Source organism: Achromobacter sp. E1, from assembly GCF_037039475.1.
Classification (GTDB): domain Bacteria; phylum Pseudomonadota; class Gammaproteobacteria; order Burkholderiales; family Burkholderiaceae_B; genus Achromobacter; species Achromobacter mucicolens.
Map to the genome: position 1 here is coordinate 3,399,924 of NZ_CP146253.1, position 113,571 is coordinate 3,513,494.

The window sequence follows — 113,571 nt, forward strand, 5'->3', positions numbered from 1 at the left end:
ACGATCAGCAGCATGGGCGACTTGCCCATGGATCCAAGCTGCTTGAAGTCCGACGGCTGGTACGGCAGGTTGTTGTACAGCAAGGGGTTCAGGATCATGCCGTTGGTGCCGGCAAAGCCCAGCGTGTAGCCGTCCGGCTCGGCACGCGCCACCGCGACGGTGGCAATGATGGCCTGCCCGCCCGGCCGGTTCTCGACGACGACGTTCTGCTTGAGCGTCTTGCCCATGCGATCGGCCAGCGCGCGCGCGGCGATGTCGGTCAACCCGCCGGGCGCAAAGCCTACCAAGAGGCGCACGGGCCGCGTCGGAAAGGCGTTCTGCTGGGCCCAGGCCGGGCGCGAGATCAACGGCAAGGCGGCAAGCGCGCCCAGGGCATGACGGCGGGTGAATCGCATACGGCTCTCCAGACAAAGGCAAAGGCCAACGCGCGGCCGACAAGGGCCGCGAGGCAAGACAATGAAAAGGGGAAGGACGTACAGGCCGCCGCCGAACGGCGACGGTCACAATGATCGTATGTTGTATGCAATACAACCGACGGGCTATCTAGGGATATCCCGCAAGCGTTGGCGCCAAGGCCCGCCGGTCAGGGCTTGGTCATCAATTTCTTCCAGCCTTCCAGACCCAGCTTGTTCATCGTGTCGATGTTCTTTTCGTAGATCTCGGCGGCGTCCGGGAACGATTCGACGGCGCGGTCGATGCTGTCTTCGCGCAGCAGGTGCAGGATGGGATACGGCGAGCGGTTGGTGTAGTTCTCGATATCGTCCGGCTGCGTGTCGGCGAATTGGAACTGCGGGTGGAAAGTGGCGACCTGCAGCTCTCCCACCAGACGCATGCGCTTGAGCAGACGGTCCGACAGGTCTTCGAATTCGTTGAACTCCAGGAAGTCGTCCAGCGCATCGGGAAGGATCAGCAGCGTCGTGTCGATCTTGTCGGGATCGGTGTCGGCCAGCAGCGCCAGTTCGTCCTGCAGATCGGTCAGCACGCCCTCGGCGTCGGTGGCGTCGCTGACGGCAAAGCGGATCTGGTCCTTGACCTGCACCGCCTTGGCGAAGGGACAGAGGTTCAGGCCGATCACGGCCTGGTTCAGCCAATGGCGGGTTTCTGCGACCACGTTGGCGTAGGCGTCGGAAGTGGAAATCATGGAATCAGTCCTGGAAAAAGAAAGAGCGCAAGGCCCCGGGCCCCGCGCTCTGCATGGCACGCGTGTGTATCAGGCGGCCGGCATGGCGGCCATGGTCTGGGCCACGGCGGCCGTCAGCTTCTTGCCGTACGGCACGTGCAGGAATTCGTTGGGACCGTGCGCGTTGGACTTGGGACCCAGCACGCCGCAGACCATGAATTGCGCCTGCGGGAACCCCTTTTGCAGGATGCTCATCAGCGGAATGGTGCCGCCCTGCCCGATATAGCCGCAAGGTGCGCCGTAGTACTGCTGCGAGGCCGCGTCCAGCGCCTGCGTCAGCCAGGGCACCGTGGCGGGCGCGTTCCAGCCGGTGGCGGCGCCTTCGTTGGCCTTGAAGATCACCTTGGCGTTGTAGGGCGCATCGGCTTCGAGCAGTTCCTTGATTTCCTGCGAGGCGGCCACGGCGTCGACCAGCGGCGGCAGGCGCAGCGACAGCTTGAACGCGGTGCGCGGACGCAGCACGTTGCCGGCGCTGGACAGCGGCGGCAAGCCTTCCGCGCCCGTGACCGACAGCGTGGGACGCCAGGTGCGGTTCAGCAGCGCCTGCTCGGGTTCGGTGGTCATGGGCAGCACGAAGCCGCCGTCAGCGCCGCAGCTCCAGGGGAAACGGCGCCACACTTCGTCGCCCAGGATGCGGGCAGTGGCAGAAACCTGTTCGATGCGTTCGGCGGGAATTTCGCAGTGCAGGCTTTGCGGCAGCAGGCGGCCGGTGCCGCTGTCTTCGAGGCGGTCCAGCAGATGGCGCAGGATGCGGAACGAGGACGGCACGACGCCGCTGGAGTCGCCCGAATGGACGCCTTCGTCCAGGACCTGGACTTCCAGCGTGCCGGACACCATGCCGCGCAGCGACGTGGTCATCCAGAGCTGATCGTAATTGCCCGCGCCCGAGTCCAGGCACACCACCAGCGCCACGTTGCCCAGGCGGTCGCGCAGCGCGTCCACGTACGGCAAGAGGTCATAGCTGCCCGATTCTTCACAGGTTTCGACGATGCCCACGCAGCGCGGACGCGGAATGCCTTGCTTGTCCAGCGCCATGATGGCGGTGAGCGACGCGTACACCGCGTAGCCGTCGTCGGCGCCGCCGCGGCCGTAAAGTTTGCCGTCTTCGTATTTGGGCGTCCACGGCCCGAGGCCGGCGCGCCAGCCCGAGAACTCGGGTTGCTTGTCCAGGTGGCCGTAGAGCAGCACGGTGTCGCCGTTGTCGCTGCGGGTGGCGGGCGCGTCAAAGAAGATGACGGGCGTGCGGCCCGGCAGGCGCACCACTTCCAGCTTCAGGCCGGAAACCTTCTGCGCTTCGACCCACTGCGCCGCGTCGCGCACCACACGCTCGATGAACGCGTTCTTTTCCCAGTCGGCATCGAAGGCCGGGCTCTTGGCGGGAATGGCGATGTAATCGGTCAGCGCGGGGATGATCTCGTTGTCCCACTTGTCGTCCACAAAGTCCTGAAGGGCTTTGGGATCAAGGGTGGGCGGCAATGCGTCTTCGGGGATGCGTGCGTTCATGGCGCTGGCTTCCTGTGTGCGGAAAAGGGGCAAACCGCTATTTTATGCCCGAGCGGCAGGGATGTTTGGGCGGGGGTGGCATTTTTATGACGGTGTCAGACACCCCGTGGGGGGGCGCCGGCAGTTGCCAGGTAGCTTTCCGGGGTGTCAGACACCTGGGCACAAGGACGGCCCGCGACGGCGGCCGGGACTATTTGGCTGCGTAGGCCTCGATCCGGCTCCAGACCTCGCGGGCCAGGGGTTTGGCGTTGCCGACCGACTGGTACAGGCGGATTTCCATGTGGATGTCGTTGCGGGCGCCGTCGGCCCGCACGAGGCTGCCGTTACGCAGGTCGGGTTCGACCAGCGTGTGCGGCAGCCAGGCCAGGCCGAAGCCCTGGCGCGCCATCGCGTGCAAGGCGTCGGCCAGGTCGGACTCGTACGTGGTCTGCAAGAGCGGCACCTCGCACAGGCCGCGCAGCTTGTCGTGCAGGATGCGCCCCAGCGACATGCTGTCGGCGTAGGCCAGAAACGGCACGGGCGGGTCCGAGGCCAGCTTGGGCACGGCATGGCGGGGATGGCGGCCGCCCGGCGCGACCGGCGCGCTGACCGCCACCAGCTTGTCCGCGCCCACACGGCGGCAGCGGTAATTGGGATTGTCGATCTTGGCGTACAGCGGTTCGTGGGCATGGCACAGCAGGAAATCGACCTCGCCGTCCTCCAGCATGTCCACGCCGTAATTCAGCGTTGTCGTGATCACCTTCAGTTGAAAGGCCGGCAGGCTGCGCTGCACGCCCGCCATCAGCCCGGGCAGGACGGAATGCGCCAGCGTCTTGCCGGACGCAATCGTGATCTTGCGGGCGCGTTCCTGCTCCGGCTTTTGCAGCGCCTCGCGCGTCTCTTGCAGGATGTCCAGCACGTCGATGGCGGCGGCCAGCACGCTGCGGCCGGCGGCGTTCAGCGTGGACACCTGGTGGCCGCGCTCGATGAGCGGCACGCCCGCCCATTCCTCCAGCGCCTTGATGCGGCGCCCAAAGGCCGGGTGCGTCACGTTGCGCGACTCGGCGGCCTGAAACAGGTTGCGTGACTTAGACAACGCGACGAAGTCCTCGAGCCATTTGATGTCCATGTGTCCTCCTCCATCCCCTGCCCGCCCCATGTCTGCCCGGGGCTGGGCGTGTGTTTTACAGCGGCTCAGCAGCTGTGCCGATCCGGCACAACGCTTGCGCATTTTGCACAAGACAGAAACACCTTGCAACTAACATCCCTTCGACCACTCCTGGAAAACCCTATGCCCGACTCCCCCGTCCTGCTCAAGTCCATCCGCAGCCATTACGTTGGCGGCGCCGAAGTGGTGGCCGGCGGACTGCCGATGCAGCAGCAAAAAGTGGTCGGCAACGCGTCGCCCCGGCTGATCGACATGAATGGCGGCTACAGCGTCGGTCAACTGTATGTGCAGGAGTACCGGCTGGCCCAACCGACCCGCCCCTACCCCGTGCTGCTGTGGCACGGCGGCGGCATGACGGGCGCGCAGTGGGAAAGCACGCCGGACGGGCGCGATGGCTGGCTGTGGCGGCTGCTGCAGGCCGGTTACGACGTCTTCGTGTCCGACGCGCCGGAACGCGGCCGCGCTTCCTGGGCGATGTTTCCCGAGATCTACGACTCGGCCCCGATCTTCCGCTCGAAGGAAGAAGCATGGCGGCTGTTTCGCATTGGCCCGGCCTCGGGCTATGCGCGCGCGGGCGAGCCGCGGCAGGCGTATCCCGAACAGCAATTTCCCGTCGACGCGTTCGACACCTTTTCCAAGCAGTTCGTGCCGCGCTGGCTGACACATGGCGACATGGCGCTGGACGCGTACCGCGCGCTGCTGGACCTGGCGGGCCCTTGCATCGTGATCGGCCACAGCCAGGGCGGCGGCTTTGCCACGCAACTGGCCCAGGAATACGCGGCGACCGTGCGCGCCGTCGTGGCGGTCGAGCCAACCGGCACCCCGGCCCAGGCCAGCTGCCAATTGCCCCCGCAGCTATTGATCTGGGGCGATCACTTCAACGCGGACGACACCTGGCAGCGCTACCGCGCCCAGACGGACGCCTACTGGAACGCCCTGCGCGCGGCCGGCCAACGCGCCGACGTGCTGGACCTGCCCGCTGCCGGCATTGCCGGCAACTCGCACTTCTGCATGCTGGATCGCAACAGCGACCACATTGCCGGATTGATCGTCGATTGGCTCGACCGCAGCCTCGACTAACCTTCTCGTGGAGACACCGATGACCTTGAAGAAAACCACCATTGCCCTGGCGCTCCTGACCGGAGCCACGCTGGCAGCCGGCGCGTCGGCCCAGCAGTCCGACTACCCGAGCAAGCCCATCCGCATGATCGTGCCGTTCGCCCCGGGCGGCACCGCCGACATCATCGGCCGCGTCTTTGCCGCGCAACTGGGCACCGAGCTGGGCGTGACGGTGGTGGTCGAGAACAAGGCCGGCGCGGGCGGCTCCATCGGCACGCGCTACGTCGCCGACGCCGCGCCCGACGGCTACACGATCCTCCTGGCTTCCTCCAGCACCCACGGCACCAACCCGGCCGTCTACAAGAACCTGACCTACGATGCGTCGCAGGATTTCACGGCCATCACGCAACTGGTCACCGTGCCCGGCGTGCTGAGCGTCACCAAGGACTTCCCGGCGGCCGACCTGAACGCGCTGATCGCGCAATCGAAGGCCAATCCGGACAAGTACACCTACGCCTCGTCCGGCGCGGGCGGCCTGGGCAACCTGGCGATGGAACTGATGAAGTCGATGACGGGCGCGCATCTGATGCACATCGCCTACCGCGGCGCCGGTCCCGCCTTCACCGACGTGATCAGCGGCCAGGTGTCGATGATCTGGGAACCCGTGCCGGCCTCGCTGCCCTACATCAAGAGCGGCCAGATCCGCCCGATCGCCATCGCCGCCGACGCGCGTTCGCCGGAACTGCCCGACACGCCGACATTCAAGGAAGCCGGCCTGGCGCGCTACGAAGCGAATGCGTGGAACGGCCTGCTGGCCCCGAAGAACCTGCCGGAAGCCGTGAAGACGAAGCTGCACGACGCCTCGGTCAAGGCGCTGAACACGCCCGAAGTGAAGGCCAAGATGGCCAGCCTGGGCGGGACCGTGGTGGCCGGTTCGTCGGACGCCTTCCAGCAAGTGATCGCCAGCGACGTGAAGAAGTGGAAGAACGTCGCCAACGACGCCAAGATCCAGCTCGACCAATAAGCGCCAAACAAAAGACCCCGGCGCGTTGCGCGGCGGGGTCTTTGCAGGGAGCTTGCAAGCCGGCCTTTAAGGCCGGCTTTTTGTTGGCGCTTAACGCTGCAGGGCGGGATCAGGCGCCGATGAGCGCCGGCTCGCCGCCGCGGCTGTCCAGCGCCGGCGCATCGGCCTCGATCACCCGGCCGGATTGCAGCTTGAACACCGCCACGGCTTCGCGCAGGCGCTGGGCCTGCGTTTCCAGCGATGCCGCCGAAGCCGCCGCCTCTTCGACCAGCGCGGCGTTCTGCTGCGTCACGCTGTCCATCTGCGACACGGCCTGGTTCACCTGCTCGATGCCCTGCGACTGTTCCTCGGAAGCGCTGGAGATCTCGTTGATGATGTCCGCCACGCGGCGCACCGACGTGACGATCTCCTGCATGGTGGCGCCGGCGGCCTCCACCTGATCAGAGCCCACCGACACCTTCTGCACGGAATCGTCGATCAGGCCCTTGATCTCCTTGGCGGCCGCCGCGCTGCGCTGCGCCAGCGCGCGCACTTCGCTTGCGACCACGGCAAAACCCTTGCCCTGCTCGCCCGCGCGGGCGGCTTCCACCGCGGCGTTCAGCGCCAGGATGTTGGTCTGGAACGCAATGCCGTCGATCACGCCGACGATATCGGAGATGCGGTGCGAGCTGTCGGCAATGCCGCGCATCGTGCCCACCACGTCGCCCACGGCCTGGCCGCCGCGCGTGGCCACTTCGGACGCGGCCATCGCCAGTTGTGCCGCGCTGCGCGAGCTGTCGGCGTTGTTCTTCACGGTGGAGGACAGTTCGTCCATGCTGGCGGCCGTTTCTTCCAGCGACGCAGCCTGCTGCTCGGTGCGCGAGGACAGGTCGATGTTGCCCGCGGCAATTTCGCGCGAGCCGGTGTGGATCTCTTCAACCCCCAGGCGCACGGCCGACACGGTGCGGGCCAGGCTGTCCTGCATGCGCTTGACGGCGGCGTACAGCACGCCGATTTCGTTGTTGCCGCGCTGCTCGATGCGGTTGGTCAGGTCGCCGCTGGCGATGCGGTCGAACAGGCGTCCGGCTTCATGCAGCGGACGGAAGACCGCCCGGCCGAAGACCACATACAGCCCCACGACCAGCGCCGCCACGACGACCAGCAGACAGATCAGGAAGACGATGGCGGTATTGATGCGCGCGGCCGAATCGTGGGCCACGCGCTGGCCGATTTCGTCGGCAAAGTCCACGTACTGCTGGTTGGCCTGGGTGAACTTGGTGCCCAGCGGGCTCACCTTCTCCTGGTTGATGCGGCCGGCCTCCTTGGCGTCGCCGGCCCGGATCGCGGCGATCAGGGGGAAGATGGCTTCGCGCACGTAGACGTCGTAGGCGGCCAGCGCAGCCTCGAACAGCGGCTTGCCCTGCGGCGAGGTTTCGGGCAGCTTGCGCGCGCTCTCGATCTGGCTGGTGGCCTTGGCGACATAGCTGTCCATGCGCTGCATGTTGCTGGCGGCGGTGTCCAGGCTCTTGCCTTCCAGCAGCGCGCTGTGCGCGGCCAGCAGCACCACGCGGGCGCGCAGCAGGTCCGATGCTGCGTCGTCCAGCGAATTGGCGCGGACCAGGTTGGTGTCCAGCATCACCTCGATCGAGGTGCGGTTGGACGTCAGTTGGTGATAGACCGCGATGCCGGTCACCAGAAAAAGGGCAAAGAAGACGGCCAGGGCGGTCGTCAGGATTGCGCGGATACTTAAATTCTTGAACATTGAAAGCCACTCCGGGGGTTGCGTAACGCTCTCCCCTTAACGGCGCAATGCAATGAAAAGTTAAATATCTCATTGGGTTACATGCGGGCGGCGCCCGGACCCGGGCCTTAAGCAAGCGCGCAACGCAAAACCGCCGCGGACGTGCCGCGGCGGTTTCTGTGGCTACGGTTCGGGGGTTCACCCCCCGGACGCTTACTTCAGCCAGGCGCGCGCGTTGCGGAAGATGCGCATCCACGGGCTGAACGCGCCGCCCGAATCGGCGGTGCCCCACTTCTCGGGCGCCCACGACATCATGACGTTGCGGGTCACGCGTTCCGGGTGCGGCATCATGACCGTGAAACGGCCGTCGGCAGTGGTCACCGAGGTCAGGCCGCCGGGGCTGCCGTTCGGGTTGAACGGATAGGCTTCGGTGGCTTGGCCGTAGTTGTCGATGAAACGGGCGGCGGCCAGCACGCGGCCGGCGTCGCCCTGCTGGGAGAAGTCGGCAAAGCCTTCGCCGTGGGCCACGGCGACCGGGACGCGGGCGCCTTCCATGCCGGCAAAGAAGATGGACGGCGACTTGGCCACTTCCACCATCGACAGGCGGGCTTCGTACTTTTCGGACTGGTTGCGCGTGAAGCGCGGCCAGTGCTCGGCGCCCGGGATCATCGGCGCCAGCGCAGCCATCATCTGGCAGCCGTTGCACACGCCCAGCGCAAAGGTGTCGGGACGCGCAAAGTACGCGGCGAACTGGTCCGACAGCTTGCTGTTGAAGCGGATGGTGCGCGCCCAGCCTTCGCCGGCGCCCAGCACGTCGCCGTAGCTGAAGCCGCCCACCGCGACCAGCCCCTGCATTTCCGCCAGGTCCAGCCGGCCGGACAGCAGGTCGGTCATGTGGACGTCGATGGCCTCGAAGCCCGAGGTGTCGAAGGCCCAGGCCATTTCGACCTGGCTGTTGCAGCCTTGCTCGCGCAGGATGGCCACGCGCGGACGCTTGCCGGTGTTGATGAACGGCGCGGCCACGTTCTCTTGCGGGTCGAAGGCCACGTTCGGGCTCATGCCCGGATCCTTGGTGTCGTTCCAGACGTCCAGTTCCGCCTGGGCGCACGCGGGGTTGTCGCGGCGCGCCATGATGCGGTGCGAGACTTCGGACCAGGCGCGGCCGAGGTCGGCGCGCGGCTGGCCCCAGACCTTGCGGCCGTCGCGGTAGAACTCAACCTCGTCGGCGGCATTCAGGCCGCCGATGACGTGCGAGTGCGCCGACAGGCCCGCGCCGCGCAGCACCTGCATCACGGCGTCGCGTTGCGAGGCCGGCACCTGGATGACGGCGCCCGCTTCTTCCGAGAACAGGGCCTTCAGGGTCAGTTCGTCGCGCTGCACGGCGACCTGTTCCGGACGGATCTTGTAGTCGCCCCAATCCGCCGATTGCGGATCGAAGGTCAGCATGTCCAGGTTCACCGAGATGCCCGTGCGGCCGGCGAAGGCCATTTCGACCAGCGTGGCGAACAGGCCGCCGTCGGAGCGGTCGTGGTAGGACAGGATGGTGCCGGCTTCGGCCAGCGTGCGGATGGTGACAAAGAACGCGCGCAGGTCTTGCGGCGAATCGATGTCCGGCACGGTCTGGCCGACCTGGTTATACGTCTGCGCCAGGATCGAGCCGCCCATGCGATGGCGGCCGCGGCCCAGGTCGATCAGGATCAGGACGCTGTCGCCCGCGTCGGTGCGCAGCTGCGGCGTCAGGCTGGCGCGCACATCGGCGACCGGCGCAAACGCGGTAATGATCAAGGACACCGGCGCGACGACCTGGCGCTGCTCGCCGTCCTGTTCCCAGGAGGTCTTCATGGACAGGGAGTCCTTGCCGACCGGAATGGACAGGCCGGTGGCCTGGCACAGTTCGCTGACGGCGGACACGGTGTCGTACAGCGCGGCGTCTTGCCCGGCCACGCCGCAAGCGGCCATCCAGTTGGCCGACAGCTTGATGTCTTCAAGGCGCGCCACGTCGGCGGCGGCCAGGTTGGTCAGGGCTTCGGCAACGGCCATGCGCCCCGAGGCCGGGGCGTCCAGCATGGCGATGGGGGTGCGCTCGCCCATCGACATGGCTTCGCCGCGGAAACCTTCGTAGTCGGCCAGCGTGACGGCGCAGTCGGCCACCGGCACCTGCCACGGACCGACCATCTGGTCGCGGCTGGAGAGGCCGCCGACGGTGCGGTCGCCAATGGTGATGAGGAACGACTTGTTGGCCACCGTGGGGTGGCGCAGCACGCGGTAGGCGGCTTCGGTCAGGTCGATGCCGGCCAGGTCCAGCGGCTCGGACACGCCGGGCAGGCGGGTGACGTCGCGCGTCATGCGCGGCGGCTTGCCCAGGATGACGTCGATGGGCACGTCCACGGGGCGCACTTCGGCGTCGCCTTGCGGACGGATCGTGTCCAGGCCGGGCAGGCCCTCGCCGTCCACCACGCGCAGCTGGCGCTCTTCGGTGGCCACGCCCACCACCGCGTACGGGCAGCGTTCGCGGCGGGCGATGGCGTCAAAGCGTTCCAGGTCCTGGGGCAGGATCGACAGAACGTAGCGTTCCTGCGATTCGTTGCTCCAGATTTCGGCGGGCGACAGGCCCGATTCTTCGAGGGGCACGCGCTTCAGATCGAAGATCGCGCCGCGGCCGGCGTCGTTGACCAGCTCGGGGAATGCGTTGGACAGGCCGCCCGCGCCCACGTCGTGGATCGCGATGATGGGGTTGTTTTCGGCCTGCTGCCAGCAGCGGTCGATGACCTCCTGCGCGCGGCGTTCGATTTCGGGGTTGCCGCGCTGGACGGAGTCGAAGTCCAGCTCAGCCGAGTTGCTGCCCATGCTGATGCTGGAGGCGGCGCCGCCGCCCATGCCGATGCGGAAACCCGGGCCGCCCAATTGAATCAGCAGCGCGCCGGGAGGAATGACTTCCTTGTGCGTGAGGCCGGCGTCGATGCTGCCCAGGCCGCCCGCGATCATGATGGGCTTGTGATAGCCCCAGCGCGTGCCGCCGGCGGTCTGCTCGAACGAACGGAAGTAACCCAGCAGGTTGGGACGGCCGAATTCGTTGTTGAACGCCGCGCCCCCGATGGGGCCGTCGATCATGATGGACAGCGGCGAGGCGATGCGATCGGGCAGGCCGTGGTGGTCGGCTTCCCAGGGTTGCAGCGCGTCGTCAAAGCGCAGGTGCGACACGGTGAAGCCCGTGAGGCCCGCCTTGGGCTTGGAGCCGCGGCCGGTCGCGCCTTCGTCGCGGATTTCACCGCCGTTGCCGGTGGAGGCGCCGGGGAATGGCGCGATCGCGGTCGGGTGGTTGTGGGTTTCCACCTTCATGAGCGTGTGCACGGTGGTGTCGCGGCGAATGTACTTGGCGCTGGCGGCGCCCTCGCCCGCCAGCCCCGGCACGCCGGCCTGGAAGCGCTGCGCGGGGCCGCCTTCCATGATGGCGGCGTTGTCCGAGTAAGCGACAACGGTGCCTTGCGGCTGCGCCTTGTGCGTGGCGCGGATCATGCCAAACAGCGTGTTGGGCTGCGACTGGCCATCGATGACCCATTCGGCGTTGAAGATCTTGTGGCGGCAGTGTTCGCTGTTGGCCTGCGCGAACATCATCAGTTCGACGTCGGTGGGATCGCGGCCCAGGTCGGTGAAGGACTTGGCCAGGTATTCGATCTCGTCGTCGGACAGGGCCAGGCCCAGCGTGGTGTTGGCTTCGACCAGGGCATCGGCGCCGCGCGTCTGGACGTCGACCGTGCGCATGGGCTTGCCCGCCAGCGGCTGGAACAACGCCTGGCCGTCGAAGCTGGCGTCCACCACGGTTTCGGTCATGCGATCGTGCAGGCAGTCGGCCGCGCGCGCCAGCATGGCTTCGTCGAGCGACTTGGCGCCGAGCAGGCCGCGTTCGGGCGTGATGACGTAGCGCACGCCGCGTTCGATGCGATGCACCGACGACAGCCCGCAGTTGTGAGCGATGTCGGTGGCCTTGCTGGCCCAGGGGGAAATCGTGCCCAGGCGTGGGATCACCAGCAGGGACACGCTCTTGGCGGGCGCGTCGGCGGTGCTGGGCGTGCCGTAGTCCAGCAGTTGGGTGAGTTGCTGCTGCTGTTCGGCCGTCAGGGCGGCGTCGGTGCTGACGAAGTGCTCGTAGCGGGCGGATATGTCGGCCACCGGCAGGCCGGCTTCCTTCAATTGCGCCAGAAGGCGATCACGTCGAAAGGAGGACAGGACGGAGGAACCAGGCAGATGCTGAACTAGGGACACGATGCGGGCGCCGTATAAAGAGGGGTGCAAAGCAGGGATTTTACCCGTTTAAGGGGTTTTCCCGGAGCCGAAGTTCAATGGGGGTTTTGCCGCCCTCATCCGGCCATTGTTACAAAAGAATTCCGCGTGGTGTCTGGCGTGGATGGTGCACAGCAATATCGGTCCGCCACCGCTAGGGGCAATGGCGGTTTTCCCCTCGCGGGCCCTGTCCGTCGGCTGACGCTTTGCGCAATGCAGCATGTTGCGGCCGCCCCGCATTGCGGGAAAACACGAACACCCTCGCTCGCGGTGCGACGGTAGGATGCAGCGACCCCATCCAACAAGAAAAGCGGCGCCCCACGCCCGCTGGCCGTTGCCTCACATGTCCCGCCCCGACGCCCCCGCCGAGCCTGTAGAACCGATCATCCCCGTAGAAGCAGATCCCGCCGTGAAGGTGCCGCTGGCCGTCGAGGACTGGCTGGCCGTGATCCTGCTGGCGACCCTGGCCATCATCACTTTCCTGAATGTGCTGGTGCGCTATTTCACCGATCAGTCGTTTGCGTGGACGGAAGAAATTTCCGTGTTCCTGCTGATCGTGCTGACGATGGCGGGCGGCAGTGTGGCCTTCGTGCGCAACCATCACATCCGGATCGAAATCCTGGCGGACTCGGGTTCGCCGCGCCGCCAGCGCATCATGGCGCTGATTGCGAACAGCTGCGTGCTGGCGTTCTTCGTCTTGCTGACCGTGCTGTCGGTGAAGCTGGTGTACGACGAATTCATCTACGAGGAAACGTCACCGGCCATCGGCGTGCCGACGTGGTGGTATTCGATCTGGCTGCCGGTCATGGCCGCGGCCATTTCGCTGCGCACCCTGGGCACCCTGCGCCGACTGGCGCGCGCCCCGGTTCAGGATGCCCAGCGATGATCGCCGTCATCCTCTTTACGGTTTTCATCGTCCTGATGGTGATCGGCGTGCCGGTCGGCGTGGCGCTGGGCATCGGCGGCACGGTCGCGATCGTGCTGACCAACCTGGACACGCCGTGGTACGGCCTTCTGACCGTTCCGCAGAATTTCTACGCCGGCCTGGCCAAGTACCCGCTACTGGCGATTCCGATGTTCGTGCTGGTGGGGTCGATCTTTGACCGGTCCGGCGTGGCCAAGCGGCTGGTGGACTTTGCGATCGCCATCGTCGGACGCGGTCCCGGCATGCTGCCGCTGGTGTCGATCGCGGTGGCGATGTTCCTGGGCGGCATTTCGGGGTCGGGGCCGGCCTGCGCCGCGGCCGTGGGCGCGGTGATGATCACCGCGATGTCGCGCGCGGGCTATCCGGGGTCGTTCTCGGCATCCGTGGTGGCCGCCGGCGCAGCCACCGACATCCTGATCCCGCCCTCCGTGGCCTTCATCATCTACTCCGTGCTGGTGCCGGGCGCCTCGGTGCCCGCGCTGTTTGCCGCCGGCATGATCCCTGGCATCCTGGCCGGTTTCGCGCTGATCGTTCCAGCCGTGTGGCTGTCGCGTAAATACAAGATGGGCGCGCTGGAAGCGCACTTGCCCCGCCCGCCCTTCTGGAAGAGCCTGCGCGAGGCGTCCTGGGGCCTGGCCGCGCCGGTGCTGATCCTGGGCGGCATGCGGTTGGGGTGGTTCACGCCCACCGAGGCGGCGGTCGTTGCCGTGTTCTATGGCCTCTTCGTGGGCGGCTTCATCCATCGCACCATCAAGTTCCGGGACCTGTACACGATCCTGCGCGAAGCCGCCGAGCTGTCCGCCGTGATCATGCTGGTGGTGACGCTGGCCGGGATCTTTGCGTGGGCGCTGTCCACGCTCAGCGTGATCGACCCGATCACCCACGCCATCGTCAATTCGGGCCTGGGCGAATGGGGCGTGCTGGCGCTGCTGATCCTGCTGCTGATGACCGTGGGCATGTTCCTGGACGGCATCTCGATCTTCCTGATCTTCGTGCCGCTGCTCATGCCGATCGCCAATGCCTACGGCTGGGATCCGGTGTGGTTCGGCGTGATCCTGACCTTGAAGGTGGCGCTGGGCCAGTTCACCCCGCCGCTGGCCGTGAACCTGATGGTGTCGTGCCGCATCGCGCGCGTGCCGATGGAGTCGACCGTGCGCTGGGTGGTGTGGCTGCTGGGCGCGATGTTCCTGGTGCTGGTCGCGGTGCTGGTGTTTCCCGAACTGGCGCTGTGGCTGCCGCGCAAGCTGGGTTATTGAGAGAGGCTGGACGGGGCCGGCCCGACTGGGTGCCCGGCCGTGGATGACAACAACAGAAAGACTCGCATAGAGAGGAGACGCAACATGAAATTCCGCAACCTGATCGGCGCGGCGCTGTGCGCGGCGGCCGTGGTGGGCATGGCGCCCGCGCATGCGCAGAACTACAAGCCCGAGTACAAGCTCTCCATCGTCGTGGGCACCACCTTCCCGTGGGGCCAGGGCGCCGAGATCTGGTCGAACCTGGTGCGCGAGCGCACCGATGGCCGCATCAACATCAAGGTCTACCCCGGCACCTCGCTGGTCCAGGGCGACCAGACCCGCGAGTTCACCGCCATCCGCCAGGGCGTGATCGACATGGCCGTCGGGTCGACCATCAACTGGTCGCCGCAGGTCAAGCAGCTGAACCTGTTCTCGCTGCCCTTCCTGATGCCCGACTACGCCGCCATCGACGCGCTGGTGCAGGGCGACGTGGGCAAGGACATGTTCAAGCTCATCGAAAAGGCAGGCGTGGTGCCGCTTGCCTGGGGCGAGAACGGCTACCGCCAGGTCAGCAACTCCAAGCGCGAAATCAAGCGGCCCGAGGACATGAAGGGCATGAAGCTGCGCGTGGTGGGGTCGCCGCTGTACATCGACACCTTCACCGCGCTGGGCGCCAACCCCACGCAGATGAGCTGGGCCGATGCGCAGCCTGCGCTGGCCAGCGGCGCGGTCGACGGGCAGGAGAACCCGCTGTCGATCTACACCGGCTCCAAGCTCTACACCGTGGGCCAGAAGTACCTGACACTCTGGAACTACGTGGCCGATCCGCTGATCTTCGTGGTCAACCGCGAAGTCTGGAATTCCTGGTCGGAAAAGGACCGCGACATCGTGCGCCAGGCCGCGCTGGACGCCGGCAAGCAGCAGATAGTGATCGCGCGCAAGGGCGTAACGCCCGAAGACCCGTCGCTCCTCAAGGAAATCGCCGGCCACGGCGTCACCGTGACCACCTTGTCGCCAGCCGACCACGACGCCTTCGTGAAGGCCACCAAGCCCGTCTACGTAAAGTGGAAGAAGCAGATCGGCGAGGATCTGGTCAACAAGGCCGAAAAGTCGATCGCCGAGCGCAAGAAGTAACCCGCGAAAGTTTCGCAGCAAGCCCCAGGGGAACCGGCGGCGCAAGCCGCCAACCGAGGCAGGGACGCTAGAATCCCGCCCACCAGACGGGCGCCGGCCACAAACCGGCGCCCGTTATTTTTTTGGGGTGTCAGACACCAATGTTCTGTTGGGTGTCTGACACCCAACAGGCACTCGTGCAGATTCGAGACCATCGCTTCAGGGTGTCAGACACCTGGGCCGGCTTGATATGGCGAAAGGCGTAAAACACCCGGACAGACTTGACGCAGCCTAGGTGTCTGACACCCGGACGCATTCGCGCCAACTTGAGACCGTCTCACCCGGGTGTCTGACACCGGGGATGATCGGTGTCAGACACCCGCCCTATTCCGGGTAGCTGACTTCCAGAATATCCAGCTCATCGATGCCGGCCGGTGTGCGCAGCACGACCGTGTCGCCTTCACGCGCCTTGATGAGCGCGCGGGCCACCGGCGAGATCCAGCTGATCTTGCCGGCCAGGGGTTCGGCTTCATCCACGCCCACGATGGTGACGGTGTGCTCTTCGCCCGCCTTGTCGACATAGACGACGGTGGCACCGAAGAAAGCCTGATCGCGGTTGGGTTGGGCCTTGGGGTCCACGACCTCGGCAATGTCCAGCCGCTTGGTCAGAAAGCGCATGCGCCGGTCGATCTCGCGCAGACGCTTCTTGCCGTAGAGGTAGTCGCCGTTTTCCGAACGGTCGCCGTTGGACGCGGCCCACGACACGACCTGCACGACGGCCGGTCGCTCCACGTTCATGAGCTGCGTCAGCTCGCCGCGCAGGCGTTCGTAGCCCTCGGGCGTCATGTAGTTCTTGGTGCCGGCTGGCAGCGCCTGGGCCTGCGGCAGGTCGTCGTCGTCCTCGTGGTCGGACTCTTTAACAAAGGCTTTGTTCATGGCGGTTGCATCGCGATGGCGCGATCACGGTCGAAGCTTGTGAAAATGGGCGGCGCGGGCCGCCCGCGTCAGAACCAGTCGTGCCAGACCGGCTTCAGGTCGGGAGGCAGCGGCGGCAGTTGGCCCAGATCCATCCGGCTTTCCTTGGGACTGTGAAAGTCCGAGCCGCGCGAGGCCAGGAAGCCGTAGCGGCGCGCCACCTCGGCGTACTGCCGCGCTTCTTCCACGGTATGGCTGCCCGTGTTGACCTCGATGCCCACGCCACCCAGTTGCAGGAATTCGTCGAACAGCGCGGCGAACTGCAGCGGGGTGTACTTGTAGCGCCCCGGATGCGCAATGACGGCCTGACCGCCCGCGCCGCGGATCCAGGCCACCGCGTCGGCCAGCGTGGCCCACTGCATGGGCACGTGACCGGGGCAGTCGTCGCCCAGGTGCTTGTTGAACACGGTCTGCACATCCGGGCAATAGCCGGCCTGCACCAGATAGCGCGCAAAGTGCGTGCGGCTGATCAGTTCGGGATTGCCGGCAAACGGCAGCGCGCCTTCATACGCGCCGGGCATGCCCATGTCCGCCAGACGGTCGCCGATGCGCTTGGCGCGGGCGGCGCGTCCCGAGCGGGTCTTGCGCAGGCCTTCGATCAAATCCGCATTGTTGGGATCGAACCGCAGGCCGACGATGTGCACCGTAAGGCCGGCCCAGGTGACCGAGATCTCGACGCCGGTGGCAAACCGCATGCCCAGTTCCTGGGCCGCCGCCGAGGCTTCGGCGATGCCGCCCACTTCGTCGTGGTCGGTCAGCGCCCAGACGTCGACGCCATTGGCGAACGCGCGCTGCGCCACGTCGCGGGGCGCGAGCGCGCCGTCCGAGACGGTGGAATGGCAGTGCAGGTCGATGTTCAGCGTGGGCGATTTCATGGGGCTATTGTAGAGAAGGCCCGGCGGCGCGCCTAGCGCCAGCCTGTCCCCACAATGCCGCCCGCCCGTTCAGGCCAAGAGGAAGTCCGCCACCGGATTGACCTGGTCGTCCACGATGAGCGTGGGGGCATGGCCCACACCGGGCACTTCAAGCGCCCGGGCACGCGGATTGCGCTTGCACATTTCTTCAACAGTGGCGGGCGTCAGCAGGTCGGACAGCTCGCCACGCACGATCAGGACCGGGCAATCGAGCGCGTCATACGATCGCCACAGGATCTGTTCGCCCGCCGCCAGTTCCTCGGGCGTCTGGGCCCCCAAAGCCTGGGCAATCGCCAGGTCGTAGTGCTTGACCCACTTGCCGCCCTGTTCCGGATACAGGTATTTGGCCAGCTCCGCCCACTGCGCATCGGTGTGCGGACCGAAGGTTTCCGAATTGGCGCGCATGGTCGCCACGGCCTCTTCGAACGTGGCGAATTCACCGGGCGCGCCCACGTACTGGCCGATGCGCGACAGGGCGCCGTTCTCCAGGCGCGGCCCCACATCGTTGAGCACCATTTTGTCCAGACGCAGTCCCTGGGCAGGCGGCAACATCCCGGCATGCGGGCGCATCGCGGCCATGGCCTTGGCGAACGCGGCGGCGCCCGACAGCGCCATGCCGACCAACCCGCCCATGGACGTGCCGACCCACGACAGGCTGGCCGGGCGCAGGCGCGCGATCAGCGTCACCATGTCGGACACGTACTGCGGCACCGTGTAGAACGCAGGATTGACCAGCCAATCCGAGCGGCCGCGCCCCACGACGTCGGGGCAGACCACCCGGTAGTGGCCGGCCAGCCGGCGCGCCAGCACATCGAAGTCGCGCCCGCTGCGGGTCAGGCCGTGCACGCAGAGCAGCACCCGGTCATTGGCGGGATCGCCCCACTCCCAATAGGCCATGCGGTGCAGACCCGCCGGGCTGGCGCAGGTGACGAATTCCAAACGGGGTTCCAGGCTGGCTTGCACTTTCGGTACGCTCCACGGGTTGCGCGCGGCCGGCACGGCGGCGCCGCTTTGGCCGCTATCTTATCGGTTATGAAAGGCCGGTGCGGCCGGCTCTGGACTATCGCGCACTTCGTGGCTACGATCCCTGCATCTCCAAGTCACCGCTGCCGCCTGGCGCCCGTCCGACATTGCCGATAGCTATCGGCGCGATGCATTCATTAAATTGGAGTTGCACACCTTTCAAGGCGCACAGTAAAAAGCTTCAGGCATTGCCAGATCAGTCTTCCCAAAATTGATATGGAGTCCGTATGCAGCAAAGCAGTCCCGTCCCCCCGCTGACCGAACAGCCCGCCGCTCAAACCGGCGGCGTCGTCTCCCCTCCCCCCGCCCCCCCCAAGATCCTGCAGGACCTGATGGCCCGCGCCGACGTGCAGATCAATGGGTCGCGCCCCTGGGACATGCAGGTGCACGACAAGCACATGTACGATCGGGTGTTCGCCAGCTGGTCGTTGGGGCTGGGCGAGTCGTACATGGACGGCGAATGGGACTGCGAGCAACTGGACGAACTTTTCACCCGGCTGCTGCGCGCCGACATGGGATCCGCGGCGCTGGGCGTGGCCCGCATCAAACTGATCGCCGAGCACCTGCGCCACAAGCTGTTCAACCTGCAATCCAAGCACCGCGCATTCGAGGTCGGCGAGCAGCACTACGATGCGGGCAACGACGTGTTCGAGGCCATGCTCGACAGCCGGATGATTTACTCCTGCGCCTATTGGGAACACGCCCAGACGCTGGAGGAGGCGCAAGTCGCCAAGCTGGACATGATCTGCCGCAAGCTGCAGCTGAAGGAAGGCGAGACCTTGCTGGACATCGGCTGCGGCTGGGGCGGGCTGGCCAAGTTCGCGGCCGAACGCTATGGGGTGAAAGTCACGGGCGTGACGGTGTCCAAGGAGCAACTCGCGCTGGCGCAGGAACGGGTAAAAGGCCTGCCGGTCGAGCTGCTGCTGCAGGACTACCGCGACCTGCAGGGCCGCTTCGACAAGGTCGTCTCGGTCGGCATGTTCGAGCACGTCGGCCCCAAGAACTACGACACCTACTTCACCAACGTGCAGCGGCTGATGGCACCGGAAGGCATTTTCCTGCTGCACACGATCGGCATCGCCGCGACAAGTCAGAGCACCGATCCGTGGATCGACCGTTACGTGTTCCCCAACGGCAAGCTGCCGTCGGCGCGCGAGGTCGCCACCGCCGTCGAGGGCCGCTTCATCATCGAAGACTGGCACAACTTCGGCGCCGACTACGACCGCACGCTGATGGCATGGTGGGAACGCTTCGAGCGCGCCTGGCCGACGCTGGAATCGCGCTACGGCACCCGGTTCTACCGGATGTGGAAGTACTACCTGATGTGTTGCGCGGGCTTTTTCCGGTCGCGCGAGGGCCAGCTTTGGCAGGTGATCCTGACGCATCCGCAGCGGCAGGACACCTACCGGTCGCTGCGCTGAAGCCGGCGCGGCCCGCTTGCATCGGCAAGCCGCCCCGTACCGGGCGGCTTGTTTTCATTGGCGCGCTGCTATGCGCCCGCCTCTTCCCGAATCATGTCTGCCGCGCGCTCCGCGATCATGATGGTCGGCGAATTGGTGTTACCCGACGTGATGCGCGGCATGATGGATGCATCCGCGATGCGCAGTCCTTGCAGGCCATGCACGCGCAGCCGCGCGTCGACCACCGCGCCGTGGTCGGCGTTGCGGCCCATCGCGCAGGTGCCCACCGGGTGGAAGATCGTGGTGCCGATCTTGCCGGCCGCCTGGCGCAGTTCGTCCTCGGTCTGGAAGGCCGGACCCGGCAGCCATTCCTGAGGCTGGTAACGCTGCAGGGCGGGCGCGGCGGCGATGCGGCGCACGAGGCGGATCGAATCGGCGGCGACTTGCAGGTCTTCTTCGGTGCTGAGGTAGTTGGGGCGGATGACAGGGGCCTCGCTGCCCTTCTGCCCCGCCGGGCCTTGCGCATGCACGCTGCCGCGCGACGTGGGGCGCAGGTTGCAGACGCTGGCGGTGAAGGCGTCGAAGCCATGCAGGGGTTCGCCGAAGGCGCCCAGCGACAGCGGCTGCACGTGGAACTCGACGTTGGCGCGATCCTGGCCGGGATCGGATTTTGCAAACGCGCCCAACTGCGAGGGCGCCATGCTCATCGGGCCGCTGCGGCTCATCAGGTATTCCAGCCCGATGCCCGCGCGGCCCAGCCACGTGGAGGCGATGCGGTTCAATGTCTTGACGCCGTTCACCTTGATGATGACCCGCAGTTGCAGATGGTCCTGCAGGTTCTCGCCTACGCCCGGCAAGGCATGACGCAGCGTAATGCCGCTTTCGCGCAGGCGCGCGGGCTCGCCGATGCCCGAGACTTCCAGCAGGTGCGGCGAGTTCACGGCGCCCGCGGCCAGCACGACCTCGCGCCGCGCCCGCTGCGACATCGCGCGCCCCGCGCGGTTGACGCGCACACCCACGCAACGCTTCGCGTCAAATTCAAGCTGCTCGGCAAGCGCACCCGTCATCACATGCAGGTTCGGGCGTTTTTGAACGGGGCGCAGGAATGCCTTGGACGTGTTCCAGCGCCAGCCGCTGCGCTGGTTGACCTCGAAATAGCCGCTGCCGAAGTTGTCGCCGCGGTTGAAGTCCTGCACCCGTGGAATGCCTTCCTGTTCGGCTGCTGTGGCAAACGCTTCCAGAATGTCCCAGCGCAGCCGCTGCTGCTCGACGCGCCATTCGCCGCCCGCGCCATGAAATTCATCAGCGCCCCGGTGGTAGTCCTCGCTGCGCTTGAAGACCGGCAGCACCTGATCCCAGCTCCAGGCCGCGTCGCCGGACAAGGCGGCCCAGTCCTCATAGTCCTGTCTCTGGCCGCGCATATAGATCATGCCGTTGATCGACGAGCAGCCGCCCAGCACACGGCCGCGCGGATAGATGAGCGAGCGCCCGCCCAACCCGGGTTCCTCGGCCGTGCGGTACATCCAGTCGGTGCGCGGGTTACCGATGCAGTGCAGGTATCCGACAGGGATGTGAATCCAGTGATAGTTGTCGCGTCCGCCGGCCTCCAGCAGCAGGACCTGCACGGCAGGATCGCGGCTCAGGCGGTTGGCCAGCACGCAGCCGGCCGAGCCCGCACCCACGATGATGTAGTCGTATGTCTCCATAAGCTCTTCTTATCAAGTCCGGGGCCGATGCGGACGCCGGCACGGTGAGCCGCCCCGGCTGCGACGCGGTGCGCGCGCCGGGAATCTGCCGAGACTCTGGCGCACGGCGAGGCGGCTGTCCAATGAAATGTTGAAAAGGGCTTTATTAGTGTCTCTAATAATGCTCGGCAGTTCCACGGTGCGTCAGGTGTCAGACGCCCCCACATTTTCTGGAAGCAATCATGGATCTGAAGCACATCCGCACTTTCGCCGCCGTCGCGCGGGAGGGCAATCTGACCCGGGCGGCCGAGCATCTGCACCTGACGCAGCCCGCGCTGAGCCTGCAGCTCAAGAACTTCCAGGAATCGCTGGACCTGACGCTTTTCACTCGCACCGCGCAAGGGCTAGCGCCGAATGCAGACGGCCGGGCGTTGCTGGCGCCGGCGCAGCGCGTGCTGGATGCGCTGGACGACTTCCAGCGTGCCATCGGCGCGTTGCGCGACACCGTCCAGGGCGAACTGCGGATCGGCACGATCCTGGATCCGGAGTTCCTGCGCCTGGGCGCCACGCTGCAATACCTGGTCGAGCATTACCCGAAGATCCGCCCCACCCTGCGGCACGGCATGTCGGGATCGGTCGGCCGGCAGGTGCGCGCAGGCGACCTGGACGTGGGCTTCTACCTGGGCCCCCCGCACCCAGCCGGCCTGCATGCCCAACCGCTCGCTTCGTTTTCCTATTACGTCGTCGCACCCAAGGGCTGGAGCGCGCAGCTCGCCGGCCGGGGCTGGGCCGAGATCGCAGCGCTGCCCTGGATCTGGACCCCGCCGGATTCCGTCCATCACCGGCTGCTGTCCGACAAGTTCGACGCGTTGGGCATCACGCCCCACGCGGTGGCCGAGGTGGACCAGGAGGCCTCGATGCTGGATCTGGTTCGCTCGGGCGTTGGGCTGTCGCTCGCCCGCGATTCGATCGCCCTGCGCGAATCGCAGTCCAGCGGCCTGCAACTGGTCAAGGGCTTGTCGATCCAGGCCGAGCTGTCGTTCATCACACAGACGGCGCGCCGCGACGATCCCCTGGTCGCGGCTGCCTTTGCCGCGGTGCAGGCGGCGTTCGCCTGACACCGGCAGCGCCGCAGCCTTAATCCCGATCAAGCGCCGGTACGTCATGTTGCGCTGCGCCAAACAAGTGCAGGCCGCACACGGATATGCACCGATCCGAGGCATGCCTGCCCACGACCGCAACAGCCGCGACTTCCTCCGCGAGGCCGCCGGCGCGCCCGCTTTCCCTATGAACCGCAAGGAAATTCCCGCCGTCTGCACGGCATTCAACATACCTGGCATGGACTTTGCTTGATAGCTCTTGTGCGGGTGCAAACCCGGCAAGACAACGTGAGCATTACCGGCAATGGCGCCCCGACCGAAAGGTCCAGGGCGCCGTTTGCCTTTTGAAATCCGAAAATCCAAGCCTGGGGAAATCCCATGAATGCAGCGGCCACATCCGATTCCTTGCAGACGCTGGTTGTCATCGGCAACGGCATGGTGGGCCATCATTGCGTTGAGCAATTGATCGCCCGCGGCGCCCTTGAGCGTTATCGCATCACCATCTTCGGCGAGGAAACCCGCCGCGCCTACGACCGCGTCCATCTGTCCGAATACCTGAACGGCCGCGACGCCGAGTCCATGGCGCTGGGCGACGCCGCGCTTTATGCGCAGGAAGGCGTGACCCTGCGCCTGGGCGAGCCCGTGGTGGATATCGACCGCCGCGCCCGGGAAGTCGTCACCGCCAATGGCCGCTTCGCCTACGACAAGCTGGTGCTGGCAACCGGCTCCTATCCCTTCGTGCCGCCCATCGCGGGCGCCGAAGGCCATTCGCGGCTGGTGTACCGCAGCATCGACGACCTGGACCTGATCCGCGAGGCGGCCAGCGGCGCGCGGCGCGGCGTCGTGGTGGGCGGCGGCCTGCTGGGCCTGGAAGCGGCCAATGCGCTCAAGTCGCTGAATCTGGAAGCCCACGTCGTCGAGTTCGCACCGCGCCTGATGCCGGTGCAGCTGGACGAGGCCGGCGGCGCCGCGCTCAAGGCGCGCATCGAGGCGTTGGGGGTGGGCGTGCACCTGTCGCGCGCCACGCAGGACATCAAGCCCGGCACGCAATACCGCTACCGCATGCGCTTTGCCGAAGGCGCGCCGCTGGAAACCGACCTGATCGTATTTTCCGCAGGCATCCGTCCGCAGGTGTTCCTGGCGCGCAAGGCCGGACTGGCGCTGGCCGAGCGCGGCGGCGTCGCCATCGACGACCACTGCCGCAGCAGCGACGAACACATCTACGCGATCGGCGAATGCGCGTCCTGGAACGGCACGGTCTTCGGCCTGGTGGCGCCCGGCTACCAGATGGCGCGCATCGTTGCCGCCGAACTGTGCGGCGCGCCCGAAGCGGCCTTTTCGGGCGCCGACATGTCCACCAAGCTCAAGCTCCTGGGCGTGGACGTGGGCTCGATCGGCGATGCCCACGGCGCCACGCCGGGTTCGCGCAGCTACCGGTACATCGACGAAGCGGGCGCCAGCTACCGGCGCCTGGTCGTGTCCGCCGACGGCAAACGCGTGCTGGGCGCTGTTCTGGTGGGCGACAACAGCTACTACGACACCCTGCTTCAATACGCGCAGAACGGCATCGCGCCGCCCGCGGATCCGTCCAGCCTGATCCTGCCGCAAGGCCAGGCCGCGCCGCTGCTGGGTGTGGACGCCCTGCCCGCCACCGCCACGATCTGCTCGTGCCACAACGTCAACAAGGGCGCGATCTGCGACGCCATTGACGGCGGCTGTACGGACCTGGCCGGCGTCAAGGCCTGCACCAAGGCGGCCTCGGGCTGCGGCGGCTGCGCGGGCCTGCTCAAGCAGGTGGTCGAGCACGAACTGGCCAGCCGCGGCGTTGTGGTCGACAAGAGCCTGTGCGAGCACTTTGCCTACACCCGCCAGGAGCTGTACGCGATCGTGCGGGTGAACGGCATCGAAACCTTCGACGAACTGCTGGCCAGCCACGGCCGCGGCCACGTGGGTTGCGAGATCTGCAAGCCCGCGGTGGGTTCGATCCTGGCGTCCTGCTGGAACCGCCCCATCCAGGACCCGCACCTGGTGCCGCTGCAGGACACCAACGACACCTTCATGGCGAACATGCAGAAGAACGGCACCTACTCCGTGGTGCCGCGCATGCCCGCCGGCGAGGTCACGCCCGACGGCCTGATCGCCGTCGGCGCCGTCGCCAAGAAATACAACCTGTACGTCAAGGTGACGGGCGGCCAGCGCATCGATCTGTTCGGCGCGCAACTGCACGAGCTGCCCGGCATCTGGTCGGAACTGATCGCCGCCGGCTTCGAGACGGGACACGCCTACGGCAAGTCCACGCGCACGGTGAAGTCCTGCGTGGGCAGCACCTGGTGCCGCTTCGGCGTGCAGGACAGCGTGAAGATGGCGCTGGACATCGAGCACCGCTACAAAGGCCTGCGCGCCCCGCACAAGCTGAAGTTCGCCGTGTCGGGCTGCACCCGCGAATGCGCCGAGGCCCAGAGCAAGGACATCGGCGTGATCGCCACCGAGAACGGCTGGAACCTGTATGTGTGCGGCAACGGCGGCATGCGTCCGCGCCACGCGGAACTGTTTGCGACCGACCTGGACGATGCCACCCTCATCCGCTACATCGACCGCCTGCTCATGTTCTACATCCGCACGGCCGACAAGCTGCAGCGCACGTCCGTGTGGCGCGAATCCCTGGAAGGCGGGCTGGACTATCTGAAGCAGGTCGTCATCGAGGACAGCCTGGGCCTCGCCGCCGAGCTGGAAGCGCAGATGCAGCTGGTGGTGGACCGCTACGAATGCGAATGGGCCAACGCGCTGGGCGATCCCGAAAAGCTCAAGCGCTTTCGCACCTTCGTCAACGACAGCCAGGGCGATCCCGACATCAAGTTCGTGCAGGAACGCGGCCAACCCCGGCCCGCGCCGGCGCCCGCCGCGCAACGCGTCATTCCCATTGCCGAGGAGATCGTCTGATGGCCGCCCAACCTGCTCAACACCCTGTCTGGCGCCACGCCTGCGACCGCCGCGACCTCGTGGCCAATTCCGGCGTCGTGGCGCTGGTGGACGGCGCGCAAGTGGCGCTGTTCTACCTGCCGGACGCCGGGGGCCAGACGCTGTACGCCGTGTCGAACCGCGACCCGAAATCGGGCGCCAACGTCATTGGCCGAGGCATCGTCGGCCAGCTGGCTGGCGACCTGGTGGTGGCCTCTCCGCTCTACAAGCAGCACTTCCGGCTGGCAGATGGCAGCTGCGTGCAATTCCCGGAACAACGCCTGCAGACCTGGCAGGCGCGCTTTAACGGCGACGCGGTGGAAATCGCCTGACGGGCGCCGCCGGATTCATTCATACCCGGATTCATTCATACCTTCAGCAAAGCAACAGGAAACATCATGTCCTACCTAGCTCCTTCCGAGTTCGTCACCAAGATGGTGGACGCGGGCGAATCCAAGCTCTACATGGCGACGCGCGACGTCCTCATCCGCGCCTTCATGGCCGGCGCCATCCTGGCGATTGCCGCGGTCTTTGCCGTCACCGTCACGGTGCAGACCGACTCGCCCATCCTGGGCGCCGCGCTCTTTCCGGTGGGATTCTGCATCCTGTACCTGATGGGCTTCGACCTTTTGACCGGCGTGTTCGTGCTGACGCCGCTGGCGCTCTTTGACAAACGGCCGGGCGTCACGATGGGCGGCATTCTCAAGCACTGGGGCCTGGTGTTCATCGGCAACTTCCTCGGCGCGCTGACGGTGGCCGTGCTGATGGCCATCGTCTTCACGTACGGCTTTTCGGTGCCGCCCAACAAGGTCGGCCAGGTCATCTCGCACATCGGCGAGAACCGTACGCTGGGCTACAAGGAATACGGCGCGGGCGGCATGCTGACCATCTTCATCCGCGGCGTGCTGTGCAACTGGATGGTGTCGCTGGGCGTCGTGGGCGCCATGATCTCGACCACCGTCAGCGGCAAGGTCATCGCCATGTGGATGCCCGTCATGCTGTTCTTTGCAATGGGCTTTGAGCACTCCATCGTCAACATGTTCCTGTTCCCGTCGGCGATGATCATGGGCGGCAATTTCTCGATCATGGACTACATGATCTGGAACGAAATCCCCGTGGTGCTGGGCAATCTGATCGGCGGCATCTCGCTGACGGGCCTGACCCTCTACACCACCCACATGAAGACCGCGCCCAAGCGCCGCTTCAGCTGAATCCCGCCCAGCATGGACAGCTACACGCCCGGCGTGCCCGCCGCCTCGCTCAAGGTGGCGGTGGGCCAGCACACCGATCCCGGCGTCAAGTCCGTCAACCAGGACTTTCACGGGCTGTGCGTGCCGGACGAACCGCTGCTGGGCGCCAAGGGCATCGCCATCGCGCTGGCCGACGGCATCAGCAGCAGCAACGTCAGCCACATTGCCAGCGAAACGGCCGTGGCCAGCTTCCTGGAAGACTATTACTGCACCTCCGAAACCTGGTCGGTGAAAAAGTCCGCGCAAAAGGTGCTGAGCGCGGCCAATGCGTGGCTGCACGCGCAGAGCCGCCAGCGCCACGGGCAGGACCAGGACAGCGGCTATGTCTGCACGCTGACCGTGATGGTGCTCAAGGGCGCCACCGCGCACATCCTGCACATTGGCGACGCACGCATCTATCGCCTGCGGGACGGCGCGGTGGAGCAGCTGACCGAAGACCATCGCGTCTGGGTCGCGCACGACAAAAGCTATCTGGGCCGCGCGCTGGGCCTGGCGCCCCACCTTGAGATCGACTATCACACCCAAGCCGTCGAGCCGGGCGACGTGTTCGTGCTCGCCACCGACGGCGTCTACGAACACGTGACGGACGACGACCTGCGCCACGCCGTCGCGGCGCACGCGGACAATCTGGACGACGCCGCCCGAGGGCTGGTCGGCCAGGCGCTTGCGCGCGGCAGCGACGACAACCTGACCGTGCAGATCGTGCGCGTGGACGCCCTGCCCGCGCGGCAGGCGGGCGAGATCGCCCAGTACTCGGGCAGCCTGCCCTGCCCCCCGCTTCTGGAGGTCGGCCAGTCCTTCGAAGGCTTTCGCATCAAGGACGAACTGCGCGCCAGCAGCCGCAGCCACGTCTACCTGGCCGAAGACCTGGACAGCGGCGACACAGTGGTCATCAAGATCCCGTCGCTGGACCTGCGCCATGACCCGGCGTATCTGGAGCGCCTGCTGACCGAGGAATGGCTGGCGCGCCGCATCGACAGCCGCCACGTCGTGCGAGCCTGGCCGCGCACGCGCCAGCGCCGCTCGCTCTACACCGTCAGCGAATACCTCGAAGGCCGCACGCTGACACAGTGGATGGCCGCCAACCCGCGCCCCGAACTGGAACCGGCAATCACCATCATCGAGCAGGTCGCGCGCGGCCTGCAGGCCTTTCACCGGCTGGAGATCGTGCATCAGGACCTGCGGCCGGACAACATCATCATCACGCCGGACGGCACGGCAAAAATCATCGACCTGGGCTCGGCGCGCACGGCCGGCATTCAAGAGCTCGGCGCCGATGGCGACGACGCCATGCCCGTGCTGGGCACCGCCCAGTACGCCGCGCCCGAATATTTTCTGGGCGAAGCCGGCACCGCGCGGTCCGACATCTATTCGCTGGCGGCGATCCTGTACCAGATGCTGTCGGGCCGGCTGCCCTACGGCGCCGAGGTCGCGCGCTCGCGCAGCCGCGCCGCGCAATTGCGCCTGACGTATGTGTCCGTGCTGGACCGCGAGCGCGAGATTCCGGCATGGGTCGACGGGGTGCTCAGCCGTGCCCTGCACCCCGATCCGCAGCACCGCACGCCCGAACTGTCCGAATTCACGCACGCCCTGCGCCACCCGGGCGACATGCGCGGAGCCGAGCGCCTGCCCCTTCTGGAACGCAATCCGGTCGCCTTCTGGAAGGGCCTCTGCCTGATCCTGGCCATCGTGATCGTGATACTTGCCTTCAACCGTTGAACCGAGGCCACCATGTCCGCCCACCTTCCCACCGTATCCCTGATCGGCGCCGGCCCTGGCGATCCCGAGCTGCTGACGCTCAAGGCCGTCAAGGCCCTGGGCCGCGCGGACGTGGTCCTGGTCGATGACCTGGTCAATCCCGAAGTCCTGCAGCACTGCCCGCGCGCCCGCATCGTGCACGTGGGCAAGCGCGGGGGCTGCCGCTCGACGCCGCAGGAGTTCATCCAGCGCCTGATGCTGCGCTACGCCCGCCAAGGCCTGCGCGTGGCGCGCCTGAAAGGCGGCGACCCCTGCATCTTCGGCCGCGGCGGCGAAGAAGCGCAGTGGCTCAGCGACCACGGCGTCGCCTGTGACATCGTCAACGGCATCACGGCCGGGCTGGCCGCTGCCACGTCCGCCGGCATCCCGCTGACGCAGCGCGGCATGGCCCAGGGCGTTACACTCATCACCGCGCATTCGCAGGACGGCGCGACGCCCGATTGGTCTGGTTTGGCGCGCAGCGGCACGACGCTGGTCGTCTACATGGGCGTGGCCAAGGTGCACGACATGCGCAGCCAGTTGCTGGCTGCCGGCATGGCCCCGGACACGCCCGTCGCAATGATCGAGCGCGCATCGCTGCCCGGCCAGCGGGTCTGCGCCTCGACGCTGACCGCCATGGCGGCCGACGCCCAGGCCTTCCGGCTGCGCAGCCCGGCCGTGCTGGTCATTGGCGACGTTGCGGCTTGCCGGATGTTCGGCGTGCTGGACGACGCGGCCGGCGCGACGATCCCGCAACGCCGCATGGCCTGAGGTTTGCGCGGTGCCCCGCGCATTGATAACGCATAGAGATTCCGATGGCCGAACGCCACATGCCGCCGCCGCTGCGCTTTCTGCTCGCCGCCCGCCGCAGCGAGCTCCAGGGCCTCGAAGCCCTGGCCGCCACCTGCGATCTGGTGCTGCGCATCAGCGCGCTGGTGCACGCGCTGCAAAAAGAGCGCGGCTATTCCAACCTGACCCTGTGCAGCCTCTCCGACCGGCTTGAGCCGGTGCTGGCGGGCCTGTCCAGCGATGCTCAAGCGGTTGAGACCGACGTGCGCGCCTTTCTGGACGGTCTGGAAGCCGACCCGGCAGGCGCCAGCGGCCGGGCGCGCCTGCTCAATTGCATCGCGTATGCCCTATTCCGGCTGGACGAACTGCCAGCCTTGCGCCGCGAGGTCCGCGACCGGCGCGTGCCGGTCGAAGACGCCGACGCCCGTTTCACCCAGGTGATCGGCAGCCTGCTGGCGGTGGTCTTCGAGGCCGCCGACGCATCGCTCGATCCCGGTGTGACGCGCATCCTGGTGGCGCTGTTGAATTTCATGCAGGGCAAGGAACTGAGCGGCCAGGAGCGCGCCTGCGGCGTCATGGGCTTTACCGCCGGCTGGTTCGACGACGCGCGCAAGGCGCGGATGCTGGGTCTGGCGGCGAACCAGGCGCGCAGCTTCGGCGTCTACACGCAGTACGCGCAAGGCGCGCCGCTACAGGCGTGGGATCAGGTTCAGCAGCAGGCGCAGCCGGTGCAACGCATGCGCGACATGGCGCAACACACCAGCGACGCGCAGCGCGTGGACACCGGTCTGGCCGAACTGTGGTTCGACCTGTGCACCGCGCGCATCGACGCCATGCGCACGGTCGAGACGCAACTGGCGCAGGAGCTGGCGCAACAGTGCGCGCGCCGCATTGCCGACACCCGCCAGGAACTGGACGACCGACGCCTGCTGCTCAGCCGGTACACGGATCACGCCAGCGGCCGCGCGCCCAGCATGGTGTTCAGCGTGCAAAGCCGCATCCTGGACCTGCCCCCCGAAGACGGCGTGGGCAACGAAATGGAACGCTCGATCCTCGACATGATGCGCGAGCAGACCCTGCGCATGCAGCGCGCCGACGACGCGCTTAGCAGCGTGCGTGGCGCGCTGGACGAAAGAAAGCGCATCGACCGCGCCAAGCTGCTTCTGATCAGCCGCTACGGCCTGACCGAGCAGGCCGCGCACGAGCGCCTGCAACGCGCGGCAATGGACGGCGGCTTGTCGCTGGCGGACGTGGCACGGCAGATCATCGCCCAGCTCGGGGGCAACTGAATCTTCGCGGTTTGCGGCAGCCGGCCCTGCTGAATACGGCTCAGCGGAACACCCGCTGCACCAGGCTGACGGCCGCTGCCGCCAGCGCCACGCCCGCCACCACCCGGAAATGGTCCAGGCTGGCCAGCAGGACCGCCTGCTCGATCAGCAATTGTGCGATCCGCGCCGTGGCAAGCTGCTGCGCCTGCCCCGGCCCCGCCGCCGCCGCAAAATGGGCGGATAGCTGCGCCATCACGGCTTCGAAATGCGCGTTGCCGGCCGCGATGCCCGTCTGCAGCACCGTGTAGTGCCGCGACGTGAACCACTGCTGGCCGACGGTGGCCAACATGATGCCCAGCGCCTGCCCAACCTGCGCCAGCATGTTCTTGACCTGCTGGGCATGGGCGAACACCGCGGGATCGCCCGTCAAGCCGGTAAAGGTCTGCATCGCGGTCGTGGGCATGAGCATCATGATGAAGACGCCATAGCAGGCCAGCGCCGGCAGCACATCGGTCCACAGGTTGGCCGTGGGAGTCAGGCGCGACATCAACACGCCGAACGCCGCCAGCGCCAGAAAGCCGGTCACGAAGAACTTGCGCGGCGACGGCCAGCGCGGCAGCAATTGCGACATCACGGCCCAGGTCATGACCCCCGCCCCCAGTCCCATCGCAAAGAACTCGCCCGCCGTCATCCAGGCCTGACCCAGCCCGCGTTGCAGCATCAGCGGCACCAGATAGCCATTGGCGCCCAGCATCACATAGCAGGCCATAAACAGGCCCAGCCCGCAAAGGAAACGCACTTCCTTCATGCCGCCCAGCCGCAGCAGCGGCGCGCCGTTGCGCGTTTCGGACCACACGAAGTAGCCCAGCGCGGCCACGCCCGCCGCCGCGGACAGCGCCAACCACGCGAACTCGCTGAAGAAGTCGTAGTAGGCGCGCTGCAAGGCATGCAGCACCAGGAAACTGCCCGCGCCAAGCGCGGCGATAGGCGCGAGGCGCACGTTGCCGGACAGCACCGACCCCGCCTCGCGGCCCGGCATGACCAGCATCACCGGCGCCATCGCCAGCAACGACAGCGCCGCGATCAGCCAGAACATCAACGGCCAGCCGTCGTGCTCGACCGCCATCGCGGCCAGCCAGGGCGCCAGCGCCGTGCCCACGCACAGCCCGGTCGCCAGGGCCTTGATGCCCAGGAATCGAGCCGGACTGGGTGGAATCAGGTTGACCGTCAGCCGCGACGACGTGAGCATCGCCGCGCAGCCCGCCGCCATCAGGACGCGGCCCAGCAGAAATTGCCCCGGATCCTGCGATAGCGCGCACACCGCCGCCCCCACGCCGGCGGCGGCCAATGACGCCAGCAGGTAGGCGCGCAGGCCCAGCCGATGCGTGAGCCACCCCTGCAAGGCGATCATCATCACCGCCACGCAGGCGTAGATGAGCGCGATATGCGTGTATTCCTCGGGACTGGCGCCGATTTCGCCCATGATGGGCGCCGCGCCAAACGTCGCCATGCCGTTCTGCAGGAAATCGATGAACGTCAGGGCGCCGATGACCAGCAGCAGCGCGACCGGGGGTTTCGGTGGGGACATGATGCGCGGGCTCAGCGGTTGGCGTCGATGATGGCGCGCACCTGCGCGTCGGCCTGGGCCAGCTCGTCGGCATACACGGCCGTCGTGTACACCTGCGGCAGTCCTTGCGCCGCGACCAGCCGTTTGCCTTCGCGCGCTTCGGTGTCCACCTCGACCCGCATCGACAGGCCCAGTTGCAGCGGTTGCGCCGCCACCTCCGCCGGGTCCAGCGCGATCCGCACCGGCACGCGCTGCACCACCTTGATCCAGTTGCCGGTGGCATTTTGCGCGGGCAGCAGCGAGAAGGCGCTGCCGGTGCCGGCGTCCTGGCCGAGCACGCGGCCGTGATAGACCACGCCATCGCCATACAGGTCGGTCGTCAGCCGGACAGGCTGGCCAATACGCACATTGCGCAGTTGCGATTCCTTCAGGTTGGCCGTGACCCACAGTTGGTCCAGCGGCACCACCGACATCAGCGGCGCGCCAGCAGCCACGCGCTGTCCGACCTGCACGCCACGCTTGGTCACCACCCCGCCCACCGGCGCGACGACTTTCGTGCGCGCAAGGGCCACGCTGGCGTTGCGCAACTGCACGGCGGCGGCCTGCACGTCCGGATGCGATTCGACCGTGGTGCCGTCGATCAGCGCATGGTTGCGCTTGAGCTGTTCGCTGGCGACCGCCAGCGCGGCGCGCGCGGTGCGCACGGCCTGCTGCGCGTGCACCAGTTCCTCTCCCGGAATGGCGCCGATCCTGGCCAGCGCCGACCGGCGCGCCACGTCTTCCTCGGCGCGGGCCAGGTCCACCTTGCGCAGCGCCACGGTGGCGCCGTCCTGCCCGGCCATCGCGAACTGGCCGCGCACCTGCCGCACGCTGCGCGCCAGATTGGCGCGCGCCGCGTCCAGCGCCAGTTGCGCGTCCACCCCGTTCAGCTCGATCAGCACCGCCCCCGGTTCGACCCTGTCGGTGTTGTCCGCACGGATTGCCGTCACCACCCCGCCCACCTGCGGCGTCACCTGCACGACATTGCCTTCGACATACGCGTCTTCCGTCGACACCCAGCGGCCGTCTGCCTGCGCGGCATACGCGCCGGCCAGCACCGCGACCGCCAGGATTGCCGCTCCGCCGGCGGCCACCGTGCGCGCGAAGGTTTTGCGCGGCCGGGATGAGGGGGATGGAGATTTTGGGGCGGCTTCGGTGTTCATGGCTTGCAAGTGTTGAGAGAAGGATGATCGGGCGGGATGGCGGCTTATGACCGGGTTTGAGTCACAGCGCCGAGATCGGCGGTCGCGGGTGTCTCGGATGCGCCGGGCAGATAGCCGCCGCCCAACGCGCGGATGAGTTCCAGATGCAGCGTGCGGTTGCGCGTGTCCAGTTCGATTAGCAACTGCTTTTGCTGCAGCACCTGACCTTCGGCGGACAGCACCTGCAGATAGCTGCCCACGCCGCTCCGGTAGCGCGCGGACGCCATGTCGTAGGCCTGCTGCGTCAGCCGCAACGCCTCGCGCTGCTGGGCCGAGCGTTCAGCCTGCCACCGCAGGGACACCAGCTGATCCACCACGTCATGCAGCGCCGTGACCAGCGTGCCGTTGTACTGTTCAACCGCCGCGTCGTATTCCGCCTGGCGCGCGCCCAGGTTGCCGCGCAGCCGGCCACCGTCGAAGACCGGCAACGACACCGCCGGGCCAATGCCCAACACGCGGCTGCCGGCGTTCAGCAGGTCCGATAGCCCCAGGCTCTGCAAGCCGGCAAACGCGGTCAGGCTGACGTTGGGATAGAACTGCGCGCGAGCGGCCTTGATCTCGGCGCCGGCTGCTTCGGCGCGCCAGCGCTGCGCCACCACGTCGGGCCGGCGGCCGATCAATTCTGCCGGCACCGTCGTCGGGATCGCCTCGGCAAAACGCCCGCGCAGCGCTGGCCGCCCCAGCTGAATGCCCGCATCGGGGCCCCGGCCCACCAGGGCGGCGACCTGATTGCGCGTCAGCGCAATCTGTTCGTTCAACGCGGCAATGCGCTCGCGCGTGGCGGGCAGCGCAGCTTCGGCCTGTGTCATGTCCAGACGTGAATCCAGCTGCGCGTCGACGCGGCGCTGCGTCAACGTTAGCGTGGTCTCGCGTTGGCGCAGCGTCTCTTCGGCCAGATCGCGCAGTTGGTAGGCGGCGTCAAGTTTCAGATACGCGCGGACCAGCGAGGTCGTGAGCATCAGCTCGGCGGCATGCAGGTCCACCTCGGCAGCCTGCGCGCGTTGCAGCGCCGCGTCCAGCGCCGCCCGGTTCTTGCCCCAGAAATCGATCTCGTAACCCACGCCCGCCTGCAGGTCGGCCGTCCAATCCCACGCGCCGGCCAGCGGCTGCGGCGTGGTGCTGTGCTCGCTGAACCGCTGGCGCGTCGCGCGGCCGCTCAAGTTTCCTTGCGGAGACAGCGGCGCCCCCGCGACGCTGGCCAGCGCGTCGGCCTGCCGCACCCGCGCCGCCGCCGCCCGCAGGCTGGGCTGTTCGGCCAGCGCAGCCTGCACAAACTGGTTCAACTGCGCGTCGCCAAAGCTCTCCCACCACGCCTGCGTTGGCCACGCGGCCGGCGAGACGGTCGATCCTTGCAAGGATGCGCTGACTGCCAGCCCGTTCGCGCTGCCGATCGACGATTGGGTGTGCAGACCGCCCGTGCTTGCACATCCCGCCAGAACAGACGCAATCAGGACGAGGCCTGCACTGCGGCATAGGCGCGGGAGGCAATGAAGAAACAAGATAGGCGCGTGCATGGTCGAGAGAGCTTTAATGTGCCCAGGCTGTATATGCCTAGGCAGATAAATGGATAAAAAAAATCGCCGGCGGAAAACCTACTCCGCCCGCGCGTTGATCAGGATGCGAGACAGCAGCTTGTGCAGCACCTGCGCTTCGGCTTCCGAAAAGCCGTCCAGCAACTGGCGAAACGCGATTTCGGTGGCCTGGCGCGCCTGCGGAAACGCCGCCTTGCCCTGCTCGGTCAGCTCGATCAGCGAGCTGCGGCGGTCGGCTTCATTTTCGACGCGGCGGATAAAGCCCTTGGCCACGATCCGATCCAGCAGCCGGGTCATCGCGCCCGAGTCATACGACAGCACGCGGCAGAAGTCGCTGAGCGTGCGGCCCCACCCCTTGACGATGCAATTGAGCACGACGTACTGCTGAACCGTGATCTGCAGCGGGGCCAGTTCGCGGTCCAGCGCATCCAGAATGCCGTTGCGCACAGAGGTCACCAGGAAACCCAGTTCGCCGGTGCACAGTTCGTCCAGCACGGAAGGCGTTGCGTTGCTCATGATGGGTCTGGCGCGTCGCAGATGAAATCAATGAACAGGATATTAGCTGCCTAGGCAGTTACTTAGCAAGGGGAATCTTTTGAGGCGTGGTGAATCCGGAACGCCGCGTCGACGTTATCCGATACCGATCCGCCGCGCGCCCTCTCGGAAAAGAGCCTGCGTGTCGGGCTCCAGCCGGAACGAGGCCAGAAAGTCTTCTACGCGGTACGACGGCTGCGCTTTGCGGATCGCCGGCAGAAATCCCAGCGCCTCGTCCGTCCTGCCGGCCAGCGCCAAGCAGCACGCCGCAATTGCCAGGATGTGCACGTGCGCGTTGGGCCGGGCGGCCGCCTTGACCGCCCATCCCGCCGCCTCGTCGATCCGGCCCAGCCGCACCAACGCCAGCGCACGCACGGCCAGCATGCCGAAGAGCAGCGGATCGAAGGGGCTGAGGTGACGCGAATGGTCTGAGGCGCCGATGGCCGCTTCGGCATCGCCCATCTGGCAATCGACAAAACCCAACGTGTAATGCGCCAGCGCGAAATTCGGACTCAGGTCCACGGCGATCCGCAACTCGCTCACCGACTGGTCCTGGCTGCCGCGCAGCCACAGCGCACGCCCCATCGCCCAATGCGCCGCCGGATCCCGGTCATCGGCGATCAGGCTTTGCCCGGCCGACTCGAATGCCTGATCGATGGCCGCCTCCTGCTCGCCCCAGCGCTGGAACGCCGTTTGCCAATGCGTGAAGGACAAGCCCGCGTAGGCGCGCGAGAACGTCGGGTCCAGCCGCACCGCCATCTCGAAGAAGTGCCGCGCCTGTTCGTTGTCAGTGCGATTGAACCGGTACATATGCCACAGGCCGCGATGATGCGCCTGCCAGGCGTCCAGCGAATTGGGCGGCGTCAGGATGGCGCGGTTGCGCTCGGCGGCCTCGATCTCGATGTCGACCGATGCCACGATCCGGTTGCCGATCTCGTCCAGCGCCAGCAAGGCGTCGTCGAACGGATGGTCAAGCACGTCCGCCCAGACGATACGCGCGGTGCGGGATTCGACGAGCTGCACGTCGACCGCCAGGCGGTGCCCTTGGCGCCGCAGCGAGCCGCTGACCACGTAGTCCACGTTGAGCGTGCGCCCGGCCTCCTCCGGTCCCACGCTGCGTTGGTCCAGCACAAACACGGTGCCCTGCGCGATGACGAACAGGCTGCGCAGCTTTGCCAGCCGCGCGATGACGTCAAAGGCCAGCCCGTCCGCCAGCCCGCCCCGGACGCCCGCTTGCGCCGACCTATCCACGAACGGCATGACGGCGATCGATGCCCGTCCGCGCCGGTACGGCAGCGCGTCGGCCGCACGCGTTGGCAAATCCGTGTCGGCCACGTCCTGCGGCGCGATCCCGGCCGCAAACGCTTCCGGCAATGGGGCAGGTTTCATCGGCGCTGCGGCGCCTGCCGGGGCCGGACTCAACGCTTGAACCGATGACGGGCTGCCGCCTGCCCGCCGGGCGCGCACATCGCGCCACGCCTCGCGCAGCGGCCGCCCATCCAGCCCCTCGGCTTCGAAGGCGCGCACGGCCGCGGCCAGATGCTCCTCGCCTTCACGCCATTGCCCGCGCAGTCCCAAGGCGTCCAGCTTCAGTTCATGGGCTTGCGGATCGAACGGCACGAGCGCGAGCCACGTGTCCAGGCACGCAAACCGTTCCTCCGACCCCTCGGGCAGGAGAACGGCCTGATGCGCCAGCACGGCCGTGTGACAGGCCCGCAGCCGCCGCCGCTGCGCGGTCAGCCAGCTGTGAAAGAACGGGCTGCGGCCAATCTCCAACCCTTCCAGAAAGTCGCCCGCGAACATGGCCGCAAGCGCGCGCAGACGCTCCGGGCTGGCCTTGCGTATACCCGCCTGCATGGCCGCCCCGATGTCGATGACGTCCACACGGCAGTCGGACAGGTCCAGGCGCACGGCGTCCTGCATCGTCTCGACCCGGCGGCGGCCGGGCTCGTCCAGCAGGCCCCGCGCCTTGCTCAGGCACCAGCGCAGTTCGCCGCGCGGATCGTTCGGAATGTCCCACAGCAGTTCGCACAGGTGCGAGCGCATCACGGCGTTCGGGGCCAGCGCCAGGTACGCGATCAGCGCCCGCAGCTTGCGCGACGGCGGCAGCGCAAGCGGGACGCCGCCCCGGCTGATGCGCATCGGCCCCAGCATGTGCATGTGAATGCCAGCGCCGGACGAATCCACGCCGGACGAATCCACGCCGGATTCCACGCCCGCTACCACGCCCGCCTCCACGTCCCGTTCCTATCGTTGTTTCCGGGGCGCACGGCACGCGAACATCGTCGCGGCGCTGGTTGCATCACCCCGGCGCGCTGGCCACGGATGCCGTCGCGCACCCCACGCACTAACGGAGACTCACCATGTCCATTTCCTCCCTTGCCACCAGTGACGTGCGCGAAACCGCACAGCCCGACCTGGCTGCCTTGAAGACCCGCCAGCAAGGCACCTGGTCCTCCGGGGACTACGCCGTCGTCGGCACCACGCTGCAGATCGTAGGAGAACAGCTTTGCGAAGCCCTTGATGTCCGCGCCGGCCAGAAAGTGCTGGACGTCGCCGCCGGCAACGGCAATGCGACACTGGCCGCCGCCCGCCGCTGGTGCGACGTGACCTCGACCGACTATGTGCCCGCGCTGCTGAGCCGCGGCCGCGAACGCGCCGCCGCGGAGCGCCTGAAGGTCGAATTCCAGGAGGCCGACGCCGAGGCGCTGCCGTTCCCGGACGCGTCGTTCGATGTGGTGATGTCGACCTTCGGCGTCATGTTCACGCCCGACCAGGACAAGGCCGCCGCCGAGCTGATGCGCGTGTGCAAGCACGGCGGCAAGATCGGCCTCGCAAACTGGACGCCCGACGGCTTCATCGGCCAGATCTTCAAGACCATCGGCAAGCACCTGCCCCCGCCCGCCGGCGTCAAATCCCCCGCGTTGTGGGGCACCAAGGCGCGCATCGAAGAAATGTTCGGGCCGCAGGCCGCATCGATCGCGTGCGAACCACGTCACTTCGTGTTCCGCTACCGCTCGCCCGAGCACTGGATGCAGGTCTTCAAGACCTACTACGGCCCGTTGCTCAAGGCGTTCGGCGCGCCGGACCCCGCGGCGCAGACGGCGCTGACGGCCGACATCACCGCCCAGATCGACCGCTTCAACCGGTCCGGCGATTCGGCGGTGGTGGTGCCCAGCGAATACATGGAAATCGTGATTACCCGCCGGTAAGCGCATGGCAAACCCCGCCTCGCAAGAGGCGGGAGCTTCCCGGCGGCCGGCTGTGTGGTCCATGGCGCAGCGCCCTCCCGGCTGTCGTCCGGCGGGCGCCGGGCAACCGTTGTAGAGGAACCTTCCGTTGAAGTAGGCAGCGGCATGCCCCGCCGCTGCCGCACTGGGTGCGAGCCCATAGCCGAAATCATACGCCCGCGACTCGACGATCGGCGCAAATGCAGGCGCGCGTGAATCTGACGTGTAAAGACTAGGTGTAAAGACTAGGTGTAAAGACTAGGTGTCTGACACCCTGGAGAGACGGCCGCCGCACCACGGATGTGCCCCAAGGGTGTCAGACACCGGCCCACCTGCCAAGGGTGTCAGACACCGGCGCACCTGAGATACCCGCCGACCCGCGCCGCAGCCCCTACGGCAAGTTTTCCCGGAATATCACCTGGCTGCGCGCCAATTCCACCCCGTTCATCGCACTGCGCTTATCCCGCAAATTGCTGAAAATGCGCACGCAGCTCATCAGCGCTTCCATGGGGCTTTGCGTGATGACGGCGTCCATCGTGCCGTCGATCAGGAGCGCACGCGTGTCGGGCGTCAACCCGTGCCCGATGAAAACCACGCGGTGCTGCTGCCCAGCCTCTTTCAACGCCCGGGCCACGCCGTCCGACGCGCCGCCGATGTTGTAGATGCCGGCGAGCTGCGGATACTGCTCCAGCAACTGGCGCGTCTGCTCGTAGTTGCGCTGCGCATCGTCGTAGCCTTCGCGCAGGTCCACCACCTGCATCGCCTGAAACTGCTCGGCATACAGCTGCAGAAATCCGCTTTCGCGCTCTTCATGGGCGCGGTAGTGCCGCGATCCCGCGATCAGCGCGACGTGTGCCGCGCGCAGGCCGATGAAGCGCGCGATCAGGTAGCCGGCCGTCCGCCCCGCCGCGCGGTTGTCCAACCCCACGTACGCCGTGCGGGCGCTGTTGGCGATGTCGGAAATCAGCGTCACCGTGGGCACGCCCTGCTGCGCCAGCGTGTTGACGGCCTCGCGCACCACCGGATGTTCCAGCGCCATGAATGCGATTCCGTCGGCGCGCTTGCCATGCTTGGCCAGCGCCTGCGCCAGCGCATCGGGATTGAAGCTTTCCACGTACTCGACGTGGCACTTGGCGTTCAGCGGCGCAAAGTGCTCGTGCGCAAAGTTGACAGTGTCGCCCAGCATGCGCAAGTAACGGTTGCTGCCGCGCGGCAGCAGGAACACCAGCCGCATGGGCTCGGGCGCGGCGGCGGCGTACGCGGCCTCGTCCGGCAGATAGTCCAGATCGATGGCCGCCTTGAAGACCTTTTGCGCGGTGGCCGGGCGCACGCCCGGACGGCGATTGAGCACGCGGTCGGCGGTGGCGGTGGACACGCCGGCGCGGGCCGCGACATCGGCCAGGCGGGCAAGTCCACGGGAGGAGGCGGTTTTATTCACATCAAAAACCATCATGAATAAGATTTGACGATGATACCGCCTATTCACTATTGTCCCTTCTGCCGCACGGCTTAGGCGGTTTTGTGGCACATCAAAAAACATCATAAGCACGACAACGGAGACAACCATGAAGCTGCTTACACGCCGCAGTGCCCTGCGCCGCCTTTGCGCGGTCCCCGCCCTTGCCGTCGCCGGCACCGGCTTTCCGCTGATCGCCCGCGCCGCCGATTACTCGCTCAAGTACGGCAACAACCTGCCGGTGACGCATCCGCTGAACATCCGCGCGCAGGAAGCGGCCGAACGCATCCTCAAGGAAAGCAACGGCCGCGTCGACATCAAGATCTTCCCGAACAACCAGCTTGGCGGCGACACCGACATGCTGGCCCAGGTGCGTTCCGGCGGCATCGACTTCTTCACGCCGTCCGCCCTGGTGATTGCCACGCTGGTGCCGGTGGCCGCCATCAACGCGGTCGGCTTCGCGTTCAAGGACTACGACCAAGTCTGGAATGCCATGGACGGCGCGCTGGGCGCCCACGTGCGCGCGGCCATCGCGCAGCGCAAGCTCTATGCCTTTGAAAAGATGTGGGACAACGGCTTTCGCCAGACCACCAGCAGCAAGGGCCCGGTCAATACCGCCGCCGACATGGACGGCCTGAAGATCCGCGTGCCGGTGAGCTCGCTGCCGATCTCCATGTTCAAGGGCCTGGGCGCCGCGCCTGCCAGCCTGCAGTTCAGCGAGGTCTATTCGTCGCTGCAGACCAAGGTGGTGGACGCGCAGGAAAACCCGCTGCCGATCATCCAGGTCGCCAAGCTGTACGAAGTGCAAAAGTACTGCTCGCTGACCAAGCACATCTGGGACGGCTACTGGTTCATCGCCAACGGCCGCATGTGGGAAGGCCTGCCCGCCGACCTGAAGACGGTCGTCGCGCGCGGCATCAACGAAGCCGGCCTCGCGCAGCGCGAAGACATCAAGAAGCTCAACGCCTCGGTGCAGTCCGACCTGGAATCCAAGGGCCTGGTGTTCAACCAGCCGTCGGCCGACAGCTTCCGCGAGCAACTGCGCACCGCGGGCTTCTACAAGGAATGGCAGGGCCGCTTCGGCAATGAGGCCTGGGGCCTCCTGGAGCAGTCCGTCGGCAAGCTGGCCTGAGGTCGCGCGTCATGGCCTCCCTGTCCGCTCCTCACGCCGCGGCGCCCGCGCTGCCGGCCAATCCCCTGCGCCGGGCGGCCGGCGCGCTCGACACCGTGCTGGGCACCGTGGTCGAACACGTTGCCGCAGCCATCGTGCTGGTCGAGATCATCGTCCTGTTTGCTGGCGTGGTGTCGCGCTACGTGTTCCATAGTCCGCTGGTCTGGTCCGATGAACTTGCCTCCATCCTGTTCCTCTGGCTGTCCATGCTGGGCGCCGTCGTGGCCCTGCGGCGCGGCGAACACATGCGCATGACGGCGCTGGTGAACAACGTCAGCCCGGCACGCCGGGCGCAGCTGGAAACCGCGGCGCTGGCGGCATCGCTGGCCTTTCTGGTGCTGATCCTGGCGCCCGCCATCGAGTATGCGCACGAAGAGCATTTCATCATCACCCCCGCGCTGGAGCTGAGCAACGCCTGGCGCGCCGCCGCCATCCCGGTCGGCATGGGGCTGATGGGCATCATCGCGCTGCTGCGCCTGTTGCGCACGCAGCCGCTGCCGCAGGTCGCGATGGCGCTGGCCGGCGTGGCCGCCGTCGTCGGCATCTTCTGGATGGCGCAGCCGCTGTTCTCGGGGCTGGGCAAGCTGAACCTGGTGATCTTCTTCGTAGGCATCGTCGCCGCCACCGTGTTCTCGGGCGTGCCGATCGCGTTTTCCTTCGCGCTTGCCACGTTCTCGTATCTGGCGCTGACCACCAACACGCCGATGGTCGTCATGGTGGGCCGGCTGGACGAAGGCATGTCGCACCTGATGCTGCTGGCGGTGCCGCTCTTCATCTTCCTGGGTTCGCTCATCGAAATGACGGGCATGGCGCGCGCCATGATCCAGTTCCTGGCCAGCCTGCTCGGCCACGTGCGCGGCGGGCTGTCCTACGTGCTGATCGGCGCCATGTACCTGGTGTCCGGCATCTCGGGTTCCAAGATCGCCGACATGGCGGCGATCGCGCCCGTGCTGTTCCCCGAAATGAAAAAGCGCGGCGCCAAGCCCGGTGACCTGGTCGCCCTGCTGTCGGCCACCGGCGCGCAGACCGAAACAATTCCGCCGTCCATCGTGCTCATCACCATCGGTTCGGTGACGGGCGTGTCGATTGCCGCGCTGTTCACGGGCGGCCTGCTGCCCGCCGTGGTGCTGGGACTGGCCCTGTGCACCGTGGTCTGGTGGCGCTACCGCAAGGAAGACCTGAGCCTGGTGCAGCGCTTCACCTTCAAGGAGATCGGCCGCTTCTTCATGATCGCGCTGCCCGCAGTGGCCCTGCCCTTCGTGATCCGCGCCGCCGTCGTTGAAGGCGTGGCGACCGCCACCGAGGTCTCCACCATCGGCATCGTGTACTCCGCCGTCGTGGGCCTGTTGATCTACCGCTGCTTCGACTGGGCGCGCGTCAAGCCCATGCTGATCGAGACCGCTTCGCTGTCCGGCGCCATCATGCTGATCGTGGGCTGCGCGACCGCCATGGCGTGGGCGCTGACCCAATCGGGCTTCTCGGGCGACCTGGCCAAGCTGATGGCGGGCATGCCCGGCGGCAGCTACGGCTTCCTGGCGGTGTCCATCGTGGCCTTCATCATCCTGGGCAGCGTGCTGGAAGGCATCCCCGCCATCGTGCTGTTCGGTCCGCTGCTGTTCCCGATCGCGGTGCAGGCCGGCGTGCACGAGGTCCACTACGCGATGGTCGTGATCTTTGCGATGGGCATTGGCCTGTTCGCCCCGCCCTTCGGTGTCGGCTACTACGGCGCCTGCGCCATCAGCCGCGTCGATCCCAACGAAGGCATCCGCCCGATCTGGGGCTACATCGGCGCGCTGCTGATCGGCCTGATCGTCGTGGCCGCCTTCCCCTGGTTCTCCATCGGTTTCCTGTGACGCGACGCGGCCCCTCGCGGGCCGCGCCCTTCCCGTCCCTCAGCCACCCCTTTTAAAAAGATCCATCATGAGTCGTTTCCTGGGCGAGATCCGCCAACTCGGTTATGTCGTGCACGACATCGAAGCCGCCATGGACTACTGGAGCACCAAGCTCGGCGTGGGCCCCTGGTACTACAACCCCCGCGTGCCGATCGTGAACTATGAATACGACGGCCAACGCCACGACCCCCACAATTCCGTCGCGCTGGCCAACTCCGGCTACGTGCAGGTCGAACTGATCCAGACCCGCAACGACGTGCCGTCCATGTACCGCGACTTCCTGCAGGCCGGCCGCACCGGTCTGCAACACGTCGCCTACTGGACCGAAAGCTACGACGCCGATCTGGAGCGCCTCTTGGCGCAGGGCTTCAAGCCCAAGATGAGCGGCGAAGTCGGCGAAAAGGGCCGCTTCATCTATTTCGACACCGAATATCACCCCGGCACCGTCATCGAGCTCTCCGAAGTCGCCGGCCCCAAGGGCCGCCTCTTCGACCTGATCCGCGAAAGCTCGGTCAATTGGGACGGTAAGGACCCCGTCCGCGCCTTCCCCGACTTGAGCCGCCTCTGATACGCCCCTGCCGCACACCGCCACCATGAATTCCCAATCGTTTACCGCCACCTACCTGATTGAAACCCCCGTCGACCCCGCCAAGGTCGCGGAAGTCATGGCCGGCGAGCAGTCCTGCGGCACCTTCACGCGCGTTCAGGGCGAAACCGACGAGCTGCGCGCCCGCGCGCGCGCCCGCATCGAATCCATCGAAACGCTGGAAACCGTCGACGCGCCCAGCCTGCCCAACGCCTATCTGGCGCGCCAGCCCGGCGGCATGCCCGGCAAATTCCAGCGCGCGCGGATTCGCATCGCATTTCCCGTCGCCAACGTGGGCGCCAACCTGCCCACGCTGGCGGCCACCGTCGGCGGCAATCTGTACGACCTGGGCGAGGTCACCGGCTTGCGGCTCGAAAGCATGGAACTGCCCGCCAACTACCGCGCCCAGTTCGACCTGCCGCAGGTCGGCATTGCCGGCACGCGCGCGCTGACCGGCGTGGACAAGGGCCCGCTGGTCGGCACCATCATCAAGCCCAACGTCGGCCTTTCGCCCGAGCAGACCGCGCATCTGGTGGCCCAGCTTTGCGCGGCTGGCGTGGACTTCATCAAGGACGACGAGGTGTGCGCCAACCCGGCCCACGCCCCGCTCGCCCAACGCGTCGCGGCCGTGATGGCCGTCGTGCGCGCGCACCGCGAACGCACCGGCCGCAACGTGATGGTGGCTTTCAACATCACCGACGAAACCGACGCCATGCGCCGCCACGCCGACCTGATCGAACGCGAAGGCGGCACCTGCATCATGGCCAGCCTGAACTGGTGCGGCTATTCGGCCATCCAGACCCTGCGCCGCAGCACGCCGCTGGCGCTGCACGGCCACCGCAACGGTTTCGGCGCGCTGTCGCGCCATCCGCTGCTGGGCATCGGGTTTCAGGCCTACCAGACGCTGTGGCGGCTGGCGGGCGTGGACCACATGCACGTGCACGGCCTGCAAGGCAAGTTCTCGCAGGAAGACAGCGAGGTCGTCGACTCGGCCCGCGACTGCCTGGCATCGCTGACGCCGGGCATCGACGACGCCGTCATGCCCGCCTTCTCGTCGGGTCAATGGGCCGGCACTGTGCCCGCCACCTGGGCCGCCGTGCGCAGCGACGACCTGCTCTTCATGTCAGGCGGCGGCATCCTGGCCCACCCCGACGGCCCCGCCGCCGGCGTGCAAAGCATCCGCCAGGCCTGGCACGCCGTGCGCGACAACCAGACCTTGCAAGACTACGCCCGCAACGCACCCGAACTGCAGCGCGCGCTGGAATTTTTTGGAAGCCGCGCATGATTGGCGGCACCGCGCCGCAGGTGTGCTGGTATGGCGACGACTTCACCGGCGCCACCGACACGTTGGCCGAGGTTGCTCGCGCCGGGCTGCGCAGCCTGCTTTTTCTGAGCGTGCCTTCCACCGCGCAACTGGAACGTGCCGGGCCCTTGGATGCCATCGGCATCGCGGGCGCGGCGCGCGGCATGACGCCAGCGGAGATGACGGACGAGCTGCGCGCCGTCGGCGCATTCATGGCAGGCACGGGCGCGCGCGTGCTGCATTACAAATGCTGTTCCACCTTTGACAGCGCGCCGCACGTCGGCAGCATCGGGGTGGCGGTGCGCGAATTGCGTCGGCATTTTGCGAATCCCATCGTGCCGATCGTGGGTGGGCAGCCCAGCATCGGCCGGTATTGCAGTTTTGGAAACCTCTTTGCGCGTGCGGGGTCCGCGCCGGAGGTTCATCGCATTGACCGGCATCCGGTGATGAGTGTGCATCCCGTCACACCCATGCACGAGGCAGATTTGCGGTTGCACCTGGAGGCCCAGGGGCTGGCGGGCATCCGCTCGGTGCCGCAAACGGCCTACCCTCCGGCCGTGGAACCGGGCGCGAAGACGGCTGCAGCCACCGCTGAGGACACCGCCGCGCACTCAGCCGTGCTCGATGCCTGGATCGATCAGGTCATCGAAAGCACCGACGGTCCGCTGCTGCTGGATCTGGTGGACGAATCGCAGCTCCCCGCCATCGGCCGTTTGATTCAACGCGCCGCTTCCCGCGCCCCCCTCTTGGCCGTCGGCCCCAGCAGCGTGCAACAGGCGCTGGCCCGGGCTCGGCCCGCGGGACACTCGGGTGCCACACCGGCGACGCCACTGGGCCCGTCCAATGGCCCGGTGCTGGTCGTGGCGGGCAGCCTGTCGCCCGTCACCGCCCGGCAGATCGCCGCATGCGAAACCTATACGCGCCAACCGCTGCACGTCGATCGGCTGCTGGCGGATGACGACTACGCCGCGCAACAGGTCGCATTGGCCGCCTCCACGCTGGCCCAGGGCCGCAACGTGCTGGTGCATACGGATAAGCCTGCCGGCGCCGTCAACGCAGACCAGACCGCCGCCACCGCCCGCGCCACGGCGCGGCTGGCCGCGGACATCGTGCGCGCCAGCGCCCATGCCGGTCACCGGCTGAACCGCATTGGGATTGCCGGTGGCGATACGTCCAGCCAGGCAACGCTTGCTTTGGGACTGTGGGGATTGGCGTTTCGCTGCGTGCTGGCGCCGGGGGTGACCGTCAGCGTCGCACGCAGCGACGATCCGGTGACGGATGGCGTTGAACTGATGCTCAAGGGCGGGCAGATGGGTGGGGATCGGCTATTTGACGAGTTGGCGGCCGGCACGGTCTGCCCCCCGGCCCACGCGTTCTGACGTGCCGGGGGGGCTAACGACCATGCCAATACCGTCTCGCACGCTCGCGCTGTCCCCACACTTCCAACACATCCGGCCGAGACGCCGCCATCACGGCGCCGTCCCGGTCGCTGCGCCAGAAACTGCTGCCCGCGCGGGTCCAGCGCAGCTCCACCGCCCGTGCCGGGTGGCGAAACCGGTTCAGGTGCCCAGCCTGCGCAATGGCATGGACGGCCTGCGTCGTGTTCACCAGGTCATGCCCCGACGACGACCCTGACCCGTGATGCGGCGCCAGCACCACATCGGCACTGGCAAGCCCCTGCGCCACCATGTCCCGCTCCTGCGCCACGCCGACATCCCCTGTCAGCAACAGCGAATGGCTTGCCCCCTCCACGCGCAGCACGCAACTGTCGGCATTGCGGTCATCTGCCTTCGCGCTGCGTTCTGACGGACCCGGATGCAGGAAGGTGAACACCACCCCGTCCGCTTCCCATCCCAGCCCTCGTTGGCACCGCGCCATCGTATCGGGCAACACCGGTTCGGCATTACCGACTTCGGGCCACAACCTTGCGTCGCGCCGTAGATAGGCGGGCAGATCGAAGGATGTATAACTTCGCCCCACCGGCACCGCCCCCAGCACCGCGCGCGTGCCGCCCACATGATCCATGTCGGCATGCGACAGCACCAGCACATCCAGCCGCCCGATTCCCCGTGCTTGCAGAAATGGCGCGAGGACCCGTTCGCCCGCATCGCTGCCGCCGTAGCTGCGCGGGCCCGCGTCGAACAGCAACGACTGAGTCGCCGTTTCCACCAGGATGGCGCTGCCCTGCCCCACGTCCATCGCGCTCATGCGCCAATGGCCCGGCTCAGGCTTGTCGGGCCGCCAGAACAGCAACGGCAGCATGAAGAACCAACCCAGGTGTCGTCCTGGCCAGCCTTTCGCCTGCAGGGCCCAGATCATGCCCGCCACCGCCAGCAGCAGCCAGGGCCAGCCGGCCGCGGCAACCGGCACGCTCGACCAGTTTGCATTGCCGATCCAGGCAACCGGCGTCATGGTCAGGTCAAACGCGGCCAGCCCGGCTTGCCCGGCCAATGCCGCCAGCGCCTCGGCGCCAGGCACGGACGACAGCGCCGCGCACAGCAACGCCAGCGGCGTGACGATGAACGTCACTGACGGAATGGCGACGGCGTTGGCAAACGGCGAACCCAGCGACACCTGATGCACCAGAAAGGCCAACAGCGGCATCAGCCCTACCGTGACCATCAGTTGCACGTGCGCAGCCTGCCCCAGCCGGGCCGCGCATCGCGCGCGCCAGCTGGCATCCACATCGATCGGCGCGGCCACGATGCGCAACAGCACCGCCACCGCGCCAAACGACAACCAGAAGCCCGCAGACATCGGCGCCCATGGGTCCAGCGCCACCACGGCGGCCGCCGCGCAGGCCAGGACCCGATCACCCGACAAGGGCAGCCGCGACAACGCCGCCCCCAACACCACCAGCAGCATGAAAAACGTGCGGCGTGCGGGCACGCCCCAGCCCGCCAGCAGGCAATACAGCAACGCGACCACCGCCGCTACCGCCCCGCCGGCAACGCGCGCAGGCATCCGCTCGGCAAGTCCCACGCCCCGCCACCGCACGCGCCGCCAGAGCGAAGACGCCAGCAAGCCCGCGATACCGGCAATCGATGTCACGTGCATGCCGCTGATCGACACCAGATGCGTGATGCCGCTGCGGTTGAAGATCCGCCAGTCGTCGCGCGCCACGCCTGCCTGATCCCCAATCGCCAACGCAATCAGCACAGGCGCGTAGCGATGCTCGCCCAACGCCGCGCGCATGCCCTCGCGCACGAGATGCCGGGCGCGTTCGATGGCAACGCCGGGCGTGGCCCACGGCCGGTCGTCCAGCAGGACGGGCTGCCCGCGCACGGTTCCCGTGGCGCGAATGCCGTTGGCAAACATGCGCCCCTCCACATCCGGCCCCGCGGGATTGAGCAAACCGCGCGGCCGCCGCAGCACCAGCGCCATTCGCCACACTTGCCCGGGCAGCACCTGCGGCACGGCCTGGTTGGACCCCGCCCCCGCCTGCCAGGTGACCTGGACGTGCGAGGGGATGCCGGGACGAGCGGGCGGCAGCACCTCGGCCAGGAAGCGCTGGCGCTTCGCGTCGCCATCGGGCAATGCGGCCACGCGCAGAACCAACCGCGACACCTGATCCTGATGCGCGTCGGCAAGCCCATCGTGCAACCGTTGCTGCGCTTGCAGTGCCGCATTCAAGAAGCCGGCCGACAGTCCCAACGCCAGCGCCGCCAGTACCCGCCATCGAGAATTCCCGACGCGAACCCACACGGCGCAGGACGCAGCGCCCCCGGCCGCCGCTAGCCACAGCCCAATCGAACCCGGCAGAGACGGCAGCATCTGCACCAGCGCCGCGCCCGCGACGAACGCAATACAGAACGAGCGGCCCGTGATGGCGTTCTCCGCAAAAAAGAGAAAGCGTAGGTCCTGGCCACACGGGTCACGCGAGCAAGTGAACGAATTGATCCACCTCGGCCTGCCGCCACCGCCCGGGCACACGCAGTACAGTAGCGCCACCCTACTCTCACGCCCCGCTTCCCCATGAAAGGCTCCCGCAACTCCCTGTCTTCGCTGCGCATCTTCCTCACGGCCGCCGAAACGCTGAACTTCAGCCGCGCGGCCGAAGCGCTTAGCCTGACGCAAAGCGCGGTCAGCAAACACGTGGCGGCGTTGGAGGGCCGATTGGGCACCGCGCTCTTCAAGCGCATGCCCGCGGGGCTGCGGCTGACGTACGCGGGCGCCCTCTACCTGGAACGCATCAGCGCAGCGGTGCGGCTCATCGACGAGGCCGACGCGCTGGTCGCCAACCCCGCGTCGCGCGTCGCCCTGAACGTGGCGGTCTCGCCGTCGTTTGCGCAATTTTTCCTGCTGCCCAGGCTGGCCGAGTTCTTTGAATTGCACCCTGAAATCCGCGTCAACATCCGCCCTCGCCTGCTGCATGGCCGCGACCGCTCCGAACGGTTCGACGCGGAGATCCAGCTTCACACGGGATATGTGTCGGGCATGAGCGCGCAGTATCTGTGCGGCCGCGAAATGGCGCTGGTGGCAGCGCCCTCTGTGATCAAACGCCATCCCGTCAAATCGGTGGACGACATCGCCCGATTGCCCTTGCTCAAGCGCGCCCAGCGTGGCTATGGCTGGGACGAGTGGCGGGCCGACGTCGCCCCGTTGTGGTCCGGTCCCGCCGCCACCGCGGCGGAATACGAAGGCTTTTCGATCCTGCTGCCAGCGGTGCTCAATGGCTTGGGCGCGGGCATCATGCCGCTGTGCATGGTGCTGGAGCATCTGAAGTCGGGACGCCTGGTGCGGCCCTTCGGCGAGGCCATCGAAGGCCGCTACGGCTATCACCTGATGCAGCCCCGTCCCAACGTCGGCGGCCCCTACTGCGAAGCGTTCTGCGAGTGGGTCATCGCCCAGGGCCAGGCGTTGAATTGGCAAACGCGGCAATATGCGGGCATCGCCTAGAACCTGACTGCTTTCAAGCCGCCGGCCCCGCAAAAGCACCTATTCCAGTTTGGAATATCCTATGCGCATACTTCCTTTGCGGGGGGGCAGCGCGCGCACCACAATGACGTGAATAATTCATGGATCACCATAAAAATCATGTTCAAGTGGAAAAAACTGCTGGCCGCCATGGCCGTTCCCGCGTGCTTCGCAAGCGTGCAATCCGCCTCGGCCGCCTATCCCGATAAACCCGTCAAGATCGTCGTGCCGTATTCGGCGGGCGGCAGCTCGGACGTGGTGGCCCGGGCGATCAGCGATCAATTGAGTGCCGAGCTTGGGCAGTCTGTCGTTGTCGAAAACCGCGCCGGTGCGGGATCGATGCTGGGCACCGCCTACGTGGCGACCGAAGCGCCCGATGGCTACACGCTGTTGCTGGCCGACGTGCCGTTCACCATCGTGCCGGCGCTGTACAAGGACCGGGTGAAATACGACGCGAAAAAGGATTTCGCGCCGATCACGCTGTTGGGCTTGTCGCCCATGTACCTGTTCGTGAATCCCGGGTTCGAGGCGCAGGACGTGCCGTCCCTGGTCAAGATCGCTTCGGCCAAGCCGGACACCGTCTCCATCGGTTCGGGCGGCAATGGCTCGCTGACCCATCTGATGGCCGAACTGTTCATGCAGAACACCGGCACCAAGCTCGCGCATATCCCCTATAAGGGCGCGTCGGCATCCGTCAATGACCTGGCCGGCCGCCAGATCGACGCCAGCTTTACGACGATGGCCTCGGCCGTTGCCCTGTTCCAGAGCGGCAAGATCAAGCCGATTGGCGTGTCCTCGCCCGCCCGTCAGGCCGGCACGCCGGACGTGCCGACTTTCCAGGAACTGGGCTATCCGGGCCTGACCGTGCAAAGCTGGTGGGGACTGGTCGCGCCGGCCGGCACGCCTGAGCCCGTCCAGAAAAAACTGTCGGAAGCGATGGCCAAGGTCATGCAGTCCGAGCCCGTCAAGCAGCGGCTCGCCAGCGTGGGCATGAACCTGCCGCCCGACACCAGCGCCGCAGCCCTCAAGGCGTTGCTGACGCAGGACTTCGCCCGCTGGGCCGATCTGGTGCAGCGCGCCAATATCACCTTCGAATAACACGCACGCAGCGCCGCGCGGCATGCGCGCGGCGCCGGAGACATTGATGACGACAAGCTGGCAACAGCAGGCCGCCGACGACGCGGCCTTGATGCACGATTTCCAGACTCTTTGCAGTTTTGGCGGTCGCCTGTCCGGCACCGGGCAGGACGATGCAGCCATGGACTGGGCGCTGGACCGGCTCCGGGAAATCGGACCCGACGTGCGGCGCGTACCGGTGCCCTACGATGGCTGGCGCTGCCTGTCCAGCCGCCTGACGCTGCTGGGCGACGCGCCCGAGGATCTGGAGTGCGTGCCCCTGCTGCGCTCGGCCTCCACCCCCGCGCAAGGCCTGGAAGGCGAAATCCTGGATGTCGGCGCGGGCCGCCCAGAGGACTTCGAGCGTGCCGGCGTTGCTGTGCGCGGCCGGATCGTGCTGGTGCGCCATGAATATCCGTTCTCGCAAACGCACGTACACCGCCGCCGCAAGTACGACATGGCGGTCGCTCAGGGCGCCGCCGCCTTCCTCATTGCCAACACGCTGCCCGGCGCGGGCCCCTTGTCCGGCTCCTCCGGCCGCCCCCGCGACGGCGCGGGCATTCCCGCGGCCTATATTGGCCACGAAGCCGCATCCGCATTGACCGCCCGGCCCGGCGCCCGTGTCCGCTTGCAGATCCAGGGCGATGAGTTGCGCGATTCGATGGCCTGCGCGGGCGTTCTGGATCTGCCCGGCGGCCGGGACAGCCGGATCGTGATCAGCGCCCACATGGACGGCCACGACCTCGGCCAGAGCGCACTGGACAATGCCACGGGCGTTGCCGTCGCGCTGGCTGCCGCGCGGTTGCTGGCTAAACGGCTGGGGCCCGGCACGCCCGGACTGCGCATTTGCTTCTTCACCGCTGAAGAATGGGCGCTGGCCGGGTCTGCCCGCTACCTGGCCGACATGCCGGCCGCCGAGCGTCAACGGCTGAAGTTCGACATCAACCTGGACACCGTTGCGGGCGACGACACGCTCTGCGCGCTGATCAGCGACTATCCGGCGCTGGCGGACGTGGTCCAGGACACCGCCGCGCGCGCCGGGGTGCCCGTGTCGCACTGGCTGCCTTTCATGCCGAACTCCGACCACGCCAATTTCGCCAAGCAAGGCATTCCTGCCCTGCGTCTGGTTGCGGGCTTCGAGAAGCCCGAATCCCGCGTGCGCCACATCCTTTCTCGCGGCGATTTGCCGGACATCATCCGGGAAGACGAACTGCGCAACGCCTTGGCCGTCACCTGCGCGATGGCGTCGCTGGCTCTGGAGATGACCGATCCGGAACTGGATGCGCTGAAAGCCGGTTCCACGTGCCCGCGCGTCTAGCGCGACCTCGGCGACCTCGATTGCCTGGCCGCGATGCGGGCCGGGCACGCCGCTTGCTGAATATCGGGTTCCACAGGCAGCGCCCCGCTGCCTGATCCTTCCAAACCAAGGAGACCGATATGGCCGATCATGTGATCAAGGTGCTGAACAACCTCATCGAAACGTCGAAGAACGGCGAGAAGGGCTTCGCTTCGGCGGCCGAGGACGCGAAGGCTCCCGAGTTGCAGGAACTCTTTCGCAACCGCTCCCGCGATTGCGCCGCCGGCGCCGCGGAATTGCAAGCGCTCGTGGCGCAAATGGGCGGCGAGCCCGAAGACAGCGGCACGGTGGCTGGCGCCATGCACCGTGGCTGGACCAATATCAAGGCAGCGGTTTCCAGCCGCACCGACCTGACGCTGCTCGAGGAATGCGAGAAGGGCGAGGACGTGGCCAAGGCGGACTACGACAAGGCGCTGAAGGAAACGCTGCCGGAAAACGTGCGCGCCATCGTCGAACGCCAATACCAGGGCGTGCTGCACAACCACGACCAGATCCGCGACCTGCGCAACCGCTACCGCGCCACGACGTAAGCGTCGCGCTGCGAACCAAGCAGTACATGAAACGCCGCCTGCCCGATGCAACATGCGCCGGGCAGGCGGCGCGGTGCCGCCGGGCTATCGCATCAGTTCGGCATAGACGCGCTTGAACAAGGCAAAGCGTTCCTTCAGCCCTGCGAGTCCCCCGTTGATGCGCCGCGTAATCCGGGCAAAGTCTTCCAGATCGTCATCATGGGTCCGGTCATCGGCCAACTCGTTCAACCCGCGCGACTGCCAATACCAACCCGCGCTCAGCGCCGCCCATTTCGGATCGGCCAACAACTCGGGCATGTTGACCAGGTCCACACCCATCGCGTCGCCCGCCGAATCGTAATTGCTGCGTCCCGTCAGTTGGATGATGCCTCGTCCGCGATATCGGTAACCATCGTTGCTGAGCGCATCGCCATTGCCCATCCGGTTTGCATAAACCAGATTCGCGAGTCCCTGCGGATTATTCACGTAGGGCATCGCGGACGCTTCATCCGGAAATCGTTTTGGCCACACCTTGGTCAACCGCGCGGCGGTTGAGTAATTAAGGTTTTCCTCGATCCGGTTGTATTGGCTGGATTCATAGCCCGTCTGCGCCAGAAAACTCGCCATGCGGTCAGGAGTTTCAATTTCGTATTTCTGAAACGCGGGCGCCAACGCTTGCGCCCACTCGGCTGGGGCTCTGCAGTTGGGAAACACGCGTTGAAGTTGTTCGGAACTCAGCATGGCGGTTCCTCTGCTTGGCTTCAGGGGTCATGGCGCCCGGACGATATCGTCGTGCGCCCAATCATCACGACGATCCGGGGCCGGTCAATGATTGTGAGCCTGCCGGGAAAACCGTCTATACCTCAAATTGGGTATGGCCGGCGTGCTGTTGCGCAACGCGAGCTTGACACCTCCCGCGTTCCCCCGGGAACATACGCCATTCACCCGGGGAGCGCGTCCCCGCGCAACATCCGCCCGGCATGCCCCATTCCCATCTGACTCCCCTCGCCCAACACGCCCAGGACCTTCTGTCCGCCGTCCGCCGCGACGCGCCGCTGGTGCAGTGCCTGACCAACTTCGTTTCCATGAACTACGCGGCCAACGCCGTGCTGGCGATCGGGGCGTCGCCCGCCATGGTCCATGCTGAAGAAGAGGCCCCCGAGTTCGCCGGATTCGCCGGCGCGGTCGTCATCAATATCGGCACGCTTTCCTCGCCCTGGCTGCAAAGCATGCTGCTGACGGCCAAGGCCGCCGCGCACGCGGGTACGCCCTGGGTGCTTGATCCGGTCGCACACCACGCCACCGCCTTTCGCCGTGACGCCATCCAGCGGCTGCTGGACCTCAAGCCCGCCATCATCCGCGGCAACGCATCCGAGATCATTGCGCTGGCCGGCGGCCTCAGCTCGGGCAAAGGCGTGGATGCGCGCGACGCCGTGGCGCATGCCGAGCAGTCTGCCCGGGACATCGCCACGCAGCGCCAGACGGTGGTGGCAGTGACGGGAGAAACCGATTACGTGACGGACGGCGCACGCGCCGTACACATCACGGGCGGCTCGCCGCTGATGCCGCGCGTGACCGCCACCGGGTGCGCGCTTAGCGCGGTGGTCGGGGCGTTTGCCGCGGTATCGCGCAACGATGCGTTTGCCGCGGCCGTGGCCGCGCTGTCGTGCTTCGGCATTGCGGGCCAGCGCGCCGCGTTACATGCCGACGGACCGGGATCATTCGCATGGCGGTTCCTGGATGCGCTAGCCGCGCTGGAAGCGGATTGCCTGACGCGCGAGTCTCCCCTGCGTTGATTTGGCCCCGTGCATGTCACGGGTAGGTCACACACCGTCCCCAAAATTCTTTCCTTCAACACGAAGGAAAGACGGTGAAGCCACACCTACGCAAGATCTATGCAGTCACCGCCAGCGTTGCGCTGGTAGCCGGTCTGTCCGCCTGCGGCGGCGATGACGATGACGACGACACTGCCGCGCCCGAGACGCCGCCGCAGGCCAGCGTGCCGCAAGGCGCCACGCTGGATGTCGCGATTCTGGGCACCACGGACCTGCATGCGAACGTGCTCGGTTATGACTATTACAAGCTTGCCGAAGACAAGAGCTACGGCATGGACCGCACGGCCACGCTGATCGCCAATGCGCGCAAGCAGCACCCGAACACGCTGCTGTTCGACAACGGCGACACGGTGCAGGGCACGGCGCTGTCGGACTATCAGGCGCTGGTGTCGCCGGTGCAGTGTTCCGACATGATCGCGATCTACAAGCAGATGAAGCTGCTGTCGTACGACGCGGCCACGATGGGCAACCACGAGTTCAACTACGGCCTGCCCTATCTGTCGCAGATCACCAATGTGGACTTCGGGCTGGCCGGCATCGGCAAGGGCACGGCGCAGACGAACCCGGCGGGCGCCAAGGATTGCGCCGCCCCGGCATTTCCGTTCGTGTCGGCCAACGTTGTCTCGGCCGCCTCCAAGCAGCCGATCTTCAAGCCGTACGTGCTGCTGGAAAAGACCTTCAAGGCGACCGACACCACCGGCAAGTCCATCGACGTGCCCCTCAAGGTGGGCGTGATCGGCTTTGCGCCGCCGCCCATCATGCAATGGGACAAGGCCAATCTGGAAGGCCACGTGGAAGTCACGGGCTGGAAGGAGACCGCGGCGCGCTACGTGCCGGAGATGAAGGCCGCGGGCGCGGACCTGGTGGTGGCGCTGGCGCATGGCGGCATCGACCTGGCCACGGCCTACAGCCCCGACATGGAAAACGGCGCGGGCTATCTCAGCCAGGTGGCGGGCATCGATGCCCTCATCACGGGCCACCAGCATCTGCTCTTTCCCGACACGAACGCCAAGTCGCAGTTTGCCGGGCAGCCGGGCGTCGAACTGGAAAAGGGCTTGATCAACGGCGTGCCCACCGTGCAAGCCGGCCAATGGGGCAACAACCTGGGTCAGATCACGCTCAAGCTGGCGTATGACCAGGGCTGGAAGGTGCAGAAGGATGCCACGCAGGTGCAACGCATCTCGACAAGGCTGACCGCGCAAAGCGGATCCACGCCCGCGACCTACGTCGCGCCTGACTCGGCCGCGCAGCAGCTGGTGCAGGCCGAGCACGCCGCGACCATCGGCTACGTGAAGACGCCGATCGGCCAAAGCCAGTTCGACATGGCCACGTACTACGCGCTGGCGGGCGACGTGTCCGCGCTGCAGATCGTGAACATGGCGCAGATCGACTACCTGTCCGACTACATCGCCAAGAACAGTCCGCCGTACGCGGGCTTGCCGATCCTGTCGGCTGCAGCGCCGTTCAAGGGCGGCCGCAACGGTCCCGGCGACTTCACGTATGTGAAGCAAGGCAACGTCGCCATCAACAACGCGGCCGATCTGTACCTGTACCCGAACACGCTGCAAGTGGTGCGAGTCAGCGGCGACATCGTGCGCCAGTGGCTGGAGAAGACGGCCGAGCAGTTCAAGCAGATCGACCCCGCACAGGTCGCGCCGCAGGACCTGATCGACACCGGCTTTCCCACGTTCAATTTCGACGTGCTGTATGCGGCGGGCAACGCGCTGCGGTATGAAATCGACGTGACGCAGCCGAAGGGCTCGCGCATCAGGGCGCTGACGTACAACGGCGCGCCGCTGGACCTGACCGCGCAGTTCCTGGTGGTGACCAACAATTACCGCGCCAGCGGTGGCGGCGATTTCCCGGGTTTGGCCGGCGGCAAGGGCGACATCGTGCTGCAAGCCCCGGATGCCAGCCGCGACGTGTTGATCGCCTACATCAAGAAGAACCCCACGCTCGACCTGGCCACCTTCGGCCTGGATCGCAGCTGGCGCTTCACGCAGGTGAGCGGGCTTGCCGGACCGGTGGTGTTTTCGTCGGTGCCGGGCACGCTGGCGATGGCCACGGCGCACGGCGTGACCAACGTCTCGGTGTACGACGCGACGCCGGACCCGGTGACGCAGCTGTCGCGTTACGCGATTGATCTGACCCAGTAAGCGGTCCGCCGCCTTACCGGTAGTACACGCAGATGCGCTTGCCGCCGATTTCGTGCACGTCAATCGGCAGCTCGTACAGATCGCTCAGCACGTCCGGCCGGATCAGTTCGGCCGGCGTGCCGTGCCGGGCGATCCGCCCCTGACGCATCGCCACGATGCGGTCCGCGTAACTGGAGGCGAAATTGATGTCGTGCAGCACCAGCACCACCGTCTTGCCCAGTTCATCGGCTGCCCGGCGCAGCGTGCCCATCATGGCGACGGCGTGCTTCATGTCCAGGCTGTTCAGCGGCTCGTCAAGCAACACGTAGCGCGTGTCCTGGCACAGCACCATCGCCACGAACGCGCGCTGGCGCTGGCCGCCGGACATCTCGTCCAGGTAGCGGCCGGCCAGCGGCTCCAGATTCAGATACGCGATCGCCTGGTCGATATAAACCTTGTCATCCATCGTCAGCCGCCCGCCCGTGTGCGGGTACCGGCCAAACGCCACCAGATCCCTGACCGTCAACCGCAGCGGCAAGTGGTTGTCCTGACGCAGGATGGCCAGGCGCCGGGCCAGCTCGCGGCTGTCGGCGCGCGTCACGTCCAGGCCTTCGACCAGCACCCGCCCCGCGCTCATCGGCAACAGCCGGCTCACCATGGACAGCAAGGTGGACTTGCCCGCGCCGTTGGGCCCGATGATGGCGGTGACGCCGCCAGCCGGCAGATCCAGGCTGACATCGTCGATGACGACGATGTCGCCGTATTGCTTGCTGACCTTCTGGATTTCTATCATCGGCGCCCCCTGCGCAGGATCAGGACGAGGAACATCACGCCGCCCACGAATTCAATCACCACGCTGACGGTGGTGTTCAGCCCCAGCACGCGCTCCAGCAGCGTCTGACCGCCGACCAGGAATATGACGCTCAGCAGCATCGCGGCCGGCACGGTGTGGCGGTGCCGGTCCGACCCCATGGCGTGATACGCAAGGTTGCTGACCAGCAGGCCGAAGAACGTGACGGGCCCGACCAGCGCCGTCGACACGGACACCAGCACCGCAATGGCCGCCAAAGTCAGCATGAGCGTGCGGCGATAGTCCACGCCCAGGTTCAACGCAATATCGCGCCCCAGCGCCAGCACGTCGTAGCGCCGGCGCATGCGCCAGATAAGGAGCGAAGCCGCGCAGACGGCCGCCAGCGCGATCGGCAGCAATTCGATGCGCACCGAATTGAAGCTGGCGAACATGCGGTCCTGCAGCACCAGGAATTCATTCGGATCGATCAGCCGGACGACGAAACTGGACAGGCTGCGAAACAGCAGTCCGAAGACGATGCCAACCAGCATCATCAGATGCAGGCTGCGCACGGCATCGGAGAACAGCCAGCGGAACAGCAGGCACGCGAACGCCGTCATCGCGCACACTTCCAGGAGAAAGGCCGCGACCGGATGACTGGCGGTGGCCGCCGCCTGACCAAAGCCAAACACCACAACCGCCTGGATCAGCAGGTACATCGCATCGAAGCCCATGATGGCGGGCGTCAGGATGCGGTTGTGGGTGATCGTCTGGAACAGCACCGACGACACGGCGACCGCATAGGCCACCAGCAACATCGCCAGCAGCTTGCCGCCGCGAAAAGGAATGACGAATGACCACTGGCCATTGGCGCCCAGCGTCATGAAGGCCACGATGCAGAGCAGCGCAAAAGCGCCCAGCGCCGCAAGGCGCCACGTCTGCGGCGCGCGCGCGGCCAAGGGCGGTACAGGGATATCAGCCAACACGATTCCTCCGCGTGCGCAGCAGCCACAAGAACAGAATGCTGCCCAGCACGCCCACCACCGTCCCGATCGGGATTTCGTAGGGATGGATGACCAGTCGGCCAATGATGTCGCAGGCCAGCACGAACACGCCGCCCAGCAGCGCCACCCACGGAATGGCGCGGCGCATGTTGTCGCCCAGCACCAGACTGACGGCATTGGGCACGATGAGGCCCAGGAACGGGATGCTGCCGGCCGTCACGACCACCACCGCTGAAATGGCGGAAACGATCAACAGGCCCACCAGCGTCAGCCGTGCATGATTCAGCCCCAGGTTGGACGCGAACTCGCGGCCCATGCCGGCAACCGTGTACCGGTCGGCGGCGGCATAGGCCGCGCAGGCCAGCGCAAAACCGATCCACAACAGTTCGTAGCGGCCGCGCAGCACGCCGGAGAAGTCGCCGGTCGTCCACGCATGCAGGGATTGCAGCAGATCGAAGCGGTACGCCACGAAGGTTGTGACCGCCTGGATCACGCCGCCCAGGATCAGCCCGATCAGCGGCACGATGAACGGCGTGCGCAGCGGCACGCGGCGCAAGAGGGCCAAGAACAGCAAGGTGCCCGCCAGCGCGAAGCCCGTGGCCGTCAGCATCTTGCCGATGACGGGCGTATTGGGCGCCAGCAGCGTGATGGCCAGAATGCCGAGGGTCGCGGACTCCACGGTGCCGGCCGTCGTGGGCTCGACGAAGCGGTTGCGCACGAGCATCTGCATGATAAGGCCGGCCACGGCCAGCGCCATGCCCGCCAGCAGCAGCGCAAGCGTGCGCGGAATGCGGCTGACCATCAGCAGGCGCCACGCGCGCTCGCCCGCCTCGCCGCCGTCCCACAGCGCGGTCCACGGCATCTGGCCCGCGCCCACGCTGACGCTGGCCACGCACAACAGCAGCAATACCACCACCACGGCGGCCAGGCCGCCCCACCCGCCGATTGCGCGCCGCCAGTTCACCAGCCGCCCTTCCCGTCTTGCATGCTGCTTACTTTCCCTGCGCCAACGCCGCCGCGATCTGGTCCACGTTCTGCTGCATCGCGGTAAGGCCCGCGCTGCCCAGCAGGTACCAGTTAAAGCCGTTCAGGTACACCACGCGCTGGTTCTTCCAGGCCTTGGTCGGACGCACCAGTTCGTTGTCCAGCATGCGCTCGGCCGACACGCCCTCGCGGCCGATGGCGGCGTCGCGGTCGATGACGAACAGCCAGTCCGGATCGGTCTGGGCGATGAACTCGAACGAGATCGCCTGGCCGTGGTTCGACACGTTCAGACCCGTCGCGGCAGGCTTGACGCCGAAGGCGTCGTGGATCACGCCAAACCGCGAGCCCGGGCCGTAGGCGCTCATCTTGCCGCCGGTGGTCAGCACGATCAGCGCCGTGCCGGCGTTGGCCGCCTTGCCCTTCAGCGATGCAATGGACGCGTCCAGCGCCGCCAGCTTTGTCTTCGCCTCGTCTTGTTTGCCGTACAGCGCGGCCAGCATTTCGGTGTTGCGCTTGACGCTGCCGACCAGATCCTTGGCATCAACCGTCAGGTCGACCGTGGGCGCAATCCTGGAGAGCTCGTCGTACTTGGGCGCCGAGCGGCCCGCCACGAAAATGACCTGCGGCGCGGCAGCGTGGATGACCTCGTACTTGGGCTCGAACATCGTGCCCGCCTTGAGGTAACGCTTGTCCGCGAACTGGCCGAGGTGCGGCGGCAGCTTGGCGGCGCTGGGCACGCCCACGGGGTCTACGCCGAGCGTGTGCAGGGTATCGAGCACGGCCAGATCCAGCACGATGGCCTTGGTTGGGTTCGACGGCACCGCGGTCTCGCCACGCGCGTGCTTGACCGGCGTGGTGGACTGCGCGGCGCAAACCGCTGCCGCCGCGCTCAGCGCCAAGGCCATGCCGGTGCGCGTTGCCCAGCGGCGGGCAGCGCCCGCCTGTTTTCCATTGTTCATGCAAACCTCTCTCTAATGGGGCGCTCTCGCGCCCCGTCAATCTCAGAACTTCACGCCCATGCCCAGCCAGTAGCGGCGGCCGTCCTCGACATAGCCGAAGTCGTCGTAGGCGACCTGCTTGTCGAACAGGTTGTAGATGCCGGCGTAGACCGACACGGTCTTGTTCACGGCGTACGAACCGCCCAGGTCCACGAAGGTGTAGGACGGGGCCACCAGCGCGTCCGAAGACGGGCCGGTCACCGGCTGGCTCTCGCGGCCGCGGAAGTTCACGCGCGCCCAGGCCTGCAGCGCGTCGGACGGCTGCCAGTTCACCGTGGTGGTGAACAGGTGCTTGGGCAACTGGTTCAGCGGCTCGCCCTTGTATTGGCCCGACTTCTGCTCGGACTTCGTGAAGGTGTAGCTGCTGGTCATCGACCAGTCGGCCGCCAGCGGCAACTTGAGGCTGGCTTCGACGCCGCGCGACACGGCCTTGTCCACGTTCATGTAGGTGGTGGGATTCGAGCCGAACTGGTTGGGGCCGTCCGTGCACTGCGTCAAGGGGCAAGCCACCCGGGTGATCTTGTCCTTGAAGTCGTTGTTGAACAGCGTGACGCCGGCGCTCACGCCTTGGCCGTCGTCATACAGCAGGCCGATTTCCTGGGTCACGGACTTTTCAGGCGTCAGGTCCGGGTTGCCGTACATGTTGCCGCCACGGCTCGTCTGGCCCCAGCCGGCCACGGTCTGGCGCAGGTCGGGCGCGCGAAAGCCCGTGGAGACGCCGCCCTTCAGGGTCCAGCGTTCGGCCATGTGCCACACGCCGTACAGACGCGGGCTGAAATGGCTGCCGAAGTTCTCGTCCTGGTCCATGCGCAGGCCGGTCGTGACGGCAAAGCTTTCGGTCAGGCGCCATTCGTCTTCGGCGAACAATGCCCATTGATACCGTTCGACCTTGCTCGGGCCGCCGGCAAGCTGGTTGCCCGTCTGATCGTTCAGGCGCTGGTTCAGGTAACTGCCGCCCAGCGTCAGCATGTGCGAACCCAGCGGCAGCGACCAGCTGGTCTGCAGGTCCAGGTTCTTGATCTTCATCTGGCGCGAGCGGTTGTCGAACTCTTCCTGCTGCACGTAGCTGTCGGACACCCCCCAGCCCCAGCGGCCTGTGTGCGACAGCGCCCACTTGCTGCTGCGGTAATCGGTTTCCGAGGACGCCGGGCAGCCCGTTCGCGGGCACGCGGTGCCGGGCGGCAGCGGCTCGACCGTCTTGCCCAGGGTGTCCTGGAACTTCTGGCGCATCGTGGTCGCTTCCAGCACGATGTCGTGATCGCGGTTGGGCGTGAGCGCCAGTTTGGCGGTCACGCTTTCGGCATTGCGCTTGCGGTAACCGTTGTAGATGTCGTCTTCGTCGCGCTGGGTGGCCTGGCCGTAGATCTGCAGGCCCAGCAGGTCGTTCTTGATCGGTCCGGCCAGGTAGAAGTTGCCCTGGTAGATGTCGCCCGAATTGCTGCTTTCCTGGATGGTCGTATCCATGCGGATTTCGCCATGCCATTGGTCCGGTACCTTGCGCGTGATGATGTTGATCACCCCGCCCATCGCGTCCGAGCCGTACAGCGACGACATCGGCCCGCGCACGACTTCAATGCGCTCGATGGCCGACAGCGGCGGCGTCCAGCCGCCTTCGACGCCCGTCGAATCCGAATTGGTGCGGGTTTCGCGCGAGTTCTGGCGCTTGCCGTCGATCAGGATCAGCGTGTACTTCGGTCCCATGCCGCGCAGGCTGATGTCCTGGCGGTCGCCGCCGCCCGTGACGATGACGCCGGGCACTTCCACCAGCGCATCGTTCAGGTCGCGGTAGAACTTCTTGTCCAGGTCTTCGCGCGTGATCACGCTGATCGAAGCGGGCGCATCCTGGATGCGCTGCTCGAAACCGCTGGCGGTCACGACCACCGTGTCCATCGTCGTGGTGGCGTCCGCGGCCTGGGCCCAGACCGCTTGCGGCGCAATGCCGAAACCCGCGGCGCACAAGGCGGCGGCCAGTTGCGTGCGCGACGCGGCGATGCGCTGGCCCGTGGCCACTTCTTTCCTGCTCATGATTCCAACTTCTCCCGTCCCCGGTTTGCACCGCACCCCACGCGCGGCGTTACGCCGGCTCCCACTTATTAATGAAAACCATTCTCATATTAGAATTGGGGCTTGCAGGACGCGGCAACACGCTTTCCGCAACTTTTATCTTCTTTGCACTTCTTGACACTGCGCCGTGCACCCTTCGGCCAAACTGCCGGATGCACGACGCCCAACACGCATGCTCTTGAATCATTCAGCGGTGGCGCGCCGCATCCTGCTCATCGACGACGACGTCGAACTGGCGCAGATGCTGCGTGAATACCTGGAACCGAATCAGTGCCAGCTCACGCTGGCGCACACCCGCTCGCAAGGCCAGACCCTGCTGGCGCAGGACGACTTTGACCTCGTGCTGCTGGACCTCATGCTGCCCGACGGCAATGGTCTGGACCTGCTCAAGCACTACCGCCAGCGCTCCCGCCGCCCCGTCATCATGTTCACGGCCCACGGCGGCGAGACCGACCGCGTATTGGGGCTGGAATTCGGCGCCGACGATTACCTGGCCAAGCCGTTCAGCCCACGCGAACTGAAGGCCCGCATCACGGCCGTGCTGCGCCGCTTCGAGCACGCCCCCGCCCCCGCCAGCCCGTCCCTCAGCCTGGGCGCGCTCTCGCTGGACCCGGCGACGGGCCGCGCGCGCCTGGGCGGGGACGAGGTCATGCTGACCGGCGCCGAACAGCGAATCCTGGAAATCCTCATGCGCACGCCCGGCCAGGTGATCGCGCGCGACCAGATCGGCCTGTATGCGCTGGGCCGCGCCCCGGACCGGTACGATCGCAGCATCGACACGCACATCAGCAGCCTGCGCAAGAAGCTGCGCCTGGATCAACACGCCGACATGCTGTCCATCCGGAATCTGCGCGGGCTGGGCTACGTGCTGGCGGGCGCCGCGTGATGACGCTGCTGCCCGCCCGCTCGCTCTTCTGGCGCGCATTCTTGACGTTCTGGGGCGCCATGGCGGTCATCCTGGTCTGCGGCATGGTGCTGACCGCCAGCGTGGCCTGGTACCGCTTCAATTCTCTGGATGGCCTGAACCCGGGCAACCTCACGCGCGACGCCGCCCAGGTGGCGCGCACGCAGGGCGAAGGAGGCCTGGCGCGCTGGGTCCGCGCCATGGACGACAACTACTCGGCGCTAAAGATCTACATCATGGATGCAGAGGACCGGGACATCCTGGGCAGGCGCCTGCCCACGCGGCTGCATGACTGGCTGGTCGCGTACCGCGCGGGACCCGACCGGGCGACGCAGTCCGACTACGCGCCGGCCGATCCCGCCGGCGAGCGCGTCTCCTGGTGGGAGCCCCAGACGCTGATGCTGCCGGACGGCTCGGAAATGCTGATGCTGTTCCTGCCCTTTGACTCGTCGCGCTGGGAGGTGCTGGCGTTGTCGCCCGTCGCGCTCGCGCTGCTGCTGTTCGCGCTGGCGGTCACCGCTCCCTTTTGCTGGGCGCTGACCCGCCACATCACCGCGCCGCTCGCGCAACTGCGCCAGGCCACGCATGCCCTGGCCGCGGGACGCCTGGACACGCACACCCCCGCCAAGCTCGCCACGCGCAAGGACGAACTCGGCCTCTTGGCGCGTGACTTCGACGCCATGGCCGTGCGCCTGAAGGCGCTGGTCGATACGCGCGAGCAGCTCCTGCACAACGTCGCGCACGAACTGCGGTCGCCGCTTGCGCGCCTGCGCCTGGCCTCGGAACTGGCGCGGCGCAACGACGAACGGCGCGACCTGCAGCTGGACCGCATCGAACGCGAATGCGAACGCCTGGACGCGCTGGTGGGCAACACGTTGCGGCTTGCCCGTGTGGGCGCGCTACCCGTGCCCACCGAACCGCTGGATCTGTCGGAAGTCGTATCGGGCGTGGTGGACGACGCGCGCTACGAGGCGGAGGGCCGGCGCCTGCGCATCGATTGGGAAACGCCGGCGCCCATCCTGATCGCCGGCGACCGCGCCAGCCTGGCCAGCGCGATCGAGAACGTGCTGCGCAACGCCCTGCGCTACGCGCCCGCCGAAAGCGTCATCCGCGTACGCTTGCTGACCAGCGCCACCGAGGCCAGCCTTGAAATCGAAGACCGCGGTCCGGGCGTCGCCACGCAGGAACTTGCGTCGTTGTTCGAGCCCTTCTATCGCGCGGGATCGGCCGCCGCCCACACGCCAGGCGGCGGCGCGGGGCTGGGCCTGTCGATTGCGCAAGCCGCGATCGCCGCGCACAAGGGAACGATATCCGCCCGCAACGTGGCGCCGCAGGGACTGAGCGTGCGCATGGACCTGCCGCTGCTGACAACGCCAGCGTAAGACGGCGGGCACGGCGCCCGGGTCGAAGACGTGGCGGTCAGTCCGCGTCGGCCAGGATGGCTGCGGGCAGCCTGGGCAGCACCCGCATGGCATTCGCGGTCGTCGCGTGCGCCACCTGCCCCGGCGTGATGCCGCGCAGGTCCGCCAGCACCTCGGCAATACGTGCCAGTTCGCCGGGACGATTGCGGCGGTTCGGCTCGTGCAGCCAGGCGGGCGGAATGTCGGGCGCGTCGGTCTCAAGCACCAGATGCTCCAGCCCGACGTCCACCGCGTGCCGGCGAATCTGCAGCGCGCGCTCGAACGTCATCGCGCCGCCCATTCCCAGGGCAAATCCATGATCGATGAAGGCCTGCGCCTGCTGGGCGCTGCCATTGAACGCGTGCGCAATGCCGCCGATGCGCGGATGGCGGCGCAGGTATTTCAGCAGGATGTCCTGGGATTTGCGCACGTGCAGCAGCACCGGCAGGCCAAATTCGACGGCCATGTCCAGCTGCGCGGCGTAGAAGCGCTCCTGGCGCTCGCGCGGCGCGCCGGAGGCAATTTCCGGCACGAAGAAATCCAGTCCGATCTCTCCGATGGCGACAAAGCGCGGATCGCCAAGCGACGCCTTGATCGCCTCGCGCAACGCGTTCAGATCGGCGTCGTCGGCGCGTTGGACGTACAAGGGATGAATGCCCAGCGCGTAGGCGCCGCCGACGATGCTGGCAGCCAGGTCACGCACGATGGCGAAGTTGGCCCGTTCGATGGCCGGGATCACGATGGCCTGGACGTCGGCGCGGGCGGCGTGATCCGCGACCTCGGTGCGGTCGGCATCGAATTCAGCGGCGTCCAGGTGGCAATGGGTGTCGATGAGCATGGGCGTGTCCTCCGAATGCGGATTATCCGCCCGCGGCCGCCGCGCGGACCAGCGACCGGCGGCTTTCGCTGCGGACCGGGCTAGCCGGACACCAGGCGGCCGTTTTCCATCAGCAACTGACGGTCGGCGCGGGCGGCAAGCTCGGGATCGTGCGTCACGATCGCAAACGCCGTGCCCGATTCCTGGTTCACCCGGGTCAGCAATTCGAACATATTGTGGGCGGTGTGCCGGTCCAGGTTGCCCGTGGGCTCGTCGGCCAGCACGCACACCGGTCGCGTCACCAGGGCACGCGCCAGCGCCACGCGCTGGCGTTCGCCGCCCGACAACTGCCCCGGAAAGTGGCCTTCACGGGCCGACAGGCCCACCAGGCCCAGGACCTCGCGCGCGGCCTCGCGCGCCTTGTCGCGGTTCTCGCGGCGCACGATCAGCGGCATCGCCACGTTGTCCAGCGCCGAAAACTCCGCCAGCAGATGGTGGAATTGGTAGACAAAGCCCAGGCTGCGGTTGCGAACCGCGCTTTTCCGCGATTCGGACAGCCCCACGCCCAACTGGCCATCCACTGTGACCGAACCGCTGGTGGGCACGTCGAGCAGTCCAAGGATATGCAGCAAGGTGCTCTTGCCGGATCCCGAGGCGCCCACGATGGCGACCATCTCGCCGCGCGCGACGGACAGGCTGACATTGCTGAGCACTTCGATGCGGGCGGGGCCTTCGTCGTAGACCTTGACGATGTTCTCGGCCTGCAGCGCCGGGGTGGCGCCGGCCTGGGGCGTGTGCGTCGGGGAATCAATCATGGCGCAGCACCTGTGCGGGTTGCAGACGCGAGGCGCGCCAGCTCGGATACAAGGTCGCCAGCAGGGACAGCACCAGCGAGGTCACGCCGATGGTGACGATGTCGCCCACCTGGGGATCGGACGGCAGCGCGCTGATGAAATAGATCTCGCGCGGCAGGAAGTGGACGCCCAGCATGCGCTCGATGAACGGCACGATCACATCGACGTTGTAGGCGATGGCAATGCCGCCGGCCACGCCCAGCAAGGTGCCGATCACGCCGATCAGCGCGCCTTGCACCAGGAAGATGCGGGCCACTTCGCCCGGCCCCGCGCCCAGCGTGCGCAGGATGGCGATGTCCGATTGCTTGTCCTTGACGGCCATGACCAGCGAGGACAGCAGGTTGAACGCGGCCACGGCCACGATCAGCGCCAGGATCAGGAACATCATCCGCTTTTCGGTCTGGACCGCGGCAAACCAGGTGCGGTTATTGCGCGACCAGTCGCTGGCCATGACATAGGGCGGCAGGACGTTGCGCAACTCGGCCGCCACCTCGGGCGCCTTCTGCATGTCGGCGATGCGCAGGCGCACGCCGGCGGTGCCGCTTTCGCGGAAAACGCGGGCGGCGTCTTCGTTGTCGACGAATGCCAGCGAGGAATCGTATTCATAGTGGCCGGACGAGAACACGCCCACCACGGTGAACTGACGCATGCGCGGCGCGAAACCGGCCGGGCTGATCGAGCCCTGGGGCGCCATCATCAGCAGCGTGTCGCCCACCTTGACGCCCATGCCGTCGGCCAGTTCATTGCCCAGCACCACGCCGAAGCCGCCGGGTTTCAGGTCTGTCAGCTTGCCCGACACCATTTGCCGGGGCAGGTCCGACACATTGCCCTCGGTGGCCGGATCGATGCCGCGCACCTGAACGCCGCGTAGCGCCTGGCCCCTGACCAGCATGCCCTGCGCCGCGACGAAGGGCGCGCCCGCCTTGACCTCGGGGTTGCGCTCGGCGGCGGTGGCAAACTGTTGCCACTGCTCCAGCACCCGTTCGGGTGACGCGCCGGGAAGATAGAGTTCGATGTGCGGCAGCACCGACAGCATGCGGTCGCGCACTTCTTTCTGAAAGCCGTTCATCACGGACAGCACCACGATCAGGGCGGCGACGCCCAGCGCGATGCCCGCCATGGAGCTGGCGGCGATGAAGGAGATAAAGCGATCGCGGCGGCCGCGTCGCTGGCGGATACGGGCAAGACCCGCGTAGCGGGCGCCGATCCAGAGTTCGTAGGGTATTTTCAGCACGTGCGCATTATTGCATTAACCGTCCGCAAATCGCCGCGCGGATGTGCGGATCCTAGACCAGCCGTGACAACGTATGGCAGTTCCGGACGGCGTGAAGTTCCCCATGCCGCCGCGGACTACAATCGCGGCCATGCTGATCGTCATTCCGGGCGCGTTGCCCGCCCTTCCCGTCGCCGCCGAACTGGCCAAGCTCCTGCCCGAGCGCGCGCCCACCCTGCACGGCTGGCTGCAGGCCGCAACCGCCCGTCCGCAGGCTTACGACCTGCGCGCCCACGGCTGCACGGCCTTCGAATCCTGGCAACTTGCACGCGCGGGGTACGCCGCCGAGCCCGGCCTGCTGCAAAGCGCGGGCCTCGGCCCGCTGCTGGCCGCAGAACAGTCCAGTGCCTCGCCGCAAGAGCCCGTCTGGCTCTGCGAACTGGTTCATCTTGCCCTGGGCGCGGATCAGGCCTCGTTGCTGGATCCCGCCTTGATGGACCTGACGGAATCCGAAACGGCCGCCCTGCTGGAGACCGCGCGCCCCCTCTTTGACGGCACCGGCTTCTCGGTCGAGCCGCTTTCGCCCCAGCGGTGGCGGCTGCGCCTGCCGGTGGACCTGCGCCCCCAGACGGCCAGCCCGGCGGCGGTGGCGGGAAAGCGCCTGAATGACTGGTGGCGCCAGGATGCGCAAACGCGTCCGTGGCGGCGCCTGCTCAATGAAATCCAGATGGCGTGGCACGAGCACCCCGTCAACGACGACCGGGCCGCGCGCGGCCTGCCGCCCGTGAACGCCCTGTGGCTGTATGGCGGCGGCACGCCCTGGACGGCGGCGCCAGCCACCCCGGCCCAGGTGCTGACGGAACTGGACGCGCCGCAACGCGCCGGCGACTGGGCCGCCTGGCTCGACGCGCTGGCTGACCTGGACGCGCGCCATCTGCGCCCGCTGGCGGCCGCCAAAGGCCTGCCCGCCACGCACATCGAACTGTTGCTGCTGGGCGATGACCGCCAGGCCGCCCTTGACCTGAAACCGCGCGGGGGCCTGCTTGGCTTGCTGCCCGCGCCCAAGAAGAACTGGAGCGCCTGGTGGTCTCACCCCGCTTAACGATCCGTCCGGCCGACCTGGCCGCCTGCCAAATCCTCGAATCCTCCGGCATCCATCCGCTGCTGGCTCGCCTATGGGCCGCACGCGGCGTGACCCATCCCGACCAGACCCGCCTCGCCTGGCCGTCCCTGCTGCCGCCGGCGGGTCTAACGCACTCGGCGCATGCCGCCGCCGTCTTGGCCGACGCCATCCAGGCAGGCAAGAAGCTGCTGATCGTGGCCGACTACGATTGCGACGGCGCCACCGCCTGCGCGGTCGGCCTGCGCGCGCTGTCGGCCATGGGCGCCGATGTCGACTTCCTGGTGCCCAACCGATTCGAAACCGGCTACGGCTTGTCGCCCGCCGTGGTCGAGCTGGCCTGCCGCCACCGCGCCGGCAAGCCCGACATCATCATCACCGTGGACAATGGCATCGCCAGCGTCGACGGCGTGGCCGCCGCCAATGCCGCCGGCATCGGCGTCGTCATCACCGATCACCACCTGCCGGGCGACACCCTGCCCGACGCGCTGGCCATCGTGAATCCCAACCAGCCGGGCTGCGGCTTTCCGTCCAAGAACCTGGCCGGCGTGGGCGTCATCTTCTACATGATGCTGGCGCTGCGCGCCGAACTACGCCGCCGCGGCGTGTATGCCCCCGACGGCGGCCCGCGCCTGGACGCGCTGTCCGACCTGGTTGCGCTGGGCACCGTGGCCGACGTGGTCAAGCTCGATGCCAACAACCGCCTGCTGGTCACGCAAGGTCTGCAGCGCATGCGCAGCGGCCGCCTGCAGCCGGGACTGCGCGCGCTCTTCGCCGTCGCCGGCCGCGAGCCGCGTAGCGCCAACGGCTTCGACCTGGGTTTCGCGCTGGGTCCGCGCATCAACGCCGCGGGCCGCCTGGCCGACATGAGCCTGGGCATCGCCTGCCTGACCACGGACGACGAGGCGCAGGCGCTGGAAATCGCGCGTGAATTGGACAACATCAACCGCGAACGCCGCACGATCGAAGCCGAGATGCGCGAGCAGGCGTTGGCCGCCATGGAAGCGCCCGACGCCGCCGCAGGCGCGACCGTCTGTGTGTTCGACCCCGGTTGGCACCAGGGCGTCGTGGGGCTGGTCGCCTCGCGCCTGAAGGAGAAATTCTGGCGCCCCACCCTCGCCTTCGCGCCCGCAGGCGACGACGAGATCCGCGGCTCCGGCCGGTCGATCCCCGACGTGCACCTGCGCGACGCGCTGGACCTGGTGTCCAAGCGCCATCCCAACCTGATCCGCAAGTTCGGCGGCCACGCGATGGCAGCCGGATTAACGCTGGGCAAGGCCGATTTCCCGGCCTTCGCCCCCGCCTTCGACGCCGCGGTGCGCGAACTCACCGGCCGCGACACCTTCGAACCCATCATCGAAACCGACGGCTCGCTGGAAACCGGCTACGCCAACGCCGACGTGGCCGGCATGTTGCAACAGCAGGTCTGGGGTGCGGGCTTTGCCGCCCCCCTGTTCCTGGACGAATTCACCGTGCGCAACCAGCGGCTCGTCGGCGAAAAGCACCTGAAGCTGTCTTTGGAACGCGGCCACCAACGCTTTGACGCCATCTGGTTCGGCCACGACCAATCGCTGCCGGAACATATCCAGGCGGCGTACCGCCTGGAACAAAACGTCTGGAATGGCATGGTGTCGGTGCAACTGGTGATCGAACACGCAGGGTAGTGCGCGGCGGTGTCTCGCACCACGTGAGGCACCGTCGGCGCTCGCAGGTGCGCACAAGGTGTCTGACACCCTCTGAGCCGCCGGCCCAAGCCGACGCGCCTCTCCCCAGGGTGTCAGACACCGCCTCCCAGCGGCGCTACTTATTCACCAGCTTCGCCGGCTGCGCCAGCGCCACCAGCGCGCCCACCACCAGGCAGCCGGCCAGCATGTAAAGCCCCGTATTCGTCGTGCCGGTCATGTCCTTCAGCCAGCCCACCAGATACGGGCTGACAAAGCCGGCCAGGTTCCCCACCGAGTTGATCAGCGCAATGCCCGCGGCGGCCGCCGTGCCGCCGAGCAGCGCTGTCGGCAGGCTCCAGAACAACGGAAGCACCGTGCAAATGCCGATGTTGGCCACGGTCAGCGCGAAAATCGCCAGCACCGTGTTGCCGCTCCACACGGCCGACAGGAACAGACCCACGGCGCCAAACAATGCCGGCAGCGCCACGTGCCAGCGACGCTCGCGCTGCCTGTCCGAATTGCGCGAAATCAGGATCATGCCGATCACGGCGAACAGATTGGGCACCGCCGTCAGCAGACCGATCGCCAGCGGGCTCTGCACGCCGGTGCTCTTGATGAGGCTAGGCATCCAGAAGCCCACCCCATACAGCCCCATCACGAACGAAAAGTAGATCAGCGCCATCGCCCAGACCCGCGGCTTGGTCAGCGCGGCGCGGATCGGCGGATCTTCCTTTTGCTGTTCCTCGGCCGCGATGTTGCGGATCAGCACGGCCTTTTCCATGGCCGTCAGCCACTTGGCCTTGTTGATGCGGTCATCCAGATAGATCAGCACCAACACGCCGATCACCACCGACGGAATCCCTTCCAGCAGGAACAGCCATTGCCAGCCCGACAGGCCGTGGTCGCCGTGGAACGTCGCCATGATCCACCCGGATATCGGGCCGCCGATGAGGCCGGACATGGGCACGGCGGTCATGAAGAACGTCGTGATGCGTCCGCGCCGGGCGGCCGGGTACCAATACGTCAGGTACAGAATGATGCCCGGGAAGAAGCCCGCCTCGGCCGCGCCCAGCAGGAATCGCAGCAGGTAGAACATATGCGCGCTGGTCACGAACATCATGCAGGCGGAGATGATGCCCCACGTGATCATGATCCGGGCGATCCAGATCCGCGCCCCCACCTTGTGCAGGATGATGTTGCTGGGAATCTCGAAGAGAAAGTAGCCGATGAAGAAAATACCGGCGCCCAGTCCATACACCGTCTCGCTGAATTGCAGTTCCTGCAGCATCTGCAGCTTGGCGAACCCCACGTTCACGCGGTCCAGGTACGCCACCACATAGCAGACCACCAACAGCGGCACCAGCCGCCAGCCCACCTTGCGGTAGATCCGGTCCTCTTCGCTGGCGCCGAGCGCCGGCGAGACCCCGGGGGGCATCGTGTTTTCCATCACTGTCTCCATTCCTCTGGCGGGATAGGCCGGCGCGGGGCCGGCGTCGTCGCGGTCCGCGCCCCAAATGGGGACATCACGGCCACCGGCCAAGGCTAGAGCCGTCGGGTTGACAAAAAACTGAACAACTGGATCTGCCCCCGCGCCACCCGGGAAATAGGACCCGCCGCCCGTGCCCGCGACGCACGCCCGCGAACAGGCTCCATCCACGGTAAAATGCCAGGTTTCGCACAAAGTCATCAGGACAGGATCATCATGGAAGCCGAACGTCAGAACCAGCTCGCAGCCCGCCTCGCCGACTACGCGGAGCGCGAACAGGCTCTACGGAGGTATCTTTGACTACGATGCCAAAGCTGAACGCCTCCAAGTCGTAAACGCCGAACTCGAAGACCCGGCCGTCTGGAACGACCCCAAGCACGCCCAGGATCTGGGCCGTGAAAAGAAATCGCTCGAGGACGTGGTGGAAACGCTCACGAGCCTGGGCGCCGGCGTGGCCGATTCCCAGGAACTCTTCGAAATGGCCGCCGCCGACGATGACGGCGACACCCTCGAAGCGATCGAACAGGACGCCGACGCCTTCCAGGAAAAGCTCGAAGCCCTGGAATTCCGCCGCATGTTCTCCAACCCGGCCGATCCCCTGAACTGCTTCCTGGACATCCAGGCGGGGGCGGGCGGCACGGAAGCGCAGGACTGGGCGTCGATGCTGCTGCGCCAGTACCTCAAGTACGCCGAACGCAAGGGTTTCAAGGCCGAGATCCTTGAAGAATCCGACGGCGAAGTCGCGGGCATCAAGTCGGCCACGATCAAGATCGAGGGCGACTACGCCTTCGGCTACCTGCGCACCGAAACCGGCGTGCACCGCCTGGTCCGCAAGAGCCCCTTCGACTCGTCGGGCGGCCGTCACACGTCGTTCGCCAGCGTCTTCGTGTATCCGGAAGTCGACGATTCCTTCGAGGTCGAAGTGAACCCCGCCGACCTGCGCGTGGACACCTACCGTGCCTCGGGCGCGGGCGGCCAGCACATCAACAAGACCGACTCGGCCGTGCGCCTGACGCACATCCCGACGGGCATCGTTGTGCAGTGCCAGAACGACCGTTCGCAGCACCGCAACCGCGCCGAAGCCATGCAGATGCTGAAGTCCAAGCTCTACGAACTCGAAATGCGCAACCGCATGGCCGAGCAGCAGAAGCTGGAAGACTCCAAGACCGACGTGGGCTGGGGCCACCAGATCCGTTCGTACGTGCTGGACCAGAGCCGCATCAAGGACCTGCGCACGAACGTCGAAATCTCCAACACGCAGAAAGTGCTGGACGGCGACCTGGATCCCTTCATCCAGGCCAGCCTGAAGCAAAACGTCTAAGTTCCGCGATTCTTCCCGCTTTCACGCACCCAAAGGTCCACGAATGTCCGACACCATTGCTATTCTCACCGGCGCTTCGCGCGGCATCGGCGCCGCCATGGCGCGCGGCCTGGTCAAACCCGGCACCCGCCTGATTACCCTGGCGCGCCGCGAAGACCCCGAACTCGCCGCCCACGCGCGCTCGCAGGATGTGCAGCTGGAACAACTGTCCGTGGACCTCTCGGACCTGAAAGCGGCCGAATCCGCAGCCGAACGCATCTGCGCCGCGCTGCCGCGCGACGCCAAACGCTATCTGCTGATCAACAACGCGGGCACGGTGCATCCGGTGGCGCGCACCGACGAACTCACCGACGGCGCGGCCATCACCGCCGCCTTCAACCTGAACGTCACGGCCGTCATGCTGCTCACGGCGCGGTTCCTCGCCGCCGTCGCTGACATCAAGGCCGACCGCCGCATCCTGAACATCTCCTCCGGCGCGGGCCGCAATCCCAACGCCGGCTGGGGCGTGTACTGCGCCACCAAGGCCGCGCTCGACATGCACGCCCGCGTCGTCAAGCAGGAACAAGGCGCCGACGGCGCCCGCATCGTCGCGCTGGCCCCCGGCATCGTCGACACCGACATGCAGGCCGCCATCCGCGCAAGCGACCCCGAAAGCTTCCCCGCGCTGGCCAAGTTCCAGGACTTCCATGCCACCGGCAAGCTGTCCTCGCCCGCCAACGTAGCCTCCCGCATCCTCGCCTACCTGGATCGCGAAGATTTCGGCACGACCGAAATCGACGACATCCGCAATTACGACTGATCCCCCGACCATGACCGACCACTCGACCACTCCGGCACCCGCCCAGGATGAAAACCGCTTGATCGCCGAACGGCGCGCCAAGCTGGCCAAACTGCGCGAAGCCGGGGTCGCGTACCCCAACGATTTCGTCCCGGACGCCCGCGCCGCGGCCCTGCATGACAAGTACGACGGCCAGGAGCAGGAAGCCCTGGCCGCCGCCGCGGTCAACGTCAAGGTCGCCGGCCGCATGATGCTCAAGCGCGTCATGGGCAAGGCCAGCTTCGCCACGCTGCAGGACAGCACCGGCCGCATCCAGATCTACCTGGACCGCGGCACGCTCGGCGAAGACGTCTACGCCGCGTTCAAGCAGTGGGACATCGGCGACATCATCGCAATCGAAGGGTCGGTCTTCAAGACCAACAAGGGCGAACTGTCGGTGCACGCCGCCTCGGCGCGCCTCTTGTCCAAGTCGCTGCGCCCCCTGCCCGACAAGTTCCACGGCGTCGCCGACCAGGAACTGCGCTACCGCCAGCGCTATGTCGACCTCATCATGACCGACGCCACGCGCCGCACCTTCGAGGCGCGCAGCAAGGCCGTGGGCAGCATCCGCCAATTCATGCTGAACGCGGGCTTCCTTGAAGTCGAAACGCCCATGCTGCACCCGATCCCGGGCGGCGCGGCGGCCAAGCCGTTCATCACGCACCACAACGCGCTGGACATGGAAATGTTCCTGCGCATCGCGCCCGAGCTCTACCTCAAGCGCCTGATCGTCGGCGGCTTCGAACGTGTATTTGAAGTCAACCGCAACTTCCGCAACGAAGGCGTGAGCCCGCGGCACAACCCCGAATTCACGATGATGGAGTTCTACGCAGCCTTCGCGGACTACCGCTGGCTCATGGACTTCACCGAAGAACTTATCCGCCAGGCCGCCATCTCGGCCACCGGCAGCGCCGTCCTGACCTACCAGGAACGCGAGCTGGACCTGTCCAAGCCCTTCGACCGCCTGACCATCTGCGAAGCCATCCTCAAGTACACCGACGGCTACACCCAGGCCCAGCTCGATGATCCGGCCTTCCTGCGCGCCGAACTGAAAAAGCTGGGCGCCGACGCAGACGGCCCCGTGCTGTCGCGCGCCGGCCTGGGCGCGCTGCAACTGGCGCTCTTCGAAGAGACCGCCGAAGCCAAGCTCTGGAACCCCACCTACATCATCGACTACCCGGTCGAAGTCTCGCCGCTGGCGCGCGCCTCCGACACCCGCGAAGGCATCACCGAGCGCTTCGAGCTCTTCATGACCGGCCGCGAGATCGCCAACGGCTTCTCCGAGCTGAACGACCCCGAAGACCAGGCCGAGCGCTTCCGCTCGCAGGTCGAAGCCAAGGACGCCGGCGACGAGGAAGCCATGTTCTACGACGCGGACTACATCCGCGCCCTGGAATACGGCATGCCCCCGACGGGCGGCTGCGGCATCGGCATCGACCGCCTGGTCATGCTGCTGACCGACAGCCCCAGCATCCGCGACGTCATCCTCTTCCCGCACCTGCGCCGTGAAGACTGATCGTCGGCGCGCGTCATGATCTTCAAGATCCTGATGCTGCTGCTGGTCGTGGCGGGGCTGGTCTACTGGATCAAACAACCCCGCCGCGTCCAGCCGGGCACGCCCTACCGGTCCGCCCCCGCGCGCCGGCCGGCATTCATTGCCTTGTGCGTGGCCACCGCCATCTCGCTCATCGCCGCGATCCTGACCGCCTTGCTCTGGATGGGCGGCGTGGCTGGCGGCGTCACGGGCGGCGGTTATCACGGCGAAGCCGATTTCCTCTTGCCCGTCGCGGCCTCGCTGCTGGCGCTGTCGGTCGCCTGCGCCGTCGGCGCCTTCATCAAGCGGCGCGGCTAGGCTCCACGGGCCACCTGCCCGCCCCCGCGGGCAGCGCCGGCAACGCCGCCTGCAACATGGCGTCGATGAACGCGGCGGGGGCCAGCCGCCCGCCCGGCTTGTACCATTGCACCGTCAAGTTCATCGCGCCCAGCACGCATCGCTTGATGACGCGCGCATCGCCCCGCAGCAAACCCGCCTGTACCGCCCCCGCCACCACGGACTGCCACATCGCCTCGTAGCGGTCGCTCAGCACCTTGACTGACGCCTGGCTCGGCGCCGACAGGCTGCGCCATTCGTACACCAGCGCGTTCATCGCATCCCCGCCCGCGCCGTGCAGCATGCTCCACATATGCACGCGAAACAGCGCCGCCAGCCGGTCTGCCGGCACGGCATAGCAGTCCAGCGCCTTCTCGCCCAGGTCGATCACTTCCTGGATGCCGTTGTTCATCACGGCGACCAGAATCTCTTCCTTGCTGCGGAAATGGTGGAACAGGCTGCCCGACTGCAACCCCACCGCCTTGGCCAGCTCACGCACCGTCGTGCGCTCATACCCGCGCTTGCTAAAGAGCCGGCCGGCCGCCAGGACCAATTCCTGGCGCCGCTGCGTCTCCGCGCCCTCGTCCCGCGACACAGCGGTCCCGGTCTTGTCCATGCAGGTCAAACCCTCTGGATGATGGTCGCGGTCGCCATGCCGTGGCCGATGCACATGAGCTGCATTCCCAGCTCGCCTTCGGTCGCCTCCAGCCCCGCCAGCATCTTGGCCATCAGGCCCGCGCCCGTGGCGCCCAACGGATGGCCGTGCGCAATCGCGCCGCCCCACGGATTCACGCGCGTCAGGTCCGCGCCCAGTTCGCGCTGCCAGGCCAGCACCACGCTTGCAAAGGCCTCGTTGATCTCGATCCAGTCGATGTCCTCCAGCGCCAGGCCCGCGCGCGCCAACGCCTGCTGCGCCGCGGGGACCACGCCCGTCAGCTGCATCACGGGGTCCGAACCCGCCACCACCCGCGCCAGGAAGCGCGCCCGGGGCCGCAAGCCATCGGCCAGCGCCGCGTCCTTGTCGCCCAGCAGCACCGCCGCCGCGCCATCGGCGAGCTGGCTGGCGTTGGCCGCCGTCACGCCGCCCTCTCCCGGCGCGCGCATCGCGGGCGCCATGGCCGCCATCCGGGCGGCGTCCGTCGTTTCGCGGATGCCTTCGTCGCGGCGCGCGGCTTGCGCCGGGCCCGGCAGCAGCTCGGCATGCAGCCCAGCGCTGGCCGCCGCCCACGCGCGCGCGTGACTCTCGCGCGCCCATGCGTCCATGTCGGCCTGCGACAGTCCCCATTGGCTGGCGATGCGCTCGGCGCTCTCGATCTGGTGAATCAGCGGATAACGCGCTAGCAACGCCGGGTTCAGCGATTCGAATCCCCGGAATTCGCTTTGGCCCAGCGTCACGTCCAGGAACATCGGCACGCGGCTCATGCTCTCGACGCCGCCCGCGACCACATAACGCATGTCGCCCGCCGCGATGGCCTGCGCGCCAAAATGCACGGCCTGCTGGCTGGATCCGCACATGCGGTTCAGCGCCACCCCCGGCACGCACTCGGGCAGCCCGGCAAGCATGGCGGCCAGTCTGCCGATGTTGGCGCCCTGCTCGCCCGCCTGGCTGACGCAGCCCGCGATCAGGTCCTCAACCTTGTCGCCCGGCAGGCCCGCGCGCGCCAGCAGCGCGTGCACGGTGTCCGCCAGCAGCGAGTCGGGCCGGGTCTCGGCCCACCATCCCCCGCGACGCCCGAACGGCGTGCGCACGGCTTCCAGGATCACGGCTTGGTTCATGCCGTCGTCTCCTCAACATAGAGCGATTCGATTTCGTTGGCGTAGGCGCGGTAGATGCTGGCGCGCCGCACCTTCATCGTTGCAGTCACTTCGCCATCGTCGTGGTCCAGTTCCTTGGTCAGCAGATGGAAACGCTTGATCTGCGAGACGGGCGCCAGCCCGGCGTTGGCGCGCGTGACCTCCTGCTGGACCAGTTCGCGCACCTGCGCGCATTCCGCCAGCGACCGGAAATGCGTGAAGGCGATGCGGCGCGATTCGGCCCATTTGCCCACGGTGTCGAATTCCAGCTGGATCAACGCCGTCACGTACTTCCTGCCGTCGGCGATGACGATGCACTCTTTCACATACGGACTGCCCTTGACCGCGTTCTCGATCTCGGACGGCGTCAGGTTCTTGCCCCCCGCCGTGATCATGATGTCCTTGAGCCGGTCCACAATGCGCACGCGCCCGTCTTCCTGCGCCACGACGTCGCCCGTGTGCAACCAGCCGTCACGCACGGTGTCCGCGGTCGCCTCCGGGTTCTTGTAGTAGCCCTGGAACACCATGTCGCCACGCACCAGCAGTTCGCCGGATTCGCCGATGCGCCATTCCACGCCCAGGATCGCCTCGCCCACCGTGCCCACCTTCACGCGGTCCGGATGCTGTCCGAAGATCATGCCCGCCGACTCCGTCAGGCCATACACCTCGATCAGCGGCACGCCCAGCGTGCGAAAGTAGCGCACCACGTCCGGCGGAATCGGCGCGGCGCCTGTCATCGCCACCCGCACACGACGCAGGCCAATAAAATTCTGCAGCGCGCGCAGCACCAGCCAGTACCACAGCCAATGCGTCAGCCGCTCGCCCACGCGATACTGCGCGGGGGATTTCTCCAGAAACGGCGCACACTGTGCCAGCGCCTTGCGGTACAGCCACTGCTGCAACCGGCCGGCCTCCTGCATCTTGATCGAGATCGCGGCGTGCAGTTTTTCCCAGATACGGGGCACGCCCAGGAAAATCGTCGGCGCGACTTCGCGCAGGTCCTCCTGCACGGTGCGCAGCGACTCGCCAAAATTCACCTGCGTGCCCAGGTAGATGGGCACGAACGTGGACAGCATCTGCTCGGCAACGTGACACAGCGGCAGGTACGACAGGTGCACGCTGGACGCATCCATCGACAGGCGATCGGCGATGCCCGGCGCCACGCCGCGCATGTTGCGGTAGCTCAGCATCGCGCCCTTGGGCTTGCCGGTGGAGCCCGACGTGTAGATCATCAGCCCGGTGTCGTCCAGGCGCTGCCCGTCCAGCATCGTGTTCAGCGCGGCCAGCTCCACGGTTTCGCGCTGGCCGCCATCGGCCTCGACTTCGGCAAAGGTCACGATGCGCGCCCGATCCGCCGCGCCATACGCGCGCAGACCCTTCGTTTCAATGACCACGATGCGGCGCAAATTCGGCAGCCGGTCCGCCACGTGCAGCACCTTGTCGGTCTGCTCCTGGTCTTCGCAGACCACCAGTTCGACGTCCGCATGCGCCAGCACGTAGCCCATTTCTTCGGCCGGGCTGGTCGAATAGACGCCCACCGCCACGCCGCCGGCCGCGCACGCCCCCATCTGCGTCAGCAGCCACTCCACCCTGTTGTCCGAGACGATCGCAACCCGGCCGCCCGCGCTGAGCCCCAGCGCGCGCAGTCCCAGCCCCACGCGGCATGCGCGCTGCCAGTACTGGTCCCAGGTCAGCGGCTTCCAGATGCCAAAGTCCTTTTGCCGGATGGCAACCGCCGATGGCTGGCGGCGCGCCTGCTCGCGCAGCATCTGCGGCAGCGTCAGTTCAGGCCAGGCGCCCGGATCCCTGTGCGCGTCCATCATGACAGCCAGCGCTTGCGGCGCTTGTAGTGCTTGATGTCGCGAAAGCCCCTGGCCTCGCCCGTTCCGCCCACGCCCAGATAGAACTCGCGCACGTCGGGGTCCGCCGCCAGCTTGTCGGCCGAACCGTCGATCACCACCTTGCCGGTCTCCATGATGTAGCCGTAATGCGCCACCGCCAGGGCAACCGAAGCGTTCTGCTCCACCAGCAGCATCGACACCCCCTGTTCGATATTGATGCGCGCGATGATCGAAAAAATGCTCTCGACCAGCATGGGCGACAGGCCCAGCGATGGCTCGTCCAGCAGCATCAGCGTGGGCTGCGCAATCAGCGCGCGTCCGATGGCCAGCATCTGTTGTTCCCCGCCGGACAGATAGCCGGCCAGTCCGCGCCGCCGCTCGAAAAGCCGCGGAAAGTAGCCGTAGACCAGATCGAAGTCCGCGCGCGCGGCGGGCCTTCCGGTCAGCGCATAGGTTGCCGCCACCAGGTTTTCTTCGACGGTCAGGTCTTCGAACACGCGGCGCCCTTCCATCACGTGCGCCAGGCCCGACCGCACCAGGTTCTGCGGCTTGACGCCCGCCGTGTCGCCGCCAGCGAACACGATCTGGCCGCGCACCAGTTCCCCATCCTCCAGGTCCAGCAGACCGGATACCGCCTTGAGCGTGGTGGATTTGCCAGCCCCGTTGCTGCCCAGCAGCGCGACGATGCTGCCGGCCGGCACCGACAGGGACAAGCCGCGCAGCACCTGCACCGCCTTGTTGTAGACGACCTCGATGTTGTTGATGTCGAGCACCGCCTTGGGCGGCGCGGCGGCGTTCATGCCTGAACGAACGCCCTGTCCTGCCACGTCCTGTCCCTGGTTCACGGCAGCCTCACTTGAGCACGATCCAGTCGGACGCCGGCACCATCTGCTTTTGCTTGACGTCCGCGCGATAGATCCGGCCCACCGGGATGGAGTTGCCCTTGATGGTGATCGGCACGCCGATCAGCCCGCCCGTATCGAAATCCTTGATGCCATCCAGAGAGGCCTTCATGTTGGCGGCGGTCAGCTCCTTGCCCGCGTCCAGCGTGCGCTTGGCGACTTCCGAAAACAGCATGGCAGCCAGGAATCCCTGCATGTAGCCCGTGCTCTGGTACTGCGGCCGCATTTCGCGGATCTTCTTGAGCATCGGCGCGTCGGCGGCCTGATCGTAGTAGTAGCGGTACGGCATCACGCCCATGAAGCCTTCGGCGTCCTCGCCCATCTGCATCACGGTCGAGTTGTCCATCGTCCAGAACGTACCCATGTAGCGCGTCTTCAGGCCCATGCGCTTGCCCTGCCCCACAAACTCGGGAATTGGCGCCAGCACGTAGCCATGGAAGATGGTGAAGTCAGGGTCGGCGCGGCGCAGCTTGATGACCTCGGTCGACACGTCCACGCTGCCCGGCGGCGTCATGATCTCGGTAGCCACCTTCAGGCCCAGCTTTTCGGCCACCGCACGCGAACTGGCGATCGGATCGCGTCCGAACTCCGTGTCCGAATACACGAACGCCACCTTGGCGCCCGGCTGTTCCTTGGCGATGTAGCGCAGCAGGATCCCGAACATCTCGGTGTAGTCGGGCCCCAGCATGAACTGCGCGGGATACTTGGCCGGATCGTTCAGCTCGGTCGCGAAGGACGCGCCCGTCATCAGGATGTCGCCCGTGCGGTTCAGCTCGGCATTGATGGTCTTGGAAAAGCCGGTCGAATCGCCGTAGTAGAAGTTGACCTTGTTCTGGCTGGTGATCTTCTTGAACGCCGCCACCGACGCATCCACCTTGTAGGCCGTGTCCTCGGGCACATAGCGCAGCTTGCGGCCCTTGATACCGCCCTGGTCGTTGATGATCTTCACGTAGTCCGTGATCCCGGCGTGGATGCCCTGCCCGGCAAAGGCAAACACGCCACTCAAGGGAATCGAGCCGCCCAGCACCAGGTCCTCGGCCGCCTGCGCCGCGGGCGCCGCCGCCAATGCCGCCGCCAGGCCCAACGGGGCCAACAACCTCGATAAACCGCTGCCTATCCGGATGCGCTTCATGGTTTGTCTCCTGGGTCTTATGGGTGGCCGCCGTCACGCCGCACGCATCGCGCTACGTACGGAAAGGCCAGAGGTGAAAGAATCGGCGCACGCGCCGCCAGATTTCCGCGAGCCCGTGCGGCTCGAAGATCAGAAAGCCCACGATCAGCAGGCCGAAAACGATGGTGCGCACCGGTGAGATCAGCCGCAGCGCATCGCCGCCCACGGGCAGCCAGCCGACAACAAGCTTCAGAAACTCCGGCACCATCGTCATGAAAAGCGCGCCCAGGATGGATCCCAGGATCGAGCCCATGCCGCCCACGATGATCGCCGCCAGAAAGAAGATCGACATGATGAGCGGAAAGCTCTCGGGCGTGACCACCCGGAAAAAATACGCCCACAGACCGCCCGCCACGCCGGCATAGAACGAGGACAGCCCGAACGACAGCAGCTTGTAGCGCAACAGGCGGATGCCCAGCACCTCGGCGGAAATGTCGCGGTCGCGGATCGCGATGAACGCGCGGCCGATGCGGGTGCGAAACAGATTCGCCGCGCCCAGCACCATCAACACGGTCACGGGCACGATCAGCCAATAGATCTTGAAGGACGTATCCAGGTCCAGCCCCAGGATGCGCGCCGGCGGCACCTGCAATCCCGAGGTGCCGCCCGTGAATTGCCAGTTCGCAAAGATGAAGTGCGCGATGAACGACGCGGCAATCGTCGAGATCGCCAGGTACAGTCCCTTCACCCGCAGCGAGGGAATACCCACCAGCAGGCCGCCCAACATCGCCACCACGCCACCCGCCAGCAGATTCACCAGGACCGGCGTGCCCAGGTGCAGCTCCATGACTGCGACCGTGTACGCGCCAAGGCCCATGAACGCCGCCTGCCCCAGGCTGACCAATCCGGTATAGCCGGTCAGGATGTTTAGCCCCGTCGCGCTGGCGATGTTGATCGCGACCAGGCACGCAAGATAAAGCCAATAGGCATTCGCCACGAAGGGAAACAGAACAAGCGAGGCCGCCAGCAGCGCCAGCCACACATGCTGCGTGCGCGTGTCGAAAAGCGCCTCGTCGGCCAGGTACGTCTGTTTGGCGGTCGCGATACGCATGGATCAGAGCCTCTCGATTTCACGGGTGCCGAACAGGCCGTAGGGCCTGGCCATCAGCACCACGACCAACACCACGAACGTGGCCAGCAGCTTGTACTCGCCGCCCAGATACGCGCCCGCCCAGGCCTCCAGCAGGCCGATGAAGATGCCGCCGACCAGCGCGCCCGCGACGCTGTCCAGGCCGCCGACGATCACCACCACCAGCACCGACAGCCCGAACACGCCCATCGACGACGAGATCCCGCCGATCGCGCCCACGATCACGCCGGACACCGCGGCGATGGCGCCCGCCGTCACCCACGCCAGCGAAAACACGCGCGGCACATTGATGCCCATTGCATAGGCCGCGCCCTGGTCCGACGCCGTCGCACGCAGCGCCACGCCGCCGCGCCAGTAGCGAAACACCACCAGCACCAAAAGCGCCAGCACCACCGCCACCCAGAAGCCGTAGAACACCTTGGGCGCCACGAACGCCTCGCCCACCATGACTGGCGCGCGCGGCATGAATTCCGGCAGGCGCCGCTGGTCCGCCGTCCAGATAAGCTCGACTGCGCCGACCAGTATCGACGCCAGACCCACGGTAATCATGAAGACAGAGATCGGCGATTCGCCCAGCATCGGACGTATGGTCAGCCGCTCGACGACGGCGCCCAGCGCGCCCGACACCACGACCGCGCCCGCGATGGCCAGCCAGATCGGCCACTCCATCCCCGATGCGAACGCATAGAACACGTATGCGCCGAGCATCAGGAATTCGCCAATGGCGATGTTCACCACGCGGGTCGCCTTGTAGACGATCACGAACGCCAGCGCGGCCAACGCATACAGGCCGCCGCTGCCCAGTCCCGCCAGCGACACCTCCAGGAAGAACAGCCAGTCCATCAGGCCGCCTCCCGCAGCCGCCGCCGCAAATCGCCCACGTCGCCCGCGCCCAGATACGCCTTGATGACTTCCGGATTGGACTGCACCTGCGCCGGCGTGCCGTGGGCAATCACCTGCCCGAAGTTCAGCACCACGACGTGATCGGACAGGTCCATCACCATGCCCATGTCGTGCTCCACCATCAGCACCGTCACGCCCCACTCGGCGCGCGCATCCAGGATGAAGCGCGCCATGTCGTCGGTCTCTTCGCGGTTCATGCCCGCCACGGGCTCGTCCAGCATCAGCACCTTGGGCTGCATCGCCAGCGCCCGCGCCAGCTCAACCCGCTTTTGCAGCCCATACGACAGCGCCGCGACCGGCGCGTGGCGGATGTGATCGATCTCCAGGAAATCGATGATGCGTTCTTCGATGTCCGCCCGCAGCGCCATCTCCTCGCGGCGCGCGCGGCCCAGGTAAAAAAGCGCATCCAGCACATTGGTGCGCAGGTGCGCGTGGCGGCCCAGCTTGATGTTGTCCAGCACTGTCATGCCGCGAAACAGCGCAATGTTCTGGAAGCTGCGCGCCAGACCCAGCTTGGCGCGATCGGGCGCGTGCATGCGTGTGATGTCGCGGCCCTCGAAGTGGATCCGTCCCGCCGCGGGCTTGTAGAAACCGGAGATCGTGTTGAACAGCGAGGTCTTGCCGGCGCCATTCGGACCGATGACCGTGGTGATGGAGCCCTGCTCCACGCGAAAGCCCACGTCGGTAAGCGCCTTGACGCCGCCAAACGCCAACGTCACCCCATCGGCCTGCAACAAGGCAGGCCTGTCGGACTGATCCACCATTTGTCTCCCCGCTTTGATGCGAAGTTATTTTGCCGCCTGGGGCGGACATTTTTTTCGACGGTGAACCTGGCGGCCCTGCGAGGCAGGAGATGCAACGAACCTGTCTTTACCTTCGCCAGTACAGCGCCGGAAAATCGTTCTATGCGTTACGCTAAGCGTGCTCAAAACCCAACCAAGCAAGCGCTTGGTTCAGAACATAGCATCGCGGTTTTTTGATCGACAGTTGGTATTTACCCGACAACGGAGACTCGCCATGACCCAGGAACCACCGAAGTTCCAGACGCTGTTGCTCGAGACCGACGGCCCCGTCGCCACGCTCACCCTCAATCGCGCGGACGCGCTCAACGCCATCGACGTGGCCATGGCGGGCGACCTGTTGCGCGCCGCGCAGTGGATCGAAACGTGCGACGTGGTGCGCGTCGTGCTGCTGCGCGGCACGGGCAAGGCATTCTGCGCGGGCGGAGACATCGGCATGTTCACCGGAGAGCCCGACAAGGTGCGCGCCACGCTGTCGGAACTGTTCACGCCGCTCAATGCATTCGTTGCGCGCATCCCGCGCATGGACAAAGTCTGGCTCGCGCAGGTTCACGGCGTGGCGGCGGGCGCGGGCTTGTCGCTCGTCCTGGCATGCGACCTCGCAGTCGCCGATGCGGGCGCGCGCTTCATGACGGCCTACCTGAAGCTCGGCGCGACGCCCGATGCCGGCATGACGCATGGCCTCATGCGCGCCGCCGGCCCCAAGCGCGCACTCGATCTCCTCTTGCGTCATGACGCCTTCACGGCCGACGAGGCGCAGGCCTGGGGCATCATCACGCGCACCGCGCCTGCCAGCGAACTTGCTGCCGCGGGGCAAGCTTATGCCCAAGACATCGCCCGCCACGCGCCGCACGGCATTGCGGGCGCCAAGGCATTGCTGCGCAGCGCCGCGCACGCGCCGCTGGAAGCCCAGTTGGCCGAGGAAACGTCGCGCTTCCTGCAGTCGGCCGCACGCGCCGATTTCGCCGAAGGCGTGGCGGCGTTCCGCGAAAAGCGGCCGCCCCGTTTTACCGGCCAATAGCGTTAGCGCGTTTCGCCGACGCTTGCCCAGTCAGGCGCCCGCTTCTGCACGAAGGCGCTCAAGCCTTCGCGCGCCTCGGGCGTGGCCGCGGCGTTGCAGAACACTTCCACCGCCGTGGCCACCCGGCGCCGATACTCGTTGTCGTTGCTGTACACGAACGCGCGCCGGCCCATCGCCAGGACCTCCGGCGGCTTCTGCGCCAGCGACCGAGCCAGCGTGCGCGCCTCGTCCAGCAGTTCGGCTTCGGCGGCGACACGCGACACCAGCCCCATCGCCTGCGCCTCGCCGGCACTGAACGTGCGGCCGGTAAAGAGCAGATCGAACGCCCGATGCTTGCCCACCACCGCCGGCAGATGCACGTAATGAATGGCGGGCAGCACGCCCACGTCGATCTCCGGGTAGCCAAACGTCGCGCTGTCGGCGGCCACGGTCATGTCGCTGGAAATCGCCACCGTCATGCCGCCGCCGCGCACGGCGCCAGATACCACCGAAATCGATGGTTTGGTCAGGTTGAACTGCGCGTCATACAGCTTGATGTAGAGCCGGGTCAGCAACTCCCGCACGCGCGCGGGCGTGCTTTGCAGCAGCTGCTTCATGTCCAGTCCGGCGCAGAATCGCCCGGGCAGGCTGCTGGCCAGCAGCACCGCCCGCACGCCCGCATCCGCATTCGCCTTTTCCAGCGCACTAATCAGCGCGTCCAGCACACCCACGTCCAGCGCGTTGACGGGCGCATGGCATAGATGGATTTCGGCGATGCCATCGCGGACTTCGTAACGCACCGGATTCATGCCGTTCCTTTATCGAAGGGGTGCTGCTGCACGCTGCCACTAACCAGCATCGCGGCAATCTCGCTTGCCTCAAAGCCCAGCTCCGCCAGGATTTCACGGCTGTGCTCGCCCAACATCGGCGCGGGCCGCGCGGCCTTGCGCGGCTGCCGCCCAAAACGCACGGGCAGACCTATATTGCGCACTTCGCCTAGCGCCGGATGCTCGGTCGTCACGATCAGTTCGCGCGCCGCGACCTGCGGATGCGCCAACGCCTGGTCCAGCGTATGGATCGCCGAACACGCGATTCCCTTTGGCTTTAGCAATGCCAGCCATTGCGCCACCGACCGCGTTTCGATGCGCGACTGCACCAGGGCGACGGTCGCGTCAAAGTTGCGGACTCGCTCGGCATTGGTCGCAAACGCCGGATCGTTCACATATTCCTGCAACCCCGCCGCCGCGCAGAAGCGCTGCCACTGCGCGTCATTGCCCACACCCAGCATGAGGTCGCCATCGGACGCGCGAAACGCCTGGTACGGACACATGGCGGGATGGCCCGTGCCCATCCGGCGCGGCACCTTCCCCGTGCGCCAATAATTCTGCGCCATGTAAGACATCAGCCCCAGCGACGTATCCAGCAGCGACACATCCAGGTATTGCCCCTTGCCCGTCTGCCCGCGCTCGAGCAGCGCTGCCAGAATGCCGCTCAGCGCAAACGATCCCGTGCCCAGATCCACCGGCGAAAAGCTGGCGCGCGCAAAATTGCCATCCGGCTCGCCCATCGTGCTGATCATGCCGCTGAAGGCCTGCAGCATGACGTCGTAGCCCGGCTCGTCGCCCATCGGCCCTTCACGGCCGTAGCCCGAGATCTCGCAATACACGAGACGCGGATTGAGGCGGCTCAGCGTCTCGTAATCCACGCCCAGGCGCGCCGCGGTCTTGCCGCCAAACCCCTGCAGCACGACATCGGCCTGGCCGGCCAGTCGATGAACCACCGCCCGCCCCGCTTCGGTCTTCAGGTCCACCGCGAGGCTGCGCTTGTTGTGATTGACGGCCAGGAACGTCGCGGACTCGCCGGCCTCCTGCGGCAGCCACGCGCGCGTGTCGTCGCCGGTGCCCACCGGCTCGACCTTGATCACGCGCGCCCCCAGTTCGCCCAGATACTGCCCGCACAACGGTCCGGCCAGCACCTTGCTCAGATCCAGGACCGTGATGTTCTTCAATGGCGTCATGCGATGCCTGCCTTCCATGTTCACTGCTCCGCCTTCAGCCCGATCGTCTTCGCCGCCTGCGTCCATTGCGCGGTTTCCTGCTTGAAGAACTCGTCAAGCTTGGCCGGCGCCACCTGGAAAGCCTCGGCGCCCCGCTCCTGCATGGCCTGGCGGTAAGCGTCGCTGGCCACCACCTTCGCGACCGCGGCACGCAGTTTCTGCACCACGTCATCGGGCGTGCCCGCGGGCGTCTGCAGCGCGAACCAGAATTTCAGATCCAGGGCGGGATAGCCCGCCTCCTTCAGCGTCGGCACATCCGGCAACAGCGGCGAACGCGCCGCCGACGTGATCGCCAACGCCTTGAGCCGGCCGCCTTGCACCTGGCCGATGCTGGTGGACATGCTGTCGAACAGAAAGTCGACCTGACCGCCGATCACGTCCGTCACGGCGTTGGCGCTGCCTTTGTAAGCCACGCCCACGGCCTGAAAATTAGCCAGTTTCTGCAGCGAGGCGCCATACACGTGCGGCGAGCTGCCCGGACCAAACGTGGCGTAGCTCAAGCCCTGCGGCGCGCTGCGCCCGCGCTCCACCAGTTCAGCCAGCGTCTTGACGGGCGTGCGCTCGGGGTTGACGACCAGCAGGTTCGGCATGGCGCCCGTCGTGCCAACCGGCACGAAATCCTTGGCCGGATGCATCTTTGCGCTGGGGTAAATCAACGGACTGATGGCCTGCATGGCCACCGTGTTGTGCATGAGCGTGTAGCCGTCGGCCGGGCCATTGAGCACGCTTTGATAGCCCACGTTCCCGCTCGCGCCCGGCTTGTTCTGCACGATGACCTGCTGGCCCAGTTCGCGCGCCAGCGGCTCGGCCACCAGGCGCGCGATGAAATCGGTCGGCCCGCCCGCGGAAAACGGCACGACCAGCGTGATGGGCTTGGCGGGCCAGGCATCTGCAAACGCGGGGGCCGACACCGCCGCCGAAGCAAGGCAGGCAGCGAATAGTTTGTTGAGCATCATGTTGTCTCCCGTGATTTTTCTTGGATGACGCTCATTATGGAAAGCGGATTGATATATTAGAAATACCGTTTAAATATGCAGGCCATAACAAAATTATGATGGCCCGCACCGTCCGGAGCCCTCTCATGTCCATGTCCATCCGTGCGATGCAGTGCTTTGTCGCCGTGGTTTCAACGGGTTCGATCAGCCGTGCGGCCACCGCGCTGCACGTGGCCCAACCGGCGCTCAGCCTGCTGATCCGCAACCTCGAGGAAGATCTGGGCGTCGTGCTGCTGCATCGCAGCGCGCGTGGCGTCACGCCCACCGCCGCCGGTTCACGGCTGCTGGCGCATGCGCGCGAGATCCTTGGCCGCATCGACGCGGCGCGCGCGGACGTGCGCGAAGACATCAACGCCCCGCGCGGAACGGTATCGCTGGCAATGTCGATGTCGATGGCCAAGCTGCTGACCGTGCCGCTCCTGCGCTTTTCCCTCGCCCAATGGCCGGGCGTCTATCTGAAGATCATCGAATCCAGCACCGGCTACATTCCCGGCTTTGTCAGCTCGGGGCACGCCGACCTGGGGCTCACGTTCAGCGACGAGGCGTCGGTCGACCTTCGATTTCAGCATCTGATCGACGAAGAGCTGGTGGTGGTGTCGCCGCCCGCGGCAAAGCCCAGCAAGCGCGCGGCATCGGATGTCGCTGGGCTACCGTCCATCAGCCTGCGCGCGTTGTCGGCGCTGCCGCTGGTGTTGCCAGGCAATCCGCATAGCCTGCGCCGGCTGCTAGACCAATACCAGCAGCGCGAACAGGTGCAATTTCGCATCATTGCCGAGGCCAACGCCATTCCGCAGCTCATCGAGCTGGCGCAGGCCGGCGTTGCCAGTACGATCCTATCCTACGAGGCCGTCCGCCAGGAAGCCGCGCGCGGCCTGGTCGTGCTCCGCCGGATCGCTAGGCCCAGGCTGACGCGTCCCGTCTTTCTGTGCCGTTCGGATGTCTTGCCGCTATCGATGGCGGCAGCGGCCGTCGCGGACCGCGTCGCTCGCATCATCACCGGCGCTGGCCCGGCCGCGACGCGCGCGTAGCGGTCAGATGCCGCGCTTTTCGACGGCTTGCGCCCAGCGGCGCGCGACGGTGGGAGACGTGGCGCAGGTGGCGGACTCGGTCACCACGCGCACCGCGCGTTCCAGCAACTGGATGTCGGCCTCGTGCTGGCGCGCGACGTGGGGGTCTTCGAAGAAGATGACGCGCTGGCATTGGTGCTCCAGCACCAATTCGGCAATCTGCGCATCGCCGCCCAGCGGGCCGCTGAGGTAACGGTGAACCCACGGCGTATCCTTGGGCCAGCCGCGCGACCAGGCCAGCTCGTTCAGGCGGCCGCCCGTCGTGCCCGTGGCCACGCGCCGCGCAAACCGGGACAGCACATCGAAGTGCTCGCTGGCAAAGGCCACCATTTCGTCCTTGAGCGCATCGTGGGCGATCATCGCCAGCGTCTGGCCCGAGAAATTGAAATGGCGCGACACGGACGCGTCCGGCGCCAGCCCCGCATGGATGCGTTCGACCTCCATCCACTCGATGGCGCCGGCCAACGTCGAAATGAAAGGCCGGCCGTGCGTGATGCACTGCCGCTTGAGCGCAAGCGCTTCCGGAAAAATCGAGGACGGATCCACGGGATCGATCAGGTAGATCGCGCCATCGAACGGCGCCTGGCCATCGCGGCCTTCGGTCACGCGCGCCACCAGCTTCATCAGACCACCCTCGCGGCCGTACGGGTAGCGAATCAGGCCGGAGTAACCCTGCAGCATGCCCTCGCGCACGATCGCATCATGCGTGCGCCCCACCGTGTGCAACTGCACGCCCAGCTCGCGGATGGTGGACGAGCACGAACGCAGCCAGGTGAACAAGGCAGCGTCGGGGGTTTCGTGGTGCAAACGATTGGCGGCCAGGCCAAAACGCAGTTGGGCAGCGGGCATCGGTAGACTCGGCTGGAAAGGACAACAAACGGATCCCCGATGATACCGTGGCCTGCGCGACGCCGGCATGTCAAACACGGCGGCAGACCATCGCCGGCCAACGGCACGACGCGGCCGCGCCCAAAAAAAACGCTCCCGGAAAGGGAGCGCTCTAGGCAAATCACGTTCAGTCGGCTTCGTCGATCCAGGCCATCTGGATGGCCTCCAGGATCTTCTCGCCGCAGTGCGCGGGATCGTCGGTAAAGCCCGGCAAAGCCATGACCCAGTCGCGCAACTGCGTGAAGCGCAGCGCCTTGGGGTCGACGTCAGGGTGCGCGTCGTACAGCGCGGTGGCAATCTCGTAGGTGTCGGTCCACTTCATCAATGGCCCTCTTTGGCGTGATTGATCGTGTACTTCGGAATCTCGACCGTCAGGTCGGCGTCGCTTACCAGCGCCTGGCACGACAGCCGCGAAGTCGGGGTCAGGCCCCAGGCCTTGTCCAGCAGGTCTTCCTCGTCGTCCGTTGCGTCTTCCAGCGACGAATACCCTTGCTTGACCACCACATGACAGGTCGTGCAGGCGCACGACAGTTCGCACGCGTGCTCGATATCGATGTGGTTATCCAGCAGCACACGGCAGATCGACACACCCTTGGGCGCGTCTTCGATCACCGCGCCTTCGGGACAGTAGTCGGGATGAGGCAATACAGTCAGTTTCGGCATAACTTCTTATCAGGCGATTTCGTCAAGTTTGCGGCCGGCAAGCGCGGCGCGGATACTGCGGTCCATGCGGCGCGCGGCGAACTCATCCGTCGCGGCCGACAGGGCCTGCACGGCTTGGGTCACGGTGTCCACGTCCTGCGCCTGCTGCGCAGCAATGGCCCCTTGCAGGCATTCATCCACGCGCTTGCGTTCATCCGGGTCCAGCAGGTCGCCGTCGACGGCCAATGCGGCCTGCACCGATTCCACCAGCTGACGCGCATCCACCTGCTGCTCCCGCAACATGCGCGCCTTCGCATCGGTGTCGGCCTGCGCCACACTGTCGGCCAGCATCTTGGCGATCTCGTCGTCGGACAGTCCGTACGACGGTTTGACCGACACCATCGCCTCGACGCCCTGGCTTTGCTCGCGCGCGGTGACGCTCAGCAGGCCGTCCGCGTCCACCTGGAAAGTCACACGGATACGCGCCGCGCCGGCCACCATGGGCGGAATGCCGCGCAGTTCAAAGCGCGCCAACGAACGGGAATCCGACACCAGATCGCGTTCGCCCTGCACCACGTGGATGCTCATGGCCGTCTGGCCATCCTTGAAGGTCGTGAATTCCTGCGCGCGCGCGACCGGAATGGTGCTGTTGCGCGGGATGATGCGTTCGACCAGGCCGCCCATCGTTTCCAGACCCAGCGACAGCGGGATCACGTCCAGCAGCAGCCAGTCCTCGCCAGGCGCGCGGTTGCCCGCCAGCAGATTGGCCTGCAGCGCGGCGCCCAGCGCCACCACTTGGTCGGGATCGAGATCGGTCAGCGGCTCCGTGCCAAACACCTTGGCCACGGCAGCGCGCACGACGGGCATGCGCGTGGCCCCGCCAACCATCACCACGCCGCGCACGTCGGCGGGCTTGAGCGCCGCGTCGCGCAGCGCGCGACGCGCCGTGTCCAGCGTGCGCTCGATCAGCGGCTGGGCCAGGGATTCGAATTCGTCACGGGTCAGCGTCAGCGCGACCTCGCGTCCGCCCGACAGCGTCAGCTTCAGGCTCGTCACGTCGGAATCCGACAGCGTTTCACGCGCGGCGCGCGCGGCCATCAGCAGGCCCCGGCGCTCGGCGGGCGACAGCTCGCCCAAGCCCAGCTTCGCCACGGCATGGTCCGCGATCAGCACATCGAAGTCGTCGCCGCCAAGCGCCGTATCGCCGCCCGTGGAGATCACCTCAAACACACCCTGCGTCAGGCGCAGGATGGAGATATCGAATGTGCCGCCGCCCAGGTCATAAACTGCGTAAACACCCTCGGCAGCATTGTCCAGCCCGTAGGCAATCGCGGCCGCGGTCGGCTCATTCAAGAGGCGAAGAACGTTCAGGCCCGCCAAGCGCGCGGCGTCGCGCGTGGCCTGACGCTGTGCGTCATCAAAATACGCGGGCACGGTAATGACCGCACCCACCAGTTCGTCGCCGAGCACGTCTTCGGCGCGCTGGCGCAGCACCGCCAGGATCTGCGCGGACACCTCGACCGGGCTCAGATCGCCCTGCGCCGTGCGGATCCGCACCATGCCGGGGGCATCAACGAATTCATACGGCGCACGCGTCGCGCGCGCCTCTTCCAGCGACCGGCCCATGAAACGCTTCACGGACACGACCGTGTTCAGCGGATCCTCGGCTTGCTGCGCCAGCGGCTCACGGCCGGTCGTGACCTTGCCGCCAGGAAAATAACGCACTGCCGACGGCAGCAAGGCATGGCCTTGCGCGTCGGGCAGCACTTCGGCAACGCTGCTGCGCACGGCAGCAACCAGCGAATTGGTGGTACCCAGGTCAATCCCGACCGCCAGCTTGCGCTGGTGCGGCGCGGGCGATTCGCCGGGCTCGGATATCTGCAATAAGGCCATGATTCTTTTTTCTGGTCAGTTGGCCGCGCCGTGCAGGCGCCCGTGTCGGGCACGCCCCAGCGCGCCGTTGGCTATCCCGCGGGCTGCACGTTGGCCAGCTCCTGCGCCAGCTTTTCCACGAACATCCATTCCCGCACCTTGCGCCCGGCGGCCGCGTAATCGCGTTCCTCATCCAAGAGGCGCGTCAGCGTGGCTCGCATCTCGGCGCGCGCCGCTTCCAGCTCGGCTTGCAGCGTGTCCAGCACGCCGGCGTCATCGCGCGCATCGTCCAGCATCTCGCGCCAGGTCATCTGCTGCATCAGAAAGGCCGCGTCCATGGACGTGTTGCTTTCCGTCTGAAGGTCCACGCCCGCCTGCTCGCACAGGTAGCGCGCCCGCAGCAGCGGATCCTTCAGTTCACGATATGCCTCGTTGGCGCGGGCGGCCCACTGCATCGCCACGCGGCGCTCGGCAGGGCTGGCCGTCGCGAACCGGTCGGGGTGAACCTTCGCGGCGACGCTGCGCCAGGCGTGTTCAAGCGCCTGGCCGTCCAGGTCGAATCGTGCCGGCAAGCCAAACAGGCTGAAGTGATCGTCACCAGCCAAGGCTTACACCGTGAAAGACTCGCCGCAGCCGCAGGTCGCCTTCTCGTTGGGGTTGCGGAACTTGAAGCCTTCGTTCAGGCCCTCGCGGGCGTAGTCCAGCTCCGTGCCATCGAGATAGGAAAGGCTCTTGGGGTCAATGAAGACCTTCACGCCAAAACTCTCGAAGACGACATCTTCCGCCTCGACCTCGTCGACATACTCCAACTTGTAGGCCATGCCGGAACAGCCCGTCGTCCTAACGCCGAGCCGCAAGCCGATACCCTTTCCGCGCTTCTGCAAGTAGCGGCCGATATGGGTGGCAGCCTGTTGGGTCAGGGTAACGGACATGATCAGCCCGCCACAGCTTCGGCCGTGGCCGAATGCTTTTCTTTGTAGTTCTGCACCGCGGCCTTGATCGCGTCTTCGGCCAGGATGGAACAGTGCACCTTCACCGGCGGCAAGGCCAGCTCTTCGGCGATCTGCGTGTTGCGGATGCTCATCGCTTGATCCAGCGTCTTGCCCTTGACCCACTCGGTCACGAGCGAGCTGGAAGCGATGGCCGAGCCACAACCGTAGGTCTTGAAGCGCGCGTCTTCGATCACGCCAGCTTCGTTCACCTTGATCTGCAGCTTCATGACGTCGCCACAGGCTGGCGCGCCGACCATGCCGGTGCCCACCGACTCGTCCGACTTGTCGAACGAACCGACGTTGCGGGGATTTTCGTAGTGATCCAGAACTTTGGTGCTGTAAGACATGTTAATTCTCCACGTATTTCGAGGCGCGGGCGCTTAGTGCGCGGCCCACTGCACGGTGTTCAAGTCGATGCCTTCCTTGGCCATTTCCCACAGCGGCGACATATCGCGCAGCTTGCCAACCCGGCTCTTGATCAGTTCGACCGCAAAGTCCACTTCCTTTTCGGTCGTGAAACGACCCAGCGTGAAGCGGATCGAGCTGTGCGCCAACTCATCGTTGCGGCCCAGGGCGCGCAGCACGTACGAGGGCTCCAGGCTGGCGGACGTGCACGCCGAACCGCTAGACACAGCCAATTCCTTGATCGCCATGATCAGGGACTCGCCTTCGACGTAATTGAAACTGACGTTCAGGTTGTGCGGCACGCGCTGGTCCATGTCGCCGTTGAGGTAGACCTCTTCGATTTCCGACAGCCCCTTCCAGAGGCGGTCGCGCAGCATGCGGATGCGCTCGTTCTCGGTGCCCATTTCTTCGCGGGCCAGGCGGAATGCCTCGCCCATGCCGACGATCTGGTGCGTGGCCAGCGTGCCCGAGCGGAAACCGCGCTCATGGCCACCGCCATGCATCTGCGCTTCGATGCGGATACGCGGCTTGCGGCGCACATACAGCGCACCGATGCCCTTCGGGCCGTAAGTCTTGTGGGCCGAGAACGACATCAGGTCGACCTTCAGCTTTTGCAGATCGATTTCCACCTTGCCGGTCGCCTGAGCGGCGTCCACATGGAAGATGATGCCCTTTTCGCGGCAGATTTCGCCCAGCGTTTCCACGTCCTGGATCACGCCGATTTCGTTGTTCACCATCATCACCGACACGAGCACGGTGTCGGGACGCAGCGCAGCCTTGAAGACATCCAGGTCGATCAGGCCGTTGTCCTTGACGTTCAGGTACGTGACTTCGAAGCCTTGGCGCTCCAGTTCTCGACAGGTGTCGAGCACAGCCTTGTGCTCGGTCTTGACCGTGATGATGTGCTTGCCGCGTTCGGCGTAGAAGTTGGCTGCGCCCTTGATGGCCAGGTTATCGGATTCGGTGGCGCCAGAGGTCCAGACGATTTCGCGCGGGTCGGCATTGACCAGCTTGGCGACTTCTTCGCGGGCACGTTCGACGGCCTCTTCGGACTCCCAGCCAAACGCGTGGCTGCGCGAGGCGGGGTTGCCAAAGTTTTCGTACAGCCAGGGCACCATGGCGTCGACGACACGGGGGTCGACAGGCGTCGTGGCCGAATAATCCAGATAGATCGGACGGGTGGTCATTTCTACAACTCCTGATGCTTCTTATACGGTGGCGTTGGCAGCCACAGTCGTGGTCGGGGCGTTGGCGGCGGTCGCGCCTCCCACCCGGTTCACACGCACTGCGCAGGCCTGCGCTTGATTGGTGGCTTCCTGCAGTTGGCGCACACGCTGCTGATCAACGAGATCCTGCAGGGACACCGAATCCAGGTAATCCACCATCTTGCGATTCAACGTCGCCCAGAGTTCGTGCGTCATGCACTTGCCCGGCTTGCCGTCGTTGCCGCTCGTACAGTCCCGCTTGCCACCACAGCTGGTCGCATCCAGCGGTTCGTCGACGGCGAAGATGATGTCCGCGACCGTCACGTTGCGCGCCAGACGCGCAAGCGAATAACCGCCGCCCGGGCCGCGGACACTGTCCACGAGCTCGTGACGGCGGAGCTTGCCGAAAAGCTGTTCAAGATACGAAAGCGAGATGTTCTGACGCTGGCTGATGGCCGCAAGAGTGACCGGACCGCTATGCTGCCGCATAGCCAGGTCGATCATGGCAGTCACGGCGAAACGCCCTTTGGTAGTTAGCCGCATGGTGAATTCCCTGTGATTCCGGCAGTGGCCGCCAGCGAATCCAGCGGTCAATACCCGAGTAATTGGCTCAAGTATAGCCTATTCCCGACTAATTTGGTATGGCTCCGGGCTACAAAAAACCGCGCATCTGCGCGGTTTTTCACTGCCTTGTAGCTGAAGAGCCGCTCTGCGAGCGGCTCCACGACCATGCAATCAGGCAGCCTGGTACTGGGTAGCGCGCTTGCGGACCAATTCGAGGACGCCCTGACAGGCATCTTCCAGGTAATCCAGAACCTTGCCGAAGCCGTCGGCGCCGCCATAGTAAGGATCGGGCACGGTGGCTTCTTCGAATTCATTGGCGAAGCGCATCAGCAGCATCAGCTTGTGCTGGTATGCCTTGGGGCATTGCTGCTGCATGGCGGACAGATTGTCCCAGTCCATGGCGAGGATCAGATCGAAGTCACGGAAGTCTTCCGCGGTGACCTGACGCGCCTCGCAGTGAGTGATCTCGTAGCCGCGCTTGCGAGCTGCAGCCTGCGCCCGGGCATCAGGCGCCTCGCCAATGTGAAACGCGTGCGTACCCGCGGAGTCGATGCGAACGACATCGCCCAAACCCGCGTCATTCACCAAATGGCGAAACACGCCCTCTGCGCTCGGCGAGCGACAGATATTGCCCATGCAAACGAAAAGTACCTTGGTCATCATGGAAGCAAGTGTGCGGGAAAACCCGAGATAAGGCAAGCTTTTTTTGCGCCCGCGCAATTGACGCAGCGCAAATCGGAGGCCGGCATAACCACAACAAAATCATGGGGTTGCAAGCTTATACTCAGGTAACCATTGAGATGCAAACCGCGCAAAATTCCCGAATGGTTACACCATGATTGCAACGCACCACTTTTTGCGGCTATTCAGGAAACGGTAAGCGCGCAGACATGAATTGAAACATCCATAGCCCGCTACACCGCCCCGTCGAGCAGCACCCGCTGCTTGAGCGCATTGAGCGAATCCCGAGCCGCGGCCGCCTGCTCGAATTCGAGGTTGCGCGCGTGATCCATCATCAGCTTTTCCAGGCGCTTGATCTCGCGCGCCAGCGCCTTTTCGTCCTTCAGCAGTTCGGCGGGAACTGCGGCCTCCAACGTGTCGTGCTGGGCGGGCGCCACGATGCCGTCGATCAGCTCGCGCACGGCCTTCTGCACACCGCGAGCGGTGATGCCGTTGTCGAGGTTGAATTGCAGCTGTTTGGTGCGCCGGCGGGCAGTTTCATCCATGGCGCGCTTCATCGAGTCCGTGATCCGATCGGCATAGAGGATCGCGTGACCATTGAGGTTGCGCGCCGCGCGGCCGATGGTCTGGATGAGGCTGCGCTCCGAACGCAGGAAGCCTTCCTTGTCGGCGTCCAGAATGGCCACGAGCGACACTTCGGGAATGTCCAGCCCTTCGCGCAGCAGGTTGATGCCCACCAGCACGTCGAACGCACCCAGGCGCAAGTCGCGCAGGATTTCGACGCGCTCGACCGTATCGATGTCCGAGTGCAGGTAGCGCACCTTCACGCCATGCTCGCTCAGGAAGTCGGTCAGGTCTTCGGCCATGCGCTTGGTCAGCGTCGTGACCAGCACGCGATCTCCTTGCGCGACACGCGCCTTGATCTGTCCCAGCAGATCGTCCACCTGCGTCCGGGCGGGCAGCACCTGCACGAGCGGATCGACCAGCCCCGTGGGGCGCACCACCTGCTCCACGACGTTGTCCGCATGTTCTTGTTCGTACGCGGCCGGTGTTGCCGAAACGAACACGCATTGGCGCATCCGCGCCTCGAACTCTTCGAGCTTGAGCGGGCGGTTGTCCAACGCGGACGGCAGACGAAAACCGTACTGCACCAACGTCTCCTTGCGCGACCGGTCTCCGCGATACATGGCGCTGAGCTGGCCGATGGTCACGTGGCTTTCGTCGATGAACATCAGCGCATCGGATGGCAGGTAGTCGATCAGGGTCGGCGGCGGCTCGCCCGGCGCGGCGCCGGACAGATGGCGCGAGTAGTTCTCGATGCCCTTGCAGAATCCCAGCTCCTGCAGCATTTCCAGATCGAAGCGGGTACGCTGCTCCAGACGCTGCGCCTCGACCAGATGGCCGTCGTCAACGAAGCGCTTGACGCGCTCGCGCAGTTCTTCCTTGATGGTTTCGATGGCGCGCAGCACGGTGTCGCGCGGCGTCACATAGTGCGAACCGGGATAGACAGTGAAGCGCGGCAGTTTCTGGCGGATACGGCCAGTCAGCGGGTCAAACAATTCCAGGCTTTCGATTTCGTCGTCGAACAGCGTCACGCGCAACGCGAGCTCGGCGCTTTCCGCCGGGAAGATATCGATGGTTTCGCCCCGCACGCGAAACACCCCGCGCGTGAACTCCGCATCGTTGCGGGTGTACTGCATGGCGACCAGGCGCGCGAGAATCTCGCGCCGGGCGATCTGGTCCCCCGCACGCAGGATCAGCACCATCGCGTGATAGTCGCCGGGGTTACCGATACCGTAGATGCAGGACACGGTGCCCACGATGATCGTGTCGCGGCGCTCTAGCAGGCTCTTGGTGGCCGACAGCCGCATCTGCTCGATGTGTTCGTTGATGGACGAATCCTTCTCAATGAACAGGTCGCGCGTCGGCACGTAGGCCTCGGGCTGATAGTAGTCGTAGTAAGAAACGAAGTACTCGACCGCGTTCTTCGGGAAGAACTCGCGCATTTCGGCGTAGAGCTGCGCGGCCAGCGTCTTGTTGGGCGCAAGTACCAGCGCCGGACGGCCCATACGCGCAATGACGTTGGCCATGGTGTAGGTCTTGCCCGACCCGGTCACCCCCAGAAGCGTCTGGTACATGAGGCCGTCTTCGACACCCTGGGTCAGCCCTGCGATGGCCGTGGGCTGGTCTCCCGCCGGCGGATAGGGTTGGTAGAGATGAAACGGGCTGTCAGGGAAATCGACGAATCCCGGACCTGCGGCGGGAGCCCCCGCGCTCGGGTCTATTGCGCTCTTAGGCATGCTAGACTGTTCCAGGGTAAACCCCCCATTATCCACAGCACCTCGTACTGCGTCCACCCACCTCATCAGAGTCCCATGAGCACCCTTTTCGATTCCGTCGAGCTCGCGCCGCGCGACCCCATCCTTGGTCTGAACGAACAATACAACGCGGATACCCGCCCCGGTAAAGTGAACCTGGGCGTGGGCGTGTATTACGATGATCAGGGACGGATCCCGCTCCTGGGCGCAGTGCGCAAGGCCGAAACCGCCCGCATCGAAGCCGCTGCCGCCCGCGGCTATCTGCCGATCGAAGGCATTGCCGGCTACAACGCCGGTGCGCAGGCCCTGCTCCTGGGCAAGGACTCCGCGCTGGCCGCCGCCGGCCGCGTGCTGACCACGCAAGCGCTGGGCGGCACCGGCGCCCTGAAGATCGGCGCCGACTTCCTGCGCCAGCTGTTGCCGGGCTCGAAGGTGCTGATCAGCGATCCCAGCTGGGAAAACCACCGCGCGCTGTTCGAACGCGCCGGCTTTGAAGTCGGCACGTACGCCTACTACGACGCCGCCACCCGTGGCCTGAACTTCGAAGCCATGCTGGCCGACCTGAAGGCCGCGCCCGCCAAGACCATCGTCGTGCTGCACGCATGCTGCCACAACCCCACCGGCGCTGACCCCACCGCCGACCAGTGGAAGCAGATCGCCGCCGTCGTGAAGGAAAACAACCTGGTCCCGTTCCTGGACATCGCCTACCAAGGGTTCGGCGACGGCCTCAAGGAAGACGCCGCAGTCGTGCGCCTGTTCGCCGACATGGACATGACCATGTTCATCAGCTCGTCGTTCTCGAAGTCGTTCTCGCTGTACGGCGAGCGCGTCGGCGCGCTGACCGTTGTCGCCGGCAGCAAGGACGAAGCCACGCGCGTGCTGAGCCAGCTCAAGCGCGTCATCCGCACCAACTACTCCAACCCGCCCACGCACGGCGGCACGGTCGTCTCGACGGTGCTGAACACGCCCGAGCTGTTTGCTCTCTGGGAAGAAGAACTGGCCGGCATGCGTGATCGCATCCGCCTGATGCGTGCTCAACTGGTCGACAAGATCAAGGAACACGGCGGCAAGCAGGACTTCAGCTTCGTGCTCAAGCAACGCGGCATGTTCTCGTACTCGGGCCTGTCCTCCGCCCAAGTGGACCGCCTGCGCGAAGAACACGGCGTCTACGCCGTGTCCAGCGGCCGCATCTGCGTGGCCGCGCTGAACAGCGGCAACATCGACAAGGTGGCAGCCGGCATCGCAGCCGTGCTGTAAATCACGTCGGCGGTACGCCGTCAGCAGTCAAAACGGGACCTTCGGGTCCCGTTCTTGTTGGCATCGTGCCCCGCTTGCTTTTTTGCGCTACGTCCCCCAGAATGGCGCTGTATATATGTACAGTCCGCTCACACCGGATCATCGCCATGGCCAGCAAACTCACGGATCGCCAACAACAAATCCTGGACCTCATCAGGCAAACGGTCGCGCGCACCGGCTTTCCGCCGACCCGCGCCGAAATTGCCCAGGCCTTGGGTTTTCGCTCTCCCAACGCCGCAGAAGACCACCTCAAGGCATTGGCACGCAAGGGGGCCATCGAACTCACGGCTGGCGCCTCACGCGGCATCCGGCTCAAAGATGCCGCCACCGCGCCGGCGCAATCGTCGCTTCCCATCCCCGCCCTCGCCCAGCTTCTCCTGCCACTGGTCGGCCGCGTCGCAGCTGGCAGCCCCATTCTTGCAGCCGAGCACGTAGAGCGCGAAGTTGGCGTGGATCCCAGCCTTTTCGCACAAGCCCCCGACTACCTGCTGAAGGTGCGCGGCATGAGCATGCGCGACGCGGGTATCCTCGAAGGCGATCTGCTGGCCGTCAAGAAGGCGTCTGAAGCGCGCAACGGCCAGATCGTGGTGGCCCGTCTGGGTGACGACGTCACGGTCAAGCGCCTCCAACGCCAGAACGGCCATATCGAACTGCTGCCTGAAAACCCCGACTTCGAAACGATCGTGGTCAAGGCCGATCAGGAATTTGCGCTGGAAGGCATTGCGGTGGGTCTCATCCGCACTCAAGCGCTGCACTAGGCTGCAGTCCTCTGGCGGGCACTCCCACCCCACCCGGCCAAACTGGCAGGCAAGCCCACCAAAAAGAAAACCCCGCTCATGAACTGACCCCCGAAAGTTGGACTTTGATCCATCCTTCGGGGGTTTTTTGCATGGCAAAGTACGACGAGCAGTTCAAGCTGGACGCTGTACGGCGGTATCTGTCTGAACAGCATAGTTATGCGGAAGTGGCGCGGGAGGTCGGCGTGGACTATGCGTTGCTGCGGCGATGGGTGGCTGTCTACCAACTGCATGGACGGGCTGGTTTAGTCAGGCCGCGCAAGCGGTATTCGGCGCAATTCAAATTTGAGGTGTTGAAGCGCATCGAGCAGGACGGCTTATCGGACAGGCAGGCTGTGGCGGTTTACAACTTGGGCGATTCCGGGACCATCGGCAAATGGCGTCGTGGGTATGATGAGGGCGGAATGGGCGCATTGGAGCCCAGACGTCGAGATAGCCCCGCCATGCCACACAAGTATCCACCCGAGCCAACACCCAAGGACATGACAGAGAAGCAGTTGCGCGAAGAGAACGCGTACCTGCGAGCGGAGCTCGATTACCTAAAAAAACTCGATGCCTTGATCCAAGCGGAACGGACCGAAGCGCTGGTGAAAAAGCGCAAATGGTCCAAGGGTTGAGGCATCGTCATCCGCTGGCGCTATTGCTGAGAGCAGCCAAGCTGTCGCGCAGCACGTTCTATTACCACCTGAAGGCGCTTGGCGCCGTGGACCCGTACGCCGAGCTCAAGCAGCACATCAACGCGGTTTATGCGCAGCACAAGGGCCGCTATGGTTACCGCCGGATCACGGCGGTGCTGCGCCAGGCAGGTGAGCTGGTGAATCACAAGACGGTGCAGAAGCTGATGCAGGCGCTGGGCTTGAAGTCGCTCGTGCGCGCCAAGAAGTACCGGTCCTACCGAGGTCAGTCGCATCATGTGGCGGCCAACGTGTTGGCGCGTCGCTTCGAGGCCGAGCGTCCGAACGAGAAGTGGGTCACCGACGTGACCGAGTTCAACGTGCGTGGCGAGAAGCTGTACCTGTCGCCGGTGATGGACCTGTACAACGGCGAGATCGTGGCCTACGAGACCGCTCGGCGGCCAGTGTTCAAGCTCGTGGGCAGCATGCTGAAGAAGGCGCTGGCGCGGCTGCGGCCGACGGAGCGCCCCGTGCTGCACTCCGACCAGGGCTGGCAATACCAGCAGCCCATCTACCGGCGCATGCTGGCCGCCCGGTCCGTCACGCAGAGCATGTCACGCAAGGGCAACTGCCTGGACAATGCCGCCATGGAAAGCTTCTTCGGCACGCTCAAAGCAGAGTTCTTCCACCTCAACCGCTTCGAGAGCATCGAGCAGTTGCTGGCCGGCATCCGGCAGTACATCCATTACTACAATCACAACCGCATCAAGCTCAAGCTAAAAGGCCTGAGCCCGGTGCAATACCGAGCTCAGGCCTACGGGCTTTAGTTGACCGTCCAACTTCTGGGGGTCAGTTCATCATGAGAGCGGGGTTTTTTGCTTTCGGGCGTCAACAAGGCCTGGTGACGCCTTCCGGCTTCGGGCACCCTCTTTCGAGGGCGCCCCGGCGTTCAAGACGCCATCAGTGCTTCATCACCGGGTCGGTCGAGCCAGGTTCCGCAGGTTTGGCAACCAGCGGCTCCTTGACGGCTTCGTCCTCGGCCAGGGGCTCTGGCAGACGCTCCAAGGCCAGTTCCAGCACCTTGTCGATCCAGCGGACTGGCACGATCTCAAGGTGGTTCTTGACGTTATCCGGGATCTCCGCCAAGTCCTTGACGTTTTCTTCCGGGATCAAAACCGTCTTGATACCGCCGCGGTGGGCCGCCAGCAGCTTTTCCTTCAGACCGCCGATCGGCAGGACTTCACCACGCAGCGTGATCTCGCCCGTCATGGCGACATCGGCGCGCACCGGGATGCGCGACAGCGCCGAGACCATGGCGGTGGTGATCGCAATACCCGCGGACGGACCGTCCTTGGGCGTTGCGCCTTCCGGCACGTGCACGTGCATGTCGTGCTTTTCGAAGACGCTATCGGCAAAGCCCAGACGGCGAGCCCGCGAACGCACAACCGTGCGAGCCGCCTCGACCGACTCTTTCATCACATCGCCGAGCGAACCCGTGCGCTGGATGACGCCCTTGCCGGGCATGTCCGCGACTTCGATCGTCAGCAGGTCGCCGCCGACTTCCGTCCACGCCAGGCCGGTCACCTGACCGATCTGGTTTTCCTTTTCGGCCATGCCGAACGCGTAGCGGCGCACACCCAGGTAATCGCTGAGGTTGTCGGCCGTGACGTTGACTGCCTTGACCTCCGGCGTCTTGCCCTCGGCCTTGGCGCGATCACTTTGGGTCAGCAATTGCTTGATGACCTTGCGGCAGATCTTGCCGACTTCGCGCTCGAGCGCACGGACACCGGCTTCGCGGGTGTAGTAGCGCACGATATCGCGCAGCGCGCTGTCGTCCACGGTCAGCTCGGTATCCTTCACGCCGTTGTTCTTCATCAGCTTGGGCAGCAGATGGTCGCGGGCGATGTGGATCTTTTCTTCCTCGGTGTAACCCGACAGGCGGATCACTTCCATGCGGTCCAGCAGCGCCGGCGGAATGTTCAGCGTGTTGCTGGTCGCCACGAACATGACGTCCGACAAATCGAAATCGACCTCGATGTAGTGGTCCTGGAACGTATGGTTCTGTTCCGGATCCAGCACTTCGAGCAAGGCCGACGAGGGATCGCCGCGGAAATCCATGCCCAGCTTGTCGATTTCATCAAGCAGGAACAGGGGATTGCGCACGCCGACCTTCGACATGTTCTGCACGATCTTGCCGGGCATGGAACCGATATACGTACGGCGGTGGCCGCGGATCTCGGCCTCGTCACGGACGCCGCCCAGGGCCATGCGCACGAACTTGCGGTTCGTGGCCTTGGCGATCGACTGACCCAGCGAGGTCTTGCCGACGCCCGGGGGGCCGACCAGGCACAGGATTGGCGCCTTCACCTTGTCCACGCGCTGTTGCACGGCAAGATACTCGAGGATCCGTTCCTTGACCTTTTCGAGACCGTAGTGGTCGTTGTCCAGCACCGTTTCGGCGTTGCTGATCGAGTTGTTGATCTTGCTCTTCTTTCTCCAGGGGAGATTGATGAGCGTATCGATGTAGTTGCGCACCACCGTGGCTTCGGCCGACATGGGCGACATGAGCTTGAGCTTCTTGAGCTCGGCATCGGCCTTCTTGCGCGCCTCTTTGGGCATGTGGGCAGCGATGATCTTCTTTTCAAGCTCTTCGATGTCCGCGCCCTCTTCGCCTTCGCCCAGCTCTTTCTGAATGGCCTTGACCTGCTCATTCAGGTAGTAGTCGCGCTGGCTCTTTTCCATCTGCTTCTTCACGCGGCCGCGAATCCGCTTCTCGACCTGGAGGATGTCGATTTCGGTTTCGAGTTGCGTGAGCAGACCTTCGAGGCGTTCGGAGGTGCCCGTGATCTCGAGCATCTTTTGTTTCTGCTCGAGCTTCAGGGGAAGATGCGCGGCGATCGTGTCAGCCAGGCGGCCAGCATCGTCGATGCCAGCCAGCGAGGTGAGGATCTCGGGCGGGATCTTCTTGTTGAGTTTTACGTATTGCTCGAACTGCGCAACGATGGCGCGGCGCAAGGCTTCGGTTTCGGAGCCCTGCATGGCGTCCGGTTCGATGGGCGACACCTGGCAGGTGAAGTGCGAATCGGCGTCTTCGATGGAATTGATGCGGGCGCGCTGCGTACCCTCGACCAGCACCTTTACGGTGCCGTCAGGCAGCTTGAGCATCTGCAGGATGCCGGCGACGCAGCCGATCTCGTAGACGTCTTCAGGCGTGGGGTCATCTTTGCCGGCGGACTTTTGGGCCACCAGCATGATGCTTTTGCCCGCTTCCATCGCGACCTCGAGCGCGCGGATGGAGCGCGGTCGGCCGACGAACAGCGGGATGACCATGTGCGGGAACACTACGACATCGCGCAGCGGCAGCAGGGGAAGGTCGATCGGGTCGGAAGGCAGGGTCTGGCTGGCAGACATATGAGGTTCCTCGGTATGACTCGGCGTATGGGGACGGGGCACCCGGGTAATACCCGAGCAAACTCGTCAATTACGTCTGTTATGGGAACAATAGCCGAAAATTCAAGATCTCGGCCGCCTGGATCACCAAAAGGCCCCAAAAAGGCCCTGGAACCGCCTTCAGTATGCGGCCATGACGGGCGGCTGAAAAGTGCGATCGGGGATGTAGGCGCGCCCTAGGTAAAAAAACCCGTTACGAGAACGGGCTTTTTTGAAATATCAGGCGGCGGCGTCGCGGACTTCTCCGCGCTCCGGCTTCTCTGGCGCGGCATTTTCATCCGCGTAGATCAGCAGGGGCTTGCCCTCGCCCTCGATGGCGTTTTCGTCGAGGACCACGCGCTTGACGTTGCCCTGGGAAGGCAGGTCATACATGGTGTCGAGCAGTGCCTGTTCGATGATGGAACGCAGGCCGCGGGCCCCCGTCTTGCGGCGCAGCGCCTTGCGGGCGATGGCCTTGAGCGCAGCCGGGCGCACGTCGAGCTCGGCGCCTTCCATGGCGAACAGCTTTTGGAACTGCTTGAGCAAGGCGTTCTTGGGTTCGGTCAGGATCTGGACCAGTGCGGCTTCGTCCAGCTCGTCCAGCGTCGCGACCACGGGCAGACGACCGACCAGTTCGGGAATGAGACCGAACTTGATGAGATCTTCGGGTTCCACTTCGGAGAAGAGTTCGCCCACGCCGCGTTCGGACTTGGCACGTACCGACGCCGAAAAGCCGATACCCGACTTTTCAGTACGGTCACGGATGACCTTTTCCAGCCCGTCGAAGGCGCCGCCGACGATGAACAGGATGTTGGTGGTGTCGACCTGGACGAAGTCCTGGTTCGGATGCTTGCGGCCACCCTGCGGGGGAACCGATGCCACCGTGCCTTCGATCAGCTTGAGCAGGGCCTGTTGCACGCCCTCGCCCGACACGTCGCGCGTGATGGACGGGTTGTCGGACTTGCGCGAGATCTTGTCGATCTCGTCAATGTAGATGATGGCGCGCTGAGCCTTTTCGACTTCATAGTTGCAGTTCTGCAGCAACTTCTGAATGATGTTTTCGACGTCTTCACCCACGTAGCCCGCTTCGGTCAGCGTGGTGGCGTCGGCCATGACGAAAGGCACGTTCAGCATGCGAGCCAGCGTCTGGGCCAGGAGCGTCTTGCCGGAGCCGGTGGGCCCGATCAGCATGATGTTGCTCTTGGAGAGCTCGACTTCGTCGCCCTTGATCTCGCCGTGGCGAATGCGCTTGTAGTGGTTGTAGACGGCCACGGCCAGCATGCGCTTGGGCGACGTTTGCCCAATGACGTACTGGTCGAGGAAAGTCTTGATTTCAGCCGGAGTGGGCAGCTCGGAACGAATCGCCGCGCGCGCGGTGGCCTGCGCCTCTTCGCGGATGATGTCGTTGCACAAGTCGATGCATTCATCGCAGATGAATACCGACGGACCCGCGATCAGCTTGCGGACTTCGTGCTGGCTTTTATTGCAAAACGAGCAATGCAGCACCTTAGCGTCTGCCGATCCCTTTTTTTCAGGCATATTTCTTTCGTATCTCAGGTAAAGATGCGCCAGGCCGGGTACATGGCCTAGCGCATGCGCTTACTCAAACATGATGGCAGCGGGTCTGGATCAACCGGGAAGTCAGCCTTCGGACCGGGAGGCCATGACCTTGTCCACCAGTCCATACGATACCGCATCTTCGGCCGACATGAAGTTGTCACGTTCCGTATCCAGCTCGATGCGCTCCATGCTCTGCCCGGTGTTGTGGGCCAGGATGCGGTTCAAGCGCTCGCGCAGGTCCAGGATTTCGCGAGCCTGGATCTGGATGTCGGAGGCCTGCCCTTGGGCGCCGCCCGAGGGCTGGTGGATCATGATGCGCGAGTTGGGCAGGGTGAAACGCTTGCCCTTCTTGCCAGCCGCCAAGAGGAACGCGCCCATGCTGGCCGCAAGGCCGGTGCACAGGGTGGACACGTCCGGCTTGACGAACTGCATGGTGTCAAAAATGGCCATTCCCGCGTACACCGACCCGCCAGGCGAGTTGATGTACAGGGAAATGTCCTTGTCAGGATTCTCCGATTCCAGGAACAGCAACTGAGCCACGACCAGGTTGGCCGTGGCGTCGTTCACCGGCCCCACCAGGAAAATGAGCCGTTCGCGGAGCAGACGCGAATAGATGTCGTAGGCGCGCTCGCCGCGCCCCGACTGCTCGATCACCATGGGAATGTAGCCCAGGCCGGTGGGGGTCACCGAAGACCCGCCATTCATTGCCGCATAGAAATCGGTGAATCTCTGCATAGTGTTACGCCATCCCCATCAACTGATCGAAAGGCACCTTTTCGTCGGTGACCTTGGCCTTTTCCAACACGTGCGCGACGACGTTGTCTTCCAGCACGATAGCCTCGATTTCAGCACGACGCTGGCGGTCTGCCAGGTAATAGCTGACAACCTGGGCGGGTTGTTCGTAGTTCTGGGCGAATTCTTCGATGCGCGCGCGGACCTGTTCCGGCTTGGCTTGCAGCTGAGCTTGCTTGACCAGTTCGGAGACCAGCAGGCCCAGGCGGACACGGCGCTCGGATTCGGTCGAGAAGGCTTCGGCCGGGATCGGCACGGATTCGGCATTGGGCACGCCGCGCTGCTTCAGTTCTTCGCGGGCAGCGGAGATACGGCCTTGCACGTCGTTGTCGACCAGGGCCTTCGGCACGTCGAACTTGCCGGCTTCGACCAGGGCGTCCATGACGCTGGACTTGGTGCGGCCTTGCGAACGGACCTTCACTTCGCGCTCGATGTTGCTGCGGATGTCGGCCTTGAGCTTTTCGACGTCGCCTTCGGCTTGGCCGAGCGACTTGGCGAATTCGCTGTTCAGTTCGGGCAGGACGCCTTCAGCCACTTCCTTGACGGTGATGGTGAATTCGGCGGTCTTGCCGGCAACTTCCACGCCTTGGTAGTCATCGGGGAACTTGAGCTGGAAAACCTTGGTTTCGCCAGCCTTCAGGCCACGCGCGGCTTCTTCGAATTCCGGCAGCATGCGGCCTTGGCCGAGCACAAACGGGAAGTCTTCGGCCTTGCCGCCTTCGAACGGCACGCCGTCAATGGTGCCGGCAAAATCCAGCGTCACGCGGTCGCCGTCGGCGCTCGCGCGGCCTTCACGGGCTTCGAACGTGGCGCGTTGCTTGCGCAGCACGTCCAGCGTCTGCTGAACTTCAGCGTCGGTGACGGCGGTTTCGTAGCGGGTGACGGCCAGGGCGGACAGGTCCGGCACGGCGACTTCCGGGTAGACCTCGAACGTGGCGGTGAACGCCAGCGTGTCGTCGGAAACGCCTTCCGTCTTGGGCTCGAGGTTCGGGGCGCCGGCGACGCGCAGCTTGGCGCCGTCGATGGCTTGTTCAAAGGCACGGCCAACTTGGCTATTGATCACGTCGTAGCGGATGCTGGGACCATGGCTGCGCTCGAGCATGGCGAGCGGCGCCTTGCCCGGACGGAAGCCGGGGACCTTGGCGGTCCGAGCCACGCGCTTCAATTGCGCCTGGACTTCCTTTTCGACGTCGGCCACCGAGACGGCCAGATCAACACGGCGCTCCAGGCCGGAGAGGGTTTCAACCACAGGCTGCATTAAAAGACCTATTTTCCGAGAGATGAGATTACGGGCGGATAAACGCGGCATTTTACCGGAAACTTCCGGAACCCTGACGCAAAGGGGCGCGAGCCCCGGATTTGCCCGGATGCTCGCGCCCCGTTTATCGCCCAAAAAGCGAGGATCGACGCCTGGCTCAGAGGTTACTTGGCCTTGGCGATGCGGTCTTCGATGTGCTGCGCGCGCTTGGTCGAGGACGGGTGGGAGCTCATCATATCGCTCTTGCCGCCATCCAGCTCGGCCAGCTTCTGGAACGCGGTCACAAGGCCGCGCGTATTCTGCTTCTTGGACTGCAGCAGGTCGAACGAATAATCGTCCGCCGCGCTTTCCTGCGATTGCGAGAACTGCGCATTGATGAACTTCTCGGTCAGGTCGCCCAGTTGCGAGGAGCTCAGTTGGGAGACGGTCGCGCCGCCCGCCGCGCCAGCCGCGTCACGCGCAGCCGACACCGTGTAGGCGGTCTGCATTGCCTTCTTGGTGTGGCCCAGCGCCACGTGACCGATTTCGTGGCCGACCACGCCCATCACTTCGTCGTCCGTCATCATGTCCATGAGGCCGCTATAGACGCGGATGCAGCCGTTGGCCATTGCCCAGGCGTTCACGTCCTTGGTGACATAGACCTTGTAGCTGGCTTTCTGGCCATTGACCGTGCTGCCCAGCGACTTGGCGATCTTCTGCAGACGAGCGTCGTATTTGCTGCCCGGCGCGGCGATCTTTTCCTGCGAATCGCTCTGTGCGCATGCCTTGTCCGACAGGGTCTTGATCTCGGCATCGCTCAGCGTGGCCGCCTGGACGACCTTGGCGCCGGCGCCTACGAGCCCACCGATATCCAACGCATGTGCGGCCGAGTAAGGGGCGAGCGCAATGGCCAACGCGGCGACGGTGTAGCGGATCTTCATGGGAACAAACTCCTATTGACTTGTTCTATGCAAACGAGGCGGCAATTCTATATACGCCTCCAGCTTTCGACGTATTTCGGCACAGAGTTTCGCAAATGCGAATTTCGCTTACCAAAAAGCCGAGCGCATCGAAGGGCGCCATGCTAGGTATCCTGCCAGCGGCAAGCCGCCGGTCGAAAGAGATGTCCGCGGTCTCATGGCGTTGATAGAATTGCCGCCGCGCTTTTTTTCGCAAAACCACAACGGCTCGCACCCATCATGATCCCGAATCCCCCTCCTCGCCTCGGGCTGCTGCCCAATCTCATCTTCAGTTCGCGCTGGCTGCAGCTTCCGCTTTACCTGGGGCTTATCGTCGCGCAGGGCGTCTACGTCATGCTGTTCCTCAAGGAACTGTGGCACCTCGTCACCCACGCCACCAGCTTCGGCGAAATGGAGATCATGCTGATCGTGCTGGGCCTGATCGACGTGGTCATGATCTCCAACCTGCTGGTGATGGTGATCGTTGGCGGCTACGAGACGTTCGTGTCGCGCCTGCGCCTTCAGAACCATCCCGATCAACCGGAATGGCTGAGCCACGTCAACGCCAGCGTGCTGAAAGTGAAGCTGGCCATGGCCATCATCGGCATCTCCTCGATCCACCTGCTGCGCACCTTTATCGAAGCAGGCACGATCGGCACGCCGAATGCGCGCTTCACCGAAGCCGGCGTGATGTGGCAGACCATCATCCACGCCATCTTCATTCTTTCGGCACTGGGGATCGCACTGGTGGACAAGCTCTCGACCGGCAGCAACGCCAAGCACTGAGCGTCCGCGCAAAAAAAGCCCCCACGCGACAAACGTGGGGGCTTTTTTATGGATAGTGACCCGTCCTGGAATTGGTTGACACCTTTTTGAGAGAAAAAAGGAGAGTCAATTGGAATCAAGGATCAAGCGCACCCAGCGGGACTACAGCCTGGCTTTTAAACTGTCCGTTGTCGAGCAGGTGGAAAAAGGCGAGCTGACGTACAAAGAGGCTCAGCGCCGCTATGGAATCCAAGGTCGGTCGACGGTGCTGGTGTGGCTGCGCAAGCATGGTCGACCGGGGCTGAGCGGCTGGAGCCTGCCGACGGTCAGAGGAGTGGACATGGATCGTCAAGGCAAAGTGCTTACCCCCGAGCAGCGGATCAAGGAACTGGAGATTCAGCTCAAGGAAGCCCGCGAGAAGGCGCAGTTGTTTGAGGCCGTGGTCAATGTGTTGGAGAAGGATTACGGGGTACGCGTCGTAAAAAAGCCTTTGGGCAAGTCCTCACGCAAAAGCTCGTCCAAGGGCTGAGCGTGGCAAGGGCTTGCCGTTACATGGGCCATAGCCGCCAGGCGTATTACAAGAGCAGGCACAGAGAGCGCGAGCGCCAGCAGCAGGCATGCCAAGTAGTATCGATGGTCACCGCGCTGCGGGTACGTCAACCGACGTTGGGTACGCGCAAGCTGCATCACATGCTGGGCCAGCCGCTACGCGAGGCGGGGATCAAGGCCGGGCGCGATGCGCTGTTCGACATCCTGCGCAGCGCCCGGATGCTGGTGCGGCCGCGCCGGGCGTATCACAAGACCACAGATAGCCATCACCGCTTCCGACGCCACCCTAACCTGCTCAAGGCAGGCGAAGGCCAAGTGGTGCCGACGGGCCCGGAGCAGGTCTGGGTAGCCGACATCACCTACCTGCCGACCGCCCAGCGGTGCACCTACTTGAGCTTGGTGACCGACGCCTACTCGCGCAAGATCGTGGGCTACCACGTGGCAGAGAATCTGCAGACCGAAGGGGTGCGCCGCGCACTGGAGATGGCGTTGCGCTCGCGGCGCTCGAGCCAACCGCTGGTGCATCACTCGGATCGAGGCATCCAGTATTGCTCAACGTACTACCAGCGCCTGCACGCGCGGCACGGCATCCGTTGCTCGATGACTGACGGCTACGACTGCTACCAGAATGCCTTGGCTGAGCGGGTCAACGGCATCCTGAAGGGAGAGCTATTGCTCCACAAGCCCGCCGATCTGGCCCAAGCCCGGCTCATGGTCAAGCAGTCCGTCGAAATCTACAACACCGAGCGTCCGCACCTGTCCCTACAATGCAAAACACCCGATGAAGTTCACCGGGTGTTCAGTCCGTAGCCTGCTACGGATACCGTGCCGTAGGTGTCAACCTATGGCAGGACGGGTCATAGAACACCGGGCGCACCCGGCGCGCTACCCGAGAGGTCTCAGGCCGCTACCTTGATGTTCTTGGCGCTGGGGCCCTTGGGGCCGGTTCCAACGTCGAAAGTGACCCGCTGGTTTTCCTGCAGCGACTTATAGCCCTCGCTGCGGATTTCGGAGTAATGAGCGAAAAGATCCTTGCTGCCGTCGTCGGGCATGATGAAGCCATAACCCTTTTCGGCGTTGAACCACTTGACGATGCCGGTTGCCATGGGATGTCCTTGACCTAAAAAGCGATTGCTCGCGGGACGCCAGATCTTCAAGGATGGGAGAGGATAGCAACCGCGGCACCACTAACGGCGACCAAGGAGAACGCAGACCGCGTCGCTTGAGAATCTCGCTGAAACCAGTTTATTGGCGAATCTGGAAAAACGTCAAATGTCCGAAAGGCCTGTTTTTGATCCCCAAAACGGGCTCTACACCCGCTAAAAAGCGCAAGCCAGGCCGCTGGGCAGGTTGAACATTTTCAACTTGCCACGCACCGATACACGTGGAAACCGTCACGCTGGGGCGCGCCTCGCGAGGTTCCGCGCCCTACCCGGCGAATCCTCCGGATTCCAGAAACTCGCGTTCGGCCTGGCTCGTCTGCCGCCCCAGCGCCGCGTTGCGGTGCGGAAAGCGTCCGAAGCGCTTGATGATGTCGCGATGCAGGACCGCCCACTTCACGGCTTCCGCACCCAGCGGTTCCATCAGGGCGACAGCGCGGTTCTGCGCAGCCAGGCTCTCGGCGTGCTCGAACGGCATGTAGAAGAACTGGCGCAGCGACGCATCGACTTCCAGATCATGGCCCGCGGCGATTGCGCGTTCCGCGAAATGCAGCGCCAGCGCGTCGGTGGCGAACATATGCGCCGTGTCCCGGTAGGCATTGCGAGGAAACTGGTCCAACAGGATCATGAGCGCGATCGCGCCCGAGGGGTCATCCAGCCAGTCATCGAGCCGGCGCGCGGCTGCTGCCATATGCGCCGCTTCGAAGCGCTGGCGAAAGCTGGCGTCAAACTGTGCATTCTTGCTGAACCATTGGGGTGGCCCGGCTTGCAGCCAGAAGGCGACCACATCCTGAGGTTGCGTGACAAACGGCGTGGGGGTGGTTGCGGTCATGGCGATACGTGCGTAAGGGTGAGTGCGTTGCCATTCCCAAAAGAACGGATAGCGCGACGGAAAATCAGCCGCCCAGCATAACGCGCAGAAAACAAAAAAGGCCCCGCTAGGGGGCCTTCTTGCGAAAATTCAGAGCCTTACAGGACCTGGATCTTCGTGGCTTGCGGGCCCTTGGGGCCATTGGCCGTCACAAAGCTGACGCGCTGGTTCTCTTCCAGAGACTTGAAGCCCGAGCCCTGAATTTCGGAGAAGTGAGCGAACAGATCCTTGCCACCTGCTTCCGGGGTGATGAAGCCATAACCCTTTTCCGAATTGAACCACTTAACGACGCCGGTTTCCATACTGTATTTCCTAGAGATAATGGGCAAATGCCCGGAGGTCACGAATCAATCAAGGAGGGGACAGTAGAACAATAACGCTGA

97 protein-coding genes (1 of these 97 cut by a window edge) are annotated in these 113,571 nt (G+C 65.8%); 40 read left to right on the forward strand and 57 right to left on the reverse strand.

The annotated features are described in order from the left end of the window. From V6V88_RS15685 to V6V88_RS15700, 4 genes are all read right to left on the reverse strand, one after another. Positions 1–395 carry the 5' portion of a tripartite tricarboxylate transporter substrate binding protein gene (locus V6V88_RS15685; protein WP_223575921.1) on the reverse strand. Its footprint begins 595 nt before the window's first position, so only the first 395 of its 990 coding nucleotides appear in the window; its start codon is at positions 393–395; its stop codon lies beyond the left edge, outside the window. 188 nt (positions 396–583) lie between these two features. After that, positions 584–1,141, reverse strand: coding sequence for a DUF1415 domain-containing protein (locus V6V88_RS15690; protein ID WP_056319076.1), 558 nt, complete (start codon positions 1,139–1,141; stop codon positions 584–586). Between the two features lie 69 nt (positions 1,142–1,210). Beyond that, positions 1,211–2,683, reverse strand: a complete 1,473-nt coding sequence (locus tag V6V88_RS15695) for a M20 family metallopeptidase (RefSeq protein WP_062841085.1) — start codon at positions 2,681–2,683, stop codon at positions 1,211–1,213. A gap of 190 nt (positions 2,684–2,873) precedes the next feature. After that, positions 2,874–3,791: a LysR substrate-binding domain-containing protein gene (locus V6V88_RS15700; protein WP_062841086.1), complete on the reverse strand. Its 918-nt coding sequence runs from the start codon at positions 3,789–3,791 to the stop codon at positions 2,874–2,876. A gap of 162 nt (positions 3,792–3,953) precedes the next feature. On the opposite strand from V6V88_RS15700, the gene V6V88_RS15705 reads away from it, so the two are divergent. Both V6V88_RS15705 and V6V88_RS15710 read left to right on the forward strand, forming a co-directional pair. Further along, positions 3,954–4,910, forward strand: coding sequence for an alpha/beta fold hydrolase (locus V6V88_RS15705; RefSeq protein WP_056319067.1), 957 nt, complete (start codon positions 3,954–3,956; stop codon positions 4,908–4,910). A gap of 19 nt (positions 4,911–4,929) precedes the next feature. After that, positions 4,930–5,913: a tripartite tricarboxylate transporter substrate binding protein BugE gene (locus V6V88_RS15710; protein WP_056319064.1), complete on the forward strand. Its 984-nt coding sequence runs from the start codon at positions 4,930–4,932 to the stop codon at positions 5,911–5,913. Positions 5,914–6,022: 109 nt separating this feature from the next. Here V6V88_RS15710 and V6V88_RS15715 read toward each other — a convergent pair whose 3' ends face one another. Both V6V88_RS15715 and purL read right to left on the reverse strand, forming a co-directional pair. Further along, the gene (locus V6V88_RS15715) at positions 6,023–7,654 is read right to left on the reverse strand and encodes a methyl-accepting chemotaxis protein (protein WP_338615572.1); all 1,632 of its coding nucleotides are present in this window, start codon (positions 7,652–7,654) and stop codon (positions 6,023–6,025) included. Between the two features lie 192 nt (positions 7,655–7,846). Next, positions 7,847–11,896 carry a phosphoribosylformylglycinamidine synthase gene (purL, locus tag V6V88_RS15720; protein ID WP_062841089.1) on the reverse strand — a complete coding sequence of 1,350 codons (4,050 nt, stop codon included), beginning with the start codon at positions 11,894–11,896 and terminating at the stop codon, positions 7,847–7,849. 361 nt (positions 11,897–12,257) lie between these two features. Between purL and V6V88_RS15725 the strand changes: the two genes are divergently transcribed. The 3 genes from V6V88_RS15725 (at position 12,258) to V6V88_RS15735 (ending at position 15,208) form a co-directional block, all read left to right on the forward strand. Further along, a complete protein-coding gene (locus tag V6V88_RS15725; RefSeq protein ID WP_152384706.1) occupies positions 12,258–12,800 on the forward strand; it encodes a TRAP transporter small permease in 543 nt (180 codons plus the stop codon). Further along, the gene (locus tag V6V88_RS15730; protein ID WP_313693460.1) at positions 12,797–14,095 is read left to right on the forward strand and encodes a TRAP transporter large permease; all 1,299 of its coding nucleotides are present in this window, start codon (positions 12,797–12,799) and stop codon (positions 14,093–14,095) included. The genes V6V88_RS15725 and V6V88_RS15730 overlap by 4 nt, the downstream gene beginning before the upstream one ends. Before the next feature lie 84 nt (positions 14,096–14,179). Beyond that, positions 14,180–15,208, forward strand: a complete 1,029-nt coding sequence (locus V6V88_RS15735; protein WP_280000585.1) for a DctP family TRAP transporter solute-binding subunit — start codon at positions 14,180–14,182, stop codon at positions 15,206–15,208. A gap of 363 nt (positions 15,209–15,571) precedes the next feature. Here the strand turns inward: V6V88_RS15735 and greB are convergent, their stop codons facing one another. The 3 genes from greB to V6V88_RS15750 all read right to left on the reverse strand — a co-directional run bounded on the left by greB (position 15,572) and on the right by V6V88_RS15750 (position 17,973). Continuing rightward, on the reverse strand, positions 15,572–16,123 hold the full coding sequence (gene greB / locus V6V88_RS15740) for a transcription elongation factor GreB (protein ID WP_056319052.1): 552 nt from the start codon (positions 16,121–16,123) through the stop codon (positions 15,572–15,574). A 68-nt stretch (positions 16,124–16,191) separates the two neighbouring features. Further along, on the reverse strand, positions 16,192–17,037 hold the full coding sequence (locus V6V88_RS15745) for a 3',5'-nucleoside bisphosphate phosphatase (RefSeq protein ID WP_279211662.1): 846 nt from the start codon (positions 17,035–17,037) through the stop codon (positions 16,192–16,194). A 69-nt stretch (positions 17,038–17,106) separates the two neighbouring features. Then, on the reverse strand, positions 17,107–17,973 hold the full coding sequence (locus V6V88_RS15750) for an alpha/beta hydrolase (RefSeq protein ID WP_280000962.1): 867 nt from the start codon (positions 17,971–17,973) through the stop codon (positions 17,107–17,109). A gap of 353 nt (positions 17,974–18,326) precedes the next feature. Between V6V88_RS15750 and cfa the strand changes: the two genes are divergently transcribed. Continuing rightward, complete coding sequence (gene cfa / locus V6V88_RS15755; RefSeq protein WP_338615575.1) at positions 18,327–19,520, forward strand: cyclopropane fatty acyl phospholipid synthase; 1,194 nt, start codon at positions 18,327–18,329, stop codon at positions 19,518–19,520. A 68-nt stretch (positions 19,521–19,588) separates the two neighbouring features. Here cfa and V6V88_RS15760 read toward each other — a convergent pair whose 3' ends face one another. Further along, positions 19,589–21,205 carry a GMC family oxidoreductase N-terminal domain-containing protein gene (locus V6V88_RS15760; protein ID WP_338615576.1) on the reverse strand — a complete coding sequence of 539 codons (1,617 nt, stop codon included), beginning with the start codon at positions 21,203–21,205 and terminating at the stop codon, positions 19,589–19,591. A 221-nt stretch (positions 21,206–21,426) separates the two neighbouring features. Between V6V88_RS15760 and V6V88_RS15765 the strand changes: the two genes are divergently transcribed. The 7 genes from V6V88_RS15765 to V6V88_RS15795 all read left to right on the forward strand — a co-directional run bounded on the left by V6V88_RS15765 (position 21,427) and on the right by V6V88_RS15795 (position 30,307). Further along, the gene (locus V6V88_RS15765; protein WP_338615578.1) at positions 21,427–22,302 is read left to right on the forward strand and encodes a LysR family transcriptional regulator; all 876 of its coding nucleotides are present in this window, start codon (positions 21,427–21,429) and stop codon (positions 22,300–22,302) included. Positions 22,303–22,662: 360 nt separating this feature from the next. After that, positions 22,663–25,224, forward strand: a complete 2,562-nt coding sequence (gene nirB, locus V6V88_RS15770) for a nitrite reductase large subunit NirB (protein WP_142054810.1) — start codon at positions 22,663–22,665, stop codon at positions 25,222–25,224. Then, the gene (nirD, locus tag V6V88_RS15775) at positions 25,224–25,574 is read left to right on the forward strand and encodes a nitrite reductase small subunit NirD (protein ID WP_056319035.1); all 351 of its coding nucleotides are present in this window, start codon (positions 25,224–25,226) and stop codon (positions 25,572–25,574) included. The genes nirB and nirD overlap by 1 nt, the downstream gene beginning before the upstream one ends. Positions 25,575–25,640: 66 nt before the next feature. Continuing rightward, positions 25,641–26,453: a formate/nitrite transporter family protein gene (locus V6V88_RS15780; protein ID WP_056319032.1), complete on the forward strand. Its 813-nt coding sequence runs from the start codon at positions 25,641–25,643 to the stop codon at positions 26,451–26,453. A gap of 12 nt (positions 26,454–26,465) precedes the next feature. Then, on the forward strand, positions 26,466–28,211 hold the full coding sequence (locus V6V88_RS15785) for a bifunctional protein-serine/threonine kinase/phosphatase (protein ID WP_338615582.1): 1,746 nt from the start codon (positions 26,466–26,468) through the stop codon (positions 28,209–28,211). 12 nt (positions 28,212–28,223) lie between these two features. Continuing rightward, positions 28,224–29,000, forward strand: a complete 777-nt coding sequence (gene cobA / locus V6V88_RS15790; RefSeq protein ID WP_280022933.1) for a uroporphyrinogen-III C-methyltransferase — start codon at positions 28,224–28,226, stop codon at positions 28,998–29,000. Positions 29,001–29,044: 44 nt separating this feature from the next. Beyond that, positions 29,045–30,307, forward strand: coding sequence for a nitrate- and nitrite sensing domain-containing protein (locus V6V88_RS15795; RefSeq protein ID WP_338615585.1), 1,263 nt, complete (start codon positions 29,045–29,047; stop codon positions 30,305–30,307). 40 nt (positions 30,308–30,347) lie between these two features. Here V6V88_RS15795 and V6V88_RS15800 read toward each other — a convergent pair whose 3' ends face one another. The 5 genes from V6V88_RS15800 to V6V88_RS15820 all read right to left on the reverse strand — a co-directional run bounded on the left by V6V88_RS15800 (position 30,348) and on the right by V6V88_RS15820 (position 37,398). Beyond that, positions 30,348–31,874, reverse strand: coding sequence for an MFS transporter (locus V6V88_RS15800; protein ID WP_223575936.1), 1,527 nt, complete (start codon positions 31,872–31,874; stop codon positions 30,348–30,350). Between the two features lie 11 nt (positions 31,875–31,885). Beyond that, positions 31,886–33,055: an efflux RND transporter periplasmic adaptor subunit gene (locus V6V88_RS15805; RefSeq protein ID WP_338615586.1), complete on the reverse strand. Its 1,170-nt coding sequence runs from the start codon at positions 33,053–33,055 to the stop codon at positions 31,886–31,888. A 44-nt stretch (positions 33,056–33,099) separates the two neighbouring features. Then, positions 33,100–34,608, reverse strand: a complete 1,509-nt coding sequence (locus V6V88_RS15810; RefSeq protein ID WP_338615587.1) for an efflux transporter outer membrane subunit — start codon at positions 34,606–34,608, stop codon at positions 33,100–33,102. A gap of 78 nt (positions 34,609–34,686) precedes the next feature. After that, positions 34,687–35,142 (reverse strand): MarR family transcriptional regulator, encoded by a 456-nt coding sequence (locus V6V88_RS15815; protein WP_063955708.1) that lies wholly within the window; start codon positions 35,140–35,142, stop codon positions 34,687–34,689. A 114-nt stretch (positions 35,143–35,256) separates the two neighbouring features. Then, positions 35,257–37,398 (reverse strand): transcriptional regulator, encoded by a 2,142-nt coding sequence (locus V6V88_RS15820; RefSeq protein WP_338615588.1) that lies wholly within the window; start codon positions 37,396–37,398, stop codon positions 35,257–35,259. 125 nt (positions 37,399–37,523) lie between these two features. On the opposite strand from V6V88_RS15820, the gene V6V88_RS15825 reads away from it, so the two are divergent. After that, a complete protein-coding gene (locus V6V88_RS15825) occupies positions 37,524–38,372 on the forward strand; it encodes a class I SAM-dependent methyltransferase (protein WP_338615589.1) in 849 nt (282 codons plus the stop codon). Between the two features lie 409 nt (positions 38,373–38,781). Here the strand turns inward: V6V88_RS15825 and V6V88_RS15830 are convergent, their stop codons facing one another. After that, positions 38,782–39,843, reverse strand: coding sequence for a LacI family DNA-binding transcriptional regulator (locus tag V6V88_RS15830; RefSeq protein ID WP_062840773.1), 1,062 nt, complete (start codon positions 39,841–39,843; stop codon positions 38,782–38,784). A gap of 112 nt (positions 39,844–39,955) precedes the next feature. Here V6V88_RS15830 and V6V88_RS15835 point away from each other — a divergent pair, with 112 nt between their 5' ends. From V6V88_RS15835 to V6V88_RS15855, 5 genes are all read left to right on the forward strand, one after another. Then, on the forward strand, positions 39,956–40,978 hold the full coding sequence (locus tag V6V88_RS15835; RefSeq protein ID WP_062840772.1) for a TRAP transporter substrate-binding protein: 1,023 nt from the start codon (positions 39,956–39,958) through the stop codon (positions 40,976–40,978). Positions 40,979–40,989: 11 nt separating this feature from the next. Beyond that, the gene (locus V6V88_RS15840) at positions 40,990–42,870 is read left to right on the forward strand and encodes a TRAP transporter large permease subunit (protein ID WP_062840771.1); all 1,881 of its coding nucleotides are present in this window, start codon (positions 40,990–40,992) and stop codon (positions 42,868–42,870) included. A gap of 67 nt (positions 42,871–42,937) precedes the next feature. Continuing rightward, positions 42,938–43,477: a VOC family protein gene (locus tag V6V88_RS15845; protein WP_223575941.1), complete on the forward strand. Its 540-nt coding sequence runs from the start codon at positions 42,938–42,940 to the stop codon at positions 43,475–43,477. A gap of 25 nt (positions 43,478–43,502) precedes the next feature. Beyond that, positions 43,503–44,780 carry a ribulose-bisphosphate carboxylase large subunit family protein gene (locus V6V88_RS15850; protein ID WP_280000546.1) on the forward strand — a complete coding sequence of 426 codons (1,278 nt, stop codon included), beginning with the start codon at positions 43,503–43,505 and terminating at the stop codon, positions 44,778–44,780. Next, the gene (locus V6V88_RS15855) at positions 44,777–46,177 is read left to right on the forward strand and encodes a four-carbon acid sugar kinase family protein (protein ID WP_280000544.1); all 1,401 of its coding nucleotides are present in this window, start codon (positions 44,777–44,779) and stop codon (positions 46,175–46,177) included. Before V6V88_RS15850 ends, V6V88_RS15855 begins: the two co-directional genes overlap by 4 nt. A 13-nt stretch (positions 46,178–46,190) precedes the next feature. Here the strand turns inward: V6V88_RS15855 and V6V88_RS15860 are convergent, their stop codons facing one another. After that, complete coding sequence (locus V6V88_RS15860; protein ID WP_280000542.1) at positions 46,191–48,572, reverse strand: DNA internalization-related competence protein ComEC/Rec2; 2,382 nt, start codon at positions 48,570–48,572, stop codon at positions 46,191–46,193. Between the two features lie 201 nt (positions 48,573–48,773). Between V6V88_RS15860 and V6V88_RS15865 the strand changes: the two genes are divergently transcribed. The 4 genes from V6V88_RS15865 to V6V88_RS15880 all read left to right on the forward strand — a co-directional run bounded on the left by V6V88_RS15865 (position 48,774) and on the right by V6V88_RS15880 (position 52,718). Further along, a complete protein-coding gene (locus V6V88_RS15865) occupies positions 48,774–49,697 on the forward strand; it encodes a LysR substrate-binding domain-containing protein (RefSeq protein WP_062840764.1) in 924 nt (307 codons plus the stop codon). A 138-nt stretch (positions 49,698–49,835) separates the two neighbouring features. Beyond that, a complete protein-coding gene (locus V6V88_RS15870) occupies positions 49,836–50,813 on the forward strand; it encodes a tripartite tricarboxylate transporter substrate binding protein (protein WP_056318974.1) in 978 nt (325 codons plus the stop codon). A gap of 46 nt (positions 50,814–50,859) precedes the next feature. Further along, complete coding sequence (locus tag V6V88_RS15875) at positions 50,860–52,149, forward strand: M28 family peptidase (protein ID WP_223575945.1); 1,290 nt, start codon at positions 50,860–50,862, stop codon at positions 52,147–52,149. Positions 52,150–52,268: 119 nt separating this feature from the next. Beyond that, on the forward strand, positions 52,269–52,718 hold the full coding sequence (locus V6V88_RS15880) for a PA2169 family four-helix-bundle protein (RefSeq protein WP_142054773.1): 450 nt from the start codon (positions 52,269–52,271) through the stop codon (positions 52,716–52,718). An 84-nt stretch (positions 52,719–52,802) separates the two neighbouring features. On the opposite strand, the gene V6V88_RS15885 is transcribed toward V6V88_RS15880, so the two are convergent. Then, positions 52,803–53,438 (reverse strand): glycoside hydrolase family 19 protein, encoded by a 636-nt coding sequence (locus V6V88_RS15885; RefSeq protein WP_223575946.1) that lies wholly within the window; start codon positions 53,436–53,438, stop codon positions 52,803–52,805. A 239-nt stretch (positions 53,439–53,677) separates the two neighbouring features. On the opposite strand from V6V88_RS15885, the gene thiM reads away from it, so the two are divergent. Then, positions 53,678–54,493 carry a hydroxyethylthiazole kinase gene (gene thiM, locus V6V88_RS15890; RefSeq protein WP_338615593.1) on the forward strand — a complete coding sequence of 272 codons (816 nt, stop codon included), beginning with the start codon at positions 53,678–53,680 and terminating at the stop codon, positions 54,491–54,493. Positions 54,494–54,567: 74 nt separating this feature from the next. After that, positions 54,568–56,688, forward strand: a complete 2,121-nt coding sequence (locus V6V88_RS15895) for a 5'-nucleotidase C-terminal domain-containing protein (RefSeq protein ID WP_338615594.1) — start codon at positions 54,568–54,570, stop codon at positions 56,686–56,688. A gap of 13 nt (positions 56,689–56,701) precedes the next feature. Here the strand turns inward: V6V88_RS15895 and V6V88_RS15900 are convergent, their stop codons facing one another. The 5 genes from V6V88_RS15900 to V6V88_RS15920 all read right to left on the reverse strand — a co-directional run bounded on the left by V6V88_RS15900 (position 56,702) and on the right by V6V88_RS15920 (position 62,468). Continuing rightward, positions 56,702–57,460 carry an ABC transporter ATP-binding protein gene (locus tag V6V88_RS15900; protein WP_223575948.1) on the reverse strand — a complete coding sequence of 253 codons (759 nt, stop codon included), beginning with the start codon at positions 57,458–57,460 and terminating at the stop codon, positions 56,702–56,704. Then, complete coding sequence (locus V6V88_RS15905) at positions 57,457–58,341, reverse strand: iron chelate uptake ABC transporter family permease subunit (protein ID WP_128828812.1); 885 nt, start codon at positions 58,339–58,341, stop codon at positions 57,457–57,459. The genes V6V88_RS15900 and V6V88_RS15905 overlap by 4 nt, the downstream gene beginning before the upstream one ends. Positions 58,342–58,432: 91 nt before the next feature. Further along, positions 58,433–59,425 carry an iron chelate uptake ABC transporter family permease subunit gene (locus V6V88_RS15910; protein ID WP_280019660.1) on the reverse strand — a complete coding sequence of 331 codons (993 nt, stop codon included), beginning with the start codon at positions 59,423–59,425 and terminating at the stop codon, positions 58,433–58,435. A gap of 28 nt (positions 59,426–59,453) precedes the next feature. Continuing rightward, the gene (locus tag V6V88_RS15915) at positions 59,454–60,404 is read right to left on the reverse strand and encodes a siderophore ABC transporter substrate-binding protein (RefSeq protein WP_223575951.1); all 951 of its coding nucleotides are present in this window, start codon (positions 60,402–60,404) and stop codon (positions 59,454–59,456) included. 42 nt (positions 60,405–60,446) lie between these two features. Continuing rightward, positions 60,447–62,468 carry a ligand-gated channel protein gene (locus V6V88_RS15920; protein ID WP_223575952.1) on the reverse strand — a complete coding sequence of 674 codons (2,022 nt, stop codon included), beginning with the start codon at positions 62,466–62,468 and terminating at the stop codon, positions 60,447–60,449. Positions 62,469–62,679: 211 nt separating this feature from the next. Here V6V88_RS15920 and V6V88_RS15925 point away from each other — a divergent pair, with 211 nt between their 5' ends. Continuing rightward, on the forward strand, positions 62,680–63,393 hold the full coding sequence (locus tag V6V88_RS15925; protein WP_223575953.1) for a response regulator transcription factor: 714 nt from the start codon (positions 62,680–62,682) through the stop codon (positions 63,391–63,393). Further along, positions 63,393–64,793 (forward strand): ATP-binding protein, encoded by a 1,401-nt coding sequence (locus V6V88_RS15930; RefSeq protein ID WP_223575954.1) that lies wholly within the window; start codon positions 63,393–63,395, stop codon positions 64,791–64,793. Before V6V88_RS15925 ends, V6V88_RS15930 begins: the two co-directional genes overlap by 1 nt. A gap of 37 nt (positions 64,794–64,830) precedes the next feature. Here V6V88_RS15930 and V6V88_RS15935 read toward each other — a convergent pair whose 3' ends face one another. From V6V88_RS15935 to V6V88_RS15945, 3 genes are all read right to left on the reverse strand, one after another. Next, the gene (locus V6V88_RS15935) at positions 64,831–65,649 is read right to left on the reverse strand and encodes a TatD family hydrolase (protein WP_338615595.1); all 819 of its coding nucleotides are present in this window, start codon (positions 65,647–65,649) and stop codon (positions 64,831–64,833) included. Between the two features lie 80 nt (positions 65,650–65,729). Beyond that, positions 65,730–66,443: an ATP-binding cassette domain-containing protein gene (locus tag V6V88_RS15940; RefSeq protein WP_223575956.1), complete on the reverse strand. Its 714-nt coding sequence runs from the start codon at positions 66,441–66,443 to the stop codon at positions 65,730–65,732. After that, positions 66,436–67,716, reverse strand: coding sequence for a lipoprotein-releasing ABC transporter permease subunit (locus tag V6V88_RS15945; protein WP_056318935.1), 1,281 nt, complete (start codon positions 67,714–67,716; stop codon positions 66,436–66,438). Before V6V88_RS15945 ends, V6V88_RS15940 begins: the two co-directional genes overlap by 8 nt. Positions 67,717–67,846: 130 nt before the next feature. Between V6V88_RS15945 and V6V88_RS15950 the strand changes: the two genes are divergently transcribed. Continuing rightward, positions 67,847–68,797, forward strand: a complete 951-nt coding sequence (locus V6V88_RS15950; RefSeq protein WP_338619620.1) for a hypothetical protein — start codon at positions 67,847–67,849, stop codon at positions 68,795–68,797. Continuing rightward, positions 68,779–70,479, forward strand: coding sequence for a single-stranded-DNA-specific exonuclease RecJ (recJ, locus tag V6V88_RS15955; RefSeq protein WP_338615597.1), 1,701 nt, complete (start codon positions 68,779–68,781; stop codon positions 70,477–70,479). Before V6V88_RS15950 ends, recJ begins: the two co-directional genes overlap by 19 nt. Positions 70,480–70,615: 136 nt before the next feature. Here the strand turns inward: recJ and V6V88_RS15960 are convergent, their stop codons facing one another. Beyond that, on the reverse strand, positions 70,616–71,926 hold the full coding sequence (locus V6V88_RS15960) for an MFS transporter (protein ID WP_280000512.1): 1,311 nt from the start codon (positions 71,924–71,926) through the stop codon (positions 70,616–70,618). Between the two features lie 255 nt (positions 71,927–72,181). On the opposite strand from V6V88_RS15960, the gene prfB reads away from it, so the two are divergent. The 4 genes from prfB (at position 72,182) to V6V88_RS15980 (ending at position 75,955) form a co-directional block, all read left to right on the forward strand. After that, positions 72,182–73,286, forward strand: a protein-coding gene (gene prfB / locus V6V88_RS15965; protein ID WP_108696343.1) for a peptide chain release factor 2 whose coding sequence is annotated in 2 segments (ribosomal slippage) — positions 72,182–72,262 and positions 72,264–73,286 — 1,104 coding nt in all. Because the reading frame shifts where the segments join, the coding sequence is not laid out codon by codon here. A 43-nt stretch (positions 73,287–73,329) separates the two neighbouring features. Further along, positions 73,330–74,085, forward strand: coding sequence for an SDR family oxidoreductase (locus V6V88_RS15970; protein WP_128828489.1), 756 nt, complete (start codon positions 73,330–73,332; stop codon positions 74,083–74,085). Positions 74,086–74,095: 10 nt separating this feature from the next. Next, on the forward strand, positions 74,096–75,619 hold the full coding sequence (gene lysS, locus V6V88_RS15975; RefSeq protein ID WP_338615599.1) for a lysine--tRNA ligase: 1,524 nt from the start codon (positions 74,096–74,098) through the stop codon (positions 75,617–75,619). 15 nt (positions 75,620–75,634) lie between these two features. Next, a complete protein-coding gene (locus V6V88_RS15980) occupies positions 75,635–75,955 on the forward strand; it encodes a hypothetical protein (RefSeq protein ID WP_062840745.1) in 321 nt (106 codons plus the stop codon). On the opposite strand, the gene V6V88_RS15985 is transcribed toward V6V88_RS15980, so the two are convergent. The 8 genes from V6V88_RS15985 to V6V88_RS16020 are packed head-to-tail and all read right to left on the reverse strand — an operon-like array spanning position 75,939 to position 84,438. Beyond that, positions 75,939–76,589 (reverse strand): TetR/AcrR family transcriptional regulator, encoded by a 651-nt coding sequence (locus V6V88_RS15985; protein WP_152384749.1) that lies wholly within the window; start codon positions 76,587–76,589, stop codon positions 75,939–75,941. The genes V6V88_RS15980 and V6V88_RS15985 overlap by 17 nt on opposite strands. A 5-nt stretch (positions 76,590–76,594) precedes the next feature. After that, positions 76,595–77,749 (reverse strand): thiolase family protein, encoded by a 1,155-nt coding sequence (locus V6V88_RS15990; RefSeq protein WP_338615600.1) that lies wholly within the window; start codon positions 77,747–77,749, stop codon positions 76,595–76,597. Continuing rightward, positions 77,746–79,590: a long-chain fatty acid--CoA ligase gene (locus V6V88_RS15995; RefSeq protein WP_338615602.1), complete on the reverse strand. Its 1,845-nt coding sequence runs from the start codon at positions 79,588–79,590 to the stop codon at positions 77,746–77,748. The genes V6V88_RS15990 and V6V88_RS15995 overlap by 4 nt, the downstream gene beginning before the upstream one ends. Next, complete coding sequence (locus V6V88_RS16000) at positions 79,587–80,408, reverse strand: ABC transporter ATP-binding protein (RefSeq protein ID WP_338615603.1); 822 nt, start codon at positions 80,406–80,408, stop codon at positions 79,587–79,589. Before V6V88_RS16000 ends, V6V88_RS15995 begins: the two co-directional genes overlap by 4 nt. Positions 80,409–80,460: 52 nt before the next feature. Next, the gene (locus V6V88_RS16005) at positions 80,461–81,642 is read right to left on the reverse strand and encodes an ABC transporter substrate-binding protein (protein WP_056318909.1); all 1,182 of its coding nucleotides are present in this window, start codon (positions 81,640–81,642) and stop codon (positions 80,461–80,463) included. Between the two features lie 52 nt (positions 81,643–81,694). Then, positions 81,695–82,732: a branched-chain amino acid ABC transporter permease gene (locus tag V6V88_RS16010; protein WP_142054751.1), complete on the reverse strand. Its 1,038-nt coding sequence runs from the start codon at positions 82,730–82,732 to the stop codon at positions 81,695–81,697. 3 nt (positions 82,733–82,735) lie between these two features. Beyond that, entirely contained in the window at positions 82,736–83,614 is an 879-nt protein-coding gene (locus V6V88_RS16015; RefSeq protein WP_062840739.1) for a branched-chain amino acid ABC transporter permease, read from the reverse strand. Next, positions 83,614–84,438, reverse strand: coding sequence for an ABC transporter ATP-binding protein (locus V6V88_RS16020; protein WP_056318900.1), 825 nt, complete (start codon positions 84,436–84,438; stop codon positions 83,614–83,616). The genes V6V88_RS16015 and V6V88_RS16020 overlap by 1 nt, the downstream gene beginning before the upstream one ends. Positions 84,439–84,691: 253 nt before the next feature. On the opposite strand from V6V88_RS16020, the gene V6V88_RS16025 reads away from it, so the two are divergent. Then, positions 84,692–85,495, forward strand: a complete 804-nt coding sequence (locus V6V88_RS16025; RefSeq protein WP_338615607.1) for an enoyl-CoA hydratase-related protein — start codon at positions 84,692–84,694, stop codon at positions 85,493–85,495. Between the two features lie 2 nt (positions 85,496–85,497). On the opposite strand, the gene V6V88_RS16030 is transcribed toward V6V88_RS16025, so the two are convergent. Genes V6V88_RS16030 through V6V88_RS16040 form a run of 3 tightly spaced genes read right to left on the reverse strand, consistent with a single transcriptional unit; the run spans position 85,498 to position 88,486 of the window. Beyond that, positions 85,498–86,283 carry an enoyl-CoA hydratase/isomerase family protein gene (locus tag V6V88_RS16030; RefSeq protein ID WP_223575964.1) on the reverse strand — a complete coding sequence of 262 codons (786 nt, stop codon included), beginning with the start codon at positions 86,281–86,283 and terminating at the stop codon, positions 85,498–85,500. Next, on the reverse strand, positions 86,280–87,509 hold the full coding sequence (locus V6V88_RS16035; RefSeq protein WP_223575965.1) for a CaiB/BaiF CoA-transferase family protein: 1,230 nt from the start codon (positions 87,507–87,509) through the stop codon (positions 86,280–86,282). Before V6V88_RS16035 ends, V6V88_RS16030 begins: the two co-directional genes overlap by 4 nt. 2 nt (positions 87,510–87,511) lie before the next feature. Continuing rightward, the gene (locus tag V6V88_RS16040; RefSeq protein ID WP_223575966.1) at positions 87,512–88,486 is read right to left on the reverse strand and encodes a tripartite tricarboxylate transporter substrate binding protein; all 975 of its coding nucleotides are present in this window, start codon (positions 88,484–88,486) and stop codon (positions 87,512–87,514) included. A gap of 125 nt (positions 88,487–88,611) precedes the next feature. On the opposite strand from V6V88_RS16040, the gene V6V88_RS16045 reads away from it, so the two are divergent. Continuing rightward, positions 88,612–89,553, forward strand: a complete 942-nt coding sequence (locus V6V88_RS16045) for a LysR substrate-binding domain-containing protein (RefSeq protein WP_062840735.1) — start codon at positions 88,612–88,614, stop codon at positions 89,551–89,553. A gap of 3 nt (positions 89,554–89,556) precedes the next feature. Here V6V88_RS16045 and V6V88_RS16050 read toward each other — a convergent pair whose 3' ends face one another. From V6V88_RS16050 to uvrB, 11 genes are all read right to left on the reverse strand, one after another. Then, complete coding sequence (locus V6V88_RS16050; RefSeq protein WP_056318885.1) at positions 89,557–90,441, reverse strand: methylglyoxal synthase; 885 nt, start codon at positions 90,439–90,441, stop codon at positions 89,557–89,559. A gap of 166 nt (positions 90,442–90,607) precedes the next feature. Beyond that, complete coding sequence (iscX, locus tag V6V88_RS16055) at positions 90,608–90,802, reverse strand: Fe-S cluster assembly protein IscX (RefSeq protein WP_223575967.1); 195 nt, start codon at positions 90,800–90,802, stop codon at positions 90,608–90,610. Continuing rightward, positions 90,802–91,143: an ISC system 2Fe-2S type ferredoxin gene (fdx, locus tag V6V88_RS16060; protein WP_056318881.1), complete on the reverse strand. Its 342-nt coding sequence runs from the start codon at positions 91,141–91,143 to the stop codon at positions 90,802–90,804. The genes iscX and fdx overlap by 1 nt, the downstream gene beginning before the upstream one ends. 9 nt (positions 91,144–91,152) lie before the next feature. Next, the gene (hscA, locus tag V6V88_RS16065) at positions 91,153–93,015 is read right to left on the reverse strand and encodes a Fe-S protein assembly chaperone HscA (RefSeq protein ID WP_223575968.1); all 1,863 of its coding nucleotides are present in this window, start codon (positions 93,013–93,015) and stop codon (positions 91,153–91,155) included. 71 nt (positions 93,016–93,086) lie between these two features. Beyond that, positions 93,087–93,599, reverse strand: a complete 513-nt coding sequence (gene hscB / locus V6V88_RS16070) for a Fe-S protein assembly co-chaperone HscB (RefSeq protein ID WP_152384759.1) — start codon at positions 93,597–93,599, stop codon at positions 93,087–93,089. 3 nt (positions 93,600–93,602) lie between these two features. Then, the gene (gene iscA, locus V6V88_RS16075) at positions 93,603–93,926 is read right to left on the reverse strand and encodes an iron-sulfur cluster assembly protein IscA (protein ID WP_056318874.1); all 324 of its coding nucleotides are present in this window, start codon (positions 93,924–93,926) and stop codon (positions 93,603–93,605) included. Positions 93,927–93,928: 2 nt separating this feature from the next. Next, positions 93,929–94,333 (reverse strand): Fe-S cluster assembly scaffold IscU, encoded by a 405-nt coding sequence (iscU, locus tag V6V88_RS16080; protein WP_056318871.1) that lies wholly within the window; start codon positions 94,331–94,333, stop codon positions 93,929–93,931. A 33-nt stretch (positions 94,334–94,366) separates the two neighbouring features. Then, positions 94,367–95,578, reverse strand: coding sequence for an IscS subfamily cysteine desulfurase (locus V6V88_RS16085; RefSeq protein ID WP_056318868.1), 1,212 nt, complete (start codon positions 95,576–95,578; stop codon positions 94,367–94,369). Between the two features lie 21 nt (positions 95,579–95,599). After that, on the reverse strand, positions 95,600–96,139 hold the full coding sequence (gene iscR, locus V6V88_RS16090; RefSeq protein WP_056318865.1) for a Fe-S cluster assembly transcriptional regulator IscR: 540 nt from the start codon (positions 96,137–96,139) through the stop codon (positions 95,600–95,602). Positions 96,140–96,331: 192 nt separating this feature from the next. Further along, positions 96,332–96,823 carry a low molecular weight protein-tyrosine-phosphatase gene (locus tag V6V88_RS16095; RefSeq protein WP_006386176.1) on the reverse strand — a complete coding sequence of 164 codons (492 nt, stop codon included), beginning with the start codon at positions 96,821–96,823 and terminating at the stop codon, positions 96,332–96,334. A gap of 251 nt (positions 96,824–97,074) precedes the next feature. Continuing rightward, a complete protein-coding gene (gene uvrB, locus V6V88_RS16100; protein ID WP_223575970.1) occupies positions 97,075–99,141 on the reverse strand; it encodes an excinuclease ABC subunit UvrB in 2,067 nt (688 codons plus the stop codon). A 75-nt stretch (positions 99,142–99,216) separates the two neighbouring features. Between uvrB and V6V88_RS16105 the strand changes: the two genes are divergently transcribed. From V6V88_RS16105 to V6V88_RS16115, 3 genes are all read left to right on the forward strand, one after another. Continuing rightward, the gene (locus V6V88_RS16105; RefSeq protein ID WP_223575971.1) at positions 99,217–100,416 is read left to right on the forward strand and encodes an amino acid aminotransferase; all 1,200 of its coding nucleotides are present in this window, start codon (positions 99,217–99,219) and stop codon (positions 100,414–100,416) included. A gap of 146 nt (positions 100,417–100,562) precedes the next feature. After that, entirely contained in the window at positions 100,563–101,213 is a 651-nt protein-coding gene (lexA, locus tag V6V88_RS16110) for a transcriptional repressor LexA (protein WP_223575972.1), read from the forward strand. 131 nt (positions 101,214–101,344) lie between these two features. Beyond that, positions 101,345–102,693, forward strand: a protein-coding gene (locus V6V88_RS16115) for an IS3 family transposase (protein ID WP_280004194.1) whose coding sequence is annotated in 2 segments (ribosomal slippage) — positions 101,345–101,812 and positions 101,815–102,693 — 1,347 coding nt in all. Because the reading frame shifts where the segments join, the coding sequence is not laid out codon by codon here. 133 nt (positions 102,694–102,826) lie between these two features. Here V6V88_RS16115 and lon read toward each other — a convergent pair. From lon to V6V88_RS16140, 5 genes are all read right to left on the reverse strand, one after another. Then, positions 102,827–105,277, reverse strand: coding sequence for an endopeptidase La (gene lon / locus V6V88_RS16120; RefSeq protein WP_223575973.1), 2,451 nt, complete (start codon positions 105,275–105,277; stop codon positions 102,827–102,829). A 258-nt stretch (positions 105,278–105,535) separates the two neighbouring features. Further along, positions 105,536–106,834, reverse strand: a complete 1,299-nt coding sequence (gene clpX / locus V6V88_RS16125) for an ATP-dependent Clp protease ATP-binding subunit ClpX (RefSeq protein ID WP_056318854.1) — start codon at positions 106,832–106,834, stop codon at positions 105,536–105,538. A gap of 102 nt (positions 106,835–106,936) precedes the next feature. Further along, positions 106,937–107,590 (reverse strand): ATP-dependent Clp endopeptidase proteolytic subunit ClpP, encoded by a 654-nt coding sequence (gene clpP, locus V6V88_RS16130; protein ID WP_056318852.1) that lies wholly within the window; start codon positions 107,588–107,590, stop codon positions 106,937–106,939. A 4-nt stretch (positions 107,591–107,594) separates the two neighbouring features. Further along, positions 107,595–108,905 (reverse strand): trigger factor, encoded by a 1,311-nt coding sequence (tig, locus tag V6V88_RS16135; RefSeq protein WP_223575974.1) that lies wholly within the window; start codon positions 108,903–108,905, stop codon positions 107,595–107,597. Between the two features lie 164 nt (positions 108,906–109,069). Beyond that, positions 109,070–109,825 carry a M48 family metallopeptidase gene (locus V6V88_RS16140; RefSeq protein WP_056318844.1) on the reverse strand — a complete coding sequence of 252 codons (756 nt, stop codon included), beginning with the start codon at positions 109,823–109,825 and terminating at the stop codon, positions 109,070–109,072. Positions 109,826–110,083: 258 nt separating this feature from the next. Here V6V88_RS16140 and V6V88_RS16145 point away from each other — a divergent pair, with 258 nt between their 5' ends. Both V6V88_RS16145 and V6V88_RS16150 read left to right on the forward strand, forming a co-directional pair. Beyond that, positions 110,084–110,629: a TIGR00645 family protein gene (locus V6V88_RS16145; RefSeq protein WP_128828500.1), complete on the forward strand. Its 546-nt coding sequence runs from the start codon at positions 110,084–110,086 to the stop codon at positions 110,627–110,629. A 109-nt stretch (positions 110,630–110,738) separates the two neighbouring features. Then, positions 110,739–111,967 (forward strand): IS3 family transposase gene (locus tag V6V88_RS16150; RefSeq protein ID WP_338615615.1). Its coding sequence is split into 2 segments (ribosomal slippage): positions 110,739–111,086 and positions 111,089–111,967, totalling 1,227 coding nucleotides; the frame shifts between segments, so codons are not numbered across the junction. Between the two features lie 89 nt (positions 111,968–112,056). Here V6V88_RS16150 and V6V88_RS16155 read toward each other — a convergent pair. From V6V88_RS16155 to V6V88_RS16165, 3 genes are all read right to left on the reverse strand, one after another. Next, positions 112,057–112,263 carry a cold-shock protein gene (locus tag V6V88_RS16155; RefSeq protein WP_042794090.1) on the reverse strand — a complete coding sequence of 69 codons (207 nt, stop codon included), beginning with the start codon at positions 112,261–112,263 and terminating at the stop codon, positions 112,057–112,059. A gap of 322 nt (positions 112,264–112,585) precedes the next feature. Beyond that, positions 112,586–113,149: a DUF924 family protein gene (locus V6V88_RS16160; protein WP_223575975.1), complete on the reverse strand. Its 564-nt coding sequence runs from the start codon at positions 113,147–113,149 to the stop codon at positions 112,586–112,588. A 137-nt stretch (positions 113,150–113,286) separates the two neighbouring features. Further along, a complete protein-coding gene (locus V6V88_RS16165) occupies positions 113,287–113,490 on the reverse strand; it encodes a cold-shock protein (protein WP_006220190.1) in 204 nt (67 codons plus the stop codon). Positions 113,491–113,571: the final 81 nt, after the last annotated feature.

What these genes read in the sequence shown, in the direction of transcription:
- V6V88_RS15690 (WP_056319076.1), bottom strand. Translation starts at nt 1,141, where the DNA reads ATGATTTCCACTTCCGACGCCTACGCCAACGTGGTCGCAGAAACCCGC.
- V6V88_RS15695 (WP_062841085.1), bottom strand. Translation starts at nt 2,683, where the DNA reads ATGAACGCACGCATCCCCGAAGACGCATTGCCGCCCACCCTTGATCCC.
- V6V88_RS15700 (WP_062841086.1), bottom strand. Translation starts at nt 3,791, where the DNA reads ATGGACATCAAATGGCTCGAGGACTTCGTCGCGTTGTCTAAGTCACGC.
- V6V88_RS15705 (WP_056319067.1), top strand. Translation starts at nt 3,954, where the DNA reads ATGCCCGACTCCCCCGTCCTGCTCAAGTCCATCCGCAGCCATTACGTT.
- V6V88_RS15710 (WP_056319064.1), top strand. Translation starts at nt 4,930, where the DNA reads ATGACCTTGAAGAAAACCACCATTGCCCTGGCGCTCCTGACCGGAGCC.
- V6V88_RS15715 (WP_338615572.1), bottom strand. Translation starts at nt 7,654, where the DNA reads ATGTTCAAGAATTTAAGTATCCGCGCAATCCTGACGACCGCCCTGGCC.
- V6V88_RS15725 (WP_152384706.1), top strand. Translation starts at nt 12,258, where the DNA reads ATGTCCCGCCCCGACGCCCCCGCCGAGCCTGTAGAACCGATCATCCCC.
- V6V88_RS15730 (WP_313693460.1), top strand. Translation starts at nt 12,797, where the DNA reads ATGATCGCCGTCATCCTCTTTACGGTTTTCATCGTCCTGATGGTGATC.
- V6V88_RS15735 (WP_280000585.1), top strand. Translation starts at nt 14,180, where the DNA reads ATGAAATTCCGCAACCTGATCGGCGCGGCGCTGTGCGCGGCGGCCGTG.
- greB (WP_056319052.1), bottom strand. Translation starts at nt 16,123, where the DNA reads ATGAACAAAGCCTTTGTTAAAGAGTCCGACCACGAGGACGACGACGAC.
- V6V88_RS15745 (WP_279211662.1), bottom strand. Translation starts at nt 17,037, where the DNA reads ATGAAATCGCCCACGCTGAACATCGACCTGCACTGCCATTCCACCGTC.
- V6V88_RS15750 (WP_280000962.1), bottom strand. Translation starts at nt 17,973, where the DNA reads ATGGCCTATTGGGAGTGGGGCGATCCCGCCAATGACCGGGTGCTGCTC.
- cfa (WP_338615575.1), top strand. Translation starts at nt 18,327, where the DNA reads ATGCAGCAAAGCAGTCCCGTCCCCCCGCTGACCGAACAGCCCGCCGCT.
- V6V88_RS15760 (WP_338615576.1), bottom strand. Translation starts at nt 21,205, where the DNA reads ATGGAGACATACGACTACATCATCGTGGGTGCGGGCTCGGCCGGCTGC.
- V6V88_RS15765 (WP_338615578.1), top strand. Translation starts at nt 21,427, where the DNA reads ATGGATCTGAAGCACATCCGCACTTTCGCCGCCGTCGCGCGGGAGGGC.
- nirB (WP_142054810.1), top strand. Translation starts at nt 22,663, where the DNA reads ATGAATGCAGCGGCCACATCCGATTCCTTGCAGACGCTGGTTGTCATC.
- nirD (WP_056319035.1), top strand. Translation starts at nt 25,224, where the DNA reads ATGGCCGCCCAACCTGCTCAACACCCTGTCTGGCGCCACGCCTGCGAC.
- V6V88_RS15780 (WP_056319032.1), top strand. Translation starts at nt 25,641, where the DNA reads ATGTCCTACCTAGCTCCTTCCGAGTTCGTCACCAAGATGGTGGACGCG.
- V6V88_RS15785 (WP_338615582.1), top strand. Translation starts at nt 26,466, where the DNA reads ATGGACAGCTACACGCCCGGCGTGCCCGCCGCCTCGCTCAAGGTGGCG.
- cobA (WP_280022933.1), top strand. Translation starts at nt 28,224, where the DNA reads ATGTCCGCCCACCTTCCCACCGTATCCCTGATCGGCGCCGGCCCTGGC.
- V6V88_RS15795 (WP_338615585.1), top strand. Translation starts at nt 29,045, where the DNA reads ATGGCCGAACGCCACATGCCGCCGCCGCTGCGCTTTCTGCTCGCCGCC.
- V6V88_RS15800 (WP_223575936.1), bottom strand. Translation starts at nt 31,874, where the DNA reads ATGTCCCCACCGAAACCCCCGGTCGCGCTGCTGCTGGTCATCGGCGCC.
- V6V88_RS15805 (WP_338615586.1), bottom strand. Translation starts at nt 33,055, where the DNA reads ATGAACACCGAAGCCGCCCCAAAATCTCCATCCCCCTCATCCCGGCCG.
- V6V88_RS15810 (WP_338615587.1), bottom strand. Translation starts at nt 34,608, where the DNA reads ATGCACGCGCCTATCTTGTTTCTTCATTGCCTCCCGCGCCTATGCCGC.
- V6V88_RS15815 (WP_063955708.1), bottom strand. Translation starts at nt 35,142, where the DNA reads ATGAGCAACGCAACGCCTTCCGTGCTGGACGAACTGTGCACCGGCGAA.
- V6V88_RS15825 (WP_338615589.1), top strand. Translation starts at nt 37,524, where the DNA reads ATGTCCATTTCCTCCCTTGCCACCAGTGACGTGCGCGAAACCGCACAG.
- V6V88_RS15830 (WP_062840773.1), bottom strand. Translation starts at nt 39,843, where the DNA reads ATGATGGTTTTTGATGTGAATAAAACCGCCTCCTCCCGTGGACTTGCC.
- V6V88_RS15835 (WP_062840772.1), top strand. Translation starts at nt 39,956, where the DNA reads ATGAAGCTGCTTACACGCCGCAGTGCCCTGCGCCGCCTTTGCGCGGTC.
- V6V88_RS15840 (WP_062840771.1), top strand. Translation starts at nt 40,990, where the DNA reads ATGGCCTCCCTGTCCGCTCCTCACGCCGCGGCGCCCGCGCTGCCGGCC.
- V6V88_RS15845 (WP_223575941.1), top strand. Translation starts at nt 42,938, where the DNA reads ATGAGTCGTTTCCTGGGCGAGATCCGCCAACTCGGTTATGTCGTGCAC.
- V6V88_RS15850 (WP_280000546.1), top strand. Translation starts at nt 43,503, where the DNA reads ATGAATTCCCAATCGTTTACCGCCACCTACCTGATTGAAACCCCCGTC.
- V6V88_RS15855 (WP_280000544.1), top strand. Translation starts at nt 44,777, where the DNA reads ATGATTGGCGGCACCGCGCCGCAGGTGTGCTGGTATGGCGACGACTTC.
- V6V88_RS15860 (WP_280000542.1), bottom strand. Translation starts at nt 48,572, where the DNA reads ATGCTGCCGTCTCTGCCGGGTTCGATTGGGCTGTGGCTAGCGGCGGCC.
- V6V88_RS15865 (WP_062840764.1), top strand. Translation starts at nt 48,774, where the DNA reads ATGAAAGGCTCCCGCAACTCCCTGTCTTCGCTGCGCATCTTCCTCACG.
- V6V88_RS15870 (WP_056318974.1), top strand. Translation starts at nt 49,836, where the DNA reads ATGTTCAAGTGGAAAAAACTGCTGGCCGCCATGGCCGTTCCCGCGTGC.
- V6V88_RS15875 (WP_223575945.1), top strand. Translation starts at nt 50,860, where the DNA reads ATGACGACAAGCTGGCAACAGCAGGCCGCCGACGACGCGGCCTTGATG.
- V6V88_RS15880 (WP_142054773.1), top strand. Translation starts at nt 52,269, where the DNA reads ATGGCCGATCATGTGATCAAGGTGCTGAACAACCTCATCGAAACGTCG.
- V6V88_RS15885 (WP_223575946.1), bottom strand. Translation starts at nt 53,438, where the DNA reads ATGCTGAGTTCCGAACAACTTCAACGCGTGTTTCCCAACTGCAGAGCC.
- thiM (WP_338615593.1), top strand. Translation starts at nt 53,678, where the DNA reads ATGCCCCATTCCCATCTGACTCCCCTCGCCCAACACGCCCAGGACCTT.
- V6V88_RS15900 (WP_223575948.1), bottom strand. Translation starts at nt 57,460, where the DNA reads ATGATAGAAATCCAGAAGGTCAGCAAGCAATACGGCGACATCGTCGTC.
- V6V88_RS15905 (WP_128828812.1), bottom strand. Translation starts at nt 58,341, where the DNA reads ATGACGCTGGGCGCCAATGGCCAGTGGTCATTCGTCATTCCTTTTCGC.
- V6V88_RS15915 (WP_223575951.1), bottom strand. Translation starts at nt 60,404, where the DNA reads ATGAACAATGGAAAACAGGCGGGCGCTGCCCGCCGCTGGGCAACGCGC.
- V6V88_RS15920 (WP_223575952.1), bottom strand. Translation starts at nt 62,468, where the DNA reads ATGAGCAGGAAAGAAGTGGCCACGGGCCAGCGCATCGCCGCGTCGCGC.
- V6V88_RS15925 (WP_223575953.1), top strand. Translation starts at nt 62,680, where the DNA reads ATGCTCTTGAATCATTCAGCGGTGGCGCGCCGCATCCTGCTCATCGAC.
- V6V88_RS15930 (WP_223575954.1), top strand. Translation starts at nt 63,393, where the DNA reads ATGACGCTGCTGCCCGCCCGCTCGCTCTTCTGGCGCGCATTCTTGACG.
- V6V88_RS15935 (WP_338615595.1), bottom strand. Translation starts at nt 65,649, where the DNA reads ATGCTCATCGACACCCATTGCCACCTGGACGCCGCTGAATTCGATGCC.
- V6V88_RS15940 (WP_223575956.1), bottom strand. Translation starts at nt 66,443, where the DNA reads ATGATTGATTCCCCGACGCACACGCCCCAGGCCGGCGCCACCCCGGCG.
- V6V88_RS15950 (WP_338619620.1), top strand. Translation starts at nt 67,847, where the DNA reads ATGCTGATCGTCATTCCGGGCGCGTTGCCCGCCCTTCCCGTCGCCGCC.
- V6V88_RS15960 (WP_280000512.1), bottom strand. Translation starts at nt 71,926, where the DNA reads ATGGAAAACACGATGCCCCCCGGGGTCTCGCCGGCGCTCGGCGCCAGC.
- V6V88_RS15970 (WP_128828489.1), top strand. Translation starts at nt 73,330, where the DNA reads ATGTCCGACACCATTGCTATTCTCACCGGCGCTTCGCGCGGCATCGGC.
- lysS (WP_338615599.1), top strand. Translation starts at nt 74,096, where the DNA reads ATGACCGACCACTCGACCACTCCGGCACCCGCCCAGGATGAAAACCGC.
- V6V88_RS15980 (WP_062840745.1), top strand. Translation starts at nt 75,635, where the DNA reads ATGATCTTCAAGATCCTGATGCTGCTGCTGGTCGTGGCGGGGCTGGTC.
- V6V88_RS15985 (WP_152384749.1), bottom strand. Translation starts at nt 76,589, where the DNA reads ATGGACAAGACCGGGACCGCTGTGTCGCGGGACGAGGGCGCGGAGACG.
- V6V88_RS15990 (WP_338615600.1), bottom strand. Translation starts at nt 77,749, where the DNA reads ATGAACCAAGCCGTGATCCTGGAAGCCGTGCGCACGCCGTTCGGGCGT.
- V6V88_RS15995 (WP_338615602.1), bottom strand. Translation starts at nt 79,590, where the DNA reads ATGATGGACGCGCACAGGGATCCGGGCGCCTGGCCTGAACTGACGCTG.
- V6V88_RS16000 (WP_338615603.1), bottom strand. Translation starts at nt 80,408, where the DNA reads ATGAACGCCGCCGCGCCGCCCAAGGCGGTGCTCGACATCAACAACATC.
- V6V88_RS16005 (WP_056318909.1), bottom strand. Translation starts at nt 81,642, where the DNA reads ATGAAGCGCATCCGGATAGGCAGCGGTTTATCGAGGTTGTTGGCCCCG.
- V6V88_RS16010 (WP_142054751.1), bottom strand. Translation starts at nt 82,732, where the DNA reads ATGCGTATCGCGACCGCCAAACAGACGTACCTGGCCGACGAGGCGCTT.
- V6V88_RS16015 (WP_062840739.1), bottom strand. Translation starts at nt 83,614, where the DNA reads ATGGACTGGCTGTTCTTCCTGGAGGTGTCGCTGGCGGGACTGGGCAGC.
- V6V88_RS16020 (WP_056318900.1), bottom strand. Translation starts at nt 84,438, where the DNA reads ATGGTGGATCAGTCCGACAGGCCTGCCTTGTTGCAGGCCGATGGGGTG.
- V6V88_RS16025 (WP_338615607.1), top strand. Translation starts at nt 84,692, where the DNA reads ATGACCCAGGAACCACCGAAGTTCCAGACGCTGTTGCTCGAGACCGAC.
- V6V88_RS16030 (WP_223575964.1), bottom strand. Translation starts at nt 86,283, where the DNA reads ATGAATCCGGTGCGTTACGAAGTCCGCGATGGCATCGCCGAAATCCAT.
- V6V88_RS16035 (WP_223575965.1), bottom strand. Translation starts at nt 87,509, where the DNA reads ATGGAAGGCAGGCATCGCATGACGCCATTGAAGAACATCACGGTCCTG.
- V6V88_RS16040 (WP_223575966.1), bottom strand. Translation starts at nt 88,486, where the DNA reads ATGATGCTCAACAAACTATTCGCTGCCTGCCTTGCTTCGGCGGCGGTG.
- V6V88_RS16045 (WP_062840735.1), top strand. Translation starts at nt 88,612, where the DNA reads ATGTCCATGTCCATCCGTGCGATGCAGTGCTTTGTCGCCGTGGTTTCA.
- V6V88_RS16050 (WP_056318885.1), bottom strand. Translation starts at nt 90,441, where the DNA reads ATGCCCGCTGCCCAACTGCGTTTTGGCCTGGCCGCCAATCGTTTGCAC.
- iscX (WP_223575967.1), bottom strand. Translation starts at nt 90,802, where the DNA reads ATGAAGTGGACCGACACCTACGAGATTGCCACCGCGCTGTACGACGCG.
- fdx (WP_056318881.1), bottom strand. Translation starts at nt 91,143, where the DNA reads ATGCCGAAACTGACTGTATTGCCTCATCCCGACTACTGTCCCGAAGGC.
- hscA (WP_223575968.1), bottom strand. Translation starts at nt 93,015, where the DNA reads ATGGCCTTATTGCAGATATCCGAGCCCGGCGAATCGCCCGCGCCGCAC.
- iscA (WP_056318874.1), bottom strand. Translation starts at nt 93,926, where the DNA reads ATGTCCGTTACCCTGACCCAACAGGCTGCCACCCATATCGGCCGCTAC.
- iscU (WP_056318871.1), bottom strand. Translation starts at nt 94,333, where the DNA reads ATGTCTTACAGCACCAAAGTTCTGGATCACTACGAAAATCCCCGCAAC.
- V6V88_RS16085 (WP_056318868.1), bottom strand. Translation starts at nt 95,578, where the DNA reads ATGACCACCCGTCCGATCTATCTGGATTATTCGGCCACGACGCCTGTC.
- iscR (WP_056318865.1), bottom strand. Translation starts at nt 96,139, where the DNA reads ATGCGGCTAACTACCAAAGGGCGTTTCGCCGTGACTGCCATGATCGAC.
- V6V88_RS16095 (WP_006386176.1), bottom strand. Translation starts at nt 96,823, where the DNA reads ATGATGACCAAGGTACTTTTCGTTTGCATGGGCAATATCTGTCGCTCG.
- uvrB (WP_223575970.1), bottom strand. Translation starts at nt 99,141, where the DNA reads ATGCCTAAGAGCGCAATAGACCCGAGCGCGGGGGCTCCCGCCGCAGGT.
- V6V88_RS16105 (WP_223575971.1), top strand. Translation starts at nt 99,217, where the DNA reads ATGAGCACCCTTTTCGATTCCGTCGAGCTCGCGCCGCGCGACCCCATC.
- lexA (WP_223575972.1), top strand. Translation starts at nt 100,563, where the DNA reads ATGGCCAGCAAACTCACGGATCGCCAACAACAAATCCTGGACCTCATC.
- lon (WP_223575973.1), bottom strand. Translation starts at nt 105,277, where the DNA reads ATGTCTGCCAGCCAGACCCTGCCTTCCGACCCGATCGACCTTCCCCTG.
- clpX (WP_056318854.1), bottom strand. Translation starts at nt 106,834, where the DNA reads ATGCCTGAAAAAAAGGGATCGGCAGACGCTAAGGTGCTGCATTGCTCG.
- clpP (WP_056318852.1), bottom strand. Translation starts at nt 107,590, where the DNA reads ATGCAGAGATTCACCGATTTCTATGCGGCAATGAATGGCGGGTCTTCG.
- tig (WP_223575974.1), bottom strand. Translation starts at nt 108,905, where the DNA reads ATGCAGCCTGTGGTTGAAACCCTCTCCGGCCTGGAGCGCCGTGTTGAT.
- V6V88_RS16140 (WP_056318844.1), bottom strand. Translation starts at nt 109,825, where the DNA reads ATGAAGATCCGCTACACCGTCGCCGCGTTGGCCATTGCGCTCGCCCCT.
- V6V88_RS16145 (WP_128828500.1), top strand. Translation starts at nt 110,084, where the DNA reads ATGATCCCGAATCCCCCTCCTCGCCTCGGGCTGCTGCCCAATCTCATC.
- V6V88_RS16155 (WP_042794090.1), bottom strand. Translation starts at nt 112,263, where the DNA reads ATGGCAACCGGCATCGTCAAGTGGTTCAACGCCGAAAAGGGTTATGGC.
- V6V88_RS16160 (WP_223575975.1), bottom strand. Translation starts at nt 113,149, where the DNA reads ATGACCGCAACCACCCCCACGCCGTTTGTCACGCAACCTCAGGATGTG.
- V6V88_RS16165 (WP_006220190.1), bottom strand. Translation starts at nt 113,490, where the DNA reads ATGGAAACCGGCGTCGTTAAGTGGTTCAATTCGGAAAAGGGTTATGGC.